Raw genomic sequence first — 115343 nt, 5'->3', positions numbered from 1 at the left:
GCATGGTGCCAACACTACAGCTAGAAGAAGGTTTATCGGCGTTAGTGCCCTTCCGAGAAGCAGGTAGTTTGCCCCCTGTCATGCAAGTCGTCCATTGGCAACCTTTTCGTGAATCCCTGGACTTGATTTATAAGAATATCCAGTTGCTGCCGAGTGCGGCTGGCTTACGTTCCCTGGTGGTTACTTCGGCGTTGGCGGGTGAAGGCAAGTCAACCATTGCCCTTGGTCTGGCAATCAGTGCCGCACGGTTACACCAACGCGTGTTGCTGATCGATGCCGATTTGCGTCGTCCTAGCCTGCACCAACAGCTAGACTTGCCTAACCAGTATGGGCTTTCGACCCTGCTCACACGGCAAACGCCCCTCCGACAAAGCAGCGATATTCAGCTATCGCACTCCTACACTGACATTCCACTGTCGATTCTGACCTCTGGTCCGATACCTGCTGATCCTGCCCAACTGTTGAGTGCTGATCGTATGGGCGATTTAATGCAGGTGTTAGAGCAAACCTACGACCTCATTATTATCGACGCACCACCCGTTTTGGGCATTGTCGATGCCATGCTAACAGCCTCATTTTGCAGCAGTATGGTGCTGGTCGGGCGTATTGGTCATGTGACCCGTGCTGAACTATTGCAAGCAACAGCGCTGCTAGGCAAGCTGAACATCATTGGCATCATTGCAAACGGCGCTGACCTAGCGGTAAACCGTTATCTTGCTTACGACCGTAAAGGACAATACGACCGTAAAGGACAATTAGCCTCTTTGTAGATAGATACCTTGCAGATTGGCATTAAATATTGCTGCCATTAACGACATCGGGCAATTCAACCACTAAATCAGTAAATCAGACGGCAAATCTACCGCTTAAAGGCTCCCTACGCTTATGTCTACTCTTTCCCTTCTGAGCAAAGCAGCGACAGGCATCCAACCCGATCGCCCCCCCTACTACACTCTCACCTGGAGACAAAAGCAACTCTTGCTCACGCTTTCGCAGCAGCCAACCACGCTGCCATTGCTGGCATTAGAAAGTGAGCAGTTGCTGGCAGATTGCCTGGAGCGATCGCCCGTTCATTTAGTCAAGCTAGCCCCAGATCTGGGTGAAGCCGCGTTAGCACTTTGGGCAGATGCCTGTGCCAAAGTTAACAAACCTGCCTACCTGCGTGTACCCAGTACTCCTGCTTTACCCAAAAAGCAAAATCACTTGAAGTGGAGGCTGAAACGGCTGATTGATTGGAGTGCGGCTGTTGCCCTTCTGTTAGTAGTGGGGCCTCTCATGCTCGGTCTCAGTTTTTTGATTCTCTTTCAGTCGCCGGGTCCCATCTTCTTCAGCCAGTGGCGCGTTGGCGAGCGCGGCAAACTGTTTCAGATTCTAAAATTCCGCACAATGATTACGGGTGCAGAACTGTACCACCATCAGGTTATGGGACAGCAGGCGGGTTTGCATAAATGCGAAAACGATCCCCGCGTGACGCCCATTGGTCGCTGGATGCGGAAGTATAGCCTGGATGAGTTACCCCAACTGATTAATGTACTGCGAGGCGAGATGAGCTTGGTGGGTCCACGTCCCTGGGCACTTTATGATGCGGTACGGCTGAGTCCGGCAGTGCGGCAACGGTTGAATGCTCTCCCTGGCATTACTGGCATCTGGCAGGTTACGGGTCGATCGCACTTGCGCGATTTGGATGACGTAAACCGAGTTGACTTGCGTTATCTAGGCACCTGGTCGCTGCGTCAGGACTTCAAGATTCTCCTACTTACAGTACCCAAAGTACTTTCAGGGTTTGGTGCCTTTTAGCCTGCTGGTAAAGAGTCTCTGTGGGTTTCGGTTAAGCACTTGCTGACACCACAGCGACCACTGACAATAAAGGCTAAGGTTACAATCCTCTACTGAACAGTTATGCTGCTAAAAATTCCCGCTCCCATTCGTCGATCGCTCAAAAGGACGCTGAAAGCCACAGATTTCTGGAAAGAAAACTACACTATTCTGCGAGAGTTTAAACACTTTCCCATGGTTGCGGTGGCAGCAATCTTGTGCGCAATCGGGGCAGCATCGTTTGAGGGGTTTAGCTTTGGCTTTCTGTTAGCCTTTTTGCAAAGCCTGGTTAACCCCGATGCACCGCCTTTTCAGACTGGAGTCGGCTGGTTTGACCAGGGAATTTTAGGCATCAATGAACCTTCGATCAATCGCCTTTATCGCGTCTCAGCGCTGATTCTCACGGCAACTTGGATTCGATCGACGTTCAATTATCTCACACAGATTTACACTGATTTAACGCAGCAAAAGCTGATCGATCGCTTGCGGAAGCAAATCTTTGAGCAGTTGCAGGCGTTAAGCCTCAGTTTTTTCTCCAAAACGCACTCTGGAGAATTGCTCAACACGCTCACTAGTGAAATCGGCAGACTGCAATCTGCGTTTGGGTTGCTAGCCTTTATTGTGACGCGCAGCCTCACGCTTAGTGTTTACGTCTTCCTGATGTTCCGGATTTCGTGGCAGCTATCGCTCATCTCGGTAGCGTTATTCAGCCTACTGGCAGTAGCCTTGTCCCAGCTCATCGCACGTATTCGTGAGGCTAGTGCTGGAGTGTCCATCACCAACGGTCGGTTTACCTCGATCGCGATGGAGTTTATCAACGGCATCCGCACTGTCCAAGCCTTTGCGACGCAGGACTTTGAGCGCAGACGGTTCTATCAAGCAAGTGCTGATGTCTTGGATGCGTCGATGAAAGCCACTCGTGGCTTTGCGCTGGTACGTCCGTTGGCAGAAGGCTTAGCGACCACGGTGTTAGTCGGCATGATTATCCTGGCGCTGACCCTCTTTGTTAGCAACGGTGTTATGCAAACTGCGTCACTGTTGACGTTTCTCTTTCTACTGTTTCGTCTGGTGCCCGCGCTGCACGAAATTAATGGTAGTCGAGCTGCCATGAGCAGCTATTGGGGATCGCTCAATAACATTCGCGAATTGCTTAGCACTGCCAACAAGCCCTACCTAAAGGATGGAGAGCGTCAGTTTCCAGGCTTACAAGCTGCGATCGCGTTTCAGTCGGTTGATTTTGGTTACGATCCGCAGCAGCCCATTCTTACCGACATCAATTTAACGATTAAACAGGGCGAAATGACCGCGTTAGTAGGCGCATCAGGAGCAGGTAAAACGACTCTAGTCGATTTGCTTCCTCGCTTTTATGATGTCACGCACGGCAGCATTCTGATTGATGGTGTAGACATTCGAGAGTTTCAGATCAATTCGCTGCGTAAACGGTTTGCGATCGTCAGCCAGGACACCTTCATTTTTAATACCAGTGTGCGTGACAACATTGCCTACGGCAGTGAAGGCGCAACAGACGACGAAATCGTTGAAGTAGCACGGCTGGCAAACGCATTGGAATTCATTCAAGAAATGCCTGAAGGGTTTGCTACTCGCTTGGGCGATCGGGGTGTGCGGCTTTCCGGTGGACAACGGCAGCGCATTGCAATTGCCCGTGCTATTCTTCGCAATCCCGAAATTTTGATTCTTGATGAAGCCACCAGCGCCCTGGATTCTATTTCCGAGCGGTTGATTCAAGCATCGTTAGAAAAGTTAGCAGAAGGACGCACAGTGATTGTTATTGCCCATCGCTTATCCACCATCATTCGTGCTGACAAAGTCGTGGTAATGGAGCAAGGGCGGATTGTCGAAGAAGGCGGCTATCAAGCGCTCCTTGAGCAGCGCGGTAAGCTCTGGAACTATCACCAGATGCAGTATGAAACGGGCAATCGTGCTAACGATCCTGCGATCGCTGGCATGATCAATGTTGAACCATAAATGCTGAGTGAGGTGTTACTTAATGAGGTGTTAAGTCCTAAAACTCAATTGCTTGAAGACCGCTTATTGTTGACTACTTAACTGTTTTCATGAAAGTATTGTTCATCAATAACTATCCAATGGATCATGCCTGGGAGCTATGGCAAAAGGGCGAATACCCTGGGCATCATCTGTGGGGTGCAACGCACCTTGCTCAGCATGATATTGAAGTCAAAATTTTCCCGTATCAAACATCTAAACTTCTCAATAAAATCGGGCGCAAACTTGGCTTAGGCGACCACCTTGGTCAGCAACTGCGGATTCTGTTTAGCCGTACGGACTATGATGTTATTTATTCTGCCTGTCAAACAAATACATTTTTGCTGGCGTTACTGCGATCGCTGCGTTTATTCCGCAAACCATTAGTTGCACTCATTCACCACCCACTGAGGCACACGCTGAGAAATGCCATCTTTCTAAACGGGCATGATCATCTCTTGTGTCTTAGTTCAACCACAATGCAGCCGTATCGCTTGCAACCTAATCCCTCTAAAAAGATGGATTTGCTTGAGTGGGGAGCTGATTTATCTTTTTATGAAACTAAAGTGCCGACTGTAGAAGTGAGTGTTAGCAACGCTCCTTTATTTGTAAGTGCAGGCAAGACAAAGCGCGACCACAATACGTTAGTCAAAGCAGTCTCAAGTATCGACTGTTTGCTGAAAATCTATTGTTCAGCAGCAACAGCACCAACTGTAGCGTATGGGACTGAGCGCATCGAAGTAACTGCTAGTAACTCGCACAATAATGCTGTTTCATATCCAGCTATTTTGGCAGCTTATCGTCGTGCCTTTGCGATCGCCATTCCACTAACAGAGACAGAAGATTTAGCAGGGCTTACCAGTTTGTTAGACGCAATGGCAGTTGGCAAGCCTGTTATCATGACGCGAAACAAACACATTGACCTAGATCTAGAGAAAGAAGGGATTGGTCTTTGGGTAGAACCAAACGATATTGCTGGGTGGCAACAGGCGATCGCCTACTTACTAGCACATCTAGAAGAAGCTGCCGCCATGGGCGATCGAGGTCGTCGTTTGTGCGAAACAAAATACAACCTGGACGTTTTTACAAACACATTGGCTAGAGCTTTAAAGAGTGTTCTGGTTTAGCGGTCACCAGTCAGAAGTCGAAGTTAACTTAAATTTTATCCCTCCTAAACTACTTTTGTAGGAGCGACTATGCCCAGAATTGAAACTGAATGTAGCCAAGCTGAGGCATCACCAAAAAACTGGCGTAGCACTACTTTTGGAGCATCGCTGCCCCTGACGATCGCCATTCCGACTTACAACCGTTGTCAGTTAGTAGTGACATTAGTACAGCAATTGCTGCCTCAACTACTACCCAATGATGAGCTTTTGATAGTAGACGACGGTTCTCAAGATGCAACTGCTGAAACCTTGCGTAGCATTCCTCAAGTTAAGTTGCTATCAAATTCATCGAACCACGGCATGGTCAAAACCTGGAATCGTTGTCTTGCAGACGCTTCACAAGATTGGATTTGCATTATTCATGACGACGATCGTATCACTCCTACTTCTCTGCAAACGATTCGACGTGCCTGTACATTAGTGGGCGAACCGGCTCTCATTGCCCATTGTGCAGTTAACTCACACCTTGATCAAGCGTTTCGTTATCGTTTGGCAGAGCCTGGAGCTTGGGCAGTGTTAAACACAACCACAACACCGTCTGGAGTAACGCTACACCGCGAGATCGTTGCTGCGGTCGGAGGGTTTAATGAACAGTACTCCTATTCCTGTGATTTGGAGTACTTTGCGCGAATTTGTGCTCAATTTCCCTCATTGGTTATTGAAAGCCCTGAGCTTTTGCACTATAACCAACATGATCAAAATTACCAGTACAAAACGTGGCGTAAAGTCGATTTTTGGCAACAGCTAGAAGCGATTGAACGGGCTGTACTTAGCTACGCTAACGTAAGTAGTGAAGCAGCGGAAATGCTCTTTTGTGATCGTATGTCTAACTATGCTAAACATATGCTAAAAAATGCTTCGCAATCAGACGATCGAACGCTCGTACGTTATGTTGGATCACTGCTTTGGCAGCAGTCCTATCTAGGTCGTAGAGTTCGTCTTTCGGCTGCCATTGCAGCTATATTCAACACGTATATAGCATTCTGATTTTAGAGTTTTTCTTTTAAAACCTTATGTTGAGCATTATTACTCCGGTTTATAACAGTGAGCGCTTTATCGCTACTTGCATCGAGGCTGTTATTGAACAAAACTGCATTGATCTTGAGCACATTATTATTGATGGTGATTCAACCGATCAAACGGTGCCAATTATACGGCAGTATGCCGATCGCTACCCTCATATCCGCTGGCATTCTGAACCCGATCGCGGACAATCAGATGCTATGAACAAAGGCATTGCCATGGCAAGCGGAGAAATTATGGGGCTGCTCAACGTCGATGATGGGTATGAACCAGGTGTATTAAACCGGGTTGTCGATCGCTTCAAAGTATTACCTGAGCCAACCTTACTGGTCGGCAATTGCAACATTTGGGATGATGATGGCAGACTAGTTGAGGTCAATAGACCAGCAAAATTAAGTCTTTTTGAGTTGGTCGCTGGCGTGAATATTCATCCATACCCCTGTAATCCTGCGGCTTACTTCTATCACACAGCATTGCATCAAAAAGTTGGGCTTTATGACATTGCTAATCATTACTCAATGGATTTAGATTTTATTCTCAGAGCGGTTCAGGCAGCTAATGTCGTTTATGTTGATGAGATTTGGGGTAACTATCGTCGGTTAGAGGGTACAAAGACTGTGAATGATATGCATAACGGTCAGATGAATCAACGGGTTATGCAATTGATCAAGCATTATCGTAAACAGTTGCCATTACATCAACAAATGCAGCTTTTTGGTCGCGATTTCTGGGCGAGTATGCAGTATTTTCTTCATAAACCCCAGGCATTACCAGATGCTATCAAAGCAAAAATGCTCAAATTTTCAACTAACTAAAGCATTCTCTAACTAATTTTAATATTGCTTCATTAAAGATTGCTATGAACCCAAGAACCAGCATTTTAATTCGGACGAAAGACGAAGCAAAAGACATTGATAAGACGCTTGCTTTAGTGACAGACCAAACCTTAAAGCCAGACGAAATTGTGGTCGTTGATTCGGGTTCAACCGATGGCACGATCGACATTGTTAAACAACGAGCGGATGTCAAGCTAATTACAATGCGTCCTGAGGACTTCACCTTTGGGCGATCGCTGAACCTTGGCTTTACTGCCACGCAAGCAGAAATTGTTATCGCTCTCAGTGCCCATGCGTTTCCTTGCGATCGTGACTGGTTAAGACATCTGGTCGAGCCTTTTGATGATCCTCGTGTTGCGGGGGTTTATGGCAAACAGGCACCTCATCTAGATGCCTATCCACCTATAGAGCGGGAGTATCGCAGCTTTTATGGGGACCAACCCCGAGTACAAGCTAACCCTCAAAATCCAGACGAGCGCACCTTTTCCAATGCCAACGCTGCCATACGTCGCCAGTGCTGGGAAAAACATCCGTTTGACGAGACCCTTTCGGGTTGTGAAGACGTAGAGTGGGCATCGGCAATGCTAATGCTGGGTCACACAATCCTCTATGTACCAGATGCTGCCGTTTACCATTCTCATAACGAACCTCTCAGCCAAGTTTACAGGCGCACTTACCGGGAGACACTAGCGCTGCAAACCTTGTATGCACAGGATATGGGTCTACGCGATGCCTGTAAAAGGTGGTGTCATGCTGTGGTAGCAGACTGGCGCTTTATTTTGCAACAGAAGAAAGATCTTTATTGGTTGCTGCGCTCGCCCCTTTATCGCTTGGTTTGGGTCTATGGCTACCTGCGTCCTAGCTTACCTGCTGCCCTATGGAAGCCTTTTTACAAGCACTGGAAGCGTGGGCAACTTGGGTCAAAAGAGGTGGGCAATCTATGAAACTTTTGATCATTACTTCAGCAACCGTGCGGGGTGGGGCAGAAGAATATGTGCTGACGATCGCCGCTGCGGCTATCGAGGCAGGATGGCACACTCACGTTGCCTTACCCTATGCCGATAGCAACGCCTCGCTGCGGCAAGCCCTCGAAGCTAATCATGCGTCCTGCCACCCGTTGGCGATTGCCGAGCCGAGTAGCCGGGGCGTTCAGGCAATGGCGTCAGCCTTTCTACGCAGCGTCCGGACTCGTGCCTTATTGCTAGCTATCAAACCAGATGTCGTTCTCATCAACCTACCTTGGGCAGACCACTGTTTGGGCAGTATTGTCGCCTGTGGCTGGCTGCAAATACCAACAGCCGTCATGTTTCATTTGATTCCACCAGAGGGCATTCCTTTAAGTCGATCGCGCCGTCATGCTTACACCTGGGCACGCGCTAGACGGCAGCAGTGGCTTACAAACGCCCAAGCAAATCGTCCGCTGCTTGCCAACTTGTTTCAGATGCCCACCAGCGACTTGCTCTGCATCTATAACGGCATTCAGCTACCAACGCTGTTAGACCGTAACTCTGAGGCGATCGCCGCTCTCCGTCAACAGGTGCGCCAGGAGTTAGGCATCCCCGCAACCAGTAAGCTCCTGTTAACTGTGGGTCGGCTCACGCCCCAAAAAGGTTATGAAGATCTGCTTGAAGTAATACCAGCATTACTGGAGTCAGACCCCGATCTGCGGTTTGTGTGGGCTGGAGACGGTGAACAGAGACAGGGCTTGTGCGATCGTCTGTATCGCGCGGGCATTGCTGACAAAGTGCTGCTGATCGGTCACCGCTCTGATCTGCCTCGCCTCTTGCAAAGCGCTGATCTATTTGTCTTTCCCACTCGCTTTGAAGGGCATCCGTTTGCGCTGCTAGAAGCGATGGCATATGGACTCCCGATCGTCACTACCAACGTCAGCAGCATTCCTGAAGTGATGACACATCAAGTGCATGGGTTGCTGTGTCCTAGCGGCGATCGTGAGGCGCTGCTCCACTCCATTGAATGGGCATTACAACACCCTAATGAAATGCAGGCCATGGCACAGCAAGCACAACAACAGGCGCAACACTTTTCTCAAGCAAGCATGATCGAAAAAACGTTCAGCGTGCTGCAAACGCTCTCACTACCAACCCAATCAAGCAGTCACTCATCAACAATAGCTGGAGTAACCCATTGAACTTTTTAGAATTCAAAAAGCATTATCGTTTAGAGAAATAGACAGGCAGCGATGAGCAGTCAATATCAAGTGAAAAATGATCAGCAACCAACTTTTTCTAAATCCAACGCAGTCTCAGAGGTGACTTGGCATTAGCGACAAAGCTGCTATTATTTGTTTTCCAGATTTCCGCATTCAAAATTATTGCACCAGGATTTAATGGTTGAAAGTCACTTCTTTTAATAGTCAACAAGGTAATAATTTATAAACGGAAACGAGACTTCTTTCGTGTTTAGATGTTTTTGGAGTTTATACGTTTGATCCATTTCAGGAGTCTATCCCTATGCTGAAAACCTCACTTACCCTGCCTGAAAACGTTACTCAAACGTCTGCTTCATCTCAAATTTGCTTGCTTGATCCAGGGATGGAAGACCATAACGATCGCCCGAGCGAAAATTTAGGTGATCTAATTATTCAGCAGGCAGTGCTACGCGAAATCGACTCTCTTTTCGGCAGCCAAAATATTGCTAAACTTTCTACCCATGCGCCGTTAGAAGAAACACACCTCCAAATGATTCAAGCCAGTTCAATTGCTATCGTTGGTGGCACAAATTTGCTGTCATCAAACATGAATCACTACAACCAGTGGAAGATTGTTCTGCGTGATGCGTTACGGTTACGGAAGCGAGTTCTTTTGCTAGGTGTAAGCTGGTGGCAATACCAGGGTAGACCGAACTTGTACACACTGGCGCTGCTGCATCTAGCACTATCCTACAAAGGCAGCCATTCAGTTAGAGATAATTACACAAAGAAGAAGTTGCAATCGATCGGGATTCGGAATGTCATTAATACAGGCTGTCCCACTATGTGGCCACTAGCCAACCTCCAGCCGGATGCTATTCCACAAACAAAAGCAACTAATGCCTTGGTCATGCTGACCGATTATTCCAAAAATATTGAACTTGACCGAAAGCTGCTAGAGCTAGCCACATCTCACTACGAAACGGTTTATTTTTGGCCGCAGGGCGCAGGCGATCGTGATTATGTCACCAGCTTTAATCTACCTGTAACCATACTGGAGCGTTCCTTGCCAGCCTTAGAAAATCTGCTCAAATCAGATGTTTCGCTAGACTACATCGGCACCCGGCTTCATGGTGGCATTCGCTGTCTTTTAGCAAAGCGTCGAGCGCTCATTTTAAGGATTGATCATCGTGCAACCGAAATCGCTCAAGAAACTGGTTTGCCCTCTGTCGATCGCGCTGATTTTGCCTTTATGGAGCGCTGGATCCGTGAGCCGTTCGTGACTAAGATTACCGTTGATACAGCTGCAATAGAGTGCTGGCGACAGCAGTTCAGAACCAAACCAGCCTGATTTTCCGCTTAATTCAATGTTAATTGCTATGCGAATGCTCTTCGTTTCAACTCACTTTCCTAGCGATCTACGGCTTGATGTGCAGGGCACTTATAAGCGCATGGCAATGTTCATTGATGCGATAAAGCTAGTCCTGAAAAAGAGCCGTTCTGCTAAAGCTCAATTAGATGTGCTGTTTTACGTTCCGCCTGAAATAGACACATCGCCGAGCGCGATCGCCACTGCCGAAAAAGCGCTTTCAGAACACTGGGATCTTCCTCTTAAGCTCTTTCTTTGCCCAGAGTTTGTGTACACTGAGCCACTGTCAAAATGGCAGCAGCAAGCACCAGGAATGCTCAATTTCTTTCAGCAGCGTGATTTAGTCCGCACCAGCCAACCCTTGCAAATTCAAGCTTTTGAAACGTGCCTAAGCCGTAAGCCAGCAGCAGTATTCATTCATCGGCTGCGATCGATGTGCCCTGCCTTGCTCACTCGCCAACCGTTGCCACCTATTTTCTTTGACCTGGACGATATTGAGCATATTGCGTTTCTGCGTGACATTCGGCAACCGCCCACGCGGCTTGTTACCTCCCTCTATTATCTGCAACTGCCAGCGCTGTGGTGGGGCGAACGGCAAGCCATGCGGCTGGCAAAACAGACCTATGTGTGTTCGCAGCAAGACAGAGCGTATCTCACAAACCAGGGCATAGCAGGTGTGGTGACTATTCCCAATGCGGTCAAGCTGCCGCAGCCACAACCGCTTACTGCGAAGCCAACGCTGCTTTTGCTGGGCGCGTACCACTACTACCCCAACATCAATGCGGCTAATTTTTTGATTGAGGAAGTGTTTCCACAGGTGCGGGAGCAAGTGCCAGAGGCGCGGCTTATTATTGCTGGGAAGCAGCCAGAAAATATTCGTAGCTACCAAAAAGGCATTCCAGGAGTAGAGTTTACGGGCTTTGTGGACGATCTGGAGGCGCTTTATCGTCGATCGCGTGTGGTTTGTTGCCCTATCCTGTCCGGTGGCGGGACGCGGGTCAAACTGGTGGAAGCGGCTGCCTATGGCAAGCCAATGGTTTCGACGAGTATTGGTGCAGAAGGGCTGGAATTTCAGGATGGGCGGGAATTTTTGCGGCGAGACGACCCTAGAGCGTTTGCAGACGCCTGTGTCAGCCTGTTGCAAAATGATGAGCAGTGTGAGCGCTTAGGTGCCGCCGCACGGATGACTGCTATCAAACATTACGATCGTGCCAATATCGTGCACCTCATTCAACAATCAATGCAGCAAGTCTTAAAAGTTCCAGAACGCTCAAAAAGGGTTGTTTCACACTCAAGTTAATTCATTTAAGCGAATAAATTCAGTTGAATTAATTCAAGCTAATAAAGTTAGAACTCATAAACTAATTCAATTAAAGCTAACGTTATGCCTATGGATATTCTACAAATTTACCCAAGACTACCACCCACGATCGACGGCATTGGCGATTATGCAATGACACTGGCAAAGGGGCTTTCTCAGTGCAACATTCGCACTTATTTTATGACTGCCCATCAAGAAAAGATGTTTGGTGACGAGCGCTTTCCCATTGTGCCGTTGCATACACATAGCCCACAAGCCTTTGTCGATGCCATTCCCCAACACATTCAAGCCGTTATTTTGCACTTTTCTGATTATCCTTACGATGCCAAGCGTGGTATACCCGTTTGGTTAGTGAAAGCGCTCGAAACCATGAAACAACAGCGATCGCTGCGCTTGCTTGTGATGTTTCATGAGTTTCCATCCTTCTATCTGCTCAAGAAGACGTTTTATCTCTTTCCCTGGCAGCGTTCTGTGGCATGGCAACTGGCTCAATTAGCCGATGTCATTATCACAAACAATGCGGTCACAAAAACCCTCATAGCAAAGTACTTTTTAGCAAAAGACAAACAGCCATCGATTCTTAATCTTCCGGTCTTTTCTAATATCGGCGAATTAGAAAAACCACTACCCCTCGAACAACGCCAGAGACGCTTAATCGTTTTTGGTACACCGGGACGACGCGCCAGAATTTATCAACGATCGCAAGCCATGCTCAAAAACTGTTGTCAGCTTTTAGGCATTGAAGAGATTTGTGACATTGGCTCTCCGTTGCACCTTGATCAATCGACGTTAGCGGGCATTCCCTTAGTTAAGATGGGTGAACAGCCCGCTGCAAGGATTAGCCAATTAATGTCTGATTCACTTGCAGGTATTGTCTACTCGACTGATAACGGGCATCTAGCAAAATCTGGCGTTTTTGCAACCTACTGCGCTCATGGACTGGTGCCGATCGTCACACAGGAAAAAGCAACCTTGCTAGATGGGTTGCAAGCTGAAACCAATTTTTTGTTTGCTGGTATGCAGGCAGAGTCACTAGCAATGGAGCAGTTACAAGCGATCGCTGATGCTGCTCACCAATGGTACGTTACACATAATCAAGCCAGTACATTTAAGTCCTTTTTATTACAATTATCAGCCCCATCAAAACCATGAAAAACTTAACTTTAACCCTACATTTTTGACTAAATAGTATCAACTAATCGCATCATAACTTTTCATTCATTTCTGTCATTTGATTCCATCCCTAGAGGCTGCGTCGTTATGCACCTGAGTTCAGAACAAACTCTTACTAAACCAACAGCAACGATGCTGCGATCGTTGTCCGTCGTCATCATTGCGCTTAACGAAGAAGAATGTATCGCCAATGCAATTCGCTCATGTCAATCATTTGCGGATGAGGTAGTGGTAGTTGATAGCGGTAGTCAGGATGCAACAGTGCAAATTGCCCGCGAGCTGGACTGCCAGGTTTATCACAATCCCTGGACAGGCTACTCCGACCAGCGTAATTTTGGAGCTGACCATGCACAGCACGACTGGATTTTTTTTATTGATGCGGATGAAGTCATTGACGATCGCTTAGCCGCCGCCTTGCTGGAGTGGAAACAAGCACCGACGATCGTAGCCAACGCTTTTTCTGCCGTTCGCATCGGCGACTTTTGGGATACGTGGCTCGACACTCGACCGGAATATCACACGCGCCTCTACAACAAAACCATCTTTCGCATCAAAAATGTTTTGGTACACGAAGGACCCGATATTAAAAATGCACCCGTTGTTAAACTACCTGGCGTGATTTGGCACTACGGCTTCCGTGACATCAGCGATTTAGTCATTCGCTTTAACCGCTACACCGATTTGGATGCCCAACAAGCCCATCGTAACGGCACTCGCTTTAGCCTGCTGCGACTCTTGCTTAAACCATCCGCAAAGTTTGTACAGCAATACGTTTGGTATGGCATGTTTCGTCAAGGTATGGCTGGCTTTACGCTGTCAGGGCTGTGGAGCTTCTACATCTTTTTAAAGGAAATCAAGCTCTACGAAATTGATTGGAAAAACGGGCGATCGCCAGAGAAGCATTAAAGGTTTGAGTTTGTTTTACCTTCTCTCAACTCCCGCTTTTTGCCCTTTGCCTTCTGCCTCCTGCCCTTTGCCTTCTATCTTCTCCCGCCTTCTGCCCTCATGCAAACCAACGTCACTACTCCCAATCACCGTCCTCAGTTTGGTTTACAGCCAACGCTGGCATGGACTGCCATGTTGGGATTGGTGTGCTTTTCGCTGCTGTGCATTTTGGCGGGTGCAGGTGGCTTACTGCGGTTGGCATATCCAGCGATCGCGCTGCTAGTCGGCTTGTTTTTGTTTAAACGGTATCCCGTTCTGTACATCGGATTTACCTGGTGGATTGCGTTTTTAACGCCCTTTGTGCGGCGCTTGATTGATTTTCAAAGCGGATGGGTTGACCCTAGCCCTGTATTGCTGGCACCATTTCTGGTCATGATGCTGACGGGGTTGACCTTTGTACAATACCTGCCCCGCTATTTGCGTCAGGATGGCTTGCCGTTCATTTTGTCGGCGGCGGGAGTCTTCTACGGCTTGCTGGTGGGGCTGATTAAGTATCCACCGACAGCAGTTGTCGTGCCGCTGCTGAACTGGTTAGCGCCAATTTTATTTGGGTTTCATTTGTTTGTTCATTGGCGGCATTATCCAGCGTATCGGCAGAATGTGGAACGGGTCTTTTTGTGGGGTGTATTGGTGATGGGGGCATACGGGGTGCTGCAATATCTTGTTGCCCCAGAGTGGGATCGCTTTTGGCTGATTAGCTCCAAGGCGATCGCCTTTGGCACACCAGAGCCATTAGGAATGCGCGTGTTCAGCACTCTAAATTCACCAGGTCCCTTTGCGACAGTGATGATGGCAGGCTTGCTGCTGCTGTTTAACAATCAGGGTACGCTGCGGTTTGCGGCTGGAGGTGTGGGTTATCTATCGTTTTTGCTGTCGTTGGTGCGAGCATCATGGTTGGGTTGGGCAGTGGGCGTAGTCGCCTTTGTGCCCTCGCTCAAGCCCCGTTTGCAGATGCGGTTGATTGTGACGATTCTAGTGATGGCAGTGTGCGTGGTGCCGCTGGTGAATACACAGCCCTTTTCGGGGGCGATCGCCGCTCGTCTGCAAACCTTCTCAAATACGCAAGACGACGTGAGCTATAACCAGCGGCTAGAAGGCTACGGTCAGATTATGGGTGAAGCGCTGGCAGAAATTCCGGGCAACGGGCTAGGGTTTGTACTCACAAACGACAGCCTGGGCAGCAACGACAGCGGTATTTTAACCCTGCTGTTCAACCTGGGCTGGTTTGGTACGTTGCCATATCTGGGCGGTACGGTTCTCTTATTCTTTAGCCTGTTTCGCGGCAAGGAAGGGCAAACCGACCCGTTTGTAAGTGCTGCACGCGCCATCAGTCTGGGGGTATTTGCCCAAATCGGACTAGGCAGCTCAATGCTGGCACTATCAGGCGTGGTGATGTGGAGCTTTGCAGGTATGGCACTGGCAGCCCAGCGGTTCTATCGCTATCAACATCTGCTGCAACCGGGAGGTGAATGATGGCATCGCATAGGGGCAGTCTACCGATCAAACAATCATTCAGGAATAGAACAGAAGTAAAAGCAGAGAAGGAGCCATATGATCGCGATTCCATGCAACTGGAGCACTTACCAAAAGTCGCTAAACCTCGTCTGGAGGGGATTCAAATTTGTCGAGGGGTCGCGGCTCTACTAGTGCTGCTGTTTCATGTGACACAGCTTAGTCAAGAGAAGCTGGGTCAAGCGTTTTTGGCAAATCTGTTTACCTTTGGTAGCGCTGGCGTTGATTTTTTCTTTGTACTCAGCGGCTTTATTATTTTCTTTGTACATCAGACAGATATAGGGCGGCGCGATCGCCTAAAACCGTTCATCCTCAAACGGTTGATTCGGGTGTACCCACTCTATTGGTTAGTAACCTTAGCCATCTTGCCGGTCTACTTTCTCGCACCGCAATTTGGTTATGGGTATGAGCGTCAGTTAGATGTCATTTTGAAGTCTCTATGGCTGCTGCCACAAGCGCATTTGCCGATCCTGATCGTAGGCTGGTCGCTGAGCCATGAAGTGCTGTTTTACTTCATTTTTGCGTTAGCAATTTTATTCCCGCTCAAGCTTTTCAGTCGCTTACTTTCAGGCTGGCTTGTGGGCACATTGGCAATCTTTTTACTCAACATTGCAGGTGCTTTTGACCCAGAACAACATTTTTTGCTGTGGTTTATTTTTAGTCCACACAATCTAGAGTTTATGCTCGGTTGTTTGGCAGCTTATGTAGTCCTCCAGAAGCAACTAAAGGCAAGCAATACGTTTTTACTGCTGTTAGGGACGGCTTGTTTTGTCGCGTTTGGTGTTGCTCAAACTGAGCGATCGTTCCCCTTCAATCCAATCGTGATCTATGGCATTTCTTCAACGTTGATTGTGATCGGCGCAGCAACGTTAGAAGTACAGCGATCGCGCCCCTTTGTACGTCTCTTTTCGTTCCTGGGCGATGCATCGTACTCCATTTATTTGACCCACTATCCCTGCTTATCTGCCTTATTGAAGCTGACAATTGCGGCTCAACTTATTAGCATCATTGGTTACTCGGCGACAATTAGCTTGTTGCTGCTGACCACCTTGAGCGTAGGTTGCCTAACGTATGTATGGCTCGAAAAACCATTGGTCTATCGACTAAGAGGAACGCTTGTGAATCAACTAGCAACAGCAACAAAAGCGTCTGATCCGGTCACTGCCACAGCAAGCAAGGTGCTTTTTCTGGATCAGAGTGGTGCCTTGGGCGGCGCAGAACTATGTTTGCTGGATCTTGTGCAGCCGTACCGCGATCGCAGCTTAGTCTGTCTCTTTGCAGATGGTGCCTTCAAAACGGCATTGCAACAACAGGGAGTAGCGGTCAAAGTGGTAGCAACCAAGTCGATCGCGGTTCGCAAAGAAAGCGGTCTGGTACAGGGTCTTCAGAGCCTCGGTCAACTGCTACCCATTGCTGTCACTGTTGCCCGTCTCAGCCGCGATTATGATGTGATCTATGCCAATACTCAAAAAGCGTTGGTGGTTGGGGCGTTAGCAAGCCTACTCAGCCGTCGTCCTCTGGTTTACCATCTGCACGACATCCTTTCAGCCGATCATTTCAGCCGCACCAATCGCCGTCTTGCTGTTACATTGGCAAATCGCTGCGCTAGTCGGGTCATTGCCACATCTAATGCCACTCGTGATGCTTTCATTCAGGCAGGTGGACACGCAGAACTGGTCACTGTGGTTTATAACGGCTTCGAGCCAGCCGCCTATCAGTTAGATGTAACGTTGGGTCAAGTGAATCTGAACCAGAGACAGCAGCTTGGGCTAGACGGCAAATTTGCGATCGGGCATTTCAGCCGTCTGTCGCCCTGGAAAGGACAGCACATCCTTATTGAGGCGCTAGTTCATTGCCCCAAGGATGTGATAGCAGTCTTGGTAGGCGATGCGCTGTTTGGCGAACAGGAGTATGTGCAAGCGCTGAAGACGCAAGTGACAACGCTGGGACTACAAGACCGAGTGCAGTTTCTCGGCTTTCGGTCGGATGTAGTGCCCATCATGCAAGCGTGCGAGGTGATTGCCCATACCTCCACTGCACCAGAACCCTTTGGGCGCGTCATCGTCGAAGCGATGCTCTGTGGGCGACCCATTATTGCCGCTGCTGCTGGCGGCGCAGTGGAACTGGTAGAACCAGGAGTCACTGGCTGGCTAACGCCACCCGGAGACGCACAGGCACTAGCAGCCGCGATCGCCCACTGTCGAGCAGACCCAGCACATACACAGGCGATCGTCCAAACCGCTCAAACCCAAGCCACCGATCGCTTTGCACTGAGCCACATTCGACAACAGATCGATCAACTCCTGCAAGCCGTAGTGAAGGCAGAAGGCTAAAGGCTGAGTTAACTCAAAACGTTCTTGCTTCCCTCGCGTTCTCTGCCTCCCCTGCTTTCCCCGTCTCCCTCTCCTCTTTCATCCTTCATCCCTCATCCTTTCCTCCCATGCCCCTACCTCCATCTACCCCCTCCATCAGCGTCTTCCTTCCAGCCCTCGAAGGTGGTGGTGCCGAACGAGCCATGCTGCATCTAGCAGAAGGTCTTGCCGAACGTGGCTTCAAAATCGATCTGGTGCTGGCAGAAACAAAAGGAGCCTATCTAGACACAGTGCCATCCACCATTCGGATTGTGGATTTGAAGGCACGATCGCCGCTACTGGTGTCAAAAACGCTGGCATTGCGACGCTACTTGCAGCAAGAGCAGCCCTCTGTTCTCTTGTCAGCGCTGGATATTCTCAGCTCAGCAACTTGGGCACAGCGCTTGGCAGGTGCATCGACTCGCATTGTGATGTGCGTGCAGACCAATCTTTCACAGCAGTTTCGCGATCATCAACCCCACACGATCGGGCGCATCAGACCCAAATTGGTGCGTTTGTTTTATCCCTGGGCAGATGCGATCGTGGCAGCTTCTAGAGGCGTAGCGGAGGATGTTGCTCGGTTGACAGGCATGCCAGCCGACACAATTCAAGTAATTTACAATCCAGTTGTCACGCCCGCTGTACTAGCAAAAATGCAGCAGCCCGTTGATCATCCCTGGTTTGCAGCCGGAGAACCACCTGTGATTTTGGGCGTAGGGCGATTGGTCAGCCAGAAAGATTTTCCAACATTGGTAGAAGCCTTTGCGATCGTACGACGGCAGCGATTGGCACGGCTGATGATCCTGGGCGAAGGCGAAGATCGCGCCAAACTAGAGGCACAGATTCAAACATTGGGACTGCAAGACGATGTAGCGCTGCCCGGTTTTGCTGAAAATCCTTACACGTACATGGCTCACGCTAACGTGTTTGCGTTGTCTTCCATCTTTGAGGGGTTTGGCAACGTGGTAGCAGAAGCGATGGCAGCAGGCACCACGATCGTCTCTACCGATTGCCCCAGTGGTCCGGCTGAAATTTTGGACGGTGGCAAATACGGTACGCTGGTGCCCATGCGGGATGCTGCTGCGCTAGCAGAGGGTCTTTTGGGAGCCTTGCAAGCCCCGATCGCGCCTGACGTATTGCGACAACGCGCCCAAGAGTTTTCGGTCGATCGCGTGGTTGATCAATATGTGAAAGTGTTGTCTCACCTGATAGCAGCCGATGCCCTACGAGCCGGTTAAGCTATGCGGATTCTGCACATCCTCAACCACGTTCAAGAAATTGGCAATGGCATTGTCAATGTTGCTGTCGATCTCGCATGTTTGCAGGCAGAAGCCGGACATACCGTGACCGTTGCCTCTGCGGGAGGAGAGTACGATCGCCTGCTGGCAAAATACGACGTGCAGCACATCCAGTTAGACCAGCGTCGCCACCCGTTACAGTTGCTCCGAGCCGCTAGAAGCTATCAAGCGCTGGTGCGATCGGTACAGCCCGACATTGTTCATGCCCACATGATGACTGGCATGGTGTTGGCACGAACCTTGCGAGGAAAACCACGCTATGGGTTAGTCTCCACCGTGCACAATGAGTTTCAGCGCAGCGCGATCTTGATGGGGCTCGCCGATCGCGTCATAGCAGTCAGCCAATCAGTGGCACAGTCAATGGCGCGCAAGGGCATTCCCAAAACGAAGCTGCGGGTCGTTTGCAATGGCACGCTGGGCAGCCCTCGTGAAGGATTAGCAACACTGCCACCCGTCAAACTTCAGCGTCCTGCAATCGCCACCCTTGCCGGAATGTATCATCGCAAAGGCATTGCAGATTTAATCGCCGCCTTCGAGCCACTGGCAGCTGAGTTTCCTGACGTGCATCTCTATTTAATTGGGAATGGTCCTGATCGGGCTGAGTTTGAGGCACAGGCACAGCAGACAGCCGTTGCTGATCGCATTCACTTTGAAGGCTACCAGGCAGAACCGCAGCGCTATCTCGACGCCACCGACATTTTTGTGCTTGCCTCTCGTCAGGAACCGTTTGGGCTGGTGCTTTCAGAAGCACGGGAAGCTGGCTGTGCGATCGCCGCCAGCAACGTCGATGGCATTCCCGAAGCGCTGGATGGTGGAGCCGCAGGTATTCTCGTCCCAGCCGCTAACCCTACAGCTCTAGCAGAGGCGATCGCCCCACTGTTACGGGATCCTGACTTGTTGGAGGCGTGGAAAGGGCGATCGCAGCAAAATCTCGACTGGCTCAAGGTCTCACGAGTCCATGCAGAAACCCTAGAAGTGTACGCCGAATTGCTCTAGAGCGACTCTAAGTCCAATAAAGCACTTTTGCCTGAGGAAAACGACGGGCAATTTCCTGCTCAAAAAAGCGGCGCAGGGTTTTCATCATCTCGGCCTCGTAGACATACTTGGTGCCACCAAACTTATTGCGTTTGACGCTACGGGTAGACTCATCCAGGTCAAGGGATGTATTGGGATACCAACTCAGCAGCACGTCCTTGGAGCCAGGGGTAAAGCGGTGAGAAATCAGCTCAAAGGTAAGGTTACAGTCAAAGTCAATCGCCGACTCGATCGCATCAAAAAGCTCACTGTAATGAGTCTGCCAATCATCGATCGGCATAATGGGAGCAATCACTAGCCCAATGGGATAACCGCCACCACCCCGCGATCGAGGTAACGCCAATTGCCGCAATGCTTGCAGGCGCTTGGCAACAGATGCGGTACCACCTTCTAGCCGTTGAGAGATGGGTGCTGCGTTCACGCTCACACGACAGCGCGTGTGTCCATTGTGGGGCAGGTCAAGGAGGTGGTTAACCCCATCAAACTTTGAGACCCAGCGCAGGTGAGCATCAGGACGAGTACCAAAGTAACGAATGCATTCAGCAAGGCTACCTGTCAGGTGTTCAATACCCAGTGGATCGGTATAGCAGCTTACTTCATAGGATGTTGCCTGACCGGGACGCTCGTACGCCGCTAAGTTTTCTAAAATCTGCGGCAGATTAGCATAGGCACGAATGACTGGTGGACCCTGCAAACTACCCGCCAGATAACAGTACTGGCAGTGGGCAGGACAGCCTTCCGCCAGGTGAAACTGCCAGTCTGCCGACGGTGGAATGGGGCTGAGCTTGAAATGGCTGGGCGGCGCAACGACAACAGCAAGGGTACGCTTAGCGATCGCATACGTCTCGCGGTCATCTTCACCCCGCAGACCAGTCAGGCGATCGCGCGGCAACTCTTCGACCGGAAGGTCTAATGCCTGCACCCGCGACAAAATTTGCTGACCCCAGGGCAATTCCAGAGCTGATGGAGTAAAGAGAACACGCTCAGGCATCCATAAGCGTGAAACAGCAGGAAGATTAACGGTTGTTTGCACTGTAAACGACTGCTAGTAACATTCCTTCATGATAATGACGACACGATCGCCCAAACCGCCCTCAAGAGGAGGATCTTACGCCCTGATAGTGGGCAAAAACCCATCCGTAAGTAGGGCGATACAGACCCTAAGTGTTAAATTTTATGAAAATTTTGAGAAGAATTTTTAAGTTAGTGCGGTTGCAATTTCATGCTGTATAGCTGAAGATAACGTGTGTTTAACTTGGGTGCATCGTTCGGTTTGATCTTCACAATTTTTGAGGTTACAGTCGTCAAGCTATAGCTTCAACTATTATTTTGCTCGTGAAAGAAATGAATGCAATGAAGGCAATGATGCAGTCAAAAAGCCGTCTATAAACTCTTTTGGTGCGGGGGTCAGGAACCGTTTTGGTTCTACGTTTCACTTAAAGGCAGCCCGCTAACTTAATCCTCTTCGTACCTTTACGAATGTCTTTCAGATCCCAATTCGTGTGTTCCCTACAAGTAGTTACCACCAGTCTTCAACACCTTCATCCTCTAATGCAGATTGCAGCTTAATGCACTCTGTTTTTAGGGTTTAGTGCTGAGACTCGTTAAGCAACCTTCGTTTATCAGGGAAAATACCAGTGTCAGATTTAATCACCGCAGCCGCTACAAGTAGCCCTGATCTTAATCCAGGCGTTAGCGCTAGTTCGATCGTTGCGCCTGCTCTTAGCACTCTGGCAGATAGCTTGTTTACATTCTCTAGTAGCGCTACCGCCAGCAGTAGTAGTACGTCTGGTACTCTTGCTTCCCCTGAACCAAGTGCAGCTATCGTTAACCAACCTGGGTTGCGAGCGCAATATTTTCAAGGCAAGAACTTCACCACTTTGAAATGGTCGGAAATTAATCCGACGGTTAACTTTACCTGGGGCAATCAGGCACCTAATTCGCTTGTAGCAGCCGACAATTTTGCAGTGCGCTGGACAGGGCAAGTGCAAGCTAAGTCTACTGAAGCCTACACGTTTTACACGCGATCGGATGATAGCGTTCGACTATGGGTTAATGGGCAATTGCTGATTGACAACTGGGCTGATCATGACCTGACTGAAGACAGTGGTACGATCGCTCTTGCCGCTGGTCAAAACTACGACATCAAGCTGGAATATTATGAGCGTGCAGGTGGCGCGACCGCTCAACTGCTATGGTCTAGCCCGACACAAGCAAAAGAAATTATTCCTGCCAGCCAACTCTTTCAAGGTACTAGTACGCTTCCTTTTGCTATTGGTGCCCCCGCCAAAAGTGCTGATGCTTTTGTCGATTCGATCGGCATCAATACCCACGTTCGCTATTACGACACAGCATACGGTAACTATCCGTTCGTCAAACAAAGCTTGCTCGATTTGGGCATTCGCCATATTCGCGATGGCGGCAGCGACCCTACCTGGATTAACCGCATCAACGAGCTAGGTAGACTGGGCATCAAATCGACCCTAGTGCTTGACCCAAACATTGGCATTGGTCCTGATGCCTCTTACGACATCAAGCCACCCGGCTATACAGTGACAAACTTTGTCAAAAACCTGGTGGCAGAGGGTGTGGAAGCCGTCGAAATCTTGAATGAATTTGACCTATTCCACAGAATCTTTCCCTATACCCGTAATGGTCAACCAGTCACAGGAGACGGCTGGATCAGCTACGTACGGGACTTTACGAGAGACGTTTATACTGCACTCAAGGCAGACCCAGCGACAGCACATATTCCTATCATTGGTCCCTCGTTTGTGTATGCCAACTCTAGCGGCGCGATCGGCGACTTGAGCCAGTGGGTAGACTACGGCAGTTTTCACCCTTACAACAATCCCAATAATCCCGGTGACGGTAGCCTAGCTAGAGATTATGCCATGCGATCGCAACCCTTTGGCACCAAGCCCTTGATCGCCACTGAGGTCGGCTACTCTACTGGTAGCCCCACGTCCGATCGTCCTGTCTCAGAAGCTGTACAGGCGAAATATCTCCCTCGACTCTTTCTCGAAAGCTTCAATGCTGGTGCGCCTCGCACCTTTTCCTACGAGCTGATGGATCAAAAAGCTGACCCCAACAATAGCGAAAACAACTACGGCATCATTCGCAGCAATGGCACACCCAAACCTGCCTACACTGCCTTAAAAAACCTGATTACCCTGCTTGACGATCCCAAACCAGAGGTAGTACCTGCACCCACGACACCGACAACATCCGCACCGACAACGCCAGTCACAGCGACACCTGCGCCCCTCACACCAGTCACAGCGACACCTGCACCGATTACAACACCCGCACCCGCAGCACCACTAGGGGCGCTCAATTTCTCAATAGGTGGCAGCACTCAGAACGTTCATCACACGCTTTTGGAGAAGAGCAACGGTGACTTCTACCTCGTCCTTTGGCTCGAAGTACCTAGCACTGCTCAGGCTGCCGTTGGTCAAAACGTCACGTTGAATTTCAATACGCCGTTTGCTCAAGCGACAACCTATGCGCCCAATCAATCGATCGCTCCCTTGGCACGCTACACCGCTCCCACCCAGCTAACTCTCAACGTCTCGGATGCACCTTTGATTATCCAACTCTCTGCATCAGACGCAGCGTTAGTGCCTCCTGTAACGGCGACACCGCAACCTCTTTAGAAGCACCGATGTCAAAACTGCTTAGACAATAGAGATAGAGCGGGGATCGCCCATACTTCGTTTTCAAAGGTACGTTTAAAGCCGTAAAATTTCCTGCTGACTTTTGAACGCTTGGTTATGCTTGGCGACACCGTGACTGCTGTAATCAACTTCTGTAAAAGCGGCTAGCAGTTAGTGCTCACGAGCGATCAGTGAAGAGCAAAATTAATTCGCATTATGTTGTAGAGACAAGGGGCTTAGATCCTTTGTCTCTTTTGATTTGGCAATTGTGAGGGTCAATTGATCAGCCCCACTTATGGATTGCTTTTGGGCAGGTTGTGAAGAACTTTAGCCACTGTTTGATGCTTCACGAAGTTTTATTAAGCAAAACATTGCGAAAGATAAAGCGATCGAATTTATGTGGAAAACCTTAGACTTTTCTGTGGAAAACTATGTGGAAAGCCTGTCTAAAACTTGAGACGATCGTGGAGAACTTAACTAGGTATAAATACTCTGTGCAAAGATCGGTAAGTTTTCCACAGGTTTTCCACAGGTTTAAAGCTGGCTCAAAGAATCGACCAGTCGCATTTTAGAGGCTTCTCCACATTTTCCACAGGCTCTACTACTACTGTTTAAATAAGAATTACTTAAGTCCGGATTGTAGAAATTAAGCGCAAAAATGCTAAAAAAACAGGCTGGATTGTTCAAAACAAGGGTGCTAACATACGCAGACAACGCTCTCAACCGCTACAGATAGCGTTCCGTTTGCTAGTTCAGCACCAGTTCTCACCACAGCCACCGCTCTGCCCAGCTACACAGCCGCCCTCTCAACGCAAAGGTCACATTCCCATGAAACTGGTTTGCTCTCAAAACAGCTTTAGCACCAATCTCACGCTGGTAAGCCGTGCCGTCTCGTCGCGCCCAAGTCATCCTATTCTGGCGAATATTCTTCTGGTTGCTGACCAAGAGTTGCAGCAAATCAGACTCAGTGCGTTTGATCTCAGTCTCGGCATCCAAACTAGCTTTCCTGCAGATGTGATTACGGGTGGAACACTGACCTTACCTGCCAAGCTTTTGACGGATATTGTCTCCCGCTTACCCGATGGCGATATCACGCTAGAGAATGGGACGGGGGAAACTGCTGAAGCAAACTTTCTCACGACGTTGACCTGCGCCTCAGGGCGCTACCAGATGCGCGGCATGGGTGCTGAGGATTTTCCTGAACTGCCCGTTGTGGAAGCAGGACAAGTAGCGTACCTCTCGATTGAAAACCTGCTCGAAGGGTTGCGGAGTTCTTTATTTTCTGCCAGCAGTGATGAAACTAAACAAGTGCTGACGGGTGTACACCTGACCATGCAGCCCGATGGTTTGGAGTTTGCCGCCACGGACGGACATCGCCTCACTGTGGTGCAAACCATGAATGCAGAGGCATCTGAGGCTGGCGGTACTGCGAATGAAGCTGAAAAAGCGCTAGATGTGACGATTCCAGCTAAGGCACTGCAAGAGTTAACCAAAATGCTCGAACGGCAAACGGGTAGTGATGTTGCCGTTCATTTTGACCAGAGCCAGGTTGTCTTTGAATGGACCGATCAGCGCCTCACTAGCCGCCTGCTCGAAGGGCAATACCCCAACTATCGTCAACTAGTGCCACGTCAGTTTTCGCGCCAGATTACCGCTGAACGACGCTTGTTGTTGAGTGCCCTGGAACGTATTGCCGTGCTGGCAGACCAGAAAAACAATATTGTCAAACTGACTCTAGATAGCACCAGCCAACTACTTTCGCTATCGGTTGATGCTCAGGATGTGGGTAGCGGCAAAGAAACAATTCCCGCACAGATTACAGGCGATGACCTGGATGTAGCGTTTAACGTGAAATATCTGATGGATGGCTTGAAGACGATCGCCACCACCGAAATCCAAATCCAGTTGAATACGGCAACAAGTCCGGCGATCGTCACTCCCCTCGGCAGCATTAAGATGACTTATCTTGTGATGCCCGTACAAGTACGATCCTGAAGGTTTCTAATCTGAAGGACGGTGTAGCCAGTTAAACACGCTTAACGAAGCGACTGTCCCAGCAAAATGAGCTGTCACTCCTGTTGTATTGGCAGCGGCTACAAAGACATCCAGCGATCGAATAATGCGATTAGGGTCATAAATGGCAACTCCTTGCGGCTGGGCAATTGACTTAGACAACAGCACTCCGATCGTCGCTCCTGTGCCTAAAAGCATTAGCAGCATACCGATTAGCCCTGTAACGACTCCTAGCCATAACACGTGCATCACCTTAGCTCGTTGAGGATGAATCGCAGGGCTAGGATTGCGAAGTCGCTTACCGAAACGCATGAGCCGAAAGGCAAGATAGACCCCAAACAGCAAAACTAACGCACCGCAAACTGCCCAAAAAATACCAATGCCTATGCTTGGAGTGGCGCTTTGGGTGGTGGCAACGCCAACTCCAGGAACGCCCGTCGTAGTTCCGATCGCCTGATTAAAACTCCGCCCTGAAACAGCTAGCAGTAACAGCACACCAGAAACAGCAGCTAGCCCAGCCTGGACAAGTAAGCTAGCCCAGCCAGCAATCTGTAAAACAGTTGCAATCTGCTCAAACTTGGCAGTTGAAGATGTTCTTTCGCTACTGGTTTGCATAGTGTCCTCAGGCAATTTGGTTGCAGTCACTCGCTCACCAAATGACTGCGTTACTTTAGCTATCAGTGTACAAATGAGGCTAATTAAATGCGTGTCTCCTCTGAAAGAGATGCTGCATGAAAAGCGGGTACTCTAACAAGGTTCTTGCTCTCGCCTCTCTCCTCGGATCGATACGCTTGAGCCTTTGAGAGGAAGTCGTTCAGACTATGGCATCGCTCGATCGCACTCTTATGCAACCATCTAGCGGCAACTCTAGAGAAAAGACGATCGAAAGCTGTAAGATCGCACACAGCTCAAAGGATGCTTAAGTTCTTGCTTCGCTTAGCCTTAGATAGCGATTAGTTTGTTACAGGCAGGCAGGGTGGCTTTTCTTTCACTTCACTATCGGTTAACTACTTAAATGACCGTTTCTCGCACAATTTGCCTAGGCTTTATCGCTATCACCGCACTTGGCACCCTTTTGTTAGCGCTGCCATTATCCATTAGTCAAGGCGGTTGGAGTTGGGATCATCTACTGGTAGCGTTGTTCACCTCAACCTCTGCCGCTTGCGTGACGGGGCACATAGTAGTAGATACAGGTACGTATTTCTCACCTTTTGGGCAAGTTGTGCTCTTGGCGCTGGTCCAGATAGGCGGGTTGGGCTACATGACGGCAACAACGTTTCTGCTGCTGTTGGTGGGGCGCAAGTTTGGACTACGAGACAAAATTGCTGTGCAGCAAGCCCTCGATCGCAGTGAGTTGCGAGGCGCAGCGCAGGTCATCCGCTCTATCATTGCGACCACAATGCTCTTTGAAATCACTGGCATTTTTTTGCTGCTGATTGTGTTTACACCAACGCATGGTTTGCAGCGAGCGCTGTGGCTGGCAACGTTTCACAGTATTACCGCTTGGAACAATGCCGGCTTCAGTTTGTTTGCAGACAATCTCATCGGTTATCAAGCATCGCCGTTGTTGAATCTAGTCATTTCTGGGCTAATTATTTTTGGTGGGATTGGGTACGAGGCAATTTTTGAGATGTATACATGGCTGCGCGATCGCCTGCTGCGACGACCCGGGCGGCTCGTATTCTCCCTCAATTTCAAGGTTGCGGTGAGCACTACAGTAATCTTGTTAGTCGCTGGTACACTTGCCCTTTTTCTGGTCGAACTACGCAATCCCAACACACTTGGCTCCATGCCTTTTGGTACGCAGGTGTTAGCAGCCTGGTTTCAAGCGGTCACGCCTCGAACCGCTGGCTTCAACACGATCGATATTAGTAAAATGACCACGGCAGGCTTGTTTATCATGATCGCCCTGATGCTGATTGGCGGCAGCCCTGGTGGCACCGCAGGCGGCATCAAAACCACCACGCTACGAGTGCTAACCAGCTGTACAAAAGCAATCTTGCAAGGCAAGGAAGACGTATCGCTTTATGAGCGGCAGATTCCCTTCTCACTCATTCTCAAAGCCGTGGGTGTAGCGGTTGGCTCGCTGGTCACCGTCATTGTGATGACGACACTCGTTGCCCTGTCCGATCCAGAGATCAACTTTATTAGCATTTTGTTGGAGGTCGTCTCGGCTTTTGCCACGGTTGGTCTTTCAACGGGCATCACCGCCGGTCTTTCGACGTTTGGTAAGTTAATGATCATAGTAACGATGTACATCGGTCGGGTTGGCGTTTTGCTCCTGATGGGCGCAATTCTTGGCGACCCTAGCCCTAGCGTGGTACGGTATCCAGAAGAAAATTTACTGGTGGGTTAACTCGTTGTGAAACCCGATCCTCCAAAAGCGGTGCATCGTTACGCTTCTTGATAGGCTAGAGAATCTGAGTTGCTACTTCTTGGTTGAGTCTTGGTGATGGATACCACTGACTACGTGAACAAAGCCTGTCGATGCAAACTGAGACAAGCTGCGATCGATTGCCATTAGTGTAGCGTTCGACTCAGTCGCTACATCCGATCACTTCTGCCAAAAAGTACTGCGCCTGAGCATATACACAAAATTTGGAGCTAACCGCTCGGAGTTCGCCTGTGAACCTGACATTCTTGAGTTTTTTTCGTAGCTTGCAACCTGATCAAAGCAAGCACTATGCGGTAATTGGCTTAGGGCGCTTTGGACGAGCCGTTTGTCATACGTTGCACAATTTGGGTTACGAGGTAATGGGTGTTGATGCGGATGAAAAGCGCGTTGCCCAAGCGCTGACCGATCGCATTGCAGTACAGGCTGTACAGTTAGATTCTACCGATCCGGCTGCCCTTCAGGAGGCTGGCATTTGCGAAATTGATACGGTGATTGTGGCGATCGGCAACTATGTCGAAGAAAGTGTGATTACTACACTCAATCTTAAAGAAGCTGGAGTCGCTCATGTCGTTGCAAAAGCCTCCTCTCAAATTCACGAAAAACTGCTGAAAAAGGTTGGGGCAGATCATGTCGTTTTCCCAGAACATGAGATGGGCTGTTCTTTAGCCCGTGCCCTTACTCGTCCCAGCATTTTAGAACGCTTTGAACTTGACCCAGACAACAGTATTGTTGAGATCTTGGTGCCTGAATCTTTTAATGGCAAAACGATCGCTGAACTTAAGCTTCGCTCTCACTATGGTTTAAACCTGCTTGCCGTGAGCCAGGACGACAAGTTTGAGATTAACCCTAATCCCAACACAACGTTGCATACGGGATCGGCTATGGTCGTGATTGGCTGCAACAAAAATATTGATCGACTACCGCTTTAAGCTGCCTTGCGCGATGGTCGACTGAAGGAGATTTCTAACAAACAAAATACACGCAGAGGGAGTAACAAAGTTCGCTGCTAAAGACGAAGACTTAGGCAGCGATCGCCCCTCACCAACGGTAAATTTTCCCTTAGAAATCTCCCAAGGGATAGCTAAAAAGCACGGGACTGGCGGGATTCGAACCCTCGACCTACCGCTTAGGAGACTTTAGCTAATTGCTGTAAGACAAAGGTCTCAGGTACTTCTTCAAAAATTTACCTCAAACTTACCCCAGTTATTTTCCTACCTTAAAAGTTGATCTCTCCACCAGCGTTTTGAGCACTTTTGCTTTTGGATCGGTTTTCGCAGATAAGCGCAATCAGTTTTTAGAGAGTGGGAATGCTGCAAGACGTTTGTCCTCCTTAGTAAGGAGGTGCCAATAATTCATTAAGTGCTGTAAACAAATATTACAAGATTTAAAGAAAGATCATTCGATTCCTAAGACAGACGAATTGAGAACAGCTATCTTGGAACCAGATAAATTTCTCTAGCCAGATGAAGTCATGGCTCAGACCTTTGTTTACGGATATGCGCTTCTGATTGGGGTAGGGCAGTGTGCCGAGCCAAATTTTTCCTTCATTACCGTCAAAGACATGCAGGCATTGCGGCAAAGCCTAGTTGATCCTGCGCTCTGTGCCTACCCCAACAATGACCAGCATGCGCGCCTGCCGCTCTTCACCAAGACGGTCGCAATTTCTTGCTTGACTCAATGAGCCAAGCGAAAGCCACAAAAAAGGGCGTTGCTGGATTCAAGTATGAATCAGGTAAGCACCGGAACATCCCAGAATTTTAGATGGTGAAGTAGCAACCGGACTGAGTGCCCCAGCATGATTACTGACTTGGAATAGCACAAGGTTTTGCGATGCAGTCGGGCAAGATCATGGCTTAAGCGTATGTTTTCGCCCTCTACGCGCATCATGTAAGTCTTACTGACCAGATGGATAGTCTTCGTGTGGGATAAACAGTGGCTAAACCCGATTGCCGTCAGTCACATAGAAGTAGCAATGCCAGAGGCCGACCAAATGCCATAACGGTGCGAATGTCTGGGCGCTATGATTGCCTATGACCAGCTCGTCTTTGTCACTGTCGCGACTCGACCCTATGCTTGATATGTAATAGGTTACGCGAGGATATGACTTATCACGCCCGCTATGCCAACAAAGCTCAGTTACGTCAACGAGTGGAACACTTTCAGCAGGAGATTAATGCGCAATTCTTAGCTCTGGCGGACTGCCTATGGGTGAAAAAGCACCTTGATCCAGAAGAAGAAAAACTACGGGTTTCAACTTAGACGAGGTTTATTAAACCTAGACTGCGCAACGTCTATTGGATTTCTCTAAGTCCACAGATTTACTTAAATTAAACTTATAAAACTGACAACAATATATAGCTTTCACAAAGTTTGAGTAGCTACTCTAGTAAATCCCCTTTTGAGTGTGGGAGGTTACACGAGTGTTCTAGTAAATCCACAGTGTTACATTAACCAACTCTAGGGATACGCCCTAAGTTTTTTTTACTGAGGCTACTCACTGATTGCTGAGCGGGGTAAGTCATCTAGATTTGATTCAGTATTAATAAGGCACAGCTTCTTACAAGTAGACCGTCGCGGCTGACTGCGCAAGTCAACTTTCCCTTGCATTGGAGCAGTTAAGAGAAACACCCTTTGGAGATAGAGCTAAATGATAACAGTTGCGAATACGAGACCGACGGTTAGTTCAATAGTGCAATCACCTGATTTCCCAAAACAACATTTCATTGTTTTGGGGGGTGGACTTGCAGGGCTAACAGCCGCACAAGCGTTGCTGAAGAAAGGATGCACAGTCACCTTAATCGAAAAAGGCTCACAGGTAGGCGGGCTTGCACGTACCTTTGAGAAAGAAGGGTTCCGATTTGATATTGGTGGTCATCGCTTTCATAGCAATAACCTAACCGTTGTGAATTGGCTGAAAGACTTGCTCAAGTCGGATTTGCTGACCGTTCCTCGTACTAGCCATATCTATCTCAATGGCCAGTTTGTCGACTACCCGATTCAAATCGCCAAGGCAATCTCAACGTTCTCACCTCTTAAAGCTGCTCACATGGCAGTGAGTTATCTTGCATCAAAAGTGACTGAACGTCAGCGTCCAGAAGTTTCCTTTGAAGACTGGGTCATTAAACGTTACGGCAAAGCGCTCTATAAAGTCTTCTTTGAACCGTACACAGAAAAAGTCTGGGGCATTCCTTGTAATGAGTTATCCGCTGCATGGGCTGCCCAGAGAATTAGCATTCCCAGTTTTCGCAAAATGGTGCAACAGGCGATCGCTCCTGCTAAAGAAACACCAGCAACCGCGATTTCTGAGTTTTACTACCCCCGTGCTGGCTTCGGTATGATTCCTCAAGCCTTAGAGCGCGAGATTCTCGACCTGGGCGGCACAATCTATACCAATACTTCAGTGCTGACTTGCACTCCCACCAGCGACGGCTTTGAGGTAGCCATTCAACATCAGGATGGCTCTCATCAAACACTGAGAGCCGATCAGGTTGTGTCTACGATTCCACTCGATGCCTTACTGGAATCAATTCCCGACGAATGGGGCAGCCAGGAAATCTCGCAGCAGTACGACCTGGAGTATCGAGACATTATCTGCTTATTTGTCGCGCTCAAAAAGCCTCAAGTCAGCCGAGATAGCTGGACGTACTTTCCGCTCAAGAATCTATTGTTTGGGCGCACTCATGAGCCAAAGAATTGGTCAAGCGAAATGGTGCCCGATGGTTCTTACACCTCGTTGGCGATCGAGATTTTTGCGAGCCGCGGTGAATCGGTTTGGCAAATGACCGATGACGAGATTCTGAACCAAGTTGTGGAGCAGATGGATCAAATTGGTTGGACTAACAAGGCGGACGTTCACAGAAGCTGGGTTTTGCGCGTTCCATACGCCTATCCGGTCTACCGCATTGGCTATCAGGAAAAACTGCAAGCAGTCAAGAACTATTTCAGTCAGTGGCCTAACTTACATCTAGTTGGTCGAACCGGCTCATTCCACTACATGAATAGTGATGGAGTTGTGGAAGATGTATTCCGGTTTATCGAAAAAACGTTTCCAGAGACGGCAGTTGAGGTGCAGCCTTTAACCAGTGCGACCGGACGATGGATGTAGGAGAACTCAATGAACCCACGATCGCTATCTACTGACCCTTCTTTTCCACTTCTCTCGATTGTTATTCCTGTTTATAACGGTGGCCAGGCGTTTGTAGATTGCCTAAACGCCATTAACCAATCAGAATTTCGGGATTGGGAACTGATTGTGGTGGATGACGGTTCCACCGACAGCTCCGCGATCGTCGCCCAACAATTTGGTGCAAATCTCCTCCACACGAATGGTCGCTTGGGGCCAGGAGCAGCCCGCAACTTGGGTGCTGCGATCGCCCAAGGAGAATTCCTTTGCTTCGTTGACGCGGACTGTGAAGTGCACTCAGATACCTTAGCCCAATTGGCCCAGGTATTACAGAGCCAATCGCACATCAGCGCCGTATTTGGCTCCTACGACGACGCCCCCAAAGCAAAGAACTTCGTCGCTCAGTTCAAAAATTTGATGCATCACTACGTGCACCAAACAGGCTATGAAGAAGCAACCACCTTCTGGGCGGGTTGTGGAGCCGTGCGGCGATCGCTCTTCCTGAAGCTGGGTGGCTTTGATGTGCGGCGCTATCCTCGCCCCAGCATTGAAGATATTCACCTTGGCTATCGCATTCAGCAAGCGGGTGGCAAAATCCAGCTGGCGAAACAGGTGCAGGTCAAACATCACAAAGCCTGGCGGTTAGGCAGCCTGATTAAGGTTGATATTTTCGATCGTGGCATTCCCTGGACTCAACTGTTGCTGGAGTACCCCAACGGATTCGTAAATGATTTGAATCTTAAGGGGTCTAACCGGATGAGTGTAGTAGCCGTTTATAGTTTGCTGGTGTTGTTACCGCTGACTGTTTACGTTCCGCACATGGGTTGGTTGATGGGGCTGTTGGCAGCAATCTTACTCTGGCTCAACCGCGATGTCTACCAGTTTTTTCAGCAGAAACGTGGCCTCGTTTTTGCCAGCAGAGCCGTTTTCATGCATTGGCTGTACTACTTCTACAGTGGAATTGCCTTTGGTTTGGGAACCATCATGCACTCGCAAAAGCAGTGGCAGCCCGTGGGTATGAGACGCTTCCGTTTCCGGCGAACCTTGAAGCGCTTGGTAGGGGTCAGTGATGCCTAATGACACTTCGCTGGTATCGGTGATTATTCCGGCTTACAATGCTGCTGCTTCAATTGCGCGAACGTTGCGATCAGTTCTGACCCAGACCTATCGCAATCTGGAAGTGTTGGTTGTAGATGACGGTTCTACCGATCAAACACCAGAAATCGTTGCTATGGTTGCTCAAGAGGACGATCGAGTCAAATTATTGCATCAGGCAAATGCAGGAGTTGCCGCCGCTCGTAATTTGGCGATCGCTCAGGCACTAGGTGAGTTTATTGCATCGATCGATGCGGATGACATCTGGTATCCCGAAAACATTGAACGGCAAGTTCAGTGCATGATGCAGGGAGGTAACTCTGTAGGGTTGGTGTATTCCTGGTCTGTAGACATTGACGAATCCGATGCCCTTCTGGGCAGTTTCCGGGCAGCAGAAATTCAGGGTAATGTTTTCTCTACGTTGGTCTGTCACAACTTTTTGGGCAATGCTAGTGCTTCCATCATGCGACGCAGTTGTCTGGAGCAGGTAGGCGGATATGACCCGACGTTGCGATCGCAAAATGCTCAAGGTTGCGAAGACTGGGATTTATATCTGCGAATTGCAGCACGTTATGAATTTCGTGTAGTGCCAGAGTTTTTGGTGGGATATCGCAAACGGGCAATCAGCATGTCCTGTGATTACACTCAAATGGCTCGATCGCACGCGCTGGTTATGCAAAACGTGCGCCAGCAGCGACCCGAGTTTCCATCCTACTTATTTCGCTTGTCTAGCAGCAATCTTTATGGCTACTTTGCCTACCAAAGCCATCGCTGCCAAGACTACCGCACCACCTTGTACTGGTTAAAGCAGGTTATCCAAGCAGATCCGGTCACACCTTGGATACGCATTGGATTTTATCGTCTACTAATTCAGAGTTTGCTGGGATTGAGATCGTCTCAGCCGCAAGCAATTGCGCAGATTCATCGAGCACCTGTTTCCCTAGCGACTATTTATCAACGCAAGGGTGCAATTGCCCTCAAACTGTTCGTTGGCAATGTGTTTCATCACATAATCTCTCAGCTTGCCCAGGCTCCGCAACCGTTGTCTGCCTATTCACCCTGCTCCGAGTCTTAAAGCGACTGTTCCACGACCGCATGACTCCATGAATCCTAATCACGCATCTAATTAGAGGACATTAGCAAATGCTTTATCCAATTAAAGTTGTTGATATTGAACTTAGCCGTCCAATTCCAACCATTGAGGGATTAAATGGATATATGGGATTGAAGGGCTTAGTGCGCTTGCATGGAGTTCCTCTTGGTTATGTCAATGCACCCATTACGTTAGGCCGCTGCACAACTGAAACACTGAGTAAGCTAATTTTAGAGCACCATAACTGGGCAATTATCTGTCAATTATTGAAGAATGGGTTGGCATCATCTCATCGACCCGAAGATTTGCGTTTAGAGGATTTAATAAATCTGCCACCTGCTGAATATGATGGTGAGTTACCCCTCGTGACAGTGGCAGTATGTACGCGTGACCGTCCTGAAGACATCAAGCTTTGTCTGGATGCAATTCTGAAACTTGACTACCCCAATCTAGATATCTTGGTCATTGACAATGCCCCAAAAACTGAGTCAACGAAAAACCTAATGTCTCAGTACCCCCAAGCGCGTTATATCCGAGAACCACGACCAGGGCTAGATTGGGCGCGTAACTGTGCGGCGTTAGAAGCCAAAGGTGAAATTGTCGCTTATACAGACGACGACGTAATAGTTGATAGAGACTGGGTGAAAAGACTTGCTCAGGTGTTTGCAGAAGACCCAGATGTAATGGCTGTGACTGGGTTAGTCGTTCCCTACGAACTTGAAACGAAAGCACAGGTTCTATTTGAAGAAAACGGTGGATTTGGACGCGGATTTGAGCGGATTTGGTACCAAGTTGAACCTGGACAAAAGCTTTCCTGGGAAATGTTGTGGAATGCTGGACGATATGGTACAGGCGCAAACATGGCATTCCGTCGACGCTTATTTGACAAAATTGGTTATTTTGATCCAGCTCTTGATGTAGGTACCGTCACCAATGGTGGTGGGGACATTGAGATGTTCTTTCGGGTTCTGCGAGAAGGTTATTGTCTGGTCTACGAACCAAGAGCCATGATCCGCCACCGTCACCGACGGGAGTATGAAAAGCTTAAAACCCAGCTCACTAATAACGGTAGTGCCTATTCTTACCTAGTTTGTCATTTCCTAAAATATCCCAACGCCCGCTTTGATTTGGTGAAGTGGGGATTGTGGTTAGTTCGTGAATGGCATTTTCGCAAATTTTTCAACTCTTTTATAGGGACTATTACTCTCCCACTTGATATTGTCTGTGGAGAAATTAAAGGTTCCTTGGTAGGGCTAACACGTTACCAACAAGCCTGCAAAATTGCAGCCCAAATTGAGCAAGAATATGGTCCATTACTACCCAAGGTGTCAGAAAAGACACCTATGCGTTCCTTAACTATGGATGAGCGCGATCGCATTGCCATTCGCGCAGTTGAACTAACGCAACCTCTGCCTAGTATTACTGATGTGACAGATTATTTGCGAACACGAGTTTTTCTAACCTGGCGGGGAGCAGCAATTGGTCAAGTTGACATCCAAAACCTCCGCCAGGTTATCAGTCAGTCCCGCCTGCGAGATGCCATTGTGCACACACTAGGTTTAACACTTCTTGACCCCTACAAGAAACTATCAGGAGATGTGCGCTGGTCGTTGGCAATCGATCAGCTCTATCAGGAGTACTCACCCCCGCGAGACGTTGTAACCCTCAGCACTAAACATCTGACTTTGCCACCAGAGGTGTCGGTCTCCGTTGTTGTTGCCACCTTCGATCGCCCCAACGACCTGCCCAAGTGTCTGCGTTATCTTCTGCAACAGGAAACCCTACGCAAAGTCGAAATCATTGTAGTGGACAATCATCCTGCATCTGGTGTCACACCGCCAATTGTGGCTCAGTTTACAGGGGTCAAGCTGGTTAATGAATCCCGTCAAGGACTAGCTTATGCACGCAATGCTGGCATTGCTGCAAGTACAGGAGATATCATCATCGCAACTGATGATGATGTGACACTACCATCAGACTGGCTCGAGAAACTGGTTGCGCCCTTTGTCCGATCTGATGTTATGGCTGTTACAGGAAACACTTTACCCATCGAGCTAGAAACAAAATCCCAATGGTTATTTGAAAACTATGGAGATGGAGGACTCAGCCGTGGATTTAATCGCTTTGAAGGTAACCGCGACTGGTTTCAGCGCTGGCCCCATGCAGTACCTGCCTGGCTACTAGGAGCAACCGCCAATGCAGCGTTCCGAGCAAGTATCTTCCAGCAACCTGAAATTGGTATGTTACATGAGCCCTTAGGCCCTGGAATGCCTTCAGGCGTGGGTGAAGATACCTACTGCTTCTACAAAGTTATTAAGTCAGGTCAAACCCTTGTTTATGAACCGACGGCATTAGCCTGGCACACGCATCGGCGCACCATGGATGCTCTGCGTCGACAAATTTATAACTATAGCAAGGGCATTGTCTCATTCCAACTTACCACTCTGCTGCGCGAGCGAGATTTTCGAGTGCTGACGATGCTAGCGATAGATATTCCCAAGTGGCATGTTGGTCGGATCCGGGATCGCCTAAAGGGATTAACAGATTATCCATTACCCCTCCAATGGCTTGAAATTCGAGGACATCTTGCAGGGCCTTGGTCCCTTTGGCGCTCCCATGTTCGCGTTCAAAACGAAGGGTATAGCAGTCCTTACATACCTGTTTCAGAACGTGTCTCACAAACTATGTCTAACACTGGACTTGCTTCAGAAATAACAATTGAGGATCAAGTGCTGGCTGGCAGTCCTGTGAGGTAACCCTTGCTGCACCATAACCAAATAACGCTGATTGAACTAGTTCCTTCGCTTTCAAGCCCGGAGTTTATCCCATGTCCATAAAGCTTATCGATATTGAGTTGAGCCACCCCCTCCAAACCATTGAGAACTTAACAGGATTTCAAAAACTCAAAGCTCTGGTAAGGTGGCACGGTGTTCCCTTTGGTTTTGTTCAACTTCCGGTTCACGATGGTCGTTGCTTGGCAACAACCATTGCCCACGAGATTCTGGAAAAGTACCGTTGGTCAATTTTGCATCAAGCGTTGCAGGTTCAGCTTAGTTATGATGTGGCTACAACTGAATTAAGCTTGTCAAAACTATTAAATTTGCAACTCCCGTCCTATTCAACATCTCTGCCATCGGTCACGGTAGCCATTTGCACACATGATCACCTGACGGATTTGCGTCGCTGTCTAGATGCTTTGAGCCACCTTAACTATCCAAATGTGGATTATATGGTGGTGGATTATGCGCCCAGTGATAACACAACAGCGGAACTCATCCGTACCAAATATCCGCACATTCACTATGTTCATGAATCCCATCCTAGTCTCAACTGGGCTCGAAATCGGGCGGCACTGGAAGCCAAAGGTGAAATTATTGCCTATGTTGATGACCGTAGTGTTGCTGACTCAGAATGGGTCAAGACCTTAGCGACTCGTTTTGCTGAAAGCCCTGAGGTTATGGTAGTGACCGGGCTGGTCGTCCCCGAAGCCTTAGATACTGACTCCCAGTACCGATTTGAAAACTATGGAGGCTTTGCTCTAGGCTGTGAACGCAAGTGGTTTCACACGGGGCAGGGGAAACCTCTGCCTAGAGATCTAGTGGCACATCCTTGGTGGATGGGCACAGACTTGAACATGGCTGTTAGACGAACAGTATTTGAACAAATTGGCTATTTTGATCCATCTCTGACGATGAATTCATCGTTAAATGGAGCGGGGGCATTGGATTTGTTCTGTCGAGTATTGAAGCATGGGCACGTGCTGGTTTATGAACCTGCGGCGATCGTACGACATCAGGTTGTAACAGATAATGCCAGCCTTCAAGCGCATTACCGCCGTGTTGGTAGCAGGACAGTGTATCTTTTGCATAATGCAATGCTTTATAGGGACGAGCGTAAAACCGCTTTGAGCATCGGACTTTGGTGGACACGAACTCGAATCGTGGGTCAATTTGCTGCGGCGGTATTGGGACGTAGCTGGTTGTCTCGTGATTTGGCCTTTGCAGAGGTGTCCGGCAGTATTGCCAGCATATTGGGTTATGGTTCGGCACGGAAAGCTGCTGCGAAGATTGAGCAGGAAATAACCAATCCTGCCCCCCATCTTCAGTCTTCCTATGTGAGGATGCAGGAGGAACAGGGAGATCGCCAACATCGCACTGCTGTACGTACGGTGGAGTTAACCCTTCCCGTTGAGGCCCTTACAGATACCGTAGACTATGACAGAACGAGGGTGATTGTAACCTGGCAAGGAGCAGGAATTGGTCAGATTTATGTGTGGAATCATCAACAAATCATTAGTGCACCAAGACTTAGGGATGCCATTATTAGTGAGTTGGGATATCGACTCTTTGATCCCGATCAGAAGCTGGGTGAAGCTGACTACTGGGCAAGGCTTCAACTTCCACTGGCTCAACGATTTATGCCTGAGCGGTCTAAGTTACTGCTAGATACTGCTGTCTTACGTCCAACCATCATTGACCAGGCGATCTCTGCATCCATCGTGATTTGTACCTGTGATCGCCCTGATGACTTACGAAACTGCTTACGAGGTGTGACGAAGCAGGATACTGACTGTTCCTTTGAAATCATTGTGGTGGACAACCGCCCGCAATCTGATTTAACAGCATCCATCGTGGCAGAATTTCCTCAAGTGAAGCTTATGATCGAGTCACGCCCCGGTGCAGATTATGCACGTAACACAGGTATTGCTGCAAGCCGAGGTGAAATTGTGGTGATGTTAGATGATGACACCACGGTCCCTCCCGCTTGGCTAGAGAATCTGCTAACTCCATTTGACCGCCCTGAAGTGATGGCTGTAACAGGCAACATCCTTCCCGTCGAACTGGAGTCTGCCTCTCAGCGTCTATTTGAAAGCTATGGTGATGGAGGGCTAGGACGAGGTTTTGAGCGTTTTGAGGGTGGATCTGACTGGTTCTCTTCAAAAGAAGTGGTGCGAACTTGGCTACTGGGTGGAACCGCTAACATTGCCTGTCGTGCTTGTTTATTTGCAGATCCTCAGATCGGCTTGCTAGACGAAGCTCTTGGAGCTGGTATGCCATCAGGGAGCGGCGAAGATATTTACTTCTTTTACAAAATCTTGAAGGCTGGCTACACCATCGCTTATGAACCAACAGCATTCGTCTGGCATAAGCACCGCCAGGATATGCCTGCCCTACGCCGTCAACTCTATAACTATAGTAAAGGTCATGTCGCTTACCATCTCACGCTAATTCTGGAGGAGCAGGATTGGAGATCGCTCAAACATCTGCTGGTCACCCTGCCCCAATGGCATGCTGGACGGATTATTCATAAACTGAAAGGGCAAAGCCGCTATCCCATTTCTCTAGTCATCTTAGAAGTTTTAGGACATCTTGCTGGTGCTTGGTCTTTATGGGCATCGCATCGGCGAGTTCAGCAGTTGGGTTATAGCCAACCTTATATTCCCCTAACAGAACGTCTTTCCACAGTATCTTTTACTGAAGGAGCTTCTACTGAAATAGTTGCTAACGAAACGGTTGCTGAAACAAACACCATTGCCGTTTGACGCCAGAGGTTTGCAATGAAGGTGTTGTGCGCCTGACCTATGCCCCTCCCTTACTTAATGGAATACCATCATGCCTCTGTTTCCCGAAGCAACACGCCCCAGCTACAACCATTGGAAACTACCTCACATTATCGAGTTGTTGCAAACCCTGGTTGATCGTGACATGAAACTTATGTACAAACGATCAGCTTTAGGAGTGGTTTGGACCCTTGTCAATCCCCTCTTGCAACTGTTGGTTTTTGTCTTTGTTTTTCAGGTCATTATCAAAATTGATATTCCCCAGTATGCATCCTATATATTTGTTGGATTGTTGGCTTGGAATTGGTTTCAAAATTCCCTATTTCAGGCTACTGGAATCATTATCAATAGTCGTGCATTGATTCGACAGCCAAGTTTTCCGACAGCTATTTTGCCTGTTGTGATTGTTACTACAGGTTTAATTCATTTTATCCTGGCATTACCTGTCTTAATCGTTTTTCTGTTACTCGATGGGGTCAGATTAACGCCCCTGATTCTGATTCTGCCTATACTTCATGTGCTTCAATTTGCTTTAACAGTTACTTTTGCCTACTTTCTTGCAGCCCTCAATGTAACCTTTCGAGACACTCAGCATACTTTAGGAGTTTTGCTACAATTCTTGTTCTACTTAACCCCTGTCTTTTATGAACTGACAAGCATTCCCGGCCAATACTGGAAGGTTTATGGTCTGAACCCTGTCGTTCATATCATTACTTGCTATCGGCAAATTTTGATTTGGGGAGTTCAACCGGATTGGCTAGCCATGGCAATTATCGCAGGCATTACCTTGGTGTTGTTACCCATTGGATATCGACTTTTCAAGCATCAAAGCCTTCGGTTTGTAGAGGAGATTTAAATGCAAACTGCCATTCTTGTTGAAAATTTAGGAAAATGTTTTAGTCGGTATCATTCTCAAAAACCGCAAACCTTTATGGAAGCAGCATTATCAGGGCTGCGATGCATAAAAGCAGTGGATCAGTTCTGGGCTTTGCGGGGAGTTTCTTTTGAAGTTGCAGCTGGGGAAATGCTGGGAATTCTTGGGCACAATGGCGCTGGAAAGTCTACACTTTTACAACTATTGGGCAAAGTTGCCCATCCAACGGAAGGGCGTATCAAAATGCGAGGGCAGGTTGGTGCACTCCTTGATTTAGGAGCTGGATTCCATGGAGATTTAACCGGGCGCGAAAATGCATTCGTGGCAGCTATTGTAGCAGGGTTGCCACGACAGGAAGTTTCCCGTCGATTTGATAAAATTGTAGAATTTGCTGAATTGGAAAGATTCATTGATAATCCAGTCCGTACCTATAGCTCTGGAATGATGATGCGCCTTGCCTTCTCGGTTGCGGTGCATACCAATCCGCAAATTCTGTTGGTAGATGAGTTTTTGTCCGTAGGGGATTTGTCCTTCCAGACTAAGTGCCTAAACCGCATTGCGGAGATGAAAGAGCAGGGCTGCGCGATTGTGCTGGTATCCCACAGTGTTAGTCAGGTAGAGCGGTTGTGTGATCGTGCCCTCTGGCTTAAACATGGCACTGTTGAAGCCTACGGTGAACCGACTGTGGTAGCAGGACAGTACACGATGGAGATGCGATCGCAAAGCCAGCAACGCACCCCCCATCGTCCTCCCCAGGTGACTCGCATGGGCACTGAATTGCGGGTAAACGAAAATCGCTTTGGTTCTCAGGAAGTTGAAATTACCGATGTTCGGTTGCTGCCCAACGGCATCTTGATGAGCGGCGATGCCCTTTGTGTTGAAATTGATTGTTTTACTACACGACCTTTGGATACAGCTATCTTCTGTGTCAGCATTAGCCAGGAGGATGGAACGCTTTGCTTGGATGTGAATACAGCCAGTATGAATATTCCAATTCCTCAGCTTGAAGGTAAGCATACAATTCGGCTCCTATGCGATCGCATCGACCTAAGTAGCAGTCAGTATTTTGTCAACGTTGGAGTGTTTAAGGAAGATTGGTCGTATGCCTATGACTATCACTGGCATGTCTACCCATTAGTGGTTGAGTCTGATATTCCTTCTCAAGGCATCTTAAGTCCTCCTATGAAATGGGAAATGGCGGCTCAGGTTGTTGCATTGTAACCAAGCTCATTTCTACCCAGTGGCAAATGCACTAGAAGGGGAATCACTCCAATGACGGAACAAAGTGTCCAGGAACTTTATGATCAGGCATTTTTTGAAGCCCTGCGGGATGGTTCCCGACAGTCTGCTGCGGTGATTGTGCCGATGATTCTGGACTGGATTCAACCACAACAGGTAGTCGATGTTGGGTGTGGCGATGGCACTTGGCTGTCGATGTTTCGGGAACATGGAATTGAGGATGTTTTAGGGATCGATGGTAGCTATGTTGAGCCTGCAAACCTTCAGATTCCTGTCCATCAGTTTGTATCCTGGAACCTGTCTCAACCTGTGTTATTGGATCAAGCCTTTGATCTAGCCATGTCTCTGGAAGTTGCCGAGCATTTACCCGAAGAAAGCGCCTCTAGTTTTGTGAATTCTCTAGTTAGGCTCAGTGATGTAGTCTTATTTTCGGCGGCAATTCCCTATCAAGGCGGAACTCATCACATTAATGAACAATGGCCGGATTACTGGATTCAACGCTTTGAGGAACGGGGATACATTGCAATTGATGTTTTGCGGGAACGTATCTGGAACCATCCCCGAGTAGAACCCTGGTATGCCCAAAATAGCTTTATTTTTGTGCGACGAGATCGCCTGTTCCGCTACCCGAAGCTTCAAGAGCTAGCACTGCGATCGACTTGGTCAAACCAAAGCCTGGTGCATCCTCAAATTTACCTCAATCGCTGTGTAGAGCAATCCTCCGTCTCCGAAGCAGAATCAATTGCTTCTGAGAATAACCCCTCACAGTTGATCAAGATCCTAAATCTTACTTGTCTCCCGGTTGCTGAAATTCATAGTGGTGAAGGAATCACTCTAGAATTGGAGTATCAGCTTGAGTCTCCGGTAAAAGCGGCTATTTTCAATCTCAGTCTGAGCAACGCATCAGGCGATATTTATCTAGATACTCACGTTGCAATGGATATATTACCTGATGCTCAGAAAGGTCCACATCGTCTTCAATTGCAGATCGATCGCTTAGATCTAATTCAAGGCCATTATTTTATCAACCCCGGTATTTTTAGCCCCGACTGGCAACAAATTTACGATTTTCATTGGCACCGTTATCCTCTGACCATTTCCGCTGATGCACCTCAAACCGGGATGCTGAACCCTCCGATGCGCTGGCGCACTTTATGTAGTCACGCTGATCAACTCGCTGATGCCCAACGGCTTAAGCCTGTATGAACCGTTTACTAAAATTCGCATTCAGTCTAGTTTTGGGATGCTGGATTAGCATCGGCTTAAGTTCCACGGGTCAAGCATTTTCACCGAGCTTTAAAGCAGGAATCACAATCTACAACACAGTGACTGGAGTTAGCACCCGTTACATTGGGGCCTGCGAAGGTAACCTCAATTTCGATAGAGCAGACATCGCGGATTTGGGAATCAACACGTATCGGCTTTATGGCGGCATGTCCCGCTGGGAAAGAGAGGACGATGATGGAGCCTACGGACTCCCTACGATCGCTCAAATCAAGGCCAATCCTGATGTGATTCCTTGGGAACAGTGGGATGCAGTGATGACAAACCCCGTGGGCGGCTCGGATTATGCCTTTTCTGGTACACCGGCAGAGCTATGGCAGGGCAGTGCCAGAACCATTTTTGAAACGCTTAAGCAAAATCATATTCGTCCTGTACTGACCATTCGCAATAGCGATCCGGGCTGGGGCCCAAATTGGGCACTACAACTGAACCCACCGCGCACCAAGGACGACTGGAACGAGTGGTGGGAGCACGTATTTGCAACAGCATACTGGCTCAATGTACGGAATGATTATCACGTTGATGACTTTGAGATTCACAACGAACCAGATAATCGACAACAGGGATGGGGTGGAAATCAGGCTGATTACTTTGAGTTGGTGCGAGTAGCCGCTGATGCGATCACATATGTCTATCGCACTTACTTACCCGAACGTCAATTTCACATTCACGCACCCAAAACAATTGGTGGCAGCCAGTGGCCTGCTGATACGTTGAAGACCGTACCCGCTTATTTCGACACGATTAACGTACACAATTATGACCGCGACATTTCATTATACGTGCGCCGAGTCAGGACTTGGATGCGAGGCACGGTTCATGCGCGATCGCCGTTGTGGCTGGGAGAATGGGGCACTTACACAGGTGGGTATAACAGCCTGAACTTCTCCCTCAATCTGATCAAAAATATGATTCGGGCCTCACAACCAGGAGATACCTATGTTTATGGCAGTCATATTTTTTCGCTCTACGGCTGGGGACGCAACTCTGATTTTGAAGGTCTAATCGATGCAGATGGTCGTCGTCGTTTAAGCTACTACGCCTTTCGCATGGCAACTAGAGCGCTTCAGGGCGGCAGAACAGTTCTCCTCAGTACTCCTACTAGCTCAGATACGCTCACCATCACAACGAGAGATGAGACTGGTAACGTCTATGTCTTGTTAGTCAATGACCAAAACTCACCCCATCAAATTACCATTGATGTCTCTCAACTCAATCTGTCACCTGAGTACACCCTATGGGAATTTAGCAAATCTGCCCATGATGTAGTAGTCGCTCATCCTCAATTGAACGAAGGGAAGGCATCTTTTAGCAGTTCTGCCCAGTCTGCGTATCTGCTGCAACTCACTTCAAACACATAGCTTAGCTGTCAGTTAGCCACAACGTTTCTTCTCCCGTGTTGTAGCAAATGAGTCAGCTTGACAGCCCTGCAATTAGCCACATTAAATTCAGTGGCACAATTTAATATAAAGTGAAAAATAGATAGTGTGAACGATCTGCTGTACTTGGATAGTATTCTGCGTTGATTCAAGTTGACATACTTAGTCCTTACATTCATCCATGGCTTATTTCTTAATCAGTTGGAATAGTCTCTTAATTACTGTTGCGGTAATTGGCCTTTATAACTTGAAACTTTTTAAGCCGAGTTCTCTGCAACCGCTTCAGCAAATTATTCTTGCTCTCTGGTTAGGGCTAGTTCTTCAGTGTCTTGCCTGTTTGACAATTGGGTTATTTATCCCGGTAGGTCCAATCTTAGTTGTGCTGTTAGGCATTGGGCTGACGGCATTAATAGGATTAATTATTACTGACTCTAGAAAACAAACTTCATCGTCTGCCAGTGCTGTTGTTAGCGTGGTGAAAACTATTGGGCTGCCGCTTCTCTTATGTGAACTTGCTTGGTCTATTGTGCTCTCAAAACCTATCGGTTGGTTTGATACAGGGCTGTACCATCTAGGCGCTATTAAATGGCTTGCTCATTATGGGTTCGTGCCTGGGTTAGCTCTAGTTAATGAGAAATTCGGCTTTATTTCCTCTTGGTTTGCTTTTTCAGCGCCTCTCATTCCTAATTTTTTAGGAAATCATATTGGAGCTGTCAGTAATGGATTTTTGCTAGTTCTGAGTAGCTGTACTTGTTTGCTGATTTACGCCTACAGAAGACAGGGAAAAGGCCTTTCATTTGAAGAAACATTTCTGGCAATTTTTTTAACTAGCTTAATCGTCTTCTATTTAGCTTCATGGATGGCTAACGAGCCAGCACTGTTATCGTTTTCTAACGATTTGCCAGTCAACTTTATGACAGGTATTTTTGCCTGGTCCTTATTGATTTGTTCTAAACAAGAACAAGTACCCAACGATCGCGCCTTTAGCCTTGACCTGACAATTCTGCCATTGGTTTTGTCACTGAGTATTCTGAGTTTGAAACTGACAGGCTTATTTCTCGTCCCCATTGCCTTTTTATTTTATGTCTCTAGGAATTGGCACTGGCGACGATGGCTGATTGGCTCTGGCATGAGTCTTTTGTTGATTTTGCCGTTAGCTAGCGCTCAATTGATAACCTCTGGTTGTTTTCTATACCCTGCTCAGGCCTTTTGTGTAGAACTGCCTTGGCGAGTTCCATCTCAGCTTATTGCTTCAGAGTTAAAGCCGATTGTGGCGGGTGGATTCTTCTCCTTCTTAACGGAATCTCTGATCCAGAATCCGAAAGTCATGGCCGGAGCTTTACTCATTACGATCGTCTTCGGTCTACTCATTTGGCGGGTATTTCAGAAAGCGGATAAACCACGCGGAGAGATGTGGATTTTCGCGACGGCCATTCTGGGTAGTTTATATATTTTCTTAGTGAATAAATACGTGATCTTTCGATTTGGTGGCGGTGTTTTGCTGCTGATACCCACCTATTTCATCGCTACTTTTTTATATGAGCATTGGTTAAATCGTCCTGCAAAATCGCGGTCTCTTCTACTATTCGCTAGAGTTAACGATAGAGGCCGAGAGAAGCTGGATATTCCTCAGTCTCATTTTGATGCCTCAGGTTGCCAAAGCCAATTAGATGAGAAGTCACACCCGCACTCTAGCGGGTTCTCTACTGACCGATTTGATCGATCACTGACGCTTATTCTGCTAGGCTTTCTAGCCACGCTGATAGCTATTAACCTTGATGTCGTTGTCAGCAATGGGCTGGTACCACCAACCTTGCTACAGCCTAGTTTAATTGCTGCTAAAACGAACGATGTAATCTATGCCTACCCGGCTGATTGGACGGTTAAATGTTGGAATGCTGGCTTGCCTTGCGCCCCCACTCCTCGACAAAATCTTCGCTTTCGCAATGCCACCGTAGGGTTAAGAGGAGGATTTGAATTGAGTTCCGCAAGGCTACCTAACTTGTAGCATTGCCGAGCAGCTAGCTTCACACCAATTCTGGAGCATATCTATACGATCGCCTAGTCAAGACGGCTATCAAAGTGAGAGGATGTCTGAGAGGCACAGATATAGCGTAGGAGCAACAAGAAGCTCTCACCCCGTAGGCTGCCAGAAGAAAGAATGACCGACAGGGGTATGAGAGCAATGAAATTGTCTTATTTAACAGATCCAAGTGATGAACAATGGGAACGCCTACGGCCGTTGCTACCTTGTGCTAAACCAGCCGGACGACCTTGCAGCGTGGACACCAGAGCCATCGTTAATTTCATTTTTTACATCATTGCTGCGGGCTATGCCTGGCGAATGCTACCGAAGGACGTGCTCAAGTGGAAGACGGTCTATCACTACTTTCGAGCGTGGTGATTAGACGGTACCTGGGAGAGAGTTTATACCCACCTGGTGCAATGGAAACGGGTGATGGAAGGGCATCAAGCAGCATCAAGTGCCGACAGTTGAGATTCTCAGTCGGTTGAAAGTGCAACTCCTGCGGCACTTGAAATTGGATTTGATGGGGGTAGGAAAATCAAAGGGCGCAAGCGCCACCTGTGCTAGATAATGAGAGTCCTGGATAAGAAAAGGTGGGGCAGGTATGCTGAAATTGCCAAATCAATCAGCCTTCCCCGCTCTACGTTCAGCTTAGAAGAACTTTTCTGCACCGTCGATGACTTTTGTCAGACTTTTAAGCCGTAGGGGGGTGAACTTTGGTATTTCCCCCGATTCGCCTGACTTGAATAAGGTCGAGCACTGGTAGTTTGTGCTCAAAAATTGGATGCGGCAACGGTGGGATGAGTTTGATAACTTTCGCAATTGTGTTGATGCCGCCTTTAAGCAACGTCCTGAGGTGTGTTCGTAGGGTCATATCAGCTTTATCGACTCCACTAGCCTCAAGATCTGTCACAATCGCCACATCAAACAATATCAAGTCTTTGCTAACTGCGGCAAGACCTTAGTCGAATACCTTCGGTGGGGCGAAGCCCTATGGTTCTTCGGGTTCAAGTTACATATATATGGTCGTGAAAGATTACGAGATTATGCCAGCCACCTCAGAAACCTTCATCTATGTGGCGATGATTCGCTTGATGCTTAGGCGGCTAGCATAATCTCTCACTTTTCAAACATCCTCTTAGAGGATATTTGAAAAGTAGCAACACGCCCTCGGTTGTGTTGATTATTGTATGAAGTTGGGTTGACTAAGCGAAACCGTGATGTCAACCCCAACTTTACTGAGCAACGCTCTCTGGGACAAACTGCTTGAGCTTTTAGGTTACCAACCCAACATTTATATTGGCAATGAAGCAGAGTCTGCTGATGGATAGCACGATTTTCCGCGCCCATGCTTGTGCTGCTAGAGCAAAAGGGGGCAGCAACGCGAAGCGCTAGGGCGGAGCCGAGGGGGCCTTAGCACCAAACTCCATGCGCTGGTGGATGGAATAGGAACACCGTTATCGTTTGTGCTCACAGGAGGCGAGGTCAACGACATCACCTAGGCCCTCACCTTGCTCAAAGACTGGCACGAGACGCACGTGATTGCCGACAAAGGCTACGATCCCAATGGGATGGTCGCCATGATTGAGCAACGTGGGGCAATTGCCGTGATTCCATCGCGCTCAAATCGCAAGCAACCCCGTGAACTGGATACTCACTTATACAAGGAGCGGCATTTAATCGAATGCTGGTTCAACAAGCTCAAGCACTTTCGCCGCGTCTTTTCTCGCTTTGAGAAGAAAGCGAAGAATTTTCTCAGCTTTGTTTATCTGGCTGCCTTGCTGATTGAACTTCGCTGAAATGTCAACAGAACCTAGGCTTTGACCTTACGAAACAGAGAAAAGGTCGAAGGCAATATTCTGCCAAACCCTATGCCCTTAAAGAATCAGATTTGACTCCCAGCTTGCGCGAGCAATTGGATAAATTCTATCGATTCTTGACTGCTCTCGAAATTCCTAAGCGGCAGGATTCACCTGTTCGAGAAAGTACTGCAAAACCCTATAGGTACCACATCCTCTGTTTCTTAGGATGGTTACACCATGTTGAAGATTGGCCATTTGATGAGCTAAAGATTGAACTGATTGCAGATCGTGAGTGGCTAGATGAATTCATCGCTTGGGGCATAAACGATCGAGGTAACAGTTATGGTTGGGCAATCTTATTTGGTGCAACTGCTCTCAACGTTGCGAAATGGCAGCATTACCGAAGATCTCAGACCACTAAATACAAGAACATTAAGGAGGTTGAAGTCATTCGATCGCTACTGAATGAACTCTCACAGAAGCATAGAAAAGAGCCTCGACGGACAACTTCAAAAGAGGCACTTGAAGAGAAGCTCATAACTTTAGAACAGTGTATTAAGGTTACCCGCTACTTAAGGCGGTGTTGTGCTCCTAGAAGAGGGTAGGTAACAGTAGATCTATTGCAGGGCCAAAACGTCTTGAAACAGCCATAATGCAGAACTGGCAGCGATATTTGCTGATCGCAATTCTGACTTATTGCCCTGTTCGGTCCACTTCTAACTCTCTGAGTTAGAAGTGGACCGAACTTTATTTAGGGAACCCGATGGCTATGTCATGAAACTTAAACCAACGTGAGTTCGGGATAAGGAATCGCTAGAAGCCCTGATTTTCTGCGGCTTGCCACCACGCTCTCGGTCAAGTTCTTGTCAATAAGTCTCACAGTTGCAAATACTTGCAGTAGCAGGTCTTATTGAGAAAGGGTGACTGGCTGGCTACTTAACTCAAGCTATTCATAGTAGGGGTTTTAGCCTTCGGCTTAACCCGAACTCACGTTAAACCAGAAGATCACAAGACAGGACGCAAAACAGGGAGGGAAAGAGAATTCCGTCTTCCCCCAATACTGACCGACGATTTAGATGAATGGTTGAATACTTGGCGACCAAAGGTGAAACTTAATCACAAGCGGGTTTTCCTCAGGCTCAATCTCCGCACGATTGAAAACTTTGGTGAACCCTACGAAGGATCTAGGTTGGGAGATGTCGTCGTTCGGACAATGTACACAGCCACAGGTCACCTATTTGGCGAACCCAAACGGACTTCTCCCCATGATTTCCGACGAATAGCAATCACATGGCAGCTTAAATATGGCAATCGTGAGCAGGACGAAGCTCTGGCTGAAATGATTGGGCATTCAGTTAGAGAGTCCGATCGCACTTACAGCCAGCTAACAAGCCGAGAAAAGACTGATAAAGCAGTCAACTGGTTGGAAACACAATACTCAACCTCGGTAAGCAGTGTTTGAAAAATCTTTCTCAAAACTGCTTACTTGAAAAACTAGCCTCCCCAATCATTGAGGAGGCTAGTCGCAGATTTAGGTCTTCCGTCCGTTTGCTGGGCTAGCTGCTAGATAAAGTTCAACTATTTGCTCGTGGGCTCGGGGATTCCCATGGTTTCGGAGCCAATCGACTAGAAGCTTTGCGTTATAGCGTAGGGCTTTGGAGTTAATTCGAACCCAGTAAATATCCTCAATTAACAGACCACTAAGCCTGTACTTTTTGAGAGTTTCAGGACTGGGCCCAGTTAGCTGTGCAGCACCCCACTTATCAACAAACTCAGCAGTTTGCTGAAAATCTAAATCGTACTTGCGCCGAATCGGCTTCGATCGCCTCTTTACTCTTGGTCTCGTGCCATTTTGAGTTGTCGCTGAAAATCTTGCGTCTTTAGCCTTTGCCCTAGCTGGCAAGTCGAAATTGCTCATGGAGCCTTTCCAAGTGAGTGGTGGATAGGCTTCCTCTTTTTACTCAGTTGTTAAACAGAGCTTACTCAAGGCTTTCTGCTTTATAAGGCGCAGGCTGACCTGACTTTAAAGTACCCAATAATAACTAAATCAAACATGCTCCTAAAAATGTTAAAACTCAGGCATGAAACATGGGCAGCAACTAGGGTAAAGAGCGTTTGTACTATAACTCTACCCCAATCCTACCCCAATTTCCGACCTAAGCTACCCCAAAAATACCTAATTTTTACCCCAATCCAATCAACATAGAACTTTAAAAGCCAGTATGCGAAAGCGCTAATGATCTTCGCTGTCGGTAGGACGATAACTTTTCCGTACCTAGAACCATAACTTTTCCGTCAAAAGCTTTGAAACCTCGATTGCCTCAGTAGGCGATCGCAACGCTTTTGATCCCTTTAGAAGCATAACTTTTCCGTAATCACAAATTGGAAGCATAACAATTCCGCCACTTTATCTTAATTTTTATTAAGATTTCAGTCGATTGCCATTGTTGATTATGCTTCTAGGCTGGATGTAACTGAAAGCGAATGAAATCTCGAATTTAGGAAATTCGGCTTGCAAGGCTTCCTAAAAGTTGAATGGTTCACAGCAACTGAACTCACAACTAACAAAATCTAAGACATGGCGTAGAGAACCTGCTGAATCTGGGCAACAGCTTCAGAGAGAATTACAGCAGCACCATTCATTTCTTCTTCTGTAGTAAACTTTCCTAGCCCAATTCGGAGTGCTCCATCTACGATAACCTCTGGCAAGCGAAGTGTCTGAAGAACATGAGAAGGTGATTCAACGCCAGATGAACATGCTGAACCTGTTGAGATCGCAAGACGATGGCGTACTCTCGCAACAACAGCGCTGTTAGGAATACCAGGAACAGAGATATGGAGATTACCAGCTAATCGATGGGTAGTGTCGCCATTCACCACTAATTCAGGAGTTCTTTCTAATAAGAGAGCCTGGAGCCTGTCTCGTTTAGTAGCTATTGCCCGCTCATCTTCCTCCATCTCCAGCGATCGTAAACGACAAGCCTCTCCCAACCCGACAATGCCAGGAATATTGAAGGTGCCCGATCGCATTCCCTGCTGATGACCACCGCCAAACAGCAAAGGTTCGAGATAGTGACCCTTGCGAACAACCAAGGCTCCAACTCCTTTGGGTCCGTAGAGCTTATGGGCGGAAAGAGCTAGATAAGTGATGCCCCACTCCTCAAATTGGATGGGAATTTTGCCCACTGCCTGAGAGCCATCGCAGAGGAAAGGAATACCACAGCGCTGAGCAATCTGTCCGATCTTTTGGATGGGATAGACATTGCCAATTTCATTGTTGGCAGCCATGACGCAGAGCAGGGACACCCCCTCCATACAGACTTGCTCTAGATGATTAAGGTCGAGTCTGCCTTTGGAATCGACTTGAATATAGATCAGTTCTGCCCAGCCTCGCTTTTCAAACGCTTGGCAGGTGTCAAGAACCGCTTTGTGTTCGAGCGGTAACAATGCGATTCGGTGAGGCTTTTCAGGGTTGGAGGGAAGACTACCTTGAATTGCCAGGTTGATGCTTTCAGTCGCGCCAGAAGTCCAAATGATTTCCCTAGGTGAGGCTCCAATCAAAGCAGCAACATTTTTAGCGGCTTGTTTAATTGCATCTTCAGCGCGATCTCCCCACTCATGATCTACGCTACTGGCATTGCCGAATTCTTCGATCATGTAGCGCAGCATTAAACTGGCAACTCGTGGATCTGTGGGTGTAGTCGCGTGATAGTCCAGGTAAATAGACTTTTGGGGAGAAACGTTTTCTTGCCTGCTCATGCCCAAAATTATAAGTCAGTAAAGATTTCGGGGCTTGATCACTGCTGTTTGATGATTTCTGCTACGGCAGTCATGTCTTCATCCGAAAGAAATGGGACTTGAGCATAAATGAGAGTAGATTGATTGGTGAGTCGAGCCGCTAAATGTCCTTTGCCTAAAAGGTGTTCCGCGCCTTTTTGTCCAAGTGAGATTTCTGAAGTGCCAATGCTTTCGACTCTGAGGATCAGGCGATTGCCTAAATTATCCCTAAGCTGTACTGGAAGAACGTTTGCATCAGGACGCTGTGCTGCAAAGATAAGATAAATTCCTGCTGCTCTTGCCTTCACACCTAAGCGCTGCACGGCAGAGGAGACAGCAGCTTTATATTCATCGATTAGCATCCATTCAGCAAACTCATCATGTACTAGCCACAATACTGGGAGCCTGTCCTGCTCAGGCACCTTACAGTTGTAGTCCTGCAAAGATTTTGCTTTGTGAGGCAGAAACTTCCGGTATCGGTTATCCATCTCCTCAACGAGAAACTCCAAAACCTCAATCGCACGCTCTTGCTCAATAATGATGCCTTCTTTGAGATGGGGTAGGTCACTGATGTTGGCGTAATCAACGCCCATTTTGGGATCGATTAAATAGATGCTTGCCAGCTTGGGAGAGTTAGTAGCACAAATATCAAGAAGGAGGTTTTGCAGTAGAACGGACTTTCCGCTGCCCGTGGCACCAGCGATCAGCGTGTGAGGAGCGTGCTGTTCCAAGTTCTCAAAACTACTGCTTAGATTGAGGTAGAGCAGTTCGCCATCGATTTCCTTAACGCCAATCACAAAACTGAGGTTGATGCCAGAAGGCGATCGATTGATTTTTCGTTTTGCCCACACTTCGCGTAGAGAAATCGTTTGGCGCTGGGGACGGGCAACGGTGACAACGATTTCACCAGGTTGACCATAAACGCTAATAACGTTCAGAGAGTGAGTGGTCAGGAGTTGCGATCGCTTCTTCTCGATATCATCCAACTTCAGGTTGTCTGAGCCTTTGAAGCGGACGATTGCTGCATTCGGAGTCAGGCGTTTACCCTCAATTTTGGCTTGCAGGTTATATCCCATTAGAGCCGTCCGCGGTTTGGCCTAACTTCTTCTAACAGACTACTGGTATAGACTTCAGCAATATGAACCGACTGCACCTCTGGCAAAAGTTCTTGCTGAATTAGATGCACCACGGGTAGTTCTACGGGTACGGCTGCCATCATGCAGGCTAGCCGTTGGGCCAGCAGAGAGGCCGTCGCCATAAAAAGTTCTACCCGTTCCTTAGCAGATTGCGGTTGGATAACAGCCATCGCTTGATCGCGTTCTGGATCGCTGACCCAGGACAAGTCAAACAAGCGTGCTGGCGATCGCTGCCGCCCGGCCGCCGCAACCACTAGCGCCCACTGCTTCAACGCCTCTGCAGTCAGAGTGACGAGCGGCACTGTTAACGTATCCGCAGGCGCAATTTCGGTACGAGCAGGCAATTCTCTGATTTGCAGCTTTGAATTTGGTGCACCTGGCATCAAGGAGCCCACCTGTACCGCAAACCCGACATCCAGTTCGCTTTGGCTCCACAATCGTTCGGGCAGCAGTTGCACGATCGCGGCTGGCCCATGCTGGCTCCAAAGGGTCAACCAGTCATGGATTTGCCCCTGCTGCCACAGGCGAGAACGACAATCACTCAAGAACAACACTAATCGCCGTCCAGAGGCATCGACCAGTTCTTTAGGACTCCGTAATGGCTGGTCTTGCTCTATACCTGTGCCCTGCTGTCGCTTGGCTACTAACTGCGGTTGCCCCGTAGCCGCCTCTTTGACAGTCCAGGTGCGTACATTGCGGAAAGCTCCCTGTCCTTCCAGTAACTGTTGAAATTCATCCAGGGTTTCCTGCCAAATAAAGCTAAACTTGGAAGCCTCAATCACCAGCTCCAGGTCAAACCAGCGCTCAGGTGAAGGCTTAAGAATGGGTAACCAGATGCCTCGTTCAGCAATGCGATTCACAGTGGCGCTTTCATCTAGCTCCGATCGCGTCAACGACGGCACCTTCCGCAGCAAAGGACGCAGCGATCGACTAATCTCACGAGGATGAGCCAGAGCTGGAGCCGCTTGGACTTGGATGGGTAAGCCCAATTCTGGAGTTTCCATCGATCCATTGTCAGACTTCGCCGCCGGGGGCATATAAGCAGAGACCATGGGTGAGGGCGCGACTACAACGGTGTTATCATCAATCACCTCAATCGCGATCGCATCATCTGATTCGCTGACCGCTTTGATAGCGGCTGGCTCGCTGACCTTATAGGCACTGCCAATCTTAGACGCTAACCAGAGCGCATCTGCAATGTCTTCGTCGTTCAGTAAAGGTTGCACCTCACTAAAAGACTCAATCTCCTGATCGCTCAGCAGCAACTCTGATTCCTGCAGGATGGTGATCAGGCGACTAATCATTGGGCTGGAGACTTAGGTGAACGATCTTTGGATTTAACCTCTAGGGGGCGATCCAACGGTGCTAACAGATAATCCAGCAAGCTCTCTTTTTCGTCACCCACCCAGTCGCGCTGGCGGACAATCATGAATAGGGCATTTAGCAGTTGATCGGTCGAAAGCTGCTCCCGGCTCTTATCGCGACTTTTCAGAAAACGGTCAATTAAATCGCTCACTTGGCTTTCTGACAGATTGCAATGTTCGAGATGGGCTTGAATGATGCGTTCTAATTGGACGCGATCGGGGTCGCGCATATTCAGACGCAAGCACCGGCGCAAGAAAGCCGGGGGGAAATCGCGTTCCCCGTTGCTAGTAAGGATCACTAGGGGAAACTCTTGACAGGTAATTCGTCCTCCCTTAATTGTGACCTTCTTCTCAGCGTAAGTATGTTCGGTCTCATCCGTATAGTCCGTGCGAACCTTAACCGTGATGGAGACTGATTTCTGCTCCGGGTCGTCACTCTCTTTTTCTAGTCGCCCCAGCTCCGGAATTTCAAACCGACCTTCTTCAAAAATCGTCAGCAGATCGTTGGGCAGGTCAATATCACTTTTGTCGATTTCATCAATAATCAGCACGCGGGGACGCGATGACTCCAATAGGGCCGTTCCCAGCGGCCCCAGAGTAATGTAATCCGCGATTTTTTGCGGGTCTTCGGTATAGTCCCCTCTCGTTTCCGATTGCTTGACCTCTTGTAAACGACCAATAGCATCGTAGGTATAAAGCCCATCTTTAAGGGTGGTGCGGGTCGTAATTGGCCAGTAGAGCACCTCCCCCAGCTTTAGCTCATGAGCCACGGCATACGCCAGTGACGACTTACCCGTACCCGGTTTGCCCGTAATCAGCAGTGGCCGCCGCAAGTACAGTGCCGCATTGACCATAGCAACCTCTTCTGACTGCGACTGAAAGGTTTCACCCCGACGTTTACGGCGACTAACACCAGGGTTTGGGTCTTTGCCAAAGGGTCGCCAGGGTGGGGCATCGGGCAAGGTGCCGATCGCGTCATGGGGTGCTCGGTTATCCCCCTGAAACAGCTTCCAGTCTTCGGGTAGGTTACTCATGCGGCTCTGAACTCAGGCGGATTTAGGAGGCACTAAATAGGGGTCATCCCACAAGAGGGACAAATGATGTCCGATGTGGCAGTCTGGGGCATTCTGTCGTCTACGAGTTTCATATCGTTTGTCTTTCACTGTATGGGGTAACCTCTCTAAACAACAAGTCGCTAGCAAATCTGCCATTGCGGTTTCATAGGCATTGTCTGTCAAATTACGGCGCGGCCAGATCGCGAGTGGTAAGCCCGAGTCTAAAAGTTCATAAAACAGATCCTCTGTATTCAGGGGTACCTGAGTAACATGCAATCCTACAACGTTGCTGGCTGGCTGCACAGCCGCATCCAGAACATCCATGAGTTCATCCAGGTCATGATCATGACCCAGTACAAAAACATCCTTGGCAGACTCTTGCAATAAGCCCTGGTGTCGTTTCCACAACTTCAGCCAGCTTGGACTTTTTCTGTAATTGCGATCGTAGCGATTGGCGCAACGAATAACGACTATGTGGTCGTGTCCTAAATATTCTCGACGGCTAGTGTTTTCTGGATTTAAGTGTGGCCATAGATCGACACCCAGGTGCATCAGTTCCAGTGGCAGAAAGACATGGATCTGGGGATAGTTTTCACAGAAATCGCAGAGACGCCTCTGTTCAGCTAAAAAGTGATTCAGTAGATGAGTTATTTTGGGCAGCAGTTCCTCCAACAGGTAGGGTGCAGACTCTAGAGAATTGGTAGCCAGCAGAGAGTGATAACCCGTTTTTCGCGATCGGTACGTCTCAATATCTTCGATCAGCCACGCATTGATTTGATAATAGGTTGCATCCTCTTGAGTCTGAGTAGAGACTTCATCACAGCGGGTGATAGACATTAAGATAGCGGGTTCAGCAGTCTCTAAGCGCTTGTCTTGAGCCGCTTGGATTTGTGTATGGAGTTGGAGCCAGTCAACCCCTGCTCGATATTGAACACTCCATTGATTAAGGGCATTAGACAGGAATGGGGCTGAAGTCTGATGGACAACGTGCGCGATAAATTCGTCCCGAGCGGTATAGGATGATTGACCTCGGGCTATTCTTTCCAACTCGTTGATGATGGTCTCGACTGTATTTGCCTCCAAGCGCACTGGAACGGGCCAATGGCTAACAGTTTTTTGATACGCCTGGATTATTAACTCAAGCTGAGCTTCATCGCTTTTAAGAATACTGATCAATGTGTCTAGAGCAATCTGGGCTACCTGGCGTTGGCGATCAGCTTGACGTTGATCAATTTTCTGTTGACATTCATCCATCTGTCGCCCAATCTGCTCAATTTGGCGTTCTAACTTATTTTGCGTCGGACCATCTTGCTCAACCCGTAGCTGCTCCTTGACTTTCGTGTAGTCTTGCTCCAGGTCATCCAATTCGGTTTGATAAAAGTCGAGCAGAGGGTCGTTACTCATCCTGTTGCTTTAGCCGAAATAACTGTTGCTCTTTGGTATCCATCTGTCGCCCAATCTGCTCAATTTGGCGTTCTAACTTATTTTGCGTCGGAGCGTCTAGCTCTACCCGCAACTGCGCCTTGACGCTCTCATAGTCTTGATCCAGATCCTCCAATTCCACTTGCAGTCGCTCTATTTCGAATCTTTGAAAACGGCTTAGCTTGACTTGAAGCGGCTCTACCGTTGCTGTCTCGGCAAACAATTGCCCCCCCTGATTATCCAACCAACGTAGATACAGAACAGGACGGTACCATTGATTTCCCTCCACTCCCATCCATTTTCGCCCTTCATTGAGAGCCGTTACCAGGGGCTTCTTCTGCCCTAGTATGCGGTAAAACTGCTCCGCAAACCGACTGACTGCATCCACTCTCACCCCATATTGCATCGCCACCACTGCCGGAACCCTGGCATCGATCAGTTGTTGTGCCGTCCCGTTAAACACCGAATCCCCAGCAACTGCCATCCCCGACTGGCAGGCACTAAGCACTACCAGCGCCACTCCCTTGGGTAGAAAAGCTACCAGTGACGCAGCACTGACGTAATCGGGTCCACCCTGCTCATCTTCAAAGAGGAGAAATCCCGTCGGTTCTGTAAGTAATTGACCACAGTTTCGACAGCGATCGACCTTGATACCAGCATGGATTTGCCCACACTGTGAGTTGACACATCGCTTACCGAATAGTCCATGACCATCAAAATGCAGCACCTGTGGCATCTGAGTTTCAGTCCGTTGAGACAGGTCAGCACTCAGTGCCTTGAGGGTTGCCTTTGATAGAGACTCCAGCACAGCTAAACCCTCTGCCTTTGCCTTGCTCAGACCGAGATGAATAGCTTGTTGTTCAGTATCCGAAAGCTTTGCTAATTTCTGAGTGGCATCTTCAACCCGAGGCGCGATCAATAAAACTCGCAACTGTTTCTGGGGCAGAAGCGCAGGTGGTAAAGCTTCATAGGCAATGTAACGAGACACGATAACCTGACGAGGCTGTAAAAACCGCTGACCATCATGGATCAGTTCCCAAGGATAGTCTGCCAAGCGCGATCGCTGGACAGAATCCGCTGCAAACTTCAGTCGCAAATGCAAATCGGTGTTGTGCTGCTCGGCTAATCGTAAGGAGTGTAGGAAGGCTTGCTTGATCTCGCTATCTGGCGGAAACAGCGAGTGGTAAAGGGACTGTCCAATTCGTTCTAGATAGGCAGCATGAAAGCTTTGGCGATCGGGTAACAGCAACTCCTCCTGCTTCAGCCAAGCCTGCTCATCAGGTTCAGGGTAGTGTTCTGCACGAAAGCCCTGGCTACTCTCCAGCACCTTGATAATGGTTCTTCGCCAGTCTTGCTCACCGACCCAGAATGGTAAGACACACTCGGTTGCAGCATCACCAATCCCAATGGGTAAACGGGTTGCGATCGCCTGAAAGCGTTGGGCATCTAGCGGAGAGAGATAAAGCTCTAGCAGTTCCATGTCGTTCCTCTCTGTCTATTGAGGACGGTTAAAACTGGTCTGCCAGTTCGCCTTCTTCACCTTTGAGGAGTGCCTCTAAACTCTGCTTCACTGCCACAGGCACCTGATCAGGCTGTAAAGCCTGGTAAAACTCCAGCAGCCGCTCCTTGTCAAATAAGGGAGACAAGGTGACTTTCACCTTATGGACATCATCCCGACTGATGCCGCCACCTAGCTCGCCGCCGCCTACCGAGAGGACATCAATTTTGATACCGGCTTTGCCCTCTCGCTTAACGGTTACCTGAGCCTCCACTTCTACCCCGCTCACAAAGAGAATGGGAGCCTCTTTCGCTTTTCCAGGCACAGTTGAAAGTAGTTCCTGCTTGACCTGTTGAATTAACTCAGCAAGACCGATCGGTTGGTAGGGTTGTTCGGGCATAGTGTCATTTCATCGATGAAAGGATAGCTTTTCTCCAGCCTACATGCACTAATTCTCTGATTCCAGAATTTTGCGTTTTCTCCAGGCTGCCTCGGCTCTGTCAACAATGACAAGGGCACTGACGATGAAACTGTTCAAAGCTAGATAGGGCAAGCTTTGGCTAACTGGCGGTCTAAGCTTAACCTTTAATGGAAGTATGGTTAAGCACTCATAGTAGGAACGCGATCAAAGAGGTTACCCTGGTTACCCCAACTCTCCCAGATCGGTCGAGACCCTCGTGTAAAAAGTTCCAGCTTCGGGCCGGGGCAGAGGTGCTCAACCAGCTCATAGAATTCGTCGGGCTTACGAGAATGTTCACGCCGTGGTACTTGCAGAATAGTAGGTTAATTGGTGAAGACCTTGGTACGAAAAACTCGCAATCTTGCCCTTAACGGCCAATAAACAATGCTCAGTGGTGTTCCACAGCCTATGCCCCAACCCCAAGACTGAAGCCAGTGTTGAGCGTCTTTAGACCTACAGCCTTGTTCGGCAGGATAAGCAAATACTCATTGGGTTGAAGCTGTTGCGAAACGTAGCTGAAGCTTAAAGCCCTGGTACTCTTTGAAGAATCTTTTGAGTGACCAACATTTCAAACTGAGAACGAATGGCTCTTGCCGTAACTCGATTAGAAAGGAGGACGCCTGCTTCAATGTTGCGTTGATGAGCCGCTTCTGTGAAATTGGCTGAGGTAATGAAGACGCGCTCCTCATCGACAACGACACATTTAGCGTGTAAGCAAGCATTGCTATGGGTAGATAGTTCGAGTGCCCTTGGATCATGAAAAACTTCTGGCAGCCGTTGTCCAGGCCAAACGTATCTGCGGAAATTTTCTGAAAATTGTCGCAATAAAGTAGAGGCTGGAGTTCGATCGTTGTAATGGCGTTTGACGTTTAGAAACATCCGTACACTCAATTCAGGGTTGGCTGCCATCTGGTCTACCAGTGGGTGAAAGAGTTCATGCCCTTTAGAACCTTGATCGATTGCAAAACTAGAAAGCAGCACACTGTGGCGAGCACTCTTAAACAACTCTCGGACCACAATAGCCGTATCTCTGCTTTCAGCACCCAGTACTTCCGGTCCTGTCCAAACCAAATCTGTCTGTTCTTGTTTTTGCTGCGCGATAGTCCGTTCATGGGCAAGCAGTTTCAGCATATAAGCGATATGGGCTGAACTCATGCCCTGCTGCCGTAGCTTGTTCAGCTCTACAGCTAATACAGGTCCCAGATCTTCTGAAACATAGCCAGCTAGAGTAAAGGGATAAACCGGAAAGCTAAGCCGCTCTAGCGCAAAAGCGTCAGCCAGATCCCTTAGAGCCGGACGGCTCAAACTTTGAAAAGGAGACATCATTGCAATGCCTCAGGGAAGAATGCCGCCCCTAGTCCTGCAACTGTGTTGACCACTAACGCCCGATCTAACATTTCATTACGGCGTTCGCAAGATGTCTCTGCAATCAATAAGCACCCGTGACAGGCTGCACCATGTAAGAAGCGATCTTCCTGTTGATCATCTGGTCGATGTTGAGCGCAAACCGGATCGTTGGAGCATAACCGCCCATATTCTAGGGCTTTGCTCAGATGATACTCAATGTGTCTGCCAACCTCGACCAATCCACCTAAGGTACCTTCGGAACCAGAGGTGCCTGTGTGCAGCAAAATGCCGTAACCGATATCATCAAAGGCATAGATCCGTTCACGAATGGCACTAGATGCATAACCACAATCGAGTGACACTGCGGTAATCAACAAATGGGAAAGAGAATGTAGCATGATATAGGCGGCACCGGGAAAGCGTGCTTTATCACGAGGGATACCTCTACTATCTAGCCACTTATAGAACCCCTGTTCTAAATGCTCAGCCCGAACTTGCACCTCGGGACGCTTGAGCCATTGCTCAATGGCGTCTTTCTTGATACTAATAAAAACCCCTTCCCCCAAATTCTCCACTGCTGGAACCCATTGCGGTTCAAAGTCGAGGTCTGCCCTGCGAATGTTGATAGCCAGGTCATCAATTTCCCCTTCAATGTTGGGCATGGCGGCTTCAAAACGAGTAAAACCGATGAGTGCCACAACCTCTCGTAAGCGGTGCACGAGCACAATGCGGTCAATGGTTGATTGCCATTTTGGCTCAAGGGTATCGAGCCGACGCGTATAGCCTTGAAACACTTTGTCGTCAGCAGGTGCTTCTTTGCCCCTTTCCTCAGGACAGGTCAGTAAAGCTTCTAACTCTACCTGCTTAATGCTCTTTTCAGGAGCTGTTAGCCCACTCTTACGACGCTGGATTTCTGCCCAAACGACATCGGCTCCAAACCCTGCCAGCTCGGCAAATTTTGGCTTTTTGAGTTCTTTCTGGATATCGGACAAATCATCGGCGTACTGTAAATCCTCTTCATAAAAGCGATCAACCGCTTGTTTGAGTTCAGCATCTTGGTCGGGCATCGAAATGACGCTGAGGATTTGCGTGAAGTAGGCGTTGCTAGCTGATCGCACCAGCAAGCGACTGTACTCCGGTTGGTCGGTAGCAACAATCTCACCAGCCTTGTTAATTTTGTGACCCCTACAATTTTCCTTGCCGCGTGAACCAAGCCAGGGACGATAGCCTTCGCAGAGACCAAGCACTTTGGATTCGTTTTGTTTCGCCTGAGCAAGCGGACGGCGCTTACCAGTCTGCTCACAGCGCACGAAAATTTCTTCAAAGTCATTGCCGGAGCCACCTTCATCTAACCAGAGTTGCCCACGGTGAGTCGTATTGAAGTCCTCGTGGACGAAGGCGTACCAATTGATATCACTCAGATGTCCATTTGTACAGGCCTGCACAAACCGGACTGGCACTGATTGCACTGACTTCCCTTCAAATTTTAAGCCCCCCTTAACAGCACTCCAAGTCACTAAGGGACGAGTGCGGTAGACTTTCCCGTTACTTTCAAAGGTCTTGTCTACTTGGGCCAGAAACCAAGTCGGAAAAACGAAGGCATCAATGCCAGTGATAGCCACCTGTGGGTCATTAGATTGTTGGGGCGGGGTATAGAGCTGAATATCATGACCATCTGGCAGCTGCAAGCTTTTTGAAACCTTATACCGCAGCCGGTCTTCCCGAATAAACTGGCGGTCGCCTTTCCAGTAGGTTAACCCCGAAATAATCACTGAGCGTGCTGGTAGATCAACCATAGAACCGGGACCAAAGGTTGTTAGCACCTGACTCTGCCGTAACTCACCGCTCGGTTTGGCTTTGCGTTTCTTGCCATTCATGTGCCTTCGTCCTCCACGTTGTCCATGCTGTAAGGGTCTCGAATCCAGAGATTGACGGTTGCTTCTACATCGCGCAAACTGCGGTAAGCCTTAAATTTTTGCCGTTCCAGCGGCTCCTTAGCAGCATCTGGACTCAGTGCATCCAGTAACAACGGCGGTGCCAGATCCGTTTCCTTCTGGTATTGCAACCGCTTGTCCCGGTCAGCCAGCCGCTGCCAGGTATCAAATAAGTCAAGCACTTGTGCTCTTACTTGTTGCCGAAGAGCACTGGATGCAGTTGCATCTAGGTCAGGGCTGTGGGCTTCGGCTCGGCACGCAATCGTTTCTACTACGGCATTGAGGGCTTGGCGTTGGCTACCGACGTGCGAAGCGCCCAAGGCAGGTGTCATTTCAGGAATGATTAAGCGAGCTAAAGCCACGGTGATGCCTGCTAAGCCTCGATCGAGTGCTCGTGGTGAAAAGGGCGTCACACTCGTTGCTTCAACAGCCCGGTAAAAGCTGTTATGCCAGCTTTGAAAGCGTTCGTAGTGAGAGCGATCGCGGGGACGATGAACATTAAGTAACGTGACCACTAAACCGGGCTTCTCAGCCTCTCGACCAACGCGGCTCGTTGCCTGAATGTACTCAGCTGCCGTCTTTGGCTGCCCCAAGACAACCATCAAGCCGAGACGCACAATGTCTAAACCGACTGAAATCATGTTGGTTGCGAGAGCGACATCGACCCGTTCTTTCTCATGAAACGGCAGTGCTAACCGACGTTTCGTGTTTGCCACCTTATTAGTACTGACCCGCGACGTCAGTTCTTCTGGCTCATCGTCGATCTTACGGCTCAAGAAGGGGCCGCTTAACTCTCCCTGTCGCAAGCGATCGCTGTACTTAGCCAGGCGGGAACTGACTTCATCCTCGACAATACGACGGCTTCCTCCCAGTTCACGCAAGGAGTTGAAGTACCCTAATAGTGTCATATAGGGGTCAGCCGGATTGTTTGCGTTGCGTGTGCTGCCCTGCGCTTCATATTGCTTGTAAGCTGCTGCTAGCAAGGCTAGGTAAGTTCTGAGGAGAACAACTTTCAGACTGCGCCCCTGGGCTGCGACACCGAGATAGAGCCGTCCAGGCACATCAAAAGCCGTTTTAGCAAAGAAGGAATCATGTCGATCAGCACTGGGGGGTGGAAAAATATCGACATGGCTACGCCCAAAAAGCGCTTGAATCTGACGGCTGGCTCGGCGCACTGTTGCGGTTGACGCAATAATTTTGGGACGAATCAGTTTGCCGGTATGGGAATGGGAGCAAAGTGTATCGATCGCCGTTTCATACAGCCCGACCATCGTACCCAGTGGGCCGGAAATAAGGTGCAATTCATCCTGTATGACCAGATCAGGTGGTGGCAAGTAGCCTGCTAAGGGTCTGCCTGCGATCGTGGCGTCACCAGCACTGTAAAATCCTTCACCGTCGTTATAGTGAGTGACGCGCCCAAAGAGCGCTCCGGTTTGTCCCACCCAAGGTAAGGCTGCAAACTTGTCGACCGTTGCAATCATGAAGCAGGGTAAACGCCGATAGATCGTCTCATCAACAGCTAGGATCGGTAGCGGATTGCGACTGCGGAAGTCACAGTCTCGATTGACACAGACCACCGTTAACTTTTTCGGAGCTTCTTCTGTCGGATGAAGTTGAAAAGAATTCGTGGAAAACTTTTCTCCACACCAGGGACAACGTTCTAAAGGGATGGGGGACGGTTTGCTGTTGCTATCCCGCTTGAAGGCAATGGTGCGTTCACGGGCAGAGTATTCATCTTTATCACCCCGTTTACCCATTCGGTTAGGAGTAGCGCTTTGTCCGACCCAAAGACCAATCTCAAAGGGCCACTGGCCTAACTTTGTTGGGTTTTGCTGCCGTTCTAACTCCAGGGCACAAATTAGGCGGGAGGCTCGCTCTAGCTGGTCCAGTGTGAGTAAGCGCAGGGTATAGCGCATTAGCACACTCATTCCAGCCGATTGGAGGCTCGGATCTTTAAGTCGGCGCAGGACTAACGTAAAGGCTGCCAGCCCCAGGTATGCCTCTGTCTTCCCGCCGCCCGTGGGAAAGAACAGCAGATCAACAATGTTTCGCTCCGGATGGTCAGGCTGAGCGATACTCACCAGGTTGAGCAGTATAAAGGCTAGTTGGAAGGGACGCCACTCGGGTGGTTTGAAGCTAGCGGGTGGTTGACCTTGATCCTGACTGAGCTGTCGCCGTCGGGCGATCGCTACTACTCGATTGGCGATCTGAAAGGCTTCTAACACCTGCGGGTCATCCAGGGCTTGAAGTCCTGCTTCGATACGAGTGCAGGCGCGATTGGCACGGTTCAGCAAATCTTGGGCTACTCTACCCGCCTCAGGCGGGTCAATTGGAGTGTTGAGTTGCGCCGCGATCCAGGTGCGATATGCTGTCACCATTGGGTTAAGCATCTGTCGCATGGCATCAGCACTTGCTGCCGTAGCTAAGGCTTCCATACCCAGCTTTACATCTTGAATGGTTGCTGCAATCACCCTGGGTACGCTGGCAGTGGGAATCCAGGTCGTACACACCTGAGTGCAAAGCGATGGCTTTGCGCCCTGGCTATTATCTGCATCTACGTGAGCAATTGCTGAAACGTTATGACCGACCGCAAACTCATAGTCATGACGATACTGGAGGCTGGCAACTGCTTCATCCCAATCATCGCTATCCACCCCCCGAAGATCTGAACGTGGCACAAAGCCTTCTTTACAGTGCACCGTCAGGCAGGTTTGAAAAGCAAAGGTCGTATCTTTCTCGCTAAATTGCATCTGGCGATAGTTCACCAGAAAGGTAGACACTGAAAGCGTACCAGCCTCAAACCGGTGGTCATGAACCGGACGACAATTGACGACGAGGGTTAACCCACTTCCACCAGGGATATCGATTTCAAAAGCATCTGCGGTCGGTTCAATTGGGACGCTGAAAGCGGTAGCTTGGGGAATCCGCTGCCAGCTGATCGACTTTTGTTTCTTCTTGTCGTCTGATTCCTGGACGTCCGGGCTTTCTTCCTCCAGTGCAATGGGAATATAGTCGCCCCAACTAACAGTGGCTTTTAGCTCTTTTGTTCGTGGAGTGATGAGAAAGCTCAGCCCCATTGACGCGGGGAATAAAGCCTTCCGAGCCGGCGCTTTTTCTGGGGTCTGGCTATCTTCACCAGTTTCACTTTCGCCGACTTCCTCCAAGCCAGCATCACCTTCATCATCCGAGCGATCGTCTGGTTTCGCACCGAAAGGAGCCAGAAACCCGGTGAGATACCACTTAGAGGGAGCCTGGGTTAACACTTCCTCAGCATGTTCTGAGTCTGTTGGTGTGGGTCCCACGAGGTCAATTTGTAGGGCATCGACCAGAGTGGCGCGAATGGCAGCGGCGGTTGTGGGCACAGGAGCAACCTTAGTTATGGGGTAGGCTAACGCGGTAAGATGTCGTCTCAACAAAGCTGAAGGTGAGGCAAGAGAGGATAAGTGGACGTGCCGGTTATAGTTTGCCTGCCAAAATTTGAGCGGCAGTTAGCTTCAAGACTGGCAAAGTAGGAGACTGAATCAAAGTTTCGCCATGAAATTCACTCAGGTCATAAAACTCGTGATCGAGGAGGCAAATGGCTACTTTGTTTTCCAGGGGATCGACAATCCAATATTCAGGGATTTCCAAGAGTCCATATTCGGAGCGTTTGGAGCGATAGTCATCGGCTTGGGTTGAAGGGCTAATGACTTCAACCACCAGAAGCGGTGGCGGCTCATTGAAGTCAATCACGGCTTCTCGGTTTTCCATCGCTTCCCACTGCGCCAAAGGCAGAACCGTTACGTCAGGAATGCGGGAGGTATCCCAACGTCTACCGCGTGGGGAGCGAATGCCCACCAAAGCGGGTAACGCCACCCAGGGCTGCTCAGTTTGGGTAATGGTGTCCTCAAACTGCCGTGTCAGGAAGCTAATGATGGCTCCATGCTTGCCAGTACCTAAGCTCATAGGGACGAGTGCTCCGTCGATGAGTTCGTAGCGGGTGTCAGTGCCGTCGCTGTAAGCAAGGTAGTCCTCGAAGCTGAGCTTTTGGGTGGTGGTAGTCATAACTGGCTCCTGGCTAAGGTTCACCTGCGTCTAGTGTATGCCAGAGGGATGGCAAGCAAAGTCAGAGAGCGGCTTGCGCGGTTGGCAGACTGCTCATAAGGGCATAGCTCATTTCGCCGGATAGGTTTTTATGCCAGATGCAAATGGGAGTCCAGATGACAGTCGCAAAATTGTTCAACTGGTTGCGCAAAGCTTGAGGGGCAATGCCTTTTTCTCTAGCTGTTTGAATAAGAAGCCTACCCATTTGGAAATTGACTCTGCGAAGCACCGTATCCTCATCGACATCATCTGACTCAAAAAGCAGATCTGTGTAGGTATCAAATAAATCTGAAAGACATACTTCTAAAGCTTTGTCGTAATAGAAGAAATCGGCGGTGTGCCAGTAGCTTATGCCATTGGTTTCACGCTGATAACGCTGAAGGTTTTGATCAGTGGGTTCAATCAGGTTGGATTGAAGGGCATCAACCAGAGTAGAGCGAATTTTGGCAGATGTGTTCACGGGGTGCTTTCCTCAATAACAGTGATCTTTTCATAGCCCTAACGAATCGAGTTATGAGTTTGTTTTAGAAGGTTTAGGGGCACGGGATAGTAACCGCTTTAGGTATGGACTGATCAAATCAAGTCCCTGAGGCTGGCTTTCCCCTTACAACCAGCGGCGCTACAGGCTAGGAAAATGCTGCCGTTTGAGGCACTACGTACCCCTTTGAAAGCAGAACGGCAAATGTTGCAAACACGGTTCATCATCTGAGCATATTGAGTGGCGTCTGTGGTATTGAAGTTTCTACCTTGGTAAGGATGTTTTGGACAGATAATACGAGGCTGTCCATAGTCATTTATTTGAGGCCATAGAGGCGAGTTACAAAGCTCACAAGAACCAAATGTGTCCTCAATGGGTTTAGGAGCAGGGCCAGCACCGTCTGGAACAAGTTCTAGGAAGTCGTACAAAAGTGTAACCGTTTCGGGTAAAGCCACCTTGAAAACAGGTGCTTCTGCTCTAGGGTTGGTATAAACCCACAAAACCTGCCCGTCAAGACCAACGATACCCATGTCGCTAAAAGAGTCGTTGCGCCACACCCGTCTGTTTGAGATTTTCCCTGTGATTGCTTCTGCTTCCGGGCCACGAGCAAATACTTGTAAACCTCGATCGACGTTTAAGTAAAAGTGTTGGCTGGGCTTGAGCTGTATCGGCCAGTCAATAGCAACTGATTTTGCAGCAGCCTTGAGGTCGGCATGGATATCTGCTTGGGCTGCCTTAGCATTGGGGTAAACTTTGACATTTGGTAGTGTAAAAGTCCAAAGCTCTGTATTGGGAGCGCCCGTAAAGCTCAAGGGACGGACTTCGGCTCGGCTACGTAGTCGGTCAATAAATTTGCGGAAGATGTTGAATGAGTCAAGCTTAACTTTCAGAAAATCGTCATTAAAAAGACCAATGAACTTACCCTCTGCTCGACTGATGGCTACGTTGGCAAGACGTGCGGCGGTACTCTGGGAACCACCGACCAACAGCTTGCTTGCTTTTTTCATCTGATGGCTGTCAACGGCGTCGAAGACAATCACATTTTGCTCAGAACCCTGAAAGCGATGAACCGTCGCGGCTTTGACGTTTTTTTGACCAGTTTCTCTGAGGATGCGGTGTATTAGGCGGGCCTGAGCGCTGTATGGGGTAATAAGGCCAATACTTTGAGTGCCAGCAATTTGAGCCTGGTATGTGATGTCTGCGGCGATGAGGGCCGAAATCAGATTGAAGCGGCTGCGGTGATCTTCACTAAAACAAAACGCTGAGGCGCGGCTGAGGTCATAAAAGACGATGGATTGACCCAGGTTAGGAGCAGCATGAACGATCGCCTCAGTCCGTTCTCTCACCCCTTCTCCATCCTCTAACTGATTTTTATAAAACAGTTCATTGGGGATGGCAGAAATGGAAGGATGCATCCGGTACTGGGTCTTAAGCAGTACCAAACGGTCATCTGGAGTGCCACGGCTAACGCTATCGATAATGCCCGCTTCGTCAAAAATGTCGCGCTGGAGAAACTCTTCGGCATTGCTGGTTTTAGCTTGAGAGACAGGGGCAAGCTGACGAAAATCGCCAAAGATAGCAATACGTTTTTTGGCCAGGGTCGCGCCGTAAGTACAGTGAGGAATGTAGGCCATACTGGCTTCATCAATGATGACGGCATCAAACTGGCGCTCGAAGATCTCTTTGGCGATCGTTGCCTTCGATAACGTGCAACCTACCACCATGCCCTTCGCAACGAGAACCGATTGGTACTCACGTAACTGCTTTTTGAGAGGCTGTAGCTGCTTGCGAATCTGGGCGAGCTGATCTTTAAGCTGGTTTTTGATAAGGGTGCTTAAACCAGAGGCACGGGATTCTTTCGTAAGGTGTTCGCGCTGTTTCTCCAGCGTTTCGATTTGCTCAATCAGTTGGGGGTGCTGCTGTCTGACAATGCCGCGAGCATTCAGCATCGGGTATTGCCGATAGATGTCAGGGGAAGGGATACCGAAGCGTAGCACCATCCCTTCTCGATAGTAGCTGGACTGGCATAGATACTTGGCCACGCTCTTCATCGCAGTATCGACGGCGGCGTTGCTGTGGGCCAAGACGAGAACGGACTGACCCGAGTGAACTAGAGACGCGACTGCTAGGCCCAGCGTGCTGGTTTTACCCGTACCCGGCGGTCCCCAGATAAAGCTCACTGGATGCTGGAGAATATGGGTGACAGCCGCTGCCTGATGGATGTTGTAGTGAAGATTTAGTCCGGTTTCTGACTGAATGCGGGGGGCAAACTGACTGAACTGTTCATTGCTAGTGCGGGCAGCCTTGGGGCTGGCAATCAGCAGGGACTCGGCTAGGTGACGGTTCGCTATAGTGCTGACGTTAGCGGTTGCAAGTCGTTCTTGCAGGGCTTTGAGCAAAAACCAGGGTTCAGTGTTGAGCTTGGCTTTTTTGATGTCATCGCCGATGTCATCTTCTAAGGCCACAAGCAGGTCAAAGCCCTCCACAGAGACTAGGGTGCCTGGGTACTTGGTCTTCTGATAATGCACGTCGATGGGCGCATCTTCAGGGAAGCGAATTTCGGTGTCAGTAGTGAACGAATAGAGGTGTTCACTATTGCGCCTGCCAAGATAGTGGCCATCGGTAATGGGAGTCATCGATCCACCAGCACTCCGCAAAGCCTTGATTTCGTCTTCAAGGGCTTTGTGGAAGTCTTGCTGATAGCTTTTGAATGTAGCGCTGCGAGGGGTAGGATTGGCAACCATGGATGTTCTGCCTTTTCTGCATTGAGGAGTTATGAGTTATGGGTTGGGGGCAGATACGGGTTGGGGGCAGTTGAAAGAGGTGAGGCACAACAGCGACTAGGCAACGATCGCAGGCAGAGGCACGGAGGCGGGTTCGTCCAATCGCCAGAGTTGTTTTAATCGGCCTACGAGTTCAGTCTGACGCTGTTCAATTACTGCAGGAGTCCAGTCTGTTGTGTGCAGCACCTGAGTGGTTATAGCAAAGGGAGAAACGCCCCCTGCGCCGGTGAAATATTTGCTTTTCTTTTTGTCGAAATCGTAGTTTTGGGCGCTGCTGTTTTTGGAGCCCGATAGAAGCGCTAAGTTACCAAGACGATGAACATAGTTCTGTCGAGCTTCTTTGTCAGGGAACCAGCCTAGCCACTGACTGTCCTTTGGTGGATTCTGAGGAAGAATGTGCTCAACGGTAATACGAGGAAGGGTGTAAACGGCTTCGCCACCAGAAAGGTAGGTGTCGAGGCGAAGGAGTACGTAAAGGCGAATCTTAGTATCTAGATATAGGGGACCATTCAACCGCTGAATAATTGCCTTGCATTCTTCTGCTGCTAGATTTAAGGGCGAATCAGGACTACTTAAGTCTTGGTCGTGCTCAATCCACTCTAGAAGGGTACTGTAGCGCCGTATCCGCTCGTTGATGTCGGATCGTTGGATCATGAGGCCAGCGGCTAGGCGATCTAGATCTTTGAAAAACGTGAGCAGTTGCGCTGGCTGGTGGCGATATTTAGACAGGTAGGCGATCGCAGGCGGCAACCAATCAGCATTATCGATGCGGTTCAGGTACTTGAAGTAGATGTTGATGGCTTCGGCGTGCTGGTGGCCTTCGTAGCAACAGTCTTGAATATCGGCATAAGCTTCGGCTGCTGGGCACAGTACTGCATCGATAAAGTGGATCGGGTTTTCACTGGGCTTAACGCGGTCCCGCACTTCTTTGAGGACTGAATCTTTTTGCTTGGCTTTGAGATGAATCATCCGAATGTGGGAGAACAAGCCTTGAAAATTATTGCGCCCTAGCATAACTTCAGTGTCTTCCCAACGCCTGTTGTACTGCTCTTGCTGATCTTTGGGGATCCTGCCGATAATTTCGGATTTAAGGATGTCAGAATGGGACAGGTCTAAACCGCGATCATTGAGAACGGAGAAGATGCGATAGGCCGAGTCCATATCGGGGGTAGAGACGACAACTAGCAGGCAGCCTGTAATAACGAATTGAGTTAACCGGATACACTGATGCTCTGGCAGCTTCTGTAAGAGCTTGAGTAAATGCAGGGCGTTATCGCGGATGCGAGCTTGACTATCGGGGAGAATAGCATCCTTCAGTTTGGCTAATTTGCTAAGCCCTCCCTCGTCCTGGATGTGCTCACGAAAAAATTGTGCGTCTCGATCTCGTAGAGTCAGCCGATAGCGGTTTGGGGTTGCTCTAATAACGTTGCCTTTCTCGTACAGATAAGCAGTTAAGGCCTTGGCAACTTCTTCTGGAACAGCTTCTCGCAAAACGGACAGGAGAATGGTGAGGGTTGTCAGGCGCTGCTGTCCATCGACAACCTCGGCTTTAGTAGAATCGTTTGACTTGATGAGAACAATACTGCCTAGAAAGTAGGGGCTGAGTTGATCGATAGGAATGTTGCTGTCTCCCAAAAAATCCAGCAGATCATCGAGTAGAGCTTCTGCCTGCTCAATTTCCCAGGCGTAAGGGCGCTGATATAGGGGAATTGAGAATACAAAGTCATCACAGAAGATTTTCTCGATGGGATATTCGGCACCGTGGATTTTGGTTGGCATGGTAGGTGTTTAGGAGAAGTTGTTTGGCTAAGAGAACTATTTTTGATTCAACTGGCAAAATAACGGCTTAACCGGACGGAGCTGAATCGTCTTTACACTTAGCCGTTTTTACACTTAGTAGGCATAAACTTGAGTGCTCTCAACACTTTTCCACGGTTAGGCAATGTTGAGAGCTTTATCTCATTGAGCAACGTTATCTCGTTGATACGCGAGTTTGGCGATTAATCCTGCAACAACGGCATAGAAAATAAGCCACAGCACGTGAAGCAAAAGATGCTTGTCATAAGCCATTCCTGCACCATACTGAATAATCTGCCTATAGTGAAAGAATGGAGATAAAACAATTAAATCCTTCACATAGCTTGGCTCTTGGATAGGAACTAGACCACAAGAGAAAATTCCAAATGGAATTAAAATCCCAGCGATCGAGTCAAGGGCTTTAGGGGGTATGACATAACCTAAAGTGATGCCGATAATTGCGAAGGGAATGATTCCGAGTAGTAGCCCAGCGCTCAGGGCCAGCCATTGGGTAAGGGACTGATGTAAGCCAAACTTGAAGATGCCAATCGCAAAAATAATAGAGAGACTTGCTATTAGAACCAGCATTGTCATAACAAGTTTGGCAGCAAGGTAGATGCTTGGCGGTAATGGTGTCACCCTAAGAAGCTTTAACCATCCCTCAACACGTTCAATGGCAATGCGTTTTCCCAACCGCTCAACTGAAAAGATGAGGAGGCTAATCGCACTAAAGAAAATTAGCCCCTTTTGGATCATTGACATGTCTTTCTCAAATGGCAATATCGCAGCCAAACTTGAAAATAGGAAGACACCTGCAAGGTAGGTCGGAGTTCTGAAAAGCTGTAGAATTTCTGCCCAAGATTGCTTTATTAGCATCTGAAAAGGATTGGCGGATAGAGAAGGGGACAGAGCACTTGTTTGACCCTCTGTTGGCGCTGCTTGTGTGGGTTGTTTATCGAAATTCAGCTTTCCATCTACGAGAGTGATGATATGGGTAGCAAGATCCTGTAACCTATCTTGCTCCGATTGGATATGAGTGACCATAAGGACGGTTACACCGTTACTCCTGCAACGTTCAACCTGACCCCAAAATACCTTCTGACCTTCCACATCCAAATTTTTGGTTGGCTCGTCTAAGATCAGCAGTTTAGGATTGCCAACGAGTGCTATTGCAAAATAAAGTCGCTGTTTTTGTCCACCTGCTAAATCGCTGGGAAAGGCATTTTGCTTATCAGTCAATCCAACGGTCTCAAGAACGTCCTTGGTAGAGAGCGGATTAGGATAGTAGCTTCTGACAAGTTCAATCAGTTCTCTGACTTTCAAGCTGTTCGGTGGCGTAACTTCCTGAAAGACAGTGCCGATCTGCAACTTAGATTCTGGAGAGTGTGGTGATGCACCAAAGAGCTGAACACTGCCGCTATCGGGGTCTTGCAAGCCAAGGATGATTTTGATTAAGGTGCTTTTTCCTGCACCGTTTGCACCACGCAGGACAACAAAATCACCTTGACGCACCGTCAGGTCAATATTCTGGAGAATCGTTTGTTTACGAAATAACCCCTCTTGAAATCCTTTGCTAAGACCTTTTATCTCGATGAGATCCATGATTACGTGCCTAAATTGGTTTCGTTAGAAGAAGAAATCTTGAATCAACCACCAAATAGCCACTCCAGCCGTGGCAGCAGGTATTAGGGGTACCCCTAGCAGAGTCAGCGCAACGAGTACAATTGCTCCGCCTGCAAAGGGAATTGGATCAGGGGGAAATAGCAGAATTTCAGGTCCCCCAGCGTTAAATTTGATCAATACGATGAAGATGGCTCCAAAAACTAGCAAGGCAAACCCTGCTTTTAGTGTCCGGCTTGCGAATGTGGGAAAGCTAACCTGCCGATTCTCTGATTTCTCTAGGGTAGATTCTTGACTATTGCTCAATGGGTTATCCATCATGATTCTCTAAGTTATTCAAGTGTGACTCTTCGTTCTAGTACTTAATTGCCTAATGACAGGAGAGTTCTAGCAGCGATCCATACGGCAAAGCCTACGCCCGCTGCCACGATAACAGGTGCTTCTATGACTGCAAGACCTACAACTGCTGCTGATCCAGCAGCAACTCCTATTACCTCTTTGCCTACTTTTTTAGAACCATCAGTCTTGCGACCTTTGTTCTCCTTCCTGTTTAGGTCTGAAACTCCTTCATTTCCTCCGGTAGTCTTTTTATCTACAGGATTAGGGACTTTTCCTGGTTTAGTTTGTCTCCCATCTGGTGGTTTAGCGGGTGGGGTGTTATCAGGCCTTTTCTTTGAAGGGCCTGGTTTCGCGGCCAAACATTCTTTAGAAATAGTTGTCCATTCCAGGAGTGGTGTACACGAGTTCTGAAGAAGGATCGTATGCGTAGTCAAGAGTGATGCCAAACAGATCAGTAGCGTTGTACTGAGAAGCTTTGCTGCGTTGTGTTTAAGGAAGCCAAGCCAAGCAGGCTCATTAGGTATTTGCATAAGTAGGAGTTGATCGGAAAGATCTTGAAACGAAACTGATGGAAACAACAAATGAGCGAACAGAGAACATTGCCACGCCTTCTTAGACTTCCCACTATTGCCCCGAATTGACACCAGAATTTTGAATGAAATTGTTCCTAATCAAGAGGATTAGCTCTCTGCACTGTTGAATAAGGGCAAATCATCATAGGCAGCCGCACCGCTTGTAGTCTTTGAATTTTTAGCGGCAACTTTACGCCGGGGGGTGCGACCTAGTTTTTCTTCGTCTGCCCGTTCCTGGTTGAGTTTTAGCAGGCGAGCGAGAACTTCATCATGAACTTCTTCGGGCCAGCGGTAGCGCCAGGGTTTCTTGCGTTTGCTGGTGCCTTCGTCGTCGTCGTCGTCGTAGTCGAGCAGGAATTCGCAGCCGGTAGGGATGTCTGTCCAACCGTAGGCATCGAGGACGGCGCGATCCATCTGGGCATGAAGTTCGCGCAGTTTGAGGATGTCAGGATTTGTCTCATCGGGGTCGTGGAAACGGTTGTAGGTGGTGGTGAGTCCTTCGTTGTGGCGCACCATTAGATCGGCACGGAACTCGTAGTAGGTTTTGCCTGCGGATTCGAGGGTGGGGTTGGTTTCCCAGTTGGGAGGAAAAGGGAAGGTTTCAAAGCATTTTGAGGGAGTATATTGCAGATCGTCCTTCAGGGTTGAACTAAAGAATCTTGTCCAGACTTCATGAGTTCGAGATTGCAAAATACAAAAAGGAGAATTTTTGTCAAAGGAAAAAATAACTAGCTTTTCGTTGTAAACCATCCCAGTGGGCAAAAAAGCAAACGCGAAGGCATTACCAACCCTCGAAATAGATAGCACTCGATCTTGTTGTGCAATTGCTTGATACTCTTCTGTTCTTTTATCCCAAAACTTCCAATAATCATATTCATGAATTTGTTTACCTCTTCTAATAATTTCATCTCTTTGAGGTTTGACCTTTTCTTCTAAAATCTCCATTAAATCCGGCCAATTTCTTGCTTCATCTTCCGACATTTCACCAAAGTTGATAACATATCGTTGATGACTTTGAGTGGGACTACTATTGACTTCAGAACCACCTATATAAGGAAAAATACGTTCGGCATTGCGAGGATTCTTCTCAATCAAACGATGCATTTCCGAAATACTTGTTGCATCAGAGCTTGTATCATCAAAAGTAAAGCCCATACCTAAAACAATGCTGCCTTGAAAACTTTTCCCTTGGTTCGTTTTCAACACTTCAGGATCATCATTATTGCCAGCGTGAAACAAGAAGGAGGAAATTAATTTTGTTACTCGTCCATTAAGTGTCTTCTCCTCATAATAAGTTCCTTTAAACACATTCAAGACACTAACTACTACCGCAGCGAGTCCTGGCCACTTTACTCGCTTTTGAGCATTGTAGATAGTTCCACCGCTATTGCAAATGAACTTCAAGCCTGCGTTGCGAGTGCCCCCTTGAGCAATGGTGTTTGTGGAGATTAACCCAAAAGCTCCATTCAAACGTAGTAAGTTAAATGCTTTCCGGAAGAAGTAAGCGACTAAATCTGGGCTACCTTTTGACTCTACGTATTGGTTAGAGAGCCAGCTTACATACTCATCACCATAGGAAGTTGAAATTCTTTTTCCTCCTAGGAAAGGTGGGTTTCCCACGATCGCATCAAACCCTGGATTTTCTCGCTCAAACACTTCAGGAAATTCTAATTCCCAGTTAAATGGCTGTATTGCTTTGGTTCCCGTTGTTAACTTAGCAGCAATGAATTGAATCTCGGATTCATCCACCAATCCCTTCTCATAACCAATTAACTTACCGCCAAATTCCTCACGATGTTTCTGCCGTTGTTTGGCATTGTCACCCGCAAAGAAAGAGGCAACGGCAATCTTTGCAGTTAACCGAGCTGGTTCTAAAGCGCGATCAACATCTTGCAATAACGCCTGTTTCGCCTCTGCATCTCCATCCGACCTCGTATCCGACGTTTGAATCTGCTGTCGGTACACCAGAGCCTTCGTTGCCGACTGCTTCATCAACCGCTTGTGGTCTTCAAAAAACGTTGGCTCATAGGCTGCACTTGCCCCAAAGCTACCAATCTCCGCTCTGGTCAGTCCCACCAACGAATCACCACACTTGAGCGCATGATCCAAAAACGTAAACGGCAAGTCTTTTGCCAGTGTCACCAACCACAGCGACAACCGCGCCAGGTTCACCGCAAACGGGTTCTTATCCACCCCATACAAACACCGCTGCGCCACCAATCGCCGCGCTACCACCACATCTTCCACCGTCTCTGGCAGATCCGCAGGCTTGCCGTGATAGTTCCAGGCTTCCACCAGCTTGTCTGCCAACTGCCGACAGGCTTCCACCAAAAACGCCGCAGAACCCATCGCCAGATCGCACACCTTCAGATCCAACAACTGCTCTGGTGTGGGATGCTCGCCTAAATTCTTCAGCACAGGCTCCAGCGTCTTCTCCACGATCGGCTGCGTCAACTTCCGAGGCGTGTAGTGAGACCCCGATCGCCGCCGTTCTTCTCCCGGTTGCAGAAACAGACTGCCAGTTGCCAACAAATTTGGGGTTCTGGGCGACACCCGACGATCGATCGCTGCGACGATAGCTTCTGCGGTGGTGGCGTCCTTTAACTCCTTCAGGGCTGCCCCTTTCAGGTCACACTCCGCGTTTTTCAGTATCGTGATGCGATCGGTTGGCTTCGCTGCCAGAAGCTTATCCACATCCACCACCACATCTTTCGGGCGAACAGCAAGCGATCGACCGTGGGCAATCTGCACCTCATAGCCCATGATTGCCTCATACACCGAGCCAATCTGCTCCACATCCAGCGCCCGGTACGACAGCCGCTCGCCATCCAACAGCAGCAGTTTGTCCAGCATCCGGTAAACCACCCCATCCGCGATGCGAGGTGCTTCCAGTCTGCCGTAGGTCGCAAACTTGGAATCGATCAGACGACCTTCGAGATAGGGATAGGCATCAGGGTCAAACAATTGCCCGTGCCGCGCTGGGAGGTACTCTTCTGTGGCTCCACCGCCGTCATAGACCAATCGAAACAAACTCAGCAGTGCAGCCCAGGCACCATATCGTTGATCCATCGTGTCGGGATAGTTGCCTGCATCCTCTCGCAGCTTTTCATAAAGTCCAGACACCGCATAGTGGCGCTGATAAACCTCATCGTCAGGCATCAGCCCTTCGTCCTCGGCATACAGCAGAAAAACCAATCGCATCAAGGTAGCAATCAGCCCACCGTAGATATGTTGCGGGTCAGTTTCAGCTAACACACTGAGCAGTCTGCCATTAGCTGCTGCATCAGCCGCTTGGAATCCTCGCAACAGTTCCCACAGCGCATCTAAGACCTGCCCCGAAAGTTTGGTAGAGACCTCCGCCTGATAGCTGCGACTATCCTCCAACAGTCGGCTCAAGCGTTGATTCTCCGGTACATTGAACAGTCGATCTTCGCCGAGCAGCAGATCAAGTGCGCCTAAAATCAATCGACCTGGCACCTCAGTCATTGCCTGCACCGGGAAAGTCAGATGCCCAGACGACTCACCCTTCGGCGCATAGACCAACCGGATTTCCGTGCCATTTACTAGCAGCCCGGCATAGACGCCCGTTTCCCGCAGCAACCGCTCAAACTTCGCTTGAATACTGGCTTGCCAACCCTGTCCGGTAGCGGTCGCCGGATCATCCTCATCAAAAGACAACCCAGGTGCAAGTTCCCGAATCAGCAAAACCCATTGCTCACTATCTGGGTCGCGCACGGCATAAGTCGGTCTGAGCGTCTCTCCATAACTAGGCAACGCGACCGCTAGCTCCTCTGGTAAAGACTCCTGCCCAGACGTACCCACCAGGTCCCGATCGCGCCAACCTAAAACTTTCTGAGTAAACGCTGAAACGTTTTCAATCCAGGCAATGGGTTCATCTTTATGACGAGCGATCGGAGCTATTGAAACAACTGTTTGCAAGCGCTCTTGTAAATCGACCAGTTTGCCGCGATCGATCACCGCCTGCGCCTTAATCAGCGCTGGCGGCGAAACGACCAGACCCACTGGTTGAAGCAGCCCAAGCCATTCTTTGTGTCGGAGGATATCAAGATCAGTTGCCATTTTCACTTCTGCTCTCTCAGGCATTTACTGTGGCGTAATCCACATGACGGAGGAGAAAGTTTGTCTCTCCTATCTGGCTAGGGTGCCGGCCGAACCACAGGCCCGGTTCTACTTCTCTCTCAACCGAGACCCTAACTGAGATATCTGACTCAGGCAGTAGTAATCTATAACTCTTACCGGGGCTGATATAGTCCTTAATCTTGGCCTCTAAAGCCTTCTGAGCTTTTCCATTGGCACCAGTCGGCTGGATTTGCAGATCATCCCCAGACATGGCAAAGACGTGGGTACCTTCCTCGTCTTTCCAAAAGACATACCCTTTCAAACTCGGCTGAAGGGCTGCAAACTGGGGTTTAACATCTTGCAGTTTTAAAAGTTCAGGGTTTTGAACTTCTCCAGAGGTTTGTCCGAAATCAATAATTTTCTCCCACCACTTCATTGACTGCAGACAAACTTGCGCATGACGTTTAATCTCCTCGATCGAGGGAAGATTCGCGATCGCTTGCTGGTGGCTTTGCATCTTGCTGCTAATGCGCTCCTGCCGACGGGCAACATCGGCCGGATTATTCTGCATAGCCAAGAGGATCAGAGCTTGCTCAAGCTTAAGATCAGCGGCGATGAGACCCACTAAGCACTGCATATCGTGAATTGCCTGAGAGCCATCAGACTTCAGTAATTCAGCCGCATTACGTGCACCCTTTTTGCCATTTCGAGATTTGGCTTGCTTGGCCTTTTCCCTAAAACTTTCTACCAGCAGCCGATTTCGCTCTAGTATGGAAAGAATACTTTTTTCAACGAGAGCCAAGCGATTGCTGGCATCGGCGGTAAAAACGCCTGTTTGCACTCGCTCTTCCAAAATATCATCCAGGACATTGATGGCGTAGTGTATTTCGCCTAGAATCTGAGCTTCTTGCCTGATATGAAGTGCCTGTAGTGTGCGCTCCATATTAGCAAGGCGCTGGTTGATTTGGTTAAGCTGCTGAGTGCCCACAATCATGTGCAGGACTTGGAATGCTAGAACTGGAGCCAGAATAGGCAAGGTAGAAGCTTGAGCAAACCGGAGCTGACCAACGAACTTACCCCCTGTGGCACTAACCGTTCCAATAGAACCCGTCGCCGTTTGAACCATCTTGTAAGCGCCGTTAGCAAGGCCAGCAACTAGCTCCGGTGGCCCTATCACCCTCATGAGCTGACCAGCTTGCAACCCAGTCGCTACTAGAGATGAAGTAGCACCAAGCTGATCCACGATCGCAGAGCTAAGTTGGCCTTGATGCCAAGGTTTTGATGAGTGCAGGCTCAAGCTTCGGAAATGGTCAATAAGAGCCTGGCTTTGTATCGGCGAGTACTGCAAAAGGGCACCCACCGACTGGCCTTCCTGGTTCTGTAGCTCAGTGAACGAAGCCAAATCCTCTGGGACGGCTTGGGAGGCTTCAATATCCCAACGGCGATAGCTGACAACTTCTATAGCCACGTCTTCAGATGAGGCTTCACCTTCAGAGATAGTATCTGTTTCTGAACTGGAATTTGCGAGAAAAACTGCTTCGTAAGCTCGTTTCCAATCATTGAGCCTCCCTAGTTCATGGATTTCATTCTCCTGGGCAAACTGCTGCCACTTCTCGCTCCGGCGCAGTTCAAAAGAGGAATTGGCCTCAAAGTGGGCACACAACGCTTTCTTATAGTCCCTCAGCTGCATGTCTTCCATAGCTTTCCCCTAATTCGATACTGGCCACAAGTACACAATTCCCACTGGTTCAATGCGTTCAGCCTTGACTTGATACGTCTGCTGAATGCGTTCTGGTTCACGTAATATCTCTGTTCCTAGCTCACTCACCCGCTTCTCCCAATGTTGGCGATCGGCATTGATTTGCCGCATTTCATCCGCATTGAAGAGGGATAACTGTTGGGTTTCGTATTGTTTGACCTGCTTCAAAATGCGATCGCGTTGCTCCTCCAGCAGCGTCTTCATTTCTGCCGCTTCCTTTTCACCCCGCTGCTCCAGCTTGCGTTTAGCGCGATCGGTCAGTTCTGTAGCACGGCGCTCCAGGTGAGACAACAAATCCTCGACATCGCGGGCAGTATGGGCTTTGAGCTTATCGACTAATGCAGGAGGCACTTCCCTTAAACGAGGATGGGCCAGCGAATCTTCCAGAATTTGCAGCACATCTTTTTTCTCACCTTCACTTAGGGGACGCAGCCGCCCTCGCCCTCTCGCTTCTGGATCAATCCAGTCCGCCGCCACCGAGATAATCTCGTCATGGAGTCGAGCGGCGCGATCGCCATATAGTGACAGTCTGCCCAGAATAATCACCCGTGGAATGGGGTCATCGGTGCGGCAAACACAGGCACGGGTCAACTCGTCATGCAGGAATCCCTGAGAGAGAAAGCGTCCCAACAGCCGTTGGACGATGCGATGCTCTAGGTGCAGGTGAACGACTTTGCCATCCAGGGAGCCAGGATCACGGAAGACCACGGGACGAATCGGTGCTTCTTTACGCCAATCCCAGAGCTTTTGCGTCTTTTGTCGGGGTGCCCGTAGCGTGTCCAGTGTTGTTGCCCAGGTTGGATCGGCTCCCGCTTGCTGGTCTAAGGCTGGAACAGACCACTGGCTACGCTCCTCATCATCTACTGCTGCTGCTGCCTGCAAAGGCTTCAGTGGCTCAGCACCAATTAGCTCTAAGGAAACGGATAAGGTATCGCGGAAATGACGATCGTCCAGCCCTAGCCAGAGTTTGGAATCCCTCAGCATGGTTTCCAGTTCCACCTGCTGCTGCCGTAATTTGTCTTGCCGTAGTCGAATCGCTTCTAACTCTTCCTTAATCGCACCACCCTTATTTTGGGACTCCTCATCTGCTTGATCGGCTGCATTAATCGCTTCCGTTAGCTTCTGTACCTCAGACTGCCGGATGCCCTTGTCCAGTAGCTGGGTCACATGCTTCTCAACGACTGGTGACAAACTTCCCAGCTCATCCTGGATCTGCTTAGTCTTCTTCACCAATACATCGAGCACCCGATCCTCTACCCGTTGTGACAACACGAAGTAATGGCAGCGAACAGTTGCTTCCCGTTGAAGTTTGCGGTCAATCCGCCCATTGCGCTGCTCCATCCGGCTAGGGTTCCAGGGCACATCGAAGTGGAATAAGTCCGCGCAGTAATTCTGAAGATTGACCCCTTCCCGTGCCGCATCGGTCGCAATCAGAATTCTTAAGGGATGTTGAGCAGGGTCAGTATTAAAAGCCTGTTTGATGTATTCCCGACGCTCTTCCCCCATGCCGCCGTGGAACGTGTCAATGCGGTCGTGCTCTCGGTGCGAGTTAGCAAGGAGGCTTCCAAGCTGCTGCTCCAGGTAGCGCTTGGTATCGGTGTACTCAGTGAAGATAAGCACCCGCCGATTCAGCCACTTTGCCCCCGGTGTGCCCAGGTCAGGACAAAGATGCTCGCGTAGCCATTGCTCCAGCTTTTTAACTTTGCTATCTGGTTGGTGACGCGCTTGCTCAGCAATCTGGGTCATTGCCTCCAACAGGTCTAACTCTTGTGGCGAAATGGCTGTACCAGAGGCTTGCGTAGCCTTTGCCATTTGAGAGGCTTCTTCATGCAGCACTTCGTCTTCATCCAGGTCTGCCCGCTCGTCATCCGCACCGGAAGACTCTTGCAGCAGTGTGAAACCTCCCTGATTAAGCGGGTGCTGCTCTGCTTGCCGCTCAGTTGCTTTCCGATGCACTCTCAGCGTGCGGGCAAAGGCTTCGATCGAAGACAAAAGACGCTTCTGGAGCGAAGTCATCACCAGCATGGCAGTTGTTTGGGTTGCTCTGGGAGCATCCTTCAACCGCTCTTCGCGGCAGGAACGGTACTGCTGGAGCAACCGAGCCAGCTTCAATTCAGGCGCATCATCCGGCAAGCCATGAATAACGACAGGAATGACTTGCCGCAAAGGGAAGTCAGCACTATTAATTTCTCGCAAATCCTGCTTGAGCCGCCTCACCATTACTGCATCGAGCAGCTTTTTACTACGAACGGGCACGCCCCGGCAAAACCGTTGTGGGTCTAAAATTTCTAAAAGGGCGGCGAAGCTGTTGGAGTGACCATTGTGGGGTGTGGCAGACAGGAACAGCTTGTGTTCAAATCGAGGTGCCAAATCACGGATCGTGCGGGTCAATTGAGAATCGATCGCGTAGCGAGAAGCACTGGCTGGGGCGGCATTATGGGCTTCATCCAAAATCAGCATTGACCCTGCTGAAAAGTCTTGTAGCCAGTCACGCAACGGTGCCGCATAGACTTCGTCCCGTAGGAGCGAATGGGAAATGATAAAGCGTGTATGGGCTTTCCAGGGATTGATGCCATACCCCCGCTCTCGCCGCTTGGCCGCAACAAAGTCGCGATCGTAAACGATAAACGTGAGACCAAAGCGACTTTCCATTTCATCCTTCCACTGCCGCACTACTGACGGAGGACAGGAAATGACCACACGCTTAATCTTTTGCCGCAGCAGCATTTCGCGTAGGATGAGACCCGCTTCGATTGTTTTGCCAAGTCCCACGTCATCCGCTATAAACAGATTCACTCGTGGCATTCTCAGCGCTTTCCGCAAAGGCTCTAGCTGGTATGCCTTGACCTCAATGCCAGCACGGTAGGGAGCCTGAAACAGCTTCGGGTCTGTAGCAGTGACACAATTCCACTGGAGAGCGTGCAGGTAAGCCGAAAAGTAACGGGGATTATCAAAGCCGCGACTGGCAACCGCTTCCCAAGATGGGGATTCCAAGACCTGCGCATCAATCTCCCGCTCCCAAAAGACCTCTAGCGGAGCGCCTTGAGCATCATCCTCAAGACAGGCTAGACGAACTCTGGTGTCACCTGCTGACAAATTAGAAGGGATTACGTCTTCAACGAGGTATTGGCGTGAACGCACGCGAATAATTTGCCCCGGTTCGAGTAGCACTGGTGGCATGTTGTTTCTCTATACAAGCTAATCGACCGCCAATAAATTCAGTCTCAAACAGGGAAGACAAGCCTTTTATGCTTTTTCTAAAGTTTGACTGGTTCTAACTTAGAGAACCCACCTTTACGCAAGAAAAAACAAAAGATTGCCATATCCTCATGATGGCAGTCACAATAGAGATTGGCAAGTACAAAGTGTACGTACAAATGGAGTGATAATGGGACGAAAAGGGCAGTCGATGACGCTTTCGGTGTCAGAGCAAGACAAAGCTCAGTTAGAAGCAATTGCTCGTGAGCAAGGAATGCTATGGGGCGATCGCCCTAATATTTCCCGTTTAATGGAAGCGATCGCCCGTCGAGAGTTATTGATTGGTCACAACAACGACTGGTCAGAAATGCGTATCCGCGCCCTCCAGCAAGCCATCCGCTCGTTAACTGATACAGGTCAAACCGACGCGGCTCAGCTTGTGGCTAGTTTGCTTTTAGAGCGCAGTGAACTAGCTATGCCGTTACGCAACGAGATTGAACGTTTTCTGGACACGCCCATAGCCCCTTGGCGCACTGAGATTGACCAATATATCCGTCGCCAGATCCCCTTTCAACTGACCTACCAGGATGCCGCCGCTCGCCTTTTGACCTTCAATATTAGTTTTGCCCGCATCACCTTTTATGAGAAACGGCAGTATTTAGAATGTTGGTGCGAAGAAACGGATAGTAACCGCGACATTTCGTTCTTACAACACAACTGGACTTTGCGCTTAGACCATATTCCCAATGCCGCACTCAGTACCACTCGTGCCAAGTGGCGCGATCAATTAGATGAACTCGAAGTCGAAATTCACCTCTTCGGCGGATTGGCTTTTGCCTATCAGCCACGCCCTGAAGACCAAGTGATTGAGTGGTTGGAAGATGCTCCCCAAGTTCGTCGTGTTGTAAGGCGCATCAGCAATACCTTCTGGTTTTTCCGAGAGCTTTTACCCTATGGCAAAAATTGTGTCATTGTAGCGCCGCCAGAAGTGCGCGATCGCTTTAGAGAAGAAGTGCGATCGCTCTATAAGCATTACCAAGATTGATGCCCTTAGATATGGGTTTCTTCTCTCTCCCTTATGCAAGTACGCTACCGCAGACGGAAAGCCTACCGCTTTCCCTAGATGCTTACTAGCCTATCCATAACTTTGACCCTCGAGCCGAATTTGTTAGAACTGTAAACTTTAGCTCGTTACTGCCTTTCAACTAAGTTCAAGGCCTCAGATCTACTTTATAAAAAATGCCTTTTTAGGTAAGACCGGAGGCTTTTTGGCGATAATAGCTTGAAACCCCTGATGGAAAGGCATCCTGAACCAGTGAACCTGGCTCGAAATGAGGGCAGGTGAACACTATCAAACCCAGTTGGATAGCTCTTAGGCACAATTTATTCTGCAAAAGCTAATTATGAGTCTGAACCCTACTTCGGCTTCACAATTCTTCCAAACTGACTAAAAATTTCACCAAACAGATCAGTGTGAGGACCAAAATAGACAAAGGCATTACCGTGAGTTGGCTGCTTCGGCTCCCCGACTGGGCTTACAAACTTAATACGATGATCAGTAAAGCAGATAGTGTAATGCCAAAGAGGTTGAAACCATTTCTCAGCCGTTTGAGCATTAACAAGGAGTATGCCTTCAGTCAGGTTGCCTGCCTCATATTCCTGAACCATCTTACGGCTCCAAATTGCCTGGTTACTTTGTGACCCAGTTTTGCCATAAGGTGGATTGACGAATACACGCCCATCCCAAGGATGTTCAAGCCCATTATCAGTTAAAGTCTTATATCGATCTGCCTTGATTGTTGCCTGCGCTTTTGGGCAACTTGCTGGATCGAAATCAATATTCTTTAAAACTCTTCGAACAGCCTCTACATAGATTGCAGGAGTGAACCATTCTTGGCTGCTGCTGCTGTGAATACTGTCGACATGCGTCATCTTTTGACCTCCAATTCTGATAATTCCACTAAAGTTGGCTGAGAGTCATTAACCCACAACACCTCTGCTACAGTGTCTTGGATGGCTTGAACAGTTCCAACCCATCCATACCTATGACGCTTTCGAACCTGATCACCCACAGCTATGGGCCTAGAACAGTTAACGGGCTCGTCAGTTGTGGTTTCTTCAATAGCTTTTGTAGTTAGCAATTGAGGAGTAGTTGAGACAGTTTGAGATAGTTGAGAGACAGTTTTAGACAGTTGGGAGACAGTTGAAATCCCTTCTGAGCAAGGCTGGGGGATAGTTGGGGACACTTGAAAGGGAGGTATTCTTGCTTTTTGCTCATACTCATTCCCATTAGCCTTCAATTTTGCTTCACCAAGATTCTGTAAACTTTGAGGCTTAAACTGTCCCCAACTATCCCCTTCCCTCTCTGTACAAGGGTTTGAGCTGTCTCGACAACTGTCTCCTAAACGTCTCTGAACTATCCCCAGATGAGCCTCAACATCAAAAGCAGCCATTGCGGGAATGGTGTAGTAATAATTCCCGTGGCGCTTCCCTTTAGACCGCGTACACCCTAATGCCTGAATCGCGGGCGCAAATTTAACTGAGCTTTTGGGTTGATGCTGGTTTTCTCTACACCAGTGTGTATAACTGCTGTAGACATCCCCCGCTTTGATCCTTGCTTTACCTTCCGGGAAGACAGTACACAGAAATCTAAATTCAGGGTTATTGGCTTCAAAGCGTTCGATATTCATGGCTGCCACAGCCTGAATCGTACCCGCTGTTAAGAGCCGTTGTTTCATCTCGCTGGCAGACATCGAGTAACACCAGGCAAAGATGCCTGGTAATTCTGCCTCCAGCTTTTGGGATAGTCCAGTATCAATAACCTTGGGTTGTTTTCGAAACGGGATGATCGTTAGCCGCCGATCCAGTCCTTCAGAACCATCGGGAACCTCGATAAAGGCGTTATAGGCTCTGATCACAACCACGCCTAACCGAGTTGTGCAAGTGTCTCGAAACAGCTTTTTCACTTCCACAGGCTCATTACTAACCACTTTGTTGTAGTTACCGGTGTTGCTTAGACTCCCCGACGCATCGTAATCAATGGCTACGTCCTTATCAACTAACTGCCCATGACCCACAGGGTTTTTGAATGTGTCAACGCTGGCAGGGCCAATATTTTCAGAGCCAACAAGACTCGTTAAGACCTCTAGTGTTGTCCCCTTACCCGTCCCCTTCTGTCCAAAAAAGTCGAAGGACTTCTCAATTTCAGCTTTACGATCGCGGGCTCTGGGCAAGACGGCATAACGGAAGATCGCCCGGATTAGTTGCACCCGTTCCTCATCACTCTCCATTGCTTCAGCAAGGAAGCTGAGCCAGGTTGGACATTGCGCCAAGGCATCAAACGCATAAGGACGTAGGCGGGTGAGCCGATCAAGTGGGTTGTGCGTTGGGATAAATTTCTCCGAATCAAGCTCTAACGTCCCATTTTGAAAGGCGACTTTGCTGGAGGAACTCCAATCTTGGTCACGCACCAGAAGTCGCGATCGCAGTTCTCTCACGACAGAAGTCATCAGACCAGAACTCCGTTTCTGCCAGTGCTGAGCATCCATAAAGCGGGTCAAGTCTGCCTCAAACTCATCGGATAGCCCTACTTTCCAGTGCGTTCCTTGCCATTCGTACCAACCGATACCCGGTCGAAGCGCCCACCGTTCTTTCAGGACTGCCCACGCCACCAATGCTTTTAGATGGCTTTGCGGTTCTTCTAAAGTGAGAGAGCAAGAATATTTCTTTTGCTTGTTGCCCTGTGCATCCTTAACCTCGTGTTCTTCTATTTTTACTGGCGTAGGCTTTGCCGCTTTTGCTAAAACCTTGAGTGCCTCAATGCCATGTCTGATGACAAAATCATCCAACCCGTTTTTGGACCCATCTACCTCATTTGGTAACAGAATGAGATAAGGGATAGCTCCATCTTGCTTGAGTACTCTAGCTCGTTTCGCTAAAGCTAACTGAACAGGTATTTTCTCGATAATGTCTGAATCAAAACACTGGTTCACTCGCCGCGTTGCCCAGTTGATAACTGTTAGTTCAGGCAATAAACGAGAGGTGTCTAGCTTGTGGCCTGTTTCGCGATCGTACCGATCAACCCAAGCGTCAACACCGGCAAAGGCGATTACAGGCAAACCATTAGCACAGCCACAGTCTGCTTTTTTCTCTCCCTCGGTTTCCCAGAGGTCAGTTTTGGTTGAATTGAGCACTTTCGCCCAGTTGGGATACAGGGGAGAAAAATAAGGACGGCAACCCTCACGTGTAGGACTCAGATATTTGGGACTTTCCTCAGTTTTACGCGTTCCCCAGTTCGGTTTAAATCGGTAATAGGGTTGGCCATCCTTCTTAAGATAGGGTCTATTGAATGGGTCATTGTACGGAAAGATTAACCCTGGCAGGGCGATTCCCATTAGCTTTTTAGCAGTCGTTGCGTCGACTGAGAAATGACCTACTTTTTTGATCTGCTCTTCACTAAGTCCACTGGCTTCTAACTCTTTACAGTGGGCTTGCGTTAGCGATTTGGCAGAGGGCTGAGTACAATGAGATTGAATCGATTCATGATGAACTGAGCGATCGTGAGAGTCCACCCCGCGATCGCTTTCGCTTTTTGAATTCATCAGCTAACCCTCCGACCGCGCTTTTGGGGTTGATTAGAGGGGAGCGAAGTCAAGTAAGTTTCGATCGCTCGCTGGTGTTCCAGAGGGTTTGCTCGATTGGCGATCCAGTCGAGAATTAAGGGCAAGTTATATAGTGTTAGCCGTTGATTAACCCGTTGCCAGTGAATGCCTTCCTGCCAAATGGGTTGAGTATTTCTCTGCTTGCTTCCTAAACGGTATTGCTTAAAGGTTGAAGCAGAAATTCCAGTTAACTCTGACAATCGCCGACCTTTCACGAAATTTACCATTGGAGTACGTAGTTGTCTTTTCTACCCCAACGATAAGAGCTGTTTGTCTGAGCAACATGAAAACGACTTTTCCTCTGAAAAGCTTATGGAGAAGTCGTTTTAGAGGTAGGTTTATCTTTCTTCTTCTTTCTTCTGCCCTGTCGCTGTAGCGTGTCGCCAACGTAAATCCTAGATCGTTCATCGATTAGCCTAGTTACAAAGCTTTGCCTTGCTTGCACATATGGCCTGTAAATTTCTTTTCTAAATGCATCGTCTAAATCAGCTATTTTCACAGCTTGATTGATTACTTCCCAGGTAGTCGGGACAGCCTCGCGATCGAAAGGATTTTCACAGCTTCGTAACTGAGCGTTTTGAGATTGTAATTGAGCAAAAAAATCTTTCACTGCTATACCCTCTTCGTAGCCATGAGGAGCAATGAACAGCAGCAACAATCTCTCCTTTATAAGCTTGTAGAAAATGAGTGCAGGAGCTTCGCTATGAAAATTTTTCCTCCTAGAGAGTTCCTCAAGCATTAGCAGTAACTTTTTCCACAAAGTAACTTCAGGTTGAAGCCATGCCTCAAAACTTTTAGAAGATGCTTTGTAAAAGGGGAATTTGGCGTTGATGTTTTGCCGAAAAAACTGCCCAACAACAAGTTGCTGGTATATTAGCAAACTCTTTTCAGTATCTGTTCCTAAGAGCGGTCGGTTAAGATCCGGGTCTGACAGGCGTTCTAACACCTGTATCAGCAGCTGAAAATTTGATCGCCAAGTTGGCTGCAATTGTGATCGACTTGTAGGAGCGAGCAAATAGGGACTGGGAAGGTGTAGAAAGGAGTTATTGTTCATAAGAGACCTAGTATTTTGATAAGAGAATTGCTATTCCTAATGCACAAATTGCTAGAAATTCCTAACCTGTAAGACAGGCAACATCTTGAATAAGGTGCTTACACCGTAAGCTTCTGTAGTGGCAGAGCAATGGGCTCTTTGGCTCAGAAAACAAAAAGATTAGTCGCCTAAAAGACTGGAACACATAAGTCACGCTTATTCCCGGCATAATGACGGTAGATTATTTCCGGTGAGTTCCCGACCAACCGTGCTACATCCTTTGCATCTAACCCGTTCTCAAGCGCAAGGGTAATGAACGTGTGCCTTGTCTGATAGAGCTTACGGTACTCAATGGCTAATTTATCTAAGACAGGAGTCCAGATACGATTCCGAAAGTTGTTTGAATCAATCCATTTCCCAGTAGGGCTTGGGAAAACGAGTGTCTCTGCTGTGGCCTCTTTTGGCTTAAGCACTTTCAGAAACCCCCGCATCTTTTCATTGCAAGGAAACCTGCGCCGCTCTTGAGTTTTCAATCCGTGCTTGCACACCGCTCCTTCATCGGATTCGACTACTGCCTGCACAAAGCTGATAGAGCGAAAGTCATCTGAGATGTGCTTCCACTGAAGTGCAATGACTTCAGATGGGCGAGCACCCGTGTTGAAGAGAAAGAAAACAAACGGATAGTAGTGGGAATGCTTTACCCGAGAGAACTTCGAACAGGCAGTATTAGCAAGGAGCGCCTCAAGGATCGCTTCCCGCTCTTCAGTTGAAAAGGGATTGATCGCGAATAGCTCGCCACCTTCTCCCTTAGGAAGTTTGATCTCGCTGGCCATGCCTTGGAACGGATTCTCAGTAATCCAACCAGATTTCATTGCCCAGTTGCAGCACGCGGAAAGTCGAATAATGAAACGTTTTGCAGAATCAATTGGAATCTTTTTGAGTATGTGATCACGAATAACTGAAGCTTCGTCAAGATCATGTGTAGGGAGTTCATTTAAGTACTTTGTAAAAGTCTTGTACTGCAACCTCATCGTGGAAGGGCTGCATTGAGGGCGCTTGTACTCAACAAACTTCTCCCAGAGTGTATCAAGCGTCGCTTTAGGCGTAGTTTTGGGCGTAAGGTCGGGACTGGCAATACTGAGCGAGTACGCAGGCTTGTACTTTGCGAGTGTCGGATCAAAATTTCCGGAAGCAATGTCTAACTCAATTTGTCGTGCTCGTTGCTCCGCAGCTTTCCGGTTTGTCGGAGTGTCCGATAAACCCATTGAGAGATTAAACCGCTTACTAATTCCTTGAACACGAAACCGTAGCTGCAACCGACTGTGGCTCACCGTGATCTGAACGGAACCTTTCGAAGCTTTTTTCCGAGCCTCTTCCGAGTACATGGCACACACCTCGTTGATACAAATGTATTATGCCCATCTTACGCCCAAATTATGCCCAAAAACGTCTAATTAAGTCCGATCTTGACAAAAAAATAGATCATCGATACTAGAGGAATCGCTGATCTATTTCGCAAAGCTGTTTTCAGAACGCCTTTCAGAAGGGGTTTTGACTCTATTTAGACTGACGGGACTGGCGGGATTCGAACCCTCGACCTACCGCTTAGGAGGCGGTCGCTCTATCCTGCTGAGCTACAGCCCCAGATAAAAGGGATTATAGCAGCAGAGATTAGCCACGGCGATGGTGAGCTGGGCTAGGTGGGAATGCAAAGGGGCTATAACGGTTTGAGTTGCGTTACCTTGAGCTTGAAATTGCCGCCAGCCAATTCACCAAAAGCGCGAACGCGAATGAAGTAGTTACCTGTTTTGGTAATGCGGGTAAAAAGCAGTGAGTTAGTGCTGCCGTCAGGACCGTCATCATTCTCGGCAACGGTGGAACCATCGTTACCAATAAGGGTGACGAGCGTGTCAAAATTTTCGGAGGTCAGGTCGATCGACACTTGATCGCCCTCTTTCAGCGGCAGCACATAGTCACGTGCAAACCCACCTTGTCCAGTGGGAAGATCTTTGTTCGTCAGCTTATCTGTAAGGGTCTTGCCAGAAACGATCGGCATTGGTTTGTAAAAGGACGCTTGGGCATTAGCTATAGCCGTATTCATGCTGACTGCAAGCAGCGTGAAGGGAATGAAGAGCGCAAGATGAAAGCTGGCGATCGAACAGTAATTCATGAAGGCAGTGGATGAGGTGACAGGATTGAAACCCGTCAACATTATGGCTTAGTGCTGCGGCAAATCGTTTAGGCTTACCGCTTCTTTTTCCGTCTGTTAGCGATCGCTTGATCGTGCGCTTAGTCATGCAAGCAGTCGGCTCATTAGCGCGTTTCATTATGAGGCACCGGGCGAGAGTCAACACGATATCTGTCCCTAAAACAGAAATGCTTAGCTTCACGCTAAGAGATACCGCGATCGAAGAGGCGATCACAGTGCGACCCCGCGATCGCGTTTGCGCTGAACCGTATACTGTAGTTTGCACATAGAGTCAGAACGAGGTTAAGGCATGGCATCCATTCGCAGGTTTTCGATCCGCGAATTGCACCAGCAACTCATCAGCAAAGAGCGATCGGCGGTTGAAATGGCTCAACAGGCACTCGATCAGATTCAGGCAGTGGAGCCAACGCTGCATAGCTTCTTGCATGTCACAGCAGATCATGCGTTAGCACAGGCGCAACAGGTTGATGCCAAGATTGCAGCCGGTGAAGATATCGGGCTGCTGGCGGGGATTCCGATCGGCATTAAAGACAACCTCTGCACCAAAGGCATCCCTACAACGTGTGCCTCACGCATTCTCGAAAACTTTGTGCCGCCCTACGAATCGACAGTGACGCAAAAGCTGGCGGATGCTGGAGCCGTGACCGTTGGCAAAACAAATCTGGATGAGTTTGCGATGGGCGGCTCGACAGAGACATCGGCGTTTCAACTGACGGCAAACCCATGGGATACCACACGAGTGCCCGGTGGCTCGTCGGGTGGCTCGGCAGCCGCAGTCGCAGCCGGAGAGTGTACGGTGTCTCTTGGTTCTGATACAGGTGGCTCGATCCGTCAGCCTGCGTCATTCTGCGGCATTGTGGGCATGAAGCCGACCTATGGCTTGGTGTCGCGGTATGGCTTGGTGGCGTTCGCGTCTTCGCTTGATCAAATCGGTCCCTTTGCCCAGTCGGTTGAAGATGCTGCCATTTTGCTGGGCGCGATCGCAGGCTATGATCCCCAAGACTCGACGAGCCTCAAGGTTGAAATACCTGACTATACGCAATACCTTACGCCTGACCTTAAGGGTAAGAAAGTGGGCGTGATTAAAGAAACGTTTGGCGAGGGGCTTGATCCAGATGTGGAGAAAGCAGTGAACGGGGCGATCGACCAGCTTAAAAGTCTAGGCGCTGAGGTTAAAGAAATCTCCTGTCCCCGTTTTCGCTACGGCATTGCCGCTTACTACATCATTGCGCCTTCCGAAGCTTCGGCAAACCTTGCCCGCTACGATGGTGTCAAGTACGGTAGCCGCGTTCCCAATGCTGAAGACTTAATGGAGATGTACACTCGCACTCGTGCCGAAGGGTTTGGTGCAGAGGTCAAACGCCGCATCATGATTGGCACTTACGCGCTGTCGGCTGGCTACTACGATGCGTATTATCTCAAAGCACAAAAAGTGCGAACGCTCATCAAGCAAGACTTTGAAGAGGCGTTTGGTCAGGTTGATGTGTTGGTAAGTCCGACCGCACCATCGACTGCGTTTAAAGCAGGCGACAAAACAACTGACCCGCTCAGTATGTATCTGATTGACTTGATGACGATTCCGGTTAACCTGGCAGGGCTTCCCGGCATCAGCGTGCCCTGTGGGTTTGACAGCCAAGGTTTGCCGATCGGTCTGCAAATTGTTGGTAATGTCCTGCGCGAAGACCAGGTTTTGCAAGTTGCATATGCTTACGAACAAGCAACTGAGTGGCATAAGCAAACGCCGACGGTGAAGTGAGCGATCGCCAACAGCAACCGTGAAACATAAGCATCCAGTTTGCTTATCTGAAACAGCAATGTTCCACCGTAAATGTGAAAGGCTCTAAGAAAAACTTAGAGCCTTTCAGTTTGAAGTCGCAATTTTCTTATCTCAAGGGCGATCGTTGCGGTTTTCAGTGAGACAATTCCTACTTTGAACAAGAACGTTCTCATTCAGAGATAAGTTTTTCTCATTTCAAATAGGAATCGCCTGCCTCAAAACAGAAGTGTTCTGGTTGCAAAGAGGAATGTTATTATCTCAGATAGAATTTGTCAGCTCCAAAACAAGAACGTTCTTGTTTCTAGCAGAAATCATCTAGCTTAGAACAGCAGTGCTTCAGTTTTCAGCAGGAATTGTCTCGCTCAAAACAGGAATTTTCTGGTTGCGAGCAAGAACAGTCCACGCTTAAAACGCAAGCGTGAGGTTACAAGCAAAACCATGCTCATTCTGGGTGAGGCTGTTCATCGTTGCTGTAGCTTCACAGCCTCACACCGCATCCCAAATGATTAACTGAATCGGGGTGGGATTGTAGCCATTGCAAGGGTTGTTCATCTGCGGACAGTTGGAAATTGCCACCAGTGTATTCATCTCCGCCCGTAGCTCGACTGTGCTGCCAGGATCAGAAATACCATCCACAATTTCGAGGGTGCCGTCTTCGCTGATAGGCACATTCATAAAAAAGTTGATGTTGCTCGTCATATCTTGTTTGCCCAAGCCGTAATCTTTGATGGCGTAGAGAAAGTTCTCTACACAAGCGTGCTGCCATTTCTTATCCAGGCCAAAGCGCACCGAATTACTCTCGCAGCTACATGCACCACCCGACGTATCATGCCGTCCACAGGTATCGTTCAGCACCGTCATCAGCACATTGCCATCATTGGAATATAGCTTTGTGCCGGTGGTGATAAAAATGTTGCCCTGTGCCCGAATTGTATCTGGGGCACTGTACCGCTCACTCGGATCATCCGCGTTATAAACCAAAAAATCGACTGCCTGATTGCCGCCTAAATCCACAATCCGCAGCACTTGTCCTTTCGTTAGCACTTTCGCCCAGGGTTTGCGAGCAGGCAATACCTCATTGTAAATCGCAGTTTTGGGGTCAAGTTCAACTGCTGTCGCTACCATCGTTTAATCCTCAAAATGAAGAACTACTAAATTTGAATTGTGAGTTGATTTAGTGGGCAGCCGTCAGCCGTCAGCTTTTTTCTAACAACTTTTCTGCCTTCTGCCTTCCCTAAACCAACTGCCCCAAATATGCATCGGTATTTTGAAACCCACGTACTGCTTCTGGGTTGCTTGTCCGAAGGGGATCATCGGCAGTGGAGGCGGGAGAGTTCCAGACGATCGCCCGAATTGGCTTTGCCTCATACGTGGGGCTGGGGTCAAGGGGATGAGGGCAGTTTGACAGCACCGCTAACACATTCATCTCTGCTCGCAAATCAATAAAATCCCCTGGTTGCGCGGTTTTCTCTGCCCAGGAGAGATTGCCGTTTGGATCAACTGCAATGCGTGTAAACAAGTTCAGGTTCGGCATAATGTCTTTCTTGCCCAGGTTGCGTTTGATCAGCGCTAGCAAGAAATTATCCCGCGAATTTTTGTAATCACCCTCACCGTACTTAGAATTAGTCGCCAAGTTGCTGCAACCGCCTAATGTGTCGTGCAACCCACACGTGTCTTCTGTGATGGAAAACAAGACGCGACCCATATCGGAGTAGAGCAACATTCCTTTCTTTAAAAAGGCGTTGAACTGAATCTTGGCAGTATCGGCAGCATTGTACCGTTCGATCGTGTTGTCGGCGTTGTAGCAAAGAAACGCAACGCCCCTGGAACCTTCTGGCGCAACAAGGCGAAGCGTCGTGCCACGCTTGATGATGCGCGACCAATAGGCACCACCGGGAATGACTTCATCCCAGGTAATCAAGGCTGGATCGATCGAGTGTGGTTCGGTAGACATGATGTACTCCTTGTGAAACAAACGACTGAAACGACAAAGCCCAGGAAGCCGCCAACAGTAATCTCTGTTGCTTGGCTCTCCCGGGCTTTTTTCCCGCCGTGTGACCGCTTTACCTGCTTGCAGGTCTACGCGGTTGCTTCTCTCGGACCAGTCATCTCACTCGCGCAAGACCGGAACCCTAGAAGCGAATAGTTTGTTGTGGGCGATCGCATTAGGCGTTCATCGCCTTCGATTGCAATCGCTCAAATCTTAGCATCTCTAACCAAGGCTTTCTCGCCAAAGTCATTAAATCCAGATAACACTGCTCGATCGCTCTGGTGCGAATAGCCACTACTACAAGCCAGAACGGTGTGATTCGATCGACACCATATTTATGGGCAAGTTTCATAAAGCGAGGCAACACCTGAAAGCAACTTGAAGGCGATCGTCCTAAGCTGGCAACGATTGATAAGGGTGGCGTTTAGCGTGAATGTTGCGAATGTGGGTTTTAACCGTGTTGAGGCTGATGTGGAGCGTTGTAGCGATCGCCTGGTAGCTATATTCTCGTTTTAGCAAGAGCCACACTTCTGCTTCTCGATTAGTGAGGTGAAACTTTTTTTGCTCTGCCTGTATGTCCTGCTGCAACACTTCATCCCGATCTTCTAGCGTGACGAGGATGTACGTTTGATTGCTAAAGCCTGCGATCAGGTGATCGCCTGCGCTAGTTGTGAGCCAACACGCCGTCAATCGAAACGAGCGATCGTCCGATGTCTGATACTCCAGCACGACTGGTTCCGTAGCTGACTCCGCCTCTACGACCTGTTTCCACAACTCAGCTATAACGGTTGGTAACGTCGTTTGATACCTTTGGCTACTGGGCAGCGTTTGACAGAGCCGCTTCGCAGTTTGGTTCCAGTAGACAATGGTTCGATCAATTGAGAGTACAAGCAACCCTTTGGGGATGGTATCTACAAGTACACTCAACAACATTGAAGACGGTAGATCAGTGAAGCCGATCGCTGGTGCAGTGATAAAACCCGCAGCTGGGCTAACGTCTCTGGCGTAGGTGGGCAGACTATAGGGGCGGCGATCAGATTTGCAATTATGGGTTAGCATAGCTTCTCCAGACAACGGGGTAGGTTGGTTCAATCGCATGGCTCATACACCGCTGCTCATCGATCGTCCCTTCTAGCGGCGCTTAAGCTCTCGATGCGCTCAGGCATCTCATCTCGCGAGACTCTTGCTTGACACGCCCTGTCATTGCTGCTTGTTGCAGTTTCATAAAGGCATAAAAATCTTCCCGACCGTATTCTCTGGTCAAAAGTCGCCGTAGCTGCTCTTCAGCACTGACTGATAAATAACCTGTGGTCAGGACCTGCTGCACAATTTCGTGAATGGAATTCATGGTTAGACACCTCCAAGAAGACAGTTGCACATGTGGCAATGGGTAAAGTAGCGTTGACGAACAGCTTCATCCGATATTGCAGATGGCGGGGGGACGCATTGTTGTCATTGCTCTTCTAGATAGAAAGAATAAGCGAAAGGCTACGCTACATTGAACTAACGACCATTAGGAACCATTAGTCAGATCGTTAGGCATTACGTTAGAAGTCTCATAAGCCCTCATGACACCTGCCCCAAGCCAGACCGGAGAGACCTTTGCACGCGCTGAGACCCTTTGGGATCTGGGACGACTTTATGCGGATCTGGCATCTGCCAAGCGCGAAAAGCTTACTCCAACAGAAAAAGAGCACCTGCGTGGGTTGCTGTTGGGGCTGGGTCCTAAAGAGATTGCCAAGGAACTATGCAAAGGGGTCGGTGGTGTACGGGTGGCACTATGCAGCCTCTACCGCTATCTAGAAGCGCTCGGAGACTTGCCAGAAGGCAAAATCAACTCTAGAACGGTGATTCATACCTTGGAGGAAGCGGGGTACAAACTAGCACGTTCTGGTAGCCCTGTTGCCCCGCCTCCACTGCCCGCTCGGACGCAGCTTTCTGCTGACACTCAGACAGTTGGGATGCAGCAATCTGCCACTCAACAACCTAGTGGTTCCAAGCAGTCTCCTGCTTTGCGTGAGCGTTCCAGAGTGGTAATCAGTCACGGCAACCAGGAAGGGAGTCTGGGGTTTGCTCAACAGTTGCACGACAGACTGCAAGCGGTGGGGCACCACGTCTCGATTTTAGAGGAGAGCCATCGATCGCCCGACTGGTTGCCTCATCTGGATGCGGTACTGGAGCAGTGCGATTACTTTGTGCTGTTGCTAGCTCCTCAGTCTGCTGCCAGCGAGATGGTAACAGAGGCAGTGCGACGTGCGCGAGAAGCGTATGATGCTCATCCTAACCACAAGCCAATGCTGTTGCCTGTGCGGGTTGGCTTTTCGCTGGCGTTGCCGTTAAACCATAACTTGCGCGGTTATCTGCATGGGTTTCAACAGTGGGAATGGCGATCGCCCCTTGACACACCCATGCTGGTGCAAACGCTGCTCACGCTGTTGGCAGAGGCGCAACCCTTGTCTGCCAAGACGACGACTCAGGCACTACCCACGTCCTTTACAGCAGTAGAAGACCCCGATGCACCGCCCTTACCTGTGGCAGAGCCAGAGCTACCCTGGGGGCAAGTCAATCTGGTGTCAGCCTTTTATGTAGAGCGATCACCGATCGAGGCACGCTGCTATGAAACGATCGTTAAACCGGGAGCCTTAATTCGCATCAAAGCGCCCCGACAAATGGGCAAAACCTCGCTGATGTCGCGCATTCTCTATCATGGAGAGCAGCAAAACTATGTGACGTTGCCGCTGAGTTTTCAGCTTGCCGATCGCGCTGTTTTTGCCGATCTAGACAAGTTTCTGCGTTGGTTTTGTGCCAGCGTGGGGTTAGGGCTACAGTTGCCCAACAAGCTGAAAGACTACTGGGATGACATCTTTGGCAGCAAGGTTAATTGCAAAGCCTACTTTGAGCAATATCTGTTGCGCGAAATGGATTGCCCACTGGTGCTAGGGCTAGATGAAGTCGATCGCGTGTTTGAGCATCGCCATATTGCCGAAGACTTTTTTGGCTTACTGCGTGCATGGCACGAAGAGGCAAAAAACCGTGCTGTCTGGCAAAAGCTGCGTCTGGTCGTTGTCCATTCAACTGAAGTCTACGTACCGCTAGATAGCAATCAGTCGCCGTTTAACGTAGGATTGCCGATCGAACTGCCAGAGTTTAGCCCTGAGCACGTGCATGATCTAGCAACACGCCACGGGTTATCTTGGCGATCGTCGCACATTCAACAGTTGATGACTTTAGTAGGCGGGCATCCCTATCTAGTGCGGGTTGCTCTCTACCACATTGCTAAGCAGGATATGACGCTAGAGCAGTTGCTCCACACTGCGCCGACCGAAGCTGGACCCTACAGCGACCACCTGCGGCGACACCTGTGGAACCTGGAGCAGTACCCGGCTTTAGCCGCTGCTTTGGCAAAAGCGGTTGCCACTATAGAGCCAGTCCGTCTGGAAGCATCTCAGGCGTTTAAGCTCCATAGCATGGGACTGGTACACCTCAATGGAAATAACGTGACTCTGCGCTACGAGCTGTATCGTCAATATTTTCGCGATCGCCTGCTAGCTGCCTAACGTTCGCCACTCCTAACGCCTGCTCATACAAGGTGCCGAACATTAGGGATACCGTTAGTTTTCTTTCCTAAACCGTTAGGTGAAGATGGCATAAAGCCAAGTGGTGATGGCAATAGTTATTTGTTGCCTAAGCTCTGTAGAGGTTTAGTAAGGGGTTGAGTGAAAGATACAGCAGTGGGTCGATCGCGGCTAAGGCTTGCCGCTCATTGAGCCGTTTTAATAGCTGTTCAACAGGCTAGCTCAGTATAAATCAGCACAAAATGCTTGAAGTTTGTGTGAACCTGGCTTGAGGCACTGCCAGTCCATACGCTAGCGTTGGTAGTCTAGGGCAAGAGCATCTACATCAAGGTTGGCTAGAGGCGATCGACGTTTAGACAGTACTGCTTCTAAGTTCTACGGGATGTAAGTTCTACGAGATGAGATCATGAGACCAATCGCTAGAAAAATTACAACATTGCTGGCAGCGGTTGCTGTTGGTAGCGCGATCGGCGCTGAGCCTCTGCACGCGCAGATTGTGCCGAATCCAGGTGATGCAGGCACGATCGTGACTCCCGTTGACAACCGCTTTGATATTAGTGGCGGCACTCTTTCGGGAGATGGCACAAACTTGTTTCACAGCCTGTCTCAGTTCGGTTTAACCCAGGCTCAGGTGGCAAACTTTCTTGCCAATCCCGCTAATCGCAACATTCTGGTGCGGGTGACTGGGGGCGATGCCTCGCATCTGGATGGATTAATTCAGGTTAGTGGCAGCAGTGCCAATCTCTTTTTGATGAATCCAGCCGGGATTGTGTTTGGTACAAATGCCTCCCTGAACGTTGCTGGCTCCTTTGCTGCGACAACAGCGACTGGCATTGGTTTCGGTGCTAACTGGTTTAACGCCTCTGGTAGCAATAATTACGAAGCGTTAGGCGGTAATCCCAGCAGCTATGCTTTTGCCGTGGCGCAGCCGGGTTCCATTATCAATGCTGGCAGGCTGGCAGTCGGCGTAGGGCAACAGTTGACCTTACTTGGGGGCACCGTTGTCAGTACTGGCAGCTTGTTTGCTCCACAGGGACAGATTATTGTGGCAGCAGTGCCGGGGCAAAGTGTGGTGCGCCTCAGCCAGCCCGGAGCCATGCTGAGTTTAGACGTGCAGCGCCCAACGCCGACTGAGCGCGCCGAAGCTTGGACGCTGTCGGTGCTTTCCTTGCCTCAATTGCTTACAGGCGGGAGTGCCACCAACGCGACTGGTCTCACCGTTAATCCATCAGGGCAAGTTGTGTTGACAGGATCAGGTGTGCAAATTTCGCCCAGAAATGTGGCAGTACGAGAGGCAATTGCTGCTCCTGGTGGAACGCTGCTACGTGGCAACGTGCTGACTAATGCGTTTCCGCCAGTACCTGCTACTCCAGGTCCGTCGCCTGCTGATCGCGTACGTTCGCTTGCTCCCCCCGATCGGGCGTTGCCTCCTACTGTGAGTCCAGTGCCACAAAATGGTACGTTATTTACGCCTGACCGTCCCTCCCCTGCATCAGTACCTTTGGTTGCTTTGCCCTCTGTATCTAATGCTCCCGCCGTCTCTACGCCCTCTGCGCCGCCTAATGTGGCGTTGCCGCCTCTGCCTGCACCCCTTCCCAGCAGCCTTACCCCTGATTGTGGGGTTGCGTGCCCTATGCCATTGAAGCCGAACGACAATAACTCTTCCACGCCGATCGTGGTCTTTCCAGCCACTGGCGATCAAACTAACAGCATCGTCTTGCCCAAAGCCCTACCGCAGTATCCAACTCAAACGACGACAAGTCAGGCAAGTCCTGTACCAACCAGCTTGAATCAGGCACGTTCGACTCAGGCAAATTTGATACAAGCAAGCTCCACCCAGGCAGGTTCGGCTCAAGCCAGTGCCGCTGCCTCAATGAAGCCATTCTTACTATTGAGTGAGCCAGAAGAAAAATTGTCGGAGGACGCGATCGACGACATGAACCAGGCATCGGCACGATCACGCCGACTGGCAGCAATTAAAAAGCAAGTGCAAAAGCGCTGGCAACCACAGCCGCAGCTAGCTTCTCAGTTGCACTATCGACTGTTGTTAGATACGAAGGGTGCGATTCAGCAAGTGGTGCCGCTCGGGCAAGTCGCCGCTACATATTTAACTGACCTTAATCTAATGCCAGCAGCCGAGCCGACTGCAAAACGCACAGTGCCAAGATTTGAAGTCACGCTTACACTTAGTCCAGATGGTACGGTAGAAGTGCTCCAAAACTCGCTGACGTTGAAGAACTAGGTACGTGGGTGAAGAAGTGAAAGAGTGAAGGGTGGAGGCGGCTGTAAAAGCAGGGTGAGGGTATCACGATCGAGATGCGGTAATGGTTGCAACAGCAGAGTTGAGCTATGAATATCAGGTTGGTGGCAGTTTACCGCTCGATGCGCCCAGCTATGTCACCCGCCAAGCCGATCGTGACCTGTATGAAGGCTTAAAAGCAGGCGAATTTTGCTATGTGCTTAATTCCCGGCAGCTAGGCAAATCCAGCCTGCGTGTGCAAACGATGCGGCGACTGCAAGCTGAAGGTGTTGTCTGTGCCGCGATCGATGTGTCTGGCATTGGCAACCGAAACGTCAGCCCAGAGCAATGGTACGCTGGGGTTGCCTACTCGCTGGAAAGCAGCCTGGATCTGGTTCATCCTGTTGATTTACGGCTGTGGTGGCGAGAACACAGCTTTCTGCCGCCTGTGCAGCGCTTGGGCACGTTTTTAGAAGATGTGGTGCTGGCAGACAGTGATCGAGCGATCGCCATTTTTATTGACGAAATTGACAGCGTACTCAGCCTCGACTTTTTGATTGACGATTTCTTCGCGCTGATTCGCACTTGCTACAACAAGCGTGCCGATCGTCCCGACTACCAGCGCCTAACGTTTGCCCTGCTGGGTGTAGCGACTCCTTCAGACCTGATTCAAGACAAAAGCCGTACCCCCTTCAACATCGGCAAAGCTATTCCCCTTAGTGGCTTTCAGCTTGACGAAGCACAGCCCTTGCTCGAAGGCTTGCGGTCAACTGCCAACAATCCTCAAGCCATGCTGCAAGCAGTGCTGGCATGGACGGGTGGGCAACCGTTTTTGACCCAAAAGCTCTGCAAGCTCATTCATGCTGCTCCGGCTGCCGTTGGTGCTGGGCAAGAGGCACGGTGGCTAGAGCAACTGGTGCAGACCCATATCATTCACAACTGGGAATCGCAGGACGAACCACCGCACCTGAAGACTATCCGCGATCGCCTGCTGCGAAATCCACAGCGCACCAACCGTATTCTAGGCTGCTACCAAAAAATCTTGCAGCGTCAAACACTGTCAGCCGACGACAGTGTTGAACGCATGGAACTCAAGCTGTCTGGTATTGTCACCGAACAGCACGGTAGCCTCAGCCTTTGTAACCGTATCTATGCCTCTGTTTTCAACCAGGATTGGGTCACTGCAATCCTCTCTAGCCATCGCCCTTATGCGGATGCCCTGGATGCCTGGATGGGTTCCAACTGTCAGGATGCAGCTCATCTGCTGCGCGGACCATTGCTGCTACAGGCGCAACGGTGGGCTGTAGACAAGAGCTTAAGCGACGATGATTACCAGTTTTTGGTTGCCAGTCAGGCGTTAGATAAACAAATTGCGCTGGAGGCAGAGAAGGAAGTCACACGGTTGCTGGCAGATGCCCAAAAGCAAGCTAGACGAACCATCCATAAAGGCTTTGTTGTTCTGGCTGGGACTTTAACACTAGCGATCGCGTCCGGCTTTCTGGCATCCAAAGCAAACCAAAAAATGCTGGCAACCCAGACCGAGCTTCGGCAGGCAGAGAAAAAGCTGCAAGTCACTACGTACAACATGCGATCTGCCGAAGCTAAAGCCAAAAGTGCAGAACAGTCGCAGCAGCAGACCCGGCAGACTATGATTGCTACCCGGGCAGACTTGGCAGTGTTGCAGAACAACCTTTTAGAGGCACGCAAACGGGTTGCCTTTGCCCAGAATGACGCTCAAACTGCCGAGGCAAAAGCTCTGAGTGCAGAACAAATCCGGCAGCAGGCGCAGCAACAGGCGCTCAGTGCCCAAACCCGTTTGACTGCAACCACCATTAGCCTTAACATTAAGAGTCTGGAAACGACAGCGCTAGATATCCTGCAACGGTTTCAAGCCAACCAGATGGGCGAAATCGAGGCGCTTGTAGCGGCAATGCAGACGGGGCGAGAACTGGCTACGATCGCCAACCAAACCTCTGCCAGCAAGGCGATCGCCAGCAGCAAGCACTCCTCGCAGAGCTACCCCGTTACTAGCCCGCTGCTTGCCCTGCAAACGATTTTGAGCGGCATTCACGAACGCAACCAGATCGACTTTGGTCAGGGTTGGCTTGCCGATGTCAGCTTTAGCCCTGATGGCGCGCTGATTGTCGCTGCAGGTGAAGATGGCACTGCTAGTCTGTGGGATCTGAAGGGCAAGCAGTTGGCTCAATTCAAAGGGCACAGCGGACGCATTCTTAGCCTTGCCTTTAGCCCGAATGGTCGGGCGATCGCCACTGCTAGCGAAGATGGTACGGCTCGCCTCTGGGATTTGTCTGGCAACTACTTGCGACAGTTTAAGGGGCATCGCGGGCGTGTGTTAGGCGTAAGCTTTAGCCCCGATAGCAATGTGCTTGCCACCACTGGTGAAGACAACATCGTTCAGCTCTGGAGTATTGCCGGGAAGCCGCTGGCTCAACTCAAGGGTCATGCTGGCTGGGTTTTTGACATCAGCTTCAGCCCCAAAGGTCCTTACCTGGCAACCGCTGGCATGGACAGCACAACGAGATTATGGGACTTTCAGGGGAAACAATTGGCGCAGTTAGGTGGGCACAAAGGGAGAGTTTTAAGCCTTAGCTTTAGCCCAGAGGGTCAGTATCTCGCAACCGCAGGCTCAGATGATGCTGTGCAGCTTTGGGACTTGTCTGATCCTAGCCGCATTCAGGGCAAAAGCCAGTGGAAGACTAATCAAGGCAGGGCGTTAGAAGTTAGTTTCAGCCCTGATGGACAGCATGTTGCAACGGCTGGTGCAGATGGTACAACTCGACTTTGGACACTAACGGGACAGCCCCTTACCGTACTCAGGCGACATCGGGGACCTGTAAACAGCGTGAATTTTAGCCCTAATGGACAGATGCTAGTGACCGCTGGCGATGATGGTTCCGTTCGGTTTTGGGACTGGTCAAGGCAGCAAGCGAGAGAAACTAAAGCCTTTGGTGGACTGCCAGTGCCCAGCAGTGCAGGCTTTAGTGCCGACCGCTCGCAGGTGGCGATCGCGGGTGAAAATGGCTCTATCCAGATCTGGGATGTCGCTGGAGAACGGTTAGCGCAGTTTCAGAGTCCCAAGCACACGCTCAAAAGCATCAGCTTCAGCCCCAATGCCCAGCAACTGGTCACCGCAGCGGATGATGGCACTGTGCAAATTTGGGATGCATCTGGTAAAGCGGTTGCTACATGGCAAAGCAACCAGGGCAGGCTTTTGAGCGTTGACGTTAGCCCCAACGGCAAGCATGTAATGACAGTGGGCGTGGATGGCTCTGCTGGCACCGCTAAACTGTGGGATGTGTCGGGACGGCAAATAGCCTACCTGCGTGGACGGCATCGCTGGCTGGTTAGCACCAGCTTTAGCCCTGACGGTAAGACGATCGCCACTGCTGGCGAAGATGGTACTGCTCGCCTCTGGAATCTATCTGGACAGTCGATCGCCCAACTTAAAGGGCACTCCAGTTGGATTCTGCACGTGAGCTTTAGCCCTGATGGTACAAAGGTTGCTACGGCTGGCGAAGATGGTACTGCTCGCCTTTGGGATCGTTCTGGCAAGCCATTAGCACAACTAAATGGTCACTGGGGCAGTGTTGCTAGTATTAGCTTCAGCCCCGACGGTAATCAACTTGCTACCGCTGGTGAAGATGGCACTGCCCGCCTCTGGGATCTGTCTGGTAGACAACTGGCACAATTTGATACCCGTCAAACGCAACTGCGCGGTGTGGAGTTTAGCCGAGATGGTAAGGCACTTTTTACCGTTGGTGAAACGGGCAAAATTCAGCAATGGCACCTCGCTAATCTAGATGAACTGCTCACTCAAGGCTGCAACTGGCTACAAGAATACCGTGCTAGCCATCGGCAGGCGAAAAACCGGGATCTTTGTGAGCGTTAAGCAGTTGCTACGATCGCAGGGCGCTAAAGACTACACCATGAAAACGACTATGATTCCGTTTAGCTGGCTGGCGCTCAATTTTCTGTGGTATCTGCTAGTTGGCTTTTTACTCGCTTACACGCCGTCTTGGGCACAAGCGATCGTGCTGCCGTTTGCCTTTGCCCTCACTTTGGCAAAGCTCTTGATGCTGCCTCCAGTGATCACGTGGACACTTAGCAGTGGTTTAGCTGGAGGACTTGCCAATGCCTTTGTGGGTAGCGTGTTTGGCATTCCAGAAGGGCAATTGGCAACTGCATTTGCGATGGTTGTTTTTTTGGCTTGGACGGTGCCGGGGTTTGCCAGCCTGGCGATCGCAAGCATCATCAGCGTAGCAGCCGCGTTCCTATGGGCAAAGACAATGAGCCTGTCCAGCATCTTAGGTAGCGCAGGCATGGGTGCGATCGCGGGCATTTTGGCAATGACCTTACCTGAAGCGATCGCGGGTGCAAGAAATGACCTAATCAAACTGTTTGGGAAGCCCAACACCTTTCTTATTCTCAGCAGTGTCTCCCTAGTGGGCTTAGCGCTGGGACGGTGGGGCAAACAATTATTTTCTAGCACCTTCTAGCAGCAAGCCATTAGTAGTTAAGGATGATCAGAAAGCTGATGGCTAAGAACCTGGCAAGGTTTACTATTGCTGCGATCGCCTGGCTTCAAAGGCATACATTAGTGTGATGGTACAGAAGGAGTAAAGCTCTAAGCGCGATCTGTCACTCATCCCACTCGAACTTCATAGCTCAAACCTATGATACGAGCAAAGTTTAGAACAAAACAAGCCAAAACTTAGATATCCAGTAGAGCTGAAACACTAACGGCAACTTAGTGCTCGAGCGCTCGACCAAGGCCGGCTAACGGCATTATGTAGCGGCGGCAGATGATTTTGGCAACCTCACTAGTGGGTTTCACCCTTCCAATGTCGTAATAGGCTAAACCTTAAAGAGAGCCGTCCATGTATCCCGACCAACCCAACCGTCCGCTTCCAGCCCTTTCGCTTCTTGGAAAAGCTTCACTGCGGCTTCAGTATCACTTCCATACCAACCGTCGGGACCATCTACTCCAACTGAATAACCCAACTGAAGCAAGCGTTGTTGAACGTGCTTGACAATCACTCCATTAATCAGCGGTGAGGTGAGATAAAGTTGAGGCTCCCCAAGTTCCTCATAAGACAGCTCATTCAGATCCAATGGACCATTCTCACCTTGATAGAGAGGTATTCCGTAGCCGCGAATCTGATATGAATAGCGTGATCGGAGTTGAACTTGCCCACCATTGCTATTGTTGCTAGCCGAGGTATTGCCTTCGATAGTAATTACTTCACTTTGGTTTATCACGCGTTCCACAAAACCAATGTGATCGGATGTCCCATCACCATCCCAATCAAACAAAACGATTGCACCAACCTGTGGCATACTTTGCCATCGCCCTTGCTGGCGATAATACTTCTCAATATAGGGGCAATAGGCAGCACCGCGTTCGTTTTGCACCCCTCGAAGCTCGGTTAATCCAGCTTTATCAAGCACCCAACTGACAAAGGTCGCACACCAGGGAATACCGTTGATCCCATACCATTCGTTGTACTTAACACGGTTCGTACCGACTGGACTCTCGGATATTCCTAACTGGGACGCAGCAATGGTAAGAACCTTTTTAGCTGTAGTCATAATTAGCCTCCTCTTTTTCGGGAACGGAAAGTATATGACTGAAAGAAAAATGTGTAATTGGAAGCAGGGTCTAACGTTCCTAATTACCTGCCGCAGACAACCCTGAACGCTTACAGACAACTTTTCGGCGGTCGAATACATTGGGTTTGTTATGTTGTGCCACTCACTAGGAATTTGAAATTGCTATTCAACAGCATTGAGTGAGTAAACTACTAGATCAAGATAACGAGTTGATTTACCCTGTATACCCTCAACATTAAAATTAGCCGCAACTCCAACATCACCATTAGCGGTCAATGATGAAACATCTAAAGTCTTGATATATTTATCATTAACAAAGAGTAGAGCCTCACCGTCCTTGATATATGCACTGATCTTATTAGAACCGTGAGGAGATAGATCTAAATTAGGAACACTACCAGCCTCTTTCGCTGCTCGATATCCTTCTTGACGTGAATTGTGAAGAACATAGGAGCTGTTGTTAGACTGAACAAATAAATCGAAGGTATCAGATACATCTGACTTTTGAATTCTACGAAATACAAACCCATACGACCAATCTCCGATATCAGTGTCATAAGGATTGTAAAAGGTTGCTTCAATAATTATGTTACGTTCGTTAAGTCCCAATGTCTCCACATTAACGAGCCCTTTTGCATGATCCAATTTGCCAGACCTTGGGGGCAATATTTGACGAGCTTTCTGTCGCCATTCTTTAGCAATTTCTTTCGGAGAAGAAGATGGTGAGTTTGTAGCAGACGGTGCTGGAATTGAGGTGGAAGCTTGCTGTGTAGGCTGATGTGGCTTTTTGACCCACTCTACAGCGATCGAGGCAAAGGCAGGAATGGCGACTAATGCAATTGCAATAATCCACGGTTGCTTGCTGCTGGAGTTATTGTCAGACACAATTTCTTTCCTTTGCACCCTAAACTAATACATACAAAACTAATACACACACTTACGCCATCTTTGATCAATGTTTAACCTAATCTACTAGGTTACTGTACGAGCAAGTTTTGGTACTGCTATTGAGGATACGCCTTAACAAACTTGTGATCGTGCCCGAATCAATAACTTCCCTACTAAGACCTACCTAGAATAGAGCGATATAATCATTTATTAGACTGACAAAGTCTGTCTATCCACCCCATATGAAGGGTATAGGCTGACGCTTGCAGTCTTAGATCCTTGATTTGAATGATCTAAGTTAAACCCTCGCAGCTTAAAAGATCGAGGTGATGAGGTTCTGCTTTGTCTGCATATTAGCCTTGTAAAAAGAATAAGGTTAACAACTTTAGATTATTTTTGGTTTTTAGGTTCATCTCTCTTCATTAACTATCAGCTCGATCGCCCTCTACTGCGAAACTAAGTGCTTCGTAAGTTAAAAATCAAGCAACGTATACCCATTTCTTGATTTTCGATAAGCATTCATTGATTTCAGATTCAGGTTTCTTGAATTTGCATAAGTATTACTTAATTCAAGTAAGCGTTTCTTGATTTCAGGTTTGTGTTTGTTGATTTCAGGTTCAGGTTTCTTGATTTGAGATTCAGGTTTCTTGATTGCGGTGCTGAAACAGCGATCGATCAATTAATTTACGAATGCAGCGAAACCTTAATGAGCCGAAAGGCTGTGAACTGCCATATCCAAAGTGCTTAGGAACTTAGCTACAGAGATCTGGCAAGCTTGTTTGCTTTTCTGCTCAAGGGCAAGCAAATTGAACGGCGGGCTAATCTAGCGTGATAAAAGGTTCAAGCATCTTCTCTGCTTGGTTTTCAAGCCGATGACAACCGTTGGGCTGAGAAAATGTTCAACGGTAAGGGTGCAAGAAAAGCTACAACAGGGGAAGGACATTGCAATCCGTTCTCTCCTCTTGCTTAAGATATGACTGCTTCTCCTTTTGCTGCCGAACGGTTGCTTTTCACTCCGGCAACGCCTGCGGCTGATGCCGTGCCGACCATCTTTGCGTTTCCCAATGAGTACAGCGTTGGCATTACTAGCCTGGGCTATCAGGTTGTGTGGGCAACTCTAGCAGCACGGGCTGATGTGCAGGTGAGCCGCTTGTTTACTGATGTACAGGAGCCGTTGCCATCGGAGCCTGAACTCCTGGGCTTTTCGCTGTCTTGGGAATTGGACTATGTGAATGTGCTCAATTTGCTAGAAGCGCTAGAAATACCTATTCGGGCAATTGAGCGATCGGACGCGCAGCCGCTAGTGTTTGGTGGTGGTCCTGTGCTGACAGCGAACCCAGAACCGTTTGCGGCTTTCTTTGACATCATTTTGCTGGGCGATGGAGAACTGCTGCTGGGCGAGTTTATCACTGCGTATCGCTCGGTACGTCATGCCGATCGCCAAACTCAACTTCGCCACCTAGCGCAGGTGCCAGGGATTTATGTACCTAGCTTGTATATGGCAACCTATCACAGCCCTGATGGTGCCTTAGCGTCGATCGCGCCCCTTGATGCAGACATTCCAGCGCTGATTGAAAAGCAGACCTATCGGGGCAATACCCTCTCGGCATCGACCGTCGTCACCGAGAAAGCAGCTTGGGAAAACATTTACATGATCGAAGTGGTGCGAAGCTGCCCAGAGATGTGCCGCTTTTGCCTTGCCAGCTATCTGACGCTTCCGTTTCGGACGGCAAGTGTGGAGGAGTCGCTAATCCCGGCGATCGCGCAAGGATTGACTGTTACCGACCGCCTCGGCTTGCTTGGTGCCTCTGTCACCCAACATCCCGAATTTGAAACGCTGCTAGATTATCTCAATCGTCCCGACTACGATCATGTGCGACTCAGCATTGCCTCGGTGCGGACAAATACCGTCACGCCCAAGCTGGCAGCAACGCTGACAAAGCACGACACTCGCTCGATTACGATCGCCGTGGAAAGTGGGAGCGATCGTCTGCGACAGATTATCAACAAAAAGCTGACCAACGACGAAATAATCCAGGCAGCCATGAACGCCAAAGTAGGCGGACTCAGTAACCTCAAGCTCTACGGGATGGTGGGCGTACCAGGTGAGGAACCAGAAGACCTCGATGAAACAGTGGCAATGCTGCGAGACATTAAGAAAACCGTGCCAGGATTGCGTCTGACGTTTGGTTGTAGTACCTTCGTGCCCAAAGCGCACACACCGTTTCAATGGTTTGGTGTGAATACTCAGGCTGAAAAGCGGCTGCAATTCCTTCAAAAGCAGTTGCGCCCACAAGGTATTGAGTTTCGTCCTGAAAGTTATAACTGGTCGGTCATTCAAACGCTGCTTTCGAGGGGCGATCGTCGTCTGTCACAGTTGTTGGAATTGACCCGTCACTATGGCGATTCACTAGGCAGCTACCGTCGCGCCTTTAAGGAACTGCGGGGCAAACTTCCTAACCTGGACTACTACGTTTACACCAATTGGCAACTAGAGCAAACGCTTCCCTGGAGCCATTTGCAAGGTCCATTACCACAAGCCACGTTACTCAAACATCTAGCAAGCGCCAAGGAACATTTTAAGCGATCAGCTGAGGTGCTCCCCTTGTTGCAGTAGGGTGGAGGTATCAGGCTAAAGGGAACGCTATGCAGAACACGGCAGAATACTACTGCGCTTACTGTGGCGAAGAAAACACCACGTTTGTAGATATCAGCGGTGGCAGTCAGCAGTCGTATGTAGAAGACTGCCAGGTTTGCTGCCGACCAAACATTCTTTATGTGCGGATTGACGAAGAGACGCTAGAGATTGAAATTGACAGTGAATACGAAGGTTGAGGGGATTTTTCTGTAGGATGTTTGTCTCTTAAAGCGAAGAACCAGACCCAATCTGGCACATTCCTCTTGAGCGCAGAGCTTCAACTTGAAGAAGCCCTAGGTTCAAGCGTAAAGGTGTCAAATTGAATCTGGTACAGTAATGCTTGCTGAGAAGCAGGCTACCAACTTATAGAAACAAAAAGCTTTTTGTCCTTAAGGTTGTGCTGCACTCAGACAACCTTTTCTAAAGGTTACGCAGGTTTGCCAAGTCAGCCTTACCCTAGCGACTTGCCTGTTCTGCTAAGCAATTTACCAAATTTCTGGATGGGACCTTTGAGACCGCGATGAGCGGTTGAAGCCGCTTCGGTCGTTTGTTCCCCAATCTTGGTCATGACTTCGGCAATGTCAGACGCATTGGCAGTTTTGCGCTTGAGGGTTTGCTTCAGTTCCTTCAACCCATTGGCAATTTCTTGCAAGCTTTCGTTATCAGACTTGTGCAGTAAGCCGTACCAATGGTCGATCGCCCCAATAGCTGTATCGGTATCAACCTTAGTCAAGTCACTTTCTAGCGTTTCGCTCAACGACTCAATTTGTTCAGCCGCTTCCTTATCTTCGGCTTTGCCAAGCGATTGCCCTGCTTTAGACAACTGCTTACCCAACTTCTGAAGCGAAGTCTTCATGCCCTTATCTGCTTCAGCCGCAATATCGCTGGTTTGGTCGCCGATGTGAGACAACACTTCACCAATGTCATGCCCTGTCGCCTTACCACCTTTTAGAAGTTGCTTCAGTTCTTTCAATCCATTCGCAAGTTCCTTGACTGCTGGCTCTTTAGCTTTTTGCAGGGTGCCGTGCCACTCGTCGATCGCGCCGAGAGCAGCCTCAGTGTCGATCGAGGTCAGATCACCACCCAACGTTTCCAGTAAAGAGTCAAGTGCTTGCGTGTCGTTGTTAGAACCTTGATCAGGGGCAACAGCCTTGGAAGCGGCACCGCTCTGTTGGTGCTTTTGTTCGGTTTCCTTAGAAGCACTTTGCTGGCTCTTAGAATCTTGCTTGCTCGTCATAATTTGTTGTGTGAGGAACGAATGTACAGGCATAGCCTAATGAAGCAAAAGGTATTGTTTCCTCTTTCAAAAGAGTCAACTGCGAGCGAGTTTCAGGCTGCATAAATGGCTCGATCGAAAGAGGCTTCATTTTGTTCTTTGACCTATCCATACGCGCCGGTGAACTAGAGATTGCGATCGTGATCCCCATGTTCAAGGCACGCTTAATGGTTTCAAGGGCTTTGATCGCGTCAAACTTCCCCTACGCTAGATTTATTGCGCCCGATGTCTGCCATGCTACAGATTTATGGTTTTCTAGCAGCCGTTAAGCTATCAGTACTGAAGTGTTAGAAGCTGAGACCTATGTCGAAAGAACCCCGCTTAGATGAACAGGTCATTTCGCAGGCTGCCCAAGCAGCTTTGTCTAGCCAGTTAGAAGAGGCAGAAGACTTAAACCTTGATGTCAGCACGGATGTCTTGAAAGCGGCTCAAGGTAAGGCAGATTCTGTCTCTATTAACGGGCGGGGCGTTGTGGTGCAGGATGTTCGGGTAGACAAGATGGCGGTACAGACCGATCGCCTTTCCTTTAATCCGCTTAGCATTCTGCTGGGGCAACTAAAGTTAGACCAACCGCTTGATGCAACGGCTCAGATTGCCTTGACAGAAGCTGATTTGAACCGAGCAATGCAGGCAGAAGCTGTTACCCAACGCTTGCCTTCGTTAAAGCTTAATGTGGAAGGAGAACCCGTCACTGTAGAACTTGGGCAACCTGTTGCAGTAACGTTACCGGCTGATGGCAAGATTGGACTGGATGGTACTGCCCTTCTGCATGAGCGGGAAACGACTCGGCAGGTTGGGTTTGCAGTAGTAATTCTGCCTCGTACTGGTCAGCAGCCTGTGCGCTTAGAATCATTTGTTTGTGAATCTGGAGAAGCTCTTTCAATCGAGTTCACGATCGCCCTTCTACAAACGTTTAAGCAACTGTTAGCGCAGCCTTACATCGAGATTGAAGGCATGGCAATTAAAGTCAAACGTATGGAAATTCAAGCAGGCAAACTATTGGTTGAAACTGAAGCTCATATTCCTCAAATGCCTTCGCTGTAGTCGCACAGTCAACAGCAAAAGGATGAACGCAGTTGAAACCCGGTCCCTTCGTAGTGCTTAATTTAGCCTTCCTAATTTAACTGTCAGGTTTTTCAAGCAACTGCTCTGTTGGATCGCACAAATATTGTGATAGCAACAACTCAAGCTGTGGAATGGCGATCGGTTTGCTGAGGTAAGCGTTTGCTCCGGCTGTGATGAATGTTTCGCGATCGCCTGCCATCGCCATGGCTGTCACCATAATTACTGGAATGTCTTGTAGCGTTGGTTGAGCGCGAAGTGCGGCAAGCAAATCTAGACCCGTACGATCGCTAGTGAGCTGTACATCTAGTAAAATCAAGCGAGGCTGTAAGTGCTGCACTGTCTCTAAGAAACGATCACTATTCCGCAGATGCTCAACCTGGTGCCCTAGTGCGTGGAGATAATCTTGAAGCACGATGGCACTACAGGGATCATCTTCTACAACGAGAATGCGGTGCGCTGTCTTAGACGGGGTGTAGAGTGCCTGGGGCATAGATGACGCAGATGCCACAACCTGAGATGGGGCTGCTGTTTGAGCATCTGGTAGATAAAGGGTAAAGCGGCTACCTCCACCCTCGATCGACGTCACAGTAATATCGCCGCCATGCAGTCGGGCAAGATTGCGAGAAAGCGCTAACCCCAGCCCTGTACCGGCATACTGACGATTAAGCTGGCTATCAAGCTGTGAGAACGGCATGAACAGATGTGGGATCTGGTTAGCAGCAATACCAATACCGGTGTCTGCAACCGTAAAGGCAACCCCCTGCGACTGTCTGGCAACGATGAGGGAGACGGTACCTGTTGGCGTGAACTTAATCGCATTCGAGAGCAAGTTGATGAGAATTTGCTTCAAGCGACGCTCATCGGCAAAGCAGATGTGAACGGCATGGTCAAACTGACTGAGTAACTGCAAGCCGCGATCGTACGCCTGTTCGCGCATGAGGGTTAGACAATAAGTACAAAGCTCTAAAACATTGATTTCAATGGGGTTGATGTTATCTTGACCAGACTCAACTTTTGCTAGGTCTAAAATATCGTTGATGAGCAGAAGGAGGTGATCCCCACTGCTGTGAATGTGGCTGATATATTCAGCTTGCTTAGCGTTTAGCTCACCAAAGATTTGCTGCTCTAACAGCTGCGATAAGCCCAGAATAGCGTTGAGCGGAGTCCGTAGCTCATGGCTCATCGTTGCCAGAAACTCGCTCTTGGCACGGTTAGCAGCTTCTGAGAGGCGCTTTTCTTGCTCTAGTTCCTGCGTGCGTTGCTGGACGAGGTGTTCTAGCCGCTCATAGCTTTGAGCGTTAGAGATTGCGATCGCCGCTTGATCAGCAATGCGCTGGAGTAGCTGAATTTCTTCTTCTGTAAAGGTGCGATAGCAGGTTGTGGTATGGAGTGAGATAGCCCCAAAAAGCTGACCACTAATCAAGATGGGAGAGGAGAGTACGGAGCGTACCTGCGCTTCCTCAATTTGACGTTTACGGGCAGCGGTTAGCGCTACTCGATTGTAATCAGGTGCATGGAAGAAGCGACGTTGGTGGAAGTCAGAGCTTAAATTCAGTAGATCAGGAAAGTCTGTTAGCGGCACCTTAAAACTAAGCTCCGAAATCACCTGATCGTTTGTCCGCCATTCATGACTAACTTCCACTTCGCTCGTAATGGTTAGAATCATCACGCGATCGACATTGAAGCCTTCGCCAGTGAGATTGGCAATCTCTTGCAATATATAGCCGGCATCAAGGCTAGAGTTGAGCGTCTGGCTGATCTGATTGAGCAGCTTTTCGCGCTGTGCCTGCTGCTGCACCTGGGTAAACAGTTGCGCTTGCTGAATGGCAATGGCGACCTGGATTGCTAGTTGCTCTAATAAGGCGATTTCAAACGGTTGCCACTGGCGGGCTTGAGAGCATTGATGCACTGCCAAAATGCCCCAAAGCTGCTCACTTTGCAGGATCGGTACAACTAGCTTGGCTTTAATCGCCAACCGCTGCATGATTTTCAGGTAGTCAGCCGATACCCCCTGCTGTGAAAAATCATTGACAACGTACGTTCTCCCTTGCTCATAAGTCGCCGCCTGATCGCGATACCAGACTTGATGAAGATTGCTGTCTGTATGGACATCCCATATCGGTGCAACCGAATCTGCTACTAACACGCCTTCAGTGGTTGCATCAAAGCGGTAGATGAGTACGCGATCGGTCTGCAAAAACTGGCGCACTTCCGCCACAGTCCGATAGAGGATTTCTTCCAGGTTAAGTGATTGTCGAATCCGAAGGGCGATCGTACTGAGCAGCCGCTCACGCTCTGTTTGTTGATAAAGCTGCCGTTCTGCGCGCTTTCGCTCGGTAATATTGCGCTCGATAGCCAGCACTTCATCCTTGCCACAAACCACCATCCGCGACTCTTGTTCGCGCCATTCACCATTAATTTCTATTGGGTACTCAAAGGTCTGTACTTCGCCTGTTGCCAGCGTTTCTGCAATATATGCCAGCCGTTCCTGTGCGACTTCTTGTGGTAAATACTCCTGAAATTTTCTGCCAATGATTTGGTCAAGCGGCAGTGCCAATTCACTGGCTCGATCGGTTTTGCAGTCTAGATTGGTGCCATCCCGATGATGCCGAATCCAGAAGTCAGGGATCAGATGTAGCAGGGCACTGTTTTTTGCTTCACTTTCCCCCAGTGCCTGCTCAGCGTTCTTTTGTTCGGTGACGTCTCGCCCTGTTCCCTGTATTTCGACCACCTTGCCTTGCGGATCACAAATGATCCGATCGATCCACTGATACCAACGCAATTCACCCTCCAATGTTATGAAGGGCTGAACGGCTGTGATCACTGGGCGCTCGTGGCTCAGTGCAGCAATTTTCGCTTGCAGCGATTCCCGCATACTTTCTGGCACCAGCGAGATGAGGTTTAGCCCAATCAGTTCAGCGTGAGTTTTGCCATACCCCCGGCAGTAAGCTTCATTGACAAAGGTAATGGTGCCATCGGGCAAAAAGCGATTGATCATTTCTGTCTGGTCTTCAACGATCGCTCGATACCGTGCCTCACTCTGCTGCAACGCCAGTTCTGCTTGTTTGCGTTCCGTAATGTCTTCGCTGGTGCCTTCGTAATACAGCAACTCACCCTCTGCAT

Annotated in this window: 84 protein-coding genes, 1 tRNA gene, 3 pseudogenes and 1 riboswitch (2 of these 89 running past the window's edge); of the genes and pseudogenes, 48 read left to right on the top strand and 40 right to left on the bottom strand. The window is 49.1% G+C overall.

Annotated features, from left to right (window positions below):
• The 16 genes from H6F76_RS16605 to H6F76_RS16530 all read left to right on the top strand — a co-directional run.
• Positions 1-770: the final stretch of a polysaccharide biosynthesis tyrosine autokinase gene (locus H6F76_RS16605; protein ID WP_347276045.1), read on the top strand. Its footprint begins 1444 nt before the window's first position; the window shows 770 of its 2214 coding nt (coding positions 1445-2214); its start codon lies off the left edge, out of view; it ends in the stop codon at positions 768-770.
• 115 nt (positions 771-885) lie between these two features.
• The gene (hepC, locus tag H6F76_RS16600; RefSeq protein ID WP_190449503.1) at positions 886-1797 is read left to right on the top strand and encodes a heterocyst development glycosyltransferase HepC; all 912 of its coding nucleotides are present in this window, start codon (positions 886-888) and stop codon (positions 1795-1797) included.
• 102 nt (positions 1798-1899) lie between these two features.
• Entirely contained in the window at positions 1900-3801 is a 1902-nt protein-coding gene (gene hepA / locus H6F76_RS16595) for a heterocyst formation ABC transporter subunit HepA (RefSeq protein ID WP_190509898.1), read from the top strand.
• Positions 3802-3890: 89 nt separating this feature from the next.
• Positions 3891-4946, top strand: a complete 1056-nt coding sequence (locus H6F76_RS16590; protein ID WP_190509896.1) for a glycosyltransferase — start codon at positions 3891-3893, stop codon at positions 4944-4946.
• A gap of 69 nt (positions 4947-5015) precedes the next feature.
• Positions 5016-5972, top strand: a complete 957-nt coding sequence (locus tag H6F76_RS16585) for a glycosyltransferase family 2 protein (RefSeq protein WP_190509895.1) — start codon at positions 5016-5018, stop codon at positions 5970-5972.
• 26 nt (positions 5973-5998) lie between these two features.
• Entirely contained in the window at positions 5999-6823 is an 825-nt protein-coding gene (locus H6F76_RS16580) for a glycosyltransferase family 2 protein (protein WP_190509893.1), read from the top strand.
• Positions 6824-6867: 44 nt separating this feature from the next.
• Positions 6868-7788 (top strand): glycosyltransferase family 2 protein, encoded by a 921-nt coding sequence (locus tag H6F76_RS16575; protein WP_190509891.1) that lies wholly within the window; start codon positions 6868-6870, stop codon positions 7786-7788.
• Entirely contained in the window at positions 7785-8993 is a 1209-nt protein-coding gene (locus H6F76_RS16570; protein WP_190509889.1) for a glycosyltransferase family 4 protein, read from the top strand. Before H6F76_RS16575 ends, H6F76_RS16570 begins: the two co-directional genes overlap by 4 nt.
• A gap of 322 nt (positions 8994-9315) precedes the next feature.
• On the top strand, positions 9316-10344 hold the full coding sequence (locus H6F76_RS16565) for a polysaccharide pyruvyl transferase family protein (protein ID WP_190509887.1): 1029 nt from the start codon (positions 9316-9318) through the stop codon (positions 10342-10344).
• 28 nt (positions 10345-10372) lie between these two features.
• Positions 10373-11662, top strand: coding sequence for a glycosyltransferase (locus tag H6F76_RS16560; RefSeq protein ID WP_190509885.1), 1290 nt, complete (start codon positions 10373-10375; stop codon positions 11660-11662).
• Between the two features lie 90 nt (positions 11663-11752).
• Positions 11753-12835, top strand: a complete 1083-nt coding sequence (locus tag H6F76_RS16555; RefSeq protein WP_206754389.1) for a hypothetical protein — start codon at positions 11753-11755, stop codon at positions 12833-12835.
• A 108-nt stretch (positions 12836-12943) separates the two neighbouring features.
• Positions 12944-13762, top strand: coding sequence for a glycosyltransferase family 2 protein (locus H6F76_RS16550; RefSeq protein ID WP_190509881.1), 819 nt, complete (start codon positions 12944-12946; stop codon positions 13760-13762).
• Positions 13763-13861: 99 nt separating this feature from the next.
• Positions 13862-15274, top strand: a complete 1413-nt coding sequence (locus H6F76_RS16545) for an O-antigen ligase domain-containing protein (protein WP_190509879.1) — start codon at positions 13862-13864, stop codon at positions 15272-15274.
• Positions 15275-15366: 92 nt separating this feature from the next.
• On the top strand, positions 15367-17646 hold the full coding sequence (locus H6F76_RS16540) for a glycosyltransferase (protein WP_190509877.1): 2280 nt from the start codon (positions 15367-15369) through the stop codon (positions 17644-17646).
• A gap of 107 nt (positions 17647-17753) precedes the next feature.
• On the top strand, positions 17754-18902 hold the full coding sequence (locus tag H6F76_RS16535) for a glycosyltransferase (protein ID WP_190509875.1): 1149 nt from the start codon (positions 17754-17756) through the stop codon (positions 18900-18902).
• Between the two features lie 3 nt (positions 18903-18905).
• Positions 18906-19958, top strand: coding sequence for a glycosyltransferase family 4 protein (locus tag H6F76_RS16530; RefSeq protein WP_190509874.1), 1053 nt, complete (start codon positions 18906-18908; stop codon positions 19956-19958).
• Between the two features lie 7 nt (positions 19959-19965).
• Here H6F76_RS16530 and H6F76_RS16525 read toward each other — a convergent pair whose 3' ends face one another.
• Positions 19966-20988, bottom strand: coding sequence for a spore photoproduct lyase family protein (locus H6F76_RS16525; RefSeq protein WP_190510070.1), 1023 nt, complete (start codon positions 20986-20988; stop codon positions 19966-19968).
• A gap of 646 nt (positions 20989-21634) precedes the next feature.
• On the opposite strand from H6F76_RS16525, the gene H6F76_RS16520 reads away from it, so the two are divergent.
• Both H6F76_RS16520 and dnaN read left to right on the top strand, forming a co-directional pair.
• On the top strand, positions 21635-23653 hold the full coding sequence (locus tag H6F76_RS16520; RefSeq protein ID WP_190509872.1) for a PA14 domain-containing protein: 2019 nt from the start codon (positions 21635-21637) through the stop codon (positions 23651-23653).
• An 828-nt stretch (positions 23654-24481) separates the two neighbouring features.
• Entirely contained in the window at positions 24482-25648 is a 1167-nt protein-coding gene (gene dnaN, locus H6F76_RS16515; protein WP_190509869.1) for a DNA polymerase III subunit beta, read from the top strand.
• Positions 25649-25654: 6 nt separating this feature from the next.
• Here the strand turns inward: dnaN and H6F76_RS16510 are convergent, their stop codons facing one another.
• Entirely contained in the window at positions 25655-26281 is a 627-nt protein-coding gene (locus H6F76_RS16510) for a DUF3611 family protein (RefSeq protein WP_190509867.1), read from the bottom strand.
• Between the two features lie 400 nt (positions 26282-26681).
• Here H6F76_RS16510 and H6F76_RS16505 point away from each other — a divergent pair, with 400 nt between their 5' ends.
• The 3 genes from H6F76_RS16505 (at position 26682) to H6F76_RS16495 (ending at position 29742) form a co-directional block, all read left to right on the top strand.
• Complete coding sequence (locus H6F76_RS16505; RefSeq protein ID WP_190509865.1) at positions 26682-28022, top strand: TrkH family potassium uptake protein; 1341 nt, start codon at positions 26682-26684, stop codon at positions 28020-28022.
• A gap of 269 nt (positions 28023-28291) precedes the next feature.
• Positions 28292-28990: an NAD-binding protein gene (locus tag H6F76_RS16500; protein WP_190449484.1), complete on the top strand. Its 699-nt coding sequence runs from the start codon at positions 28292-28294 to the stop codon at positions 28988-28990.
• A gap of 542 nt (positions 28991-29532) precedes the next feature.
• Positions 29533-29742: a hypothetical protein gene (locus H6F76_RS16495; RefSeq protein WP_190509863.1), complete on the top strand. Its 210-nt coding sequence runs from the start codon at positions 29533-29535 to the stop codon at positions 29740-29742.
• Between the two features lie 47 nt (positions 29743-29789).
• On the opposite strand, the pseudogene H6F76_RS16490 reads toward H6F76_RS16495, so the two are convergent.
• Positions 29790-30096, bottom strand: a pseudogene (locus tag H6F76_RS16490) (IS1 family transposase); the annotation flags it as partial.
• A 65-nt stretch (positions 30097-30161) separates the two neighbouring features.
• Between H6F76_RS16490 and H6F76_RS16485 the strand changes: the two are divergent.
• The 16 genes and pseudogenes from H6F76_RS16485 (at position 30162) to H6F76_RS16410 (ending at position 49998) form a co-directional block, all read left to right on the top strand.
• Positions 30162-30320 carry a hypothetical protein gene (locus H6F76_RS16485; protein WP_190509861.1) on the top strand — a complete coding sequence of 53 codons (159 nt, stop codon included), beginning with the start codon at positions 30162-30164 and terminating at the stop codon, positions 30318-30320.
• Between the two features lie 388 nt (positions 30321-30708).
• Positions 30709-32166: an FAD-dependent oxidoreductase gene (locus H6F76_RS16480; RefSeq protein WP_190509859.1), complete on the top strand. Its 1458-nt coding sequence runs from the start codon at positions 30709-30711 to the stop codon at positions 32164-32166.
• Positions 32167-32175: 9 nt separating this feature from the next.
• Entirely contained in the window at positions 32176-33261 is a 1086-nt protein-coding gene (locus H6F76_RS16475; RefSeq protein ID WP_190509857.1) for a glycosyltransferase family 2 protein, read from the top strand.
• The gene (locus H6F76_RS16470; RefSeq protein WP_190509855.1) at positions 33254-34354 is read left to right on the top strand and encodes a glycosyltransferase family A protein; all 1101 of its coding nucleotides are present in this window, start codon (positions 33254-33256) and stop codon (positions 34352-34354) included. The genes H6F76_RS16475 and H6F76_RS16470 overlap by 8 nt, the downstream gene beginning before the upstream one ends.
• 68 nt (positions 34355-34422) lie before the next feature.
• The gene (locus H6F76_RS16465) at positions 34423-37128 is read left to right on the top strand and encodes a glycosyltransferase (protein ID WP_190509853.1); all 2706 of its coding nucleotides are present in this window, start codon (positions 34423-34425) and stop codon (positions 37126-37128) included.
• A 71-nt stretch (positions 37129-37199) separates the two neighbouring features.
• On the top strand, positions 37200-39914 hold the full coding sequence (locus H6F76_RS16460; protein ID WP_190509851.1) for a glycosyltransferase: 2715 nt from the start codon (positions 37200-37202) through the stop codon (positions 39912-39914).
• Between the two features lie 70 nt (positions 39915-39984).
• Entirely contained in the window at positions 39985-40788 is an 804-nt protein-coding gene (locus H6F76_RS16455) for an ABC transporter permease (protein WP_190509849.1), read from the top strand.
• Positions 40789-42027 (top strand): ABC transporter ATP-binding protein, encoded by a 1239-nt coding sequence (locus H6F76_RS16450; protein ID WP_190509847.1) that lies wholly within the window; start codon positions 40789-40791, stop codon positions 42025-42027.
• Between the two features lie 51 nt (positions 42028-42078).
• Positions 42079-43251, top strand: a complete 1173-nt coding sequence (locus tag H6F76_RS16445; RefSeq protein WP_190509844.1) for a Wzt carbohydrate-binding domain-containing protein — start codon at positions 42079-42081, stop codon at positions 43249-43251.
• Between the two features lie 119 nt (positions 43252-43370).
• Positions 43371-44690, top strand: a complete 1320-nt coding sequence (locus H6F76_RS16440; RefSeq protein WP_190509842.1) for a hypothetical protein — start codon at positions 43371-43373, stop codon at positions 44688-44690.
• A gap of 199 nt (positions 44691-44889) precedes the next feature.
• On the top strand, positions 44890-46716 hold the full coding sequence (locus H6F76_RS16435; protein ID WP_190509841.1) for a hypothetical protein: 1827 nt from the start codon (positions 44890-44892) through the stop codon (positions 46714-46716).
• Between the two features lie 723 nt (positions 46717-47439).
• Positions 47440-47602, top strand: a pseudogene (locus tag H6F76_RS16425) (transposase); the annotation flags it as partial.
• A 6-nt stretch (positions 47603-47608) separates the two neighbouring features.
• Complete coding sequence (locus H6F76_RS16420) at positions 47609-47836, top strand: transposase (protein WP_190510068.1); 228 nt, start codon at positions 47609-47611, stop codon at positions 47834-47836.
• 409 nt (positions 47837-48245) lie between these two features.
• Positions 48246-48533, top strand: a complete 288-nt coding sequence (locus H6F76_RS16415) for a transposase (protein ID WP_190509837.1) — start codon at positions 48246-48248, stop codon at positions 48531-48533.
• A 345-nt stretch (positions 48534-48878) separates the two neighbouring features.
• Entirely contained in the window at positions 48879-49001 is a 123-nt protein-coding gene (locus H6F76_RS31075; RefSeq protein WP_277881237.1) for a hypothetical protein, read from the top strand.
• 640 nt (positions 49002-49641) lie between these two features.
• Positions 49642-49998, top strand: a complete 357-nt coding sequence (locus H6F76_RS16410) for a hypothetical protein (protein WP_190509835.1) — start codon at positions 49642-49644, stop codon at positions 49996-49998.
• A gap of 1109 nt (positions 49999-51107) precedes the next feature.
• On the opposite strand, the gene H6F76_RS16405 is transcribed toward H6F76_RS16410, so the two are convergent.
• The 21 genes and pseudogenes from H6F76_RS16405 to drmD all read right to left on the bottom strand — a co-directional run bounded on the left by H6F76_RS16405 (position 51108) and on the right by drmD (position 83220).
• Positions 51108-52295: a cysteine desulfurase family protein gene (locus H6F76_RS16405; protein WP_190509833.1), complete on the bottom strand. Its 1188-nt coding sequence runs from the start codon at positions 52293-52295 to the stop codon at positions 51108-51110.
• Positions 52296-52333: 38 nt separating this feature from the next.
• Positions 52334-53401 (bottom strand): annotated as a pseudogene (locus tag H6F76_RS16400) (FtsK/SpoIIIE domain-containing protein); the annotation flags it as partial.
• A complete protein-coding gene (locus H6F76_RS16395; RefSeq protein WP_190509829.1) occupies positions 53389-54753 on the bottom strand; it encodes an SAV_2336 N-terminal domain-related protein in 1365 nt (454 codons plus the stop codon). The pseudogene H6F76_RS16400 and the gene H6F76_RS16395, both read right to left, overlap by 13 nt.
• Positions 54750-55847, bottom strand: coding sequence for a MoxR family ATPase (locus H6F76_RS16390; protein ID WP_190509827.1), 1098 nt, complete (start codon positions 55845-55847; stop codon positions 54750-54752). The genes H6F76_RS16395 and H6F76_RS16390 overlap by 4 nt, the downstream gene beginning before the upstream one ends.
• Before the next feature lie 12 nt (positions 55848-55859).
• Positions 55860-57272 carry a hypothetical protein gene (locus H6F76_RS16385; protein ID WP_190509825.1) on the bottom strand — a complete coding sequence of 471 codons (1413 nt, stop codon included), beginning with the start codon at positions 57270-57272 and terminating at the stop codon, positions 55860-55862.
• The gene (locus H6F76_RS16380; RefSeq protein ID WP_190509823.1) at positions 57265-58770 is read right to left on the bottom strand and encodes a CHAT domain-containing protein; all 1506 of its coding nucleotides are present in this window, start codon (positions 58768-58770) and stop codon (positions 57265-57267) included. The genes H6F76_RS16385 and H6F76_RS16380 overlap by 8 nt, the downstream gene beginning before the upstream one ends.
• 28 nt (positions 58771-58798) lie before the next feature.
• Positions 58799-59188 (bottom strand): trypco2 family protein, encoded by a 390-nt coding sequence (locus H6F76_RS16375; RefSeq protein WP_190509821.1) that lies wholly within the window; start codon positions 59186-59188, stop codon positions 58799-58801.
• Positions 59189-59388: 200 nt separating this feature from the next.
• Positions 59389-59562, bottom strand: coding sequence for an MT-A70 family methyltransferase (locus H6F76_RS31530; RefSeq protein ID WP_199322164.1), 174 nt, complete (start codon positions 59560-59562; stop codon positions 59389-59391).
• Positions 59563-59770: 208 nt separating this feature from the next.
• Entirely contained in the window at positions 59771-60574 is an 804-nt protein-coding gene (gene drmC, locus H6F76_RS16365) for a DISARM system phospholipase D-like protein DrmC (protein ID WP_190509819.1), read from the bottom strand.
• Positions 60571-62472: a DUF1998 domain-containing protein gene (locus tag H6F76_RS16360; protein WP_190509817.1), complete on the bottom strand. Its 1902-nt coding sequence runs from the start codon at positions 62470-62472 to the stop codon at positions 60571-60573. Before H6F76_RS16360 ends, drmC begins: the two co-directional genes overlap by 4 nt.
• A complete protein-coding gene (drmA, locus tag H6F76_RS16355) occupies positions 62469-65891 on the bottom strand; it encodes a DISARM system helicase DrmA (RefSeq protein WP_190509815.1) in 3423 nt (1140 codons plus the stop codon). The genes H6F76_RS16360 and drmA overlap by 4 nt, the downstream gene beginning before the upstream one ends.
• Before the next feature lie 94 nt (positions 65892-65985).
• Positions 65986-66573 (bottom strand): Uma2 family endonuclease, encoded by a 588-nt coding sequence (locus H6F76_RS16350; RefSeq protein WP_190509813.1) that lies wholly within the window; start codon positions 66571-66573, stop codon positions 65986-65988.
• 61 nt (positions 66574-66634) lie between these two features.
• Complete coding sequence (locus H6F76_RS16345; RefSeq protein ID WP_190509811.1) at positions 66635-67072, bottom strand: hypothetical protein; 438 nt, start codon at positions 67070-67072, stop codon at positions 66635-66637.
• Between the two features lie 113 nt (positions 67073-67185).
• Positions 67186-69834 (bottom strand): AAA domain-containing protein, encoded by a 2649-nt coding sequence (locus H6F76_RS16340; RefSeq protein WP_190509809.1) that lies wholly within the window; start codon positions 69832-69834, stop codon positions 67186-67188.
• A 96-nt stretch (positions 69835-69930) separates the two neighbouring features.
• On the bottom strand, positions 69931-71652 hold the full coding sequence (locus tag H6F76_RS16335) for a DUF262 domain-containing protein (RefSeq protein WP_190509807.1): 1722 nt from the start codon (positions 71650-71652) through the stop codon (positions 69931-69933).
• A 180-nt stretch (positions 71653-71832) separates the two neighbouring features.
• On the bottom strand, positions 71833-73272 hold the full coding sequence (locus H6F76_RS16330) for an ABC transporter ATP-binding protein/permease (RefSeq protein ID WP_190509805.1): 1440 nt from the start codon (positions 73270-73272) through the stop codon (positions 71833-71835).
• 24 nt (positions 73273-73296) lie between these two features.
• A complete protein-coding gene (locus tag H6F76_RS16325) occupies positions 73297-73611 on the bottom strand; it encodes a hypothetical protein (RefSeq protein WP_190509803.1) in 315 nt (104 codons plus the stop codon).
• A 41-nt stretch (positions 73612-73652) separates the two neighbouring features.
• The gene (locus H6F76_RS16320) at positions 73653-74159 is read right to left on the bottom strand and encodes a hypothetical protein (RefSeq protein WP_190509800.1); all 507 of its coding nucleotides are present in this window, start codon (positions 74157-74159) and stop codon (positions 73653-73655) included.
• 150 nt (positions 74160-74309) lie between these two features.
• Positions 74310-78281 carry a DNA methyltransferase gene (locus H6F76_RS16315; protein ID WP_190509799.1) on the bottom strand — a complete coding sequence of 1324 codons (3972 nt, stop codon included), beginning with the start codon at positions 78279-78281 and terminating at the stop codon, positions 74310-74312.
• 16 nt (positions 78282-78297) lie between these two features.
• Entirely contained in the window at positions 78298-79980 is a 1683-nt protein-coding gene (locus H6F76_RS16310) for a hypothetical protein (RefSeq protein WP_190509797.1), read from the bottom strand.
• A 9-nt stretch (positions 79981-79989) separates the two neighbouring features.
• Positions 79990-83220 carry a DISARM system SNF2-like helicase DrmD gene (gene drmD, locus H6F76_RS16305; protein ID WP_190509795.1) on the bottom strand — a complete coding sequence of 1077 codons (3231 nt, stop codon included), beginning with the start codon at positions 83218-83220 and terminating at the stop codon, positions 79990-79992.
• Between the two features lie 208 nt (positions 83221-83428).
• Here drmD and H6F76_RS16300 point away from each other — a divergent pair, with 208 nt between their 5' ends.
• The gene (locus H6F76_RS16300) at positions 83429-84283 is read left to right on the top strand and encodes a WYL domain-containing protein (protein WP_190509793.1); all 855 of its coding nucleotides are present in this window, start codon (positions 83429-83431) and stop codon (positions 84281-84283) included.
• A gap of 371 nt (positions 84284-84654) precedes the next feature.
• Here H6F76_RS16300 and H6F76_RS16295 read toward each other — a convergent pair whose 3' ends face one another.
• From H6F76_RS16295 to H6F76_RS16265, 7 genes are all read right to left on the bottom strand, one after another.
• Complete coding sequence (locus H6F76_RS16295) at positions 84655-85170, bottom strand: DNA N-6-adenine-methyltransferase (RefSeq protein ID WP_190509791.1); 516 nt, start codon at positions 85168-85170, stop codon at positions 84655-84657.
• The gene (locus H6F76_RS16290) at positions 85167-87839 is read right to left on the bottom strand and encodes a phage/plasmid primase, P4 family (protein ID WP_190509789.1); all 2673 of its coding nucleotides are present in this window, start codon (positions 87837-87839) and stop codon (positions 85167-85169) included. Before H6F76_RS16290 ends, H6F76_RS16295 begins: the two co-directional genes overlap by 4 nt.
• The gene (locus H6F76_RS16285; RefSeq protein WP_190509787.1) at positions 87839-88126 is read right to left on the bottom strand and encodes a hypothetical protein; all 288 of its coding nucleotides are present in this window, start codon (positions 88124-88126) and stop codon (positions 87839-87841) included. Before H6F76_RS16285 ends, H6F76_RS16290 begins: the two co-directional genes overlap by 1 nt.
• 83 nt (positions 88127-88209) lie before the next feature.
• Positions 88210-88953: a hypothetical protein gene (locus H6F76_RS16280; protein ID WP_190509785.1), complete on the bottom strand. Its 744-nt coding sequence runs from the start codon at positions 88951-88953 to the stop codon at positions 88210-88212.
• A 167-nt stretch (positions 88954-89120) separates the two neighbouring features.
• Positions 89121-90317, bottom strand: a complete 1197-nt coding sequence (locus H6F76_RS16275) for a site-specific integrase (protein ID WP_190509783.1) — start codon at positions 90315-90317, stop codon at positions 89121-89123.
• Positions 90318-90502: 185 nt separating this feature from the next.
• Positions 90503-90576 (bottom strand) — tRNA-Arg (locus tag H6F76_RS16270).
• A gap of 73 nt (positions 90577-90649) precedes the next feature.
• Positions 90650-91033 (bottom strand): PPC domain-containing protein, encoded by a 384-nt coding sequence (locus H6F76_RS16265; RefSeq protein WP_242036704.1) that lies wholly within the window; start codon positions 91031-91033, stop codon positions 90650-90652.
• Positions 91034-91260: 227 nt separating this feature from the next.
• On the opposite strand from H6F76_RS16265, the gene H6F76_RS16260 reads away from it, so the two are divergent.
• Together H6F76_RS16260 and gatA are read left to right on the top strand one after the other, a co-directional pair.
• Positions 91261-91410 (top strand): hypothetical protein, encoded by a 150-nt coding sequence (locus tag H6F76_RS16260; protein WP_190509781.1) that lies wholly within the window; start codon positions 91261-91263, stop codon positions 91408-91410.
• 20 nt (positions 91411-91430) lie between these two features.
• The gene (gene gatA, locus H6F76_RS16255; RefSeq protein ID WP_190446916.1) at positions 91431-92897 is read left to right on the top strand and encodes an Asp-tRNA(Asn)/Glu-tRNA(Gln) amidotransferase subunit GatA; all 1467 of its coding nucleotides are present in this window, start codon (positions 91431-91433) and stop codon (positions 92895-92897) included.
• A gap of 507 nt (positions 92898-93404) precedes the next feature.
• Here the strand turns inward: gatA and H6F76_RS16250 are convergent.
• The 5 genes from H6F76_RS16250 to H6F76_RS16230 all read right to left on the bottom strand — a co-directional run bounded on the left by H6F76_RS16250 (position 93405) and on the right by H6F76_RS16230 (position 96256).
• Positions 93405-94043, bottom strand: coding sequence for an urea amidolyase associated protein UAAP2 (locus H6F76_RS16250; RefSeq protein WP_190446915.1), 639 nt, complete (start codon positions 94041-94043; stop codon positions 93405-93407).
• Positions 94044-94152: 109 nt separating this feature from the next.
• A complete protein-coding gene (locus H6F76_RS16245) occupies positions 94153-94872 on the bottom strand; it encodes an urea amidolyase associated protein UAAP1 (protein WP_190509779.1) in 720 nt (239 codons plus the stop codon).
• Between the two features lie 75 nt (positions 94873-94947).
• Positions 94948-95065: riboswitch (guanidine-I (ykkC/yxkD leader) on the bottom strand.
• An 18-nt stretch (positions 95066-95083) separates the two neighbouring features.
• On the bottom strand, positions 95084-95260 hold the full coding sequence (locus H6F76_RS16240; RefSeq protein WP_190509778.1) for a hypothetical protein: 177 nt from the start codon (positions 95258-95260) through the stop codon (positions 95084-95086).
• A 41-nt stretch (positions 95261-95301) separates the two neighbouring features.
• Entirely contained in the window at positions 95302-95967 is a 666-nt protein-coding gene (locus H6F76_RS16235; protein ID WP_190509776.1) for a LuxR C-terminal-related transcriptional regulator, read from the bottom strand.
• 82 nt (positions 95968-96049) lie between these two features.
• Positions 96050-96256 (bottom strand): hypothetical protein, encoded by a 207-nt coding sequence (locus H6F76_RS16230; protein WP_190509774.1) that lies wholly within the window; start codon positions 96254-96256, stop codon positions 96050-96052.
• Positions 96257-96476: 220 nt separating this feature from the next.
• Here H6F76_RS16230 and H6F76_RS16225 point away from each other — a divergent pair, with 220 nt between their 5' ends.
• From H6F76_RS16225 to H6F76_RS16210, 4 genes are all read left to right on the top strand, one after another.
• Positions 96477-98465 (top strand): AAA-like domain-containing protein, encoded by a 1989-nt coding sequence (locus H6F76_RS16225; protein ID WP_190509772.1) that lies wholly within the window; start codon positions 96477-96479, stop codon positions 98463-98465.
• Positions 98466-98889: 424 nt separating this feature from the next.
• Positions 98890-100725: a filamentous hemagglutinin N-terminal domain-containing protein gene (locus tag H6F76_RS16220; protein WP_190509770.1), complete on the top strand. Its 1836-nt coding sequence runs from the start codon at positions 98890-98892 to the stop codon at positions 100723-100725.
• A gap of 82 nt (positions 100726-100807) precedes the next feature.
• Complete coding sequence (locus H6F76_RS16215) at positions 100808-104632, top strand: AAA-like domain-containing protein (protein WP_190509768.1); 3825 nt, start codon at positions 100808-100810, stop codon at positions 104630-104632.
• Complete coding sequence (locus H6F76_RS16210) at positions 104622-105239, top strand: hypothetical protein (protein ID WP_190509766.1); 618 nt, start codon at positions 104622-104624, stop codon at positions 105237-105239. The genes H6F76_RS16215 and H6F76_RS16210 overlap by 11 nt, the downstream gene beginning before the upstream one ends.
• A gap of 358 nt (positions 105240-105597) precedes the next feature.
• On the opposite strand, the gene H6F76_RS16205 is transcribed toward H6F76_RS16210, so the two are convergent.
• A complete protein-coding gene (locus tag H6F76_RS16205) occupies positions 105598-106332 on the bottom strand; it encodes a peptidoglycan-binding protein (protein WP_190509764.1) in 735 nt (244 codons plus the stop codon).
• 183 nt (positions 106333-106515) lie between these two features.
• Positions 106516-107238: a hypothetical protein gene (locus tag H6F76_RS16200; RefSeq protein WP_190509762.1), complete on the bottom strand. Its 723-nt coding sequence runs from the start codon at positions 107236-107238 to the stop codon at positions 106516-106518.
• 976 nt (positions 107239-108214) lie between these two features.
• Between H6F76_RS16200 and H6F76_RS16195 the strand changes: the two genes are divergently transcribed.
• Positions 108215-109858 (top strand): radical SAM protein, encoded by a 1644-nt coding sequence (locus H6F76_RS16195; RefSeq protein WP_190509760.1) that lies wholly within the window; start codon positions 108215-108217, stop codon positions 109856-109858.
• Between the two features lie 29 nt (positions 109859-109887).
• Entirely contained in the window at positions 109888-110076 is a 189-nt protein-coding gene (locus H6F76_RS16190) for a CPXCG motif-containing cysteine-rich protein (protein WP_190446902.1), read from the top strand.
• Positions 110077-110330: 254 nt separating this feature from the next.
• On the opposite strand, the gene H6F76_RS16185 is transcribed toward H6F76_RS16190, so the two are convergent.
• Positions 110331-111116: a hypothetical protein gene (locus H6F76_RS16185; protein WP_190509758.1), complete on the bottom strand. Its 786-nt coding sequence runs from the start codon at positions 111114-111116 to the stop codon at positions 110331-110333.
• A gap of 131 nt (positions 111117-111247) precedes the next feature.
• Here H6F76_RS16185 and H6F76_RS16180 point away from each other — a divergent pair, with 131 nt between their 5' ends.
• On the top strand, positions 111248-111424 hold the full coding sequence (locus H6F76_RS16180; RefSeq protein WP_190509756.1) for a hypothetical protein: 177 nt from the start codon (positions 111248-111250) through the stop codon (positions 111422-111424).
• A gap of 34 nt (positions 111425-111458) precedes the next feature.
• Positions 111459-112199, top strand: coding sequence for a DUF2993 domain-containing protein (locus tag H6F76_RS16175; protein ID WP_190509754.1), 741 nt, complete (start codon positions 111459-111461; stop codon positions 112197-112199).
• 76 nt (positions 112200-112275) lie between these two features.
• Here H6F76_RS16175 and H6F76_RS16170 read toward each other — a convergent pair whose 3' ends face one another.
• Positions 112276-115343: the 3' portion of a PAS domain S-box protein gene (locus H6F76_RS16170; protein WP_190509752.1), read on the bottom strand. It continues 1336 nt past the right edge of the window; only the last 3068 of its 4404 coding nucleotides appear in the window; its start codon lies beyond the right edge, outside the window; its stop codon occupies positions 112276-112278.

Origin of the sequence: Leptolyngbya sp. FACHB-321 (assembly GCF_014695975.1) — a bacterium.
Taxonomy (GTDB): Bacteria; Cyanobacteriota; Cyanobacteriia; order Leptolyngbyales; family Leptolyngbyaceae; genus Stenomitos.
The sequence above is the reverse complement of the archived record's forward strand: the minus strand, read 5'-3'. Positions and strand labels throughout refer to the sequence as shown.

Excerpts from the sequence above, each read along its gene's own strand:
- H6F76_RS16485 (WP_190509861.1), top strand. The coding sequence starts at position 30,162 with ATGACTTATCACGCCCGCTATGCCAACAAAGCTCAGTTACGTCAACGA.
- H6F76_RS16275 (WP_190509783.1), bottom strand. The coding sequence starts at position 90,317 with ATGTACTCGGAAGAGGCTCGGAAAAAAGCTTCGAAAGGTTCCGTTCAG.
- H6F76_RS16465 (WP_190509853.1), top strand. The coding sequence starts at position 34,423 with ATGCTTTATCCAATTAAAGTTGTTGATATTGAACTTAGCCGTCCAATT.
- H6F76_RS16565 (WP_190509887.1), top strand. The coding sequence starts at position 9,316 with ATGCTGAAAACCTCACTTACCCTGCCTGAAAACGTTACTCAAACGTCT.
- H6F76_RS16470 (WP_190509855.1), top strand. The coding sequence starts at position 33,254 with ATGCCTAATGACACTTCGCTGGTATCGGTGATTATTCCGGCTTACAAT.
- H6F76_RS16320 (WP_190509800.1), bottom strand. The coding sequence starts at position 74,159 with ATGCAAATACCTAATGAGCCTGCTTGGCTTGGCTTCCTTAAACACAAC.
- H6F76_RS16525 (WP_190510070.1), bottom strand. The coding sequence starts at position 20,988 with ATGCCTGAGCGTGTTCTCTTTACTCCATCAGCTCTGGAATTGCCCTGG.
- H6F76_RS16285 (WP_190509787.1), bottom strand. The coding sequence starts at position 88,126 with ATGGTAAATTTCGTGAAAGGTCGGCGATTGTCAGAGTTAACTGGAATT.
- H6F76_RS16560 (WP_190509885.1), top strand. The coding sequence starts at position 10,373 with ATGCGAATGCTCTTCGTTTCAACTCACTTTCCTAGCGATCTACGGCTT.
- dnaN (WP_190509869.1), top strand. The coding sequence starts at position 24,482 with ATGAAACTGGTTTGCTCTCAAAACAGCTTTAGCACCAATCTCACGCTG.
- H6F76_RS16445 (WP_190509844.1), top strand. The coding sequence starts at position 42,079 with ATGACGGAACAAAGTGTCCAGGAACTTTATGATCAGGCATTTTTTGAA.
- drmD (WP_190509795.1), bottom strand. The coding sequence starts at position 83,220 with ATGCCACCAGTGCTACTCGAACCGGGGCAAATTATTCGCGTGCGTTCA.
- H6F76_RS16245 (WP_190509779.1), bottom strand. The coding sequence starts at position 94,872 with ATGTCTACCGAACCACACTCGATCGATCCAGCCTTGATTACCTGGGAT.
- H6F76_RS16265 (WP_242036704.1), bottom strand. The coding sequence starts at position 91,033 with ATGAATACGGCTATAGCTAATGCCCAAGCGTCCTTTTACAAACCAATG.
- H6F76_RS16505 (WP_190509865.1), top strand. The coding sequence starts at position 26,682 with ATGACCGTTTCTCGCACAATTTGCCTAGGCTTTATCGCTATCACCGCA.
- gatA (WP_190446916.1), top strand. The coding sequence starts at position 91,431 with ATGGCATCCATTCGCAGGTTTTCGATCCGCGAATTGCACCAGCAACTC.
- H6F76_RS16495 (WP_190509863.1), top strand. The coding sequence starts at position 29,533 with ATGGCTCAGACCTTTGTTTACGGATATGCGCTTCTGATTGGGGTAGGG.
- H6F76_RS16455 (WP_190509849.1), top strand. The coding sequence starts at position 39,985 with ATGCCTCTGTTTCCCGAAGCAACACGCCCCAGCTACAACCATTGGAAA.
- H6F76_RS16215 (WP_190509768.1), top strand. The coding sequence starts at position 100,808 with ATGGTTGCAACAGCAGAGTTGAGCTATGAATATCAGGTTGGTGGCAGT.
- H6F76_RS16380 (WP_190509823.1), bottom strand. The coding sequence starts at position 58,770 with ATGGAACTGCTAGAGCTTTATCTCTCTCCGCTAGATGCCCAACGCTTT.
- H6F76_RS16375 (WP_190509821.1), bottom strand. The coding sequence starts at position 59,188 with ATGCCCGAACAACCCTACCAACCGATCGGTCTTGCTGAGTTAATTCAA.
- H6F76_RS16405 (WP_190509833.1), bottom strand. The coding sequence starts at position 52,295 with ATGAGCAGGCAAGAAAACGTTTCTCCCCAAAAGTCTATTTACCTGGAC.
- H6F76_RS16385 (WP_190509825.1), bottom strand. The coding sequence starts at position 57,272 with ATGAGTAACGACCCTCTGCTCGACTTTTATCAAACCGAATTGGATGAC.
- H6F76_RS16230 (WP_190509774.1), bottom strand. The coding sequence starts at position 96,256 with ATGAATTCCATTCACGAAATTGTGCAGCAGGTCCTGACCACAGGTTAT.
- H6F76_RS16235 (WP_190509776.1), bottom strand. The coding sequence starts at position 95,967 with ATGCTAACCCATAATTGCAAATCTGATCGCCGCCCCTATAGTCTGCCC.
- H6F76_RS16580 (WP_190509893.1), top strand. The coding sequence starts at position 5,999 with ATGTTGAGCATTATTACTCCGGTTTATAACAGTGAGCGCTTTATCGCT.
- H6F76_RS16480 (WP_190509859.1), top strand. The coding sequence starts at position 30,709 with ATGATAACAGTTGCGAATACGAGACCGACGGTTAGTTCAATAGTGCAA.
- H6F76_RS16360 (WP_190509817.1), bottom strand. The coding sequence starts at position 62,472 with ATGAATGGCAAGAAACGCAAAGCCAAACCGAGCGGTGAGTTACGGCAG.
- H6F76_RS16585 (WP_190509895.1), top strand. The coding sequence starts at position 5,016 with ATGCCCAGAATTGAAACTGAATGTAGCCAAGCTGAGGCATCACCAAAA.
- H6F76_RS16575 (WP_190509891.1), top strand. The coding sequence starts at position 6,868 with ATGAACCCAAGAACCAGCATTTTAATTCGGACGAAAGACGAAGCAAAA.
- H6F76_RS16175 (WP_190509754.1), top strand. The coding sequence starts at position 111,459 with ATGTCGAAAGAACCCCGCTTAGATGAACAGGTCATTTCGCAGGCTGCC.
- H6F76_RS16185 (WP_190509758.1), bottom strand. The coding sequence starts at position 111,116 with ATGACGAGCAAGCAAGATTCTAAGAGCCAGCAAAGTGCTTCTAAGGAA.
- hepA (WP_190509898.1), top strand. The coding sequence starts at position 1,900 with ATGCTGCTAAAAATTCCCGCTCCCATTCGTCGATCGCTCAAAAGGACG.
- H6F76_RS16350 (WP_190509813.1), bottom strand. The coding sequence starts at position 66,573 with ATGACTACCACCACCCAAAAGCTCAGCTTCGAGGACTACCTTGCTTAC.
- H6F76_RS16195 (WP_190509760.1), top strand. The coding sequence starts at position 108,215 with ATGACTGCTTCTCCTTTTGCTGCCGAACGGTTGCTTTTCACTCCGGCA.
- H6F76_RS16390 (WP_190509827.1), bottom strand. The coding sequence starts at position 55,847 with ATGAGTAACCTACCCGAAGACTGGAAGCTGTTTCAGGGGGATAACCGA.
- H6F76_RS16450 (WP_190509847.1), top strand. The coding sequence starts at position 40,789 with ATGCAAACTGCCATTCTTGTTGAAAATTTAGGAAAATGTTTTAGTCGG.
- H6F76_RS31075 (WP_277881237.1), top strand. The coding sequence starts at position 48,879 with ATGGTTGGGCAATCTTATTTGGTGCAACTGCTCTCAACGTTGCGAAAT.
- H6F76_RS16510 (WP_190509867.1), bottom strand. The coding sequence starts at position 26,281 with ATGCAAACCAGTAGCGAAAGAACATCTTCAACTGCCAAGTTTGAGCAG.
- H6F76_RS16205 (WP_190509764.1), bottom strand. The coding sequence starts at position 106,332 with ATGACTACAGCTAAAAAGGTTCTTACCATTGCTGCGTCCCAGTTAGGA.
- H6F76_RS16550 (WP_190509881.1), top strand. The coding sequence starts at position 12,944 with ATGCACCTGAGTTCAGAACAAACTCTTACTAAACCAACAGCAACGATG.
- H6F76_RS16290 (WP_190509789.1), bottom strand. The coding sequence starts at position 87,839 with ATGAATTCAAAAAGCGAAAGCGATCGCGGGGTGGACTCTCACGATCGC.
- H6F76_RS16225 (WP_190509772.1), top strand. The coding sequence starts at position 96,477 with ATGACACCTGCCCCAAGCCAGACCGGAGAGACCTTTGCACGCGCTGAG.
- H6F76_RS16570 (WP_190509889.1), top strand. The coding sequence starts at position 7,785 with ATGAAACTTTTGATCATTACTTCAGCAACCGTGCGGGGTGGGGCAGAA.
- H6F76_RS16280 (WP_190509785.1), bottom strand. The coding sequence starts at position 88,953 with ATGAACAATAACTCCTTTCTACACCTTCCCAGTCCCTATTTGCTCGCT.
- H6F76_RS16300 (WP_190509793.1), top strand. The coding sequence starts at position 83,429 with ATGGGACGAAAAGGGCAGTCGATGACGCTTTCGGTGTCAGAGCAAGAC.
- H6F76_RS16555 (WP_206754389.1), top strand. The coding sequence starts at position 11,753 with ATGGATATTCTACAAATTTACCCAAGACTACCACCCACGATCGACGGC.
- H6F76_RS16335 (WP_190509807.1), bottom strand. The coding sequence starts at position 71,652 with ATGCCAACCAAAATCCACGGTGCCGAATATCCCATCGAGAAAATCTTC.
- H6F76_RS16295 (WP_190509791.1), bottom strand. The coding sequence starts at position 85,170 with ATGACGCATGTCGACAGTATTCACAGCAGCAGCAGCCAAGAATGGTTC.
- H6F76_RS16395 (WP_190509829.1), bottom strand. The coding sequence starts at position 54,753 with ATGATTAGTCGCCTGATCACCATCCTGCAGGAATCAGAGTTGCTGCTG.
- hepC (WP_190449503.1), top strand. The coding sequence starts at position 886 with ATGTCTACTCTTTCCCTTCTGAGCAAAGCAGCGACAGGCATCCAACCC.
- H6F76_RS16310 (WP_190509797.1), bottom strand. The coding sequence starts at position 79,980 with ATGGAAGACATGCAGCTGAGGGACTATAAGAAAGCGTTGTGTGCCCAC.
- drmC (WP_190509819.1), bottom strand. The coding sequence starts at position 60,574 with ATGATGTCTCCTTTTCAAAGTTTGAGCCGTCCGGCTCTAAGGGATCTG.
- H6F76_RS16315 (WP_190509799.1), bottom strand. The coding sequence starts at position 78,281 with ATGGCAACTGATCTTGATATCCTCCGACACAAAGAATGGCTTGGGCTG.
- H6F76_RS16240 (WP_190509778.1), bottom strand. The coding sequence starts at position 95,260 with ATGAAACTTGCCCATAAATATGGTGTCGATCGAATCACACCGTTCTGG.
- H6F76_RS16535 (WP_190509875.1), top strand. The coding sequence starts at position 17,754 with ATGCCCCTACCTCCATCTACCCCCTCCATCAGCGTCTTCCTTCCAGCC.
- H6F76_RS16590 (WP_190509896.1), top strand. The coding sequence starts at position 3,891 with ATGAAAGTATTGTTCATCAATAACTATCCAATGGATCATGCCTGGGAG.
- H6F76_RS16340 (WP_190509809.1), bottom strand. The coding sequence starts at position 69,834 with ATGGTTGCCAATCCTACCCCTCGCAGCGCTACATTCAAAAGCTATCAG.
- H6F76_RS16460 (WP_190509851.1), top strand. The coding sequence starts at position 37,200 with ATGTCCATAAAGCTTATCGATATTGAGTTGAGCCACCCCCTCCAAACC.
- H6F76_RS16220 (WP_190509770.1), top strand. The coding sequence starts at position 98,890 with ATGAGACCAATCGCTAGAAAAATTACAACATTGCTGGCAGCGGTTGCT.
- H6F76_RS16435 (WP_190509841.1), top strand. The coding sequence starts at position 44,890 with ATGGCTTATTTCTTAATCAGTTGGAATAGTCTCTTAATTACTGTTGCG.
- H6F76_RS16475 (WP_190509857.1), top strand. The coding sequence starts at position 32,176 with ATGAACCCACGATCGCTATCTACTGACCCTTCTTTTCCACTTCTCTCG.
- H6F76_RS16330 (WP_190509805.1), bottom strand. The coding sequence starts at position 73,272 with ATGGATCTCATCGAGATAAAAGGTCTTAGCAAAGGATTTCAAGAGGGG.
- H6F76_RS16540 (WP_190509877.1), top strand. The coding sequence starts at position 15,367 with ATGCAACTGGAGCACTTACCAAAAGTCGCTAAACCTCGTCTGGAGGGG.
- H6F76_RS16250 (WP_190446915.1), bottom strand. The coding sequence starts at position 94,043 with ATGGTAGCGACAGCAGTTGAACTTGACCCCAAAACTGCGATTTACAAT.
- H6F76_RS16260 (WP_190509781.1), top strand. The coding sequence starts at position 91,261 with ATGAGGCACCGGGCGAGAGTCAACACGATATCTGTCCCTAAAACAGAA.
- H6F76_RS16530 (WP_190509874.1), top strand. The coding sequence starts at position 18,906 with ATGCGGATTCTGCACATCCTCAACCACGTTCAAGAAATTGGCAATGGC.
- H6F76_RS16545 (WP_190509879.1), top strand. The coding sequence starts at position 13,862 with ATGCAAACCAACGTCACTACTCCCAATCACCGTCCTCAGTTTGGTTTA.
- H6F76_RS16190 (WP_190446902.1), top strand. The coding sequence starts at position 109,888 with ATGCAGAACACGGCAGAATACTACTGCGCTTACTGTGGCGAAGAAAAC.
- H6F76_RS16325 (WP_190509803.1), bottom strand. The coding sequence starts at position 73,611 with ATGATGGATAACCCATTGAGCAATAGTCAAGAATCTACCCTAGAGAAA.